Raw genomic sequence first — 112,837 nt, forward strand, 5'->3', positions numbered from 1 at the left:
GTGCGTGCGCGAGGCGTCGCTTGGCCCATGCTTCGGCGTGAAGGGCGGAGCGGCCGGCGGCGGTTACGCGCAGGTCATCCCGATGGAAGATATCAACCTTCACTTCACCGGCGATTTTCATGCGATCACGTCGGCCCATAATCTGCTCGCCGCGCTGATCGACAATCACATCTACTGGGGGAACGAGCAGAATATCGATATCAGGCGCATCACCTGGCGCCGCGCAATGGACATGAACGACCGTGCGCTGCGCGATATCGTATCGTCGCTCGGCGGCGTCGCGAACGGTTTTCCGCGTGAGGGCGGCTTCGATATCACCGTCGCCTCCGAGGTGATGGCAATCCTCTGTCTGGCATCCGATCTCAAGGATCTGGAAAAGCGGCTCGGCAACATCATCATCGGCTATCGCCGCGACCGTACGCCCGTTTATGCCCGTGATCTGAAGGCTGACGGCGCCATGGCCGTGCTCCTGAAGGACGCCATGCAGCCGAACCTCGTGCAGACGCTGGAGAACAATCCGGCGCTGGTGCATGGCGGCCCCTTCGCCAATATCGCCCATGGCTGCAATTCGGTGATCGCGACGGGCACGGCGTTGAAGCTTGCCGATTACGTGGTGACGGAAGCCGGCTTCGGCGCCGATCTCGGTGCAGAGAAATTCTTCGACATCAAATGCCGAAAGTCCGGGCTGTCGCCGGATGCGGCCGTCATCGTTGCGACGGTGCGGGCCTTGAAGATGAACGGCGGCGTCAAGAAGGACGATCTCGGCAAGGAGAATGTGGAAGCTCTGGTAAAGGGCTGTGCCAATCTCGGCCGGCATGTCGCCAATGTCCGCAAATTCGGCGTGCCCGTCGTCGTCGCCATCAATCATTTCGTCTCCGATACCGATGCCGAAATCGAGGCACTGAAGAATTATGTCGCGCGGCTCGGTGCCGAGGCGATCCTTTGCCGCCACTGGGCTGAAGGTTCAGCCGGCATAACCGAGCTCGCGCACAAGGTGGTCGAGCTTGCCGAATCTGGGCAGGCGAAATTTCAGCCGCTTTATCCGGATAATCTGCCGCTCCTGGAGAAGATCGAGATCGTCGCCTCGAAGATCTACCATGCCGGCGAGGTGACCGCCGACAAGGCCGTGCGCGATCAGCTCAGGTCCTGGGAAGACCAGGGTTATGGGCATCTGCCGGTCTGCATGGCGAAGACGCAATATTCCTTCTCGACCGATCCGAATGTCCGGGGAGCACCTGAAGGCCATATCGTACCCGTTCGCGAGGTACGGCTTTCCGCCGGGGCCGGCTTTGTCGTCGTCATCACCGGCGAGATCATGACCATGCCCGGCCTGCCGAAATCGCCGGCGGCCGAGAGGATTTTCCTCAATGATCAGGGCTACATCGAAGGACTGTTTTAAGTTCAGAATCCGATTCAACTTATCGGTCTGGAAGTGCCGGCTTGGCAGCTTCGCCCGCACCTATTGCCATCCAATTTTGGTAGGATATCTAACGTATTGACCTTGGCGAAATCCGAAACAAATCGGCACGCTCTAAGCATCGTTAAGACGGAGACAGATCGTGACTGCTGACGGCCGCGCAAGTTTGGATGAGATACGGGATTTCCATGCAAAGATGATGGCAGCTGCCAGCAATTCTTCCGATGAAAGGCTGGAGCGGGCCTTCCGCCTCGTCAGGCGTGAGGCATTCATGGGGCCGGGGCCTTGGCAGATCAGGGCCGGTCGCCACTACCTGGAAACCCCAAACGCCGATCCCACGTTCCTCTACCAGAATGTTCTGGTCGCCTTGGACAAGTCTAAGGGCATCAACAATGGCGAGCCGTTTCTCCACGCTGCTTTCCTGGGTGCAGTCGCCCCGAAGCCCGGCGAAACCGTCGTTCAGATCGGCACGGGGACGGGATACTACACCGCCATTCTCTCAACGCTGGTGACACCGGGCGGACATGTCCATGCCATCGAGATCGATGAGGCACTGGCCGGCCGCACGCGAGACAATCTCACCTCCTATAAAGACGTTTCCGTCGTCTGTACCGATGCGACTTCGTTAAAGCTTCCGGATACCGATCTGATCTATGTGAGTGCCGGCGTGGTGGCGCCGCCGAAGTCATGGCTGCAGGCGTTGCGACCCGGAGGCCGGCTCATCGTGCCCTGGCAGGCCAACGAGAAGGTCGGGCTTGCCGTCATAATTACCCGCGAGGATACCGGGTTCAGCGCTCGTGCCTTGATGCCCGCCTATTTCATCCCCTGCATCGGGGCATCCGATCCCATGCAATCCGCGAAAATTCCGAATGGCGGCGAGGCTCGCTCCATTCAGTCGGTTTGGCTCACTCAAGAGCGAGCGCCGGATGAAACGGCGGTGGCGATCTATAGAGACCTATGGTTCTCGAATGCAGGCCTCGGGGTATGACGAGGTTCAAAGGTCACCGCGGGACCAGGCCTACGATGCGTTTCTAGTGGCAGTATCGAAAGCCGCCGTTCCTTTCGATGACGTCGAGATGAAAGTGGGTCTCGTGGGCAGCGTCGCTTTCCGGGTCCAATACGGTCGTGAAATAGAGGCAGGCAGACGCACTGGCTGCACGCTGGAATGCGCCTGTCAGCGTCGGATCTTCGCGGCGCGGTTCGATTGCGACGGTCTTGCCGTTTTCGAAGGTAAAACTCGCGACATCTATGGCGTTGCCGCGGGCATGCTCGGAAATCTTGCCGGTGGAAGCATTGTTGCGCAGCCGGCAGACATAGGTCGACGCCTGATTGATCGTGATGATCTTGCCATTGTCCAATGCCGCGGCTGAGGGGATGACACTTTCCCTCATCCATTGAGCCAAAGCGAGGGCGGCTTCGCAGCGCATTTTCCCTTCGGGCTTGAATTCTATGCCCGGCAGCGGAGAGCTAAGCGCGATTGGCTTGTCGATGCCGCAGCCATTGCCATCGTCGATGCGGGCGATCTCCTTGAAGGTTGCTCCGATGGCGGTCAGCGCCTTCAAGCAGGCCTGCTGCTCATCGTCCGGTTCGGAAGCGATGGTCAGAGGCGGGCGGGGAGGACCCTGCATCTGTTCGCCACCTGTCTGCTCCTCCGGCTGTGACGCCGGCTTTTCTTCCGGTTGAGCCGTCGGCTTTTCCGCCGGAATGACGGGGCTGTCCGGTGATGCCGTGGGTTTTTCTGCCGGGATCGGCGCTTTGCCATCCGGCTGAACGTGCTCCTGATCCGGTTTTTGCTCGAGTGTCGGGCCGGTCTGAGGGAGAGACGTCGCCATAAGAAGAACGGCGGCGGAGACCAATGAAACAATTTTAAACAGCATCAAGTAATTCAGCCAATTCTAATGATGATGCCGATAGAACGCGCGAGGCTGTGATTTCGTTGCAATTCAGCAACGATCGCTTCTTGTCTTAAAAGATGACAATTTTATTCATGATTGTGGATGAGGGATATATTGACAATAATACTCATGTTTTTTATGCGGCAGAAAGAAGGCGAAATATTTCCGCCCTTTAACAAGATAACCTAGCCAGCCCCTTGCCTGCATTCGATGCAGCAACCAGCCAGCCCGGTGAAGCAATTCGAAAGGAATGGTTATGGTTGTCCGGCGATCCCGCTTGGTCCTCTTGGCATGCACCGCGTTTCTGGCCTTTGGGCTGGCGACGACATCTTTTGCGCAGACAGCAGCCCAGAATGAAGAGGCGGCGGGCGAAGCCGCCAAGGGTGATCGCGTCACCAATCTTAAACCGATCGTGGTGACTGGGAAGGGCAAGGCAAACAAGGATGTGCTTGCCGACTCTCCGACCACAAGCGAGACGACGGCCAAGGATATCGACGACAAGCAAATCACGCGCATCGAGGATCTCGGCCGCAGCACCGAGGTTGGCGTCGGCTTCAACCGCGCTACCGGCGGCGTCAATATCCGCGGCCTTGGCGACGACCGCGTGTTGACGACGGTCGACGGCATCCAAATTCCGTTTCTTCTTGATGCTTCGCGCGGCAACGCTAGTGGCGCCAATAATGGTGGCAATGGCGGCGTCAACAGCTTTGATTTCAACGCGCTTTCCAGCGTCGATATCGTGCGCGGCGCCGACTCCAGTCGCGCCGGTTCAGGCGCACTTGGTGGTGCCTTCGTGCTGCGTACGCTGGAGCCGGAAGATCTGATTGCGCCCGGCTCCACCTGGGGCGGTGTTTTCAAGTTCGGCTATAATGGCGACGACCGCAGCATTGGCGGTTCGGCCGCTGTTGCCAAGCGCATCGACAATACCGCCGTTCTCTTCCAGGGCGGCTACACGCATGGTCATGAGCTTGAGAACAACGGCGATATCGGCGGCTATTCGACCAAGCGTACCGAAGCTAACCCGGCTGACTACAACCAGAGAAGCGGCCTGTTCAAGATCCGTCAATATACCGACGTCGGCACCTTCGGCATCACGGCCGAGCACTACAACAAAGATAAAACCACCGATCTGATGACCCTGCAGAGCCCGATCGGAAACTTCCGGCCCGGCAATTACAACGGGACAGACAATGTCGAGCGCAATCGCGTTTCCCTCGATTACAAATACGAAGCCGAGAGCGCCGATTCGCTGCTTGATACCGCCAATGCCGTTTTCTACTGGCAGAATCTTCTGCGTGAAGGTGGCGTGGAAGGTTATCGCTACACATCCGTCATTGGCGACTATTGGCGCCGTAATGAAATGGAAGACCGCAGCATCGGCTTCGCCGGCAACGCATCGAAGTCTTTCGACACCGGCAGCCTGCATCACCAAGTCACTTTTGGACTCGATGTCGCCTTCGACAAGGTTCACCAGTATTCTGCCGGCAAGGATAGCTGCGCACTTCCTCGCTGGCGTGCTTCCTGCGCCTTCCTGCACACCAACCAGTCCGATATGCCTGATGTCGACGGCAAGCGCGTCGGTGTCTTCATCGACGACAAGATCGAATTGGGCTCCAGCAATTTCTATCTGACGCCGGGGCTGCGCTTCGACTGGTATGATTACTCGCCGAAGAACACGGCTGCCTATCGCGACAGCGCCAACTATAATGGCCTGCCCTCCGGACAATCCGACAGCCGCTTGTCGCCGAAGCTGCGCGCCTCCTATCAGCCGCAGGACAATGTCGAACTTTATGCGCAGTGGGCGATGGCCTTCCGTGCGCCCAGTGTCAGCGAACTCTACGTTAACTACGGCGTGCCCGGCGGTTATGTCACCTACGGCAATCCCGACCTGAAGCCCGAGACCAGCAATGGCATCGAAATCGGGACGAATCTCGGCGATGACGATTTCGGTGGCCATATCGGCGCCTTCTATAACAAGTACAAGAACTTCATCGACACGCTGAATTATCGTGATCCCACAGGCACATATCCGCTCGGGATTACCGAATACTTCAATCGCGCCAACGTCCGCATGTTCGGTGTCGAGGTCAATGCGCACAAGACGTTCGACAACGGCATCCATATCAAGGGCGCGCTTGCCTATGTGAACGGCAAGGATTCCGACACCGGAGAATGGATCAATTCCGTCGCTCCGGCCAAGGCAGCCTTTACCGTTGGCTATGCGGCTGACATCTGGGGAACGGACCTGACCTTCATCACCGCGGCTCGCGAGGCGAAGAAGACGGGCGACACCCTGCAGACCCCTGCCTACGGCATCTTCGACCTCACGGCATGGTGGGAACCGGAGCAGGTGAAGGGTCTCAGCATTCGCGGCGGCGTCTACAACATCTTCAACAAGACCTATTACGACGCGCTCAACGCGCCGTCCTACAGCGGCACGCTAACCCAGCCAGCATCCTACTATTCCGAGCCTGGCCGGACCTTCAAGCTCACGCTGACGCAACGGTTCTAAGCCGTTACATCGATGCAGCAAACTTGGGCGATGCTTCGGCATCGCCTCTTTTTTGCTCTCTCGCGTGGCATCGGGCGATCTGCGCAATTGTAAATGGCAGCGTTCGATGCTATTCGAACAATGCAGTCTTTAACCGTCGAGAAAAGAGAGGAGGACCGTATGACCAAGATAGTCTGGCATATTCGCCAGTTCGGTCCGACTCGTGCCCTGCAGATGCGTTTGCAGGGCTGATCAGAGGCTGTTTCTCACTCAATCCTTCTGGTCTGCCCTTTGGGCGACGCGAGTTCACGCATCCGCGCGGCCGCGTCATAACATGTTTTCGAGCATTGGCCTGCTTGGGCCATCGGCATCGGCGTAGCGCGGCAAAAGGAGCCGCCGGTGATGTCTTGAGATGCTCGATCGAGACCGGAAAAGACCATGACTCTGATCAATCTCCGCAATCTGGGCGTCACTATGAGTGCGCCGCTGTTTTCCAATCTCAATTTCACTGTGGATGCCGGCGATCGCGTTGGTATCGTTGCCGCGAATGGGCGTGGCAAGACCACGTTGCTCAACTGCATCGCGGGCAGGCTGGAGCCGACGACGGGCGAGATCACCCACGCCCGGGGCCTGCGCGTCGGCTATGTCGAGCAGAATGTGCCGGCGAACCTGCTGGATGTCTCCTTTTATGAGGCAGTCTTGCGCGCTTTGCCCAAAGAGCAGGTCGCGAGCGAGAGCTGGCGTGTCGATGTCACCCTCGATTCGCTCGACGTGCCTGATACGATGCGGGAGAGGACGTTGGCGCAGCTCAGCGGCGGCTGGCAGCGGCTTGCCATGCTTGCCCGCGTATGGGTGACGGAGCCTGACGTGCTGTTTCTGGACGAGCCGACCAACCATCTCGATCTCGCCAAGATCGCGCTGCTGGAGGATTGGCTGAATGCCTTGCCGCGCGACGTGCCCGTCATCATCGCCAGCCACGACCGCGCCTTCCTTGATGCCGTCTGCAATCGAACCCTGTTCCTGCGCCAGGACCAGTCGCAGGCCTATGCGCTGCCGTATAGCAGGGCGCGTGCCGCGCTGGACGAGGTCGATGCCTCGGATGAGCGCCGTTACCAGAAGGAGATGAAGACGGCGCAGCAGCTGCGCAAGCAGGCGGCCAAGCTCTATAATCTCGGCGTCAACTCCGGCAGCGATCTTTTGACCGTGAAGACGAAGCAATTGAAGGCGCGGGCCGAGAAGCTGGAAGACAGCGCGAGGCCAGGCTACCGCGAGCGTTCTTCCGGCTCGATCAAGCTCGCCAATCGCGGTATCCACGCCAAGGTGCTGTTGACGCTGGAGGATGCTGCGGTGACGACGCCTGACGGCACGCTGCTGTTCAAGACCGGCCAGCAGTGGATTTGCCAGGGCGACCGCATCGTGCTGCTCGGGCAGAACGGCGCCGGCAAGACGCGGCTGGTGGAGATGATCCGCAGGGCCATGGCGGATCAGGCCGTCGGCGGTGCGATCAAGCCGACGCCATCCATCGTGCTCGGCTACAGCGATCAGGCGCTCTCCAATCTCGGCCAAAAGGACACGCCGCTTGGCATGATCACGCGCCTGTTCGAACTCGGGGAGCAGCGTGCGCGCACGCTGCTGGTCGGTGTCGGGATCAACATCGATATGCAGGGCAAAGAGATCGGCCGTCTGTCCGGTGGGCAGAAGGCGCGGCTTGCCATACTGGCGCTGCGGCTGACAAATCCGAACTTCTATCTCCTGGACGAGCCGACCAACCATCTGGATATCGACGGCCAGGAGGCGTTGGAGGGCGAGCTGACGGCAAATGAGGCAAGCTGCCTCCTCGTCTCGCACGACCGCAGCTTCGTGCGATCCATCGGCAATCGCTTCTGGCTGATCGACCGGAGGCGGCTGGTCGAGGTGGAGGGGCCGGAAGAGTTCTTCGAGGCGGCGAGAGTGCAGGAATGAGAGAAGGATGGGCGGAGACGAAAAATCGTTTCTGCCTATTCCCCAAGATTGCGGCTTGCGCATCGCGGCATCTCACGCTAACAATTCCCGCCATGAACATGTCCTTGAACAACATTGCAGTTTGGTGGTGGGCACGCTGAGGCGGCCTCGACCAATCGTGTTCAAAGACGACGAGTGAGCCGCCCGAGATTTCGAGGCGGCTTTTTTGTTATATTGGCCGCCTGTCATCCGGGCCCGACAACGGAGTGAGGAACAATGGTAACGATCCTTCGGGATGATGGTGCGGAAATCTACGAGACGAAGGGCGGCATCACCGTCACCCGGCAGCGCCGGCCGACGCCCTATGCGGACGCCGTATCGTCCTATATCGACAAGCTCGACGAGCGCCGCGGCGCGGTCTTCTCCTCCAATTACGAATATCCCGGCCGCTATACGCGTTGGGATACCGCCATCGTCGACCCGCCGCTTGGTCTTTCCTGCAACGGGCGCGATGTCTGGATCGAAGCCTATAACGAGCGCGGCGAAGTCATTCTCGGTTTTATCGCGGAGAAGCTGAAGACGGTTTCGGAGGTCGTGCTTGGCGCTTCAACGCCGCGCCGGCTCGATCTGACGGTCAAGACGCCCGACCGGGTCTTCACCGAGGAAGAGCGCTCGAAGATGCCGACGGTCTTCACCGTGCTGCGCGCCGTCACCGATCTTTTCTACTCGCAAGCCGATGCCAGCATCGGCTTTTACGGCGCCTTCGGCTACGATCTGGCGTTCCAGTTCGACGCGATCGATCTGAAGCTCAAGCGTCCGGATGACCAGCGCGACATGGTGCTTTACCTGCCAGACGAAATTCTGGTGGTGGATAACTATTCCGCCAAGGCCTGGATCGATCGCTACGATTTCGCCAAGGGCGGCGTATCGACGGAAGGCAAGTCCGGCGAGATCGCGCCCGAGCCGTTCCGCCACACCGATGCCATTCCGCCGAAGAGCGATCATCGCCCCGGCGAATATGCCGAACTGGTGATCAAGGCGAAGGAGAGCTTCCGCAAGGGCGATCTCTTCGAAGTGGTACCCGGTCAGAAATTCATGGAGCGCTGCGAGAGCAAGCCATCGGATATTTCCAAGCGCCTGAAGGCGATCAATCCGTCGCCCTATTCGTTCTTCATCAATCTCGGCAATCAGGAATATCTTGTCGGTGCTTCGCCTGAAATGTTCGTGCGCGTGTCCGGCCGCCGCATCGAGACCTGCCCGATTTCCGGCACGATCAAGCGCGGCGACGATCCGATCGCCGACAGCGAGCAGATCCTGAAGCTCCTGAACTCCAAGAAGGACGAGTCGGAACTCACCATGTGCTCTGACGTCGACCGCAACGACAAGAGCCGCGTCTGTGAGCCGGGTTCGGTCAAGGTCATCGGCCGCCGGCAGATCGAGATGTATTCGCGCCTGATCCACACGGTCGACCATATCGAGGGTCGTCTGCGCGACGATATGGATGCCTTCGACGGTTTCCTGAGCCACGCCTGGGCCGTCACCGTCACCGGCGCGCCGAAGCTTTGGGCCATGCGCTTCATCGAGAACCACGAGAAGAGCCCGCGTGCATGGTATGGCGGTGCGATCGGCATGGTCGGCTTCAACGGCGATATGAACACCGGCCTGACGCTGCGCACCGTCCGCATCAAGGACGGCATTGCCGAGGTACGCGCCGGCGCGACGCTGCTCAACGACTCGATCCCCGAGGAAGAAGAAGCCGAAACCGAACTGAAGGCCTCCGCCATGCTTTCCGCCATCCGTGACGCCAAAACCGGCAATTCCGGCAAACAGCAACGTGACGTTGCTTCCGTCGGCAAGGGCGTGAAGATCCTGCTCGTCGACCACGAGGACAGCTTCGTCCATACGCTTGCCAACTACTTCCGCCAGACGGGGGCGACGGTGTCTACCGTTCGTACGCCGGTGCCGGAAGAGGTCTTCGACCGGCTCGATCCGGATCTCGTCGTGCTGTCGCCCGGTCCCGGCAATCCGAAGGATTTCGACTGCAAGGCGACCATCAAGAAGGCGAGGGCACGCAATCTGCCGATCTTCGGCGTCTGCCTGGGCCTGCAAGCGCTGGCCGAAGCCTATGGCGGCGAGCTGCGGCATCTGGCGATCCCGATGCACGGCAAGCCCTCGCGCATCCGCGTGCTCGAACCCGGCCTGGTCTTCTCCGGTCTCGGCCGCGAAGTGACGGTTGGCCGCTATCACTCGATATTTGCCGATCCGTCGAGCCTGCCGCGCGACTTCATGATTACGGCCGAGAGCGAAGACGGCACGATCATGGGCATCGAGCATGTGAAGGAGCCGATTGCGGCCGTCCAGTTCCATCCGGAATCGATCATGACGCTCGGCGGCGATGCCGGCATGCGGATGATCGAGAATGTGGTGGCGCATCTGGCGCGCCGGGCAAAGACGAAGGCCGCCTGAGACGAGCGTTTAGAGCTCGGATGTTTCTAGCCCCATGCACTCGGAAAAGGTGCATGGGGCTATTTTTATGCCTTGAAAGAGCCAACAAACCGCTGAAGAGACTGATTGTTGGCGGGCGGGAGCTTTCAGTCGGTGATTCCAAGGATATTCAAGGGCGTTCTCTATGTCGTTCTTGCCGTCGCGCTCTTCGTCGGTCTCGGCATCATCGTGCCACGGCCGCTCTGGCATGACGGGCCGGCTGCGCGCAGCGAGCCCTCGCGGCAAATCCTCATGCTCAGCAACCCGATCCATACGGATATTGCGATTCCCGTCGATGGCGATCTCCTCACCCGTTTCGCCTTCCTGCGGCCGGCCGGGCTCGATCTCGACAATCCCAACCTGCGCTATCTCATTTTCGGCTGGGGCGGACGGAGCTTCTATACTGAGACGCGGACCTGGGCAGATTTGAAGGCGGGTCCCGTGTTGAAGAGCTTTGCGCTCGACCGTTCCGTCATTCATGCGGAGCTCGCAGGCGATATCCCGCTGGACGCGCCTGCCGTGACGGTCATCGACATTGATGCCGAAGGTCTTGAGCGGCTCAAGCAATTCGTTCTCGCCAGCTTCGAACAGACGAACGACCAACCGAGCCCGTTGATCGGCAGCAATTACGGGCCGAACGATGCGTTCTTCGAGGCACGGGAACATTTCAATGCGCTAATGGGATGCAATACCTGGACTGCTGCAGGGCTGAGGCAGGCGGGATTGACCTCCGGCCTTTGGACGTCGCTGCCGTGGATGCTGCGAATGTCCTTGCGGCTGCATAATGACGATGAACGCTTCGCGGCAAGCCATAGCCGCCTTGACGCGGTTTGACTTGCCGCAGGTTGTATCCTAACCTTTGCCTCGTTCCTGTGGGGCACATCGGCATCGGGCCGAAAGGGCTAGGCCTGCCCGCTGATATCACTCAGCAGGAGTCTGCCCATGCCAACCCTCGATACTTACCGCAAACAAGCCAAGCTGTTGATGCGCTGGCACAAAGAGCGTGACTATTCCATTGGCGGAAGAGTGCGAATGCTCGATCGTTTCAAGACGCTGACGGATCGCGAGATCCTGGCTATGAAGTTTCCCCTAACGCTGGCGCAGGAGATCGTTGCGGTGGAAGCCGGCCACAGGAGCTGGGCGGAATTGAAGTCCGTCGCAGCGGACGCGCCGAAGATGCCGGCCGTTACAGCGGAGCCGCCGGTTTTCAAGAGCATCGTTCCCATCCTTTTCGTGCGGGATGTGGCTGCGAGTGCGGCCTTCTTCAGGGAGAAGCTCGGTTTCTCCGAGGATTTCCTGCATGGATCGCCGCCGTTCTATGGCGCGGTGTCGCGCGACGGCATCTGGATTCACCTACGGCTCGTCTGTGAGCCTTACTTTGCCGCGGCGGCTGCAAAGGAGAAGTCCTTGATCCTCGCTTCGATCGAGGTCTCGAATGTCCAGGGACTGTTTGAGGAATTCAAGGCGAGGGACGTGGAGTTTGCACAGCCGCTCACCAAGCAGGCCTGGGGCGGCACAGATTTTCACGTGCGCGATCCGGATGGCAACGTGATCTCGTTTGTGATGTTCAGGTCGTAACAGTTTGATCCATGGAAGGTTGCCGCAGAGCGGCCATCCTCACATATCCTCGCAATCCTGCCAGCCTTCCTCGAAGACAAGCTTGTCGAGCGGCAGGCGATCACGCCATCCCTTCACGGCGAGCTCTGGCATGTCGTAGAGCTCGTCGACATAGCCGACGCAGAGCCATGCGACGATCTTCACATGCTCGGGTATGCCGAGGATCGCCTTGATGGCATCTTCATGGAAGATGCTGACCCAGCCGACACCGACGCCCTCGGCTCGTGCGGCAAGCCAGAGATTCTGTACGGCGCAGACGGTCGAGTAGACATCGGTATCCGGATTGTGCGTCCGGCCGAGCACGACGGGACCGCCGCGCTTGGTGTCGCAGGTGATGCAGATGCTGAGCGGCGCCTTGCGAATGCCTTCCAGTTTCAACCGCTGATACTGCGCGCGACGATCACCTTCGAACATCGCGGAGGCTTCCTCATTGGCCTGATGGAAGGCCTGCCATACGCGTTCACGCGTTTCTGGCTGACGGATCAGGATGAAATTCCATGGCTGCATGAATCCGACCGACGGTGCCGAATGGGCAGCCTCGAGCAAGCGCCGGACGACATCGTCAGGAAGGGGATGGGGCCGGAATTGGTCGCGCACGTCGCGCCGGGTCTCGATGGCGCGATAGACGGCGCTGCGTTCCACCTCCGAAAATGCTCCGGCTGCGACCAGATGATCCGATACACCAGCGGGAGCGTCGGCGATGGACGGTGTAGCATCGGCAGTCTTTTCAGGAGCGGGCATGTTCAACCGTGATTTTCATTAGGAGGCGGCGGCGTATCGGCCGGTGTCGCCGACCCTTGCACATCAGGCTGAAGCACAGCTTAGCGCTGGATGGCAAGTCAAACTACCAGCGCGATTTTCCACAGGCGAGCGACAATCGCGCCACCGGATGGCGAATACATGGCGATAATTTGGTGCTAAGAGCGATGATTGACTTATAAACAGTCGACATGCCCAACTGCAGTGTAAGCGGCAAGATTGCATGTCACCAGTCCAAGCGTCAAAATCACCCCATGACACGCTGCCCAAAAGAGCGAATGAGCGCGCATGGTCGGCTGCGAAGCCGCTGCTGCCAGGACGGCAATGCTTGAGATGAAGATTGCGAAAAGCAAGATGCTTAGCGGCGGAAAGTAAAGCGGAATGATCTGCCAGCAACTTGCAAAACGGTAGGTGCCAGCCGTGTTGTATGCCAGCGCGGCAAGCGCTACCCAAACGAGAGCATGAAATAATATCTTGCGGGTTTCCACGCTCATTCTCAGTTGATCCGTCTATATTCTTTTATTACGAACTTACTGCATTAGATGGATATCAACTTCAAGTTTTAAAAAATGGTGTTTCTATCATGGTGTGCTTCAGTGGCCGGACGACGCTGACCGAAACTGAGTGGGCGATCCAGTCACGTTTTGCTTGTTCTGTTCAGCAACGGCCATTTTTGATGTGAGAGCGAAACTCGCCTTTGACAAACTTGGCATCGTGATCCATATGAGCCGTTAATGAACCGCCTGCGCGAAAATTCGCGCGGGCGGTTTTGCATTTCAACGGCGCCTTTTTTGCAATTCATTCGCATAAGCAGGCGTGAAGACATTTGGAGACGGGCATGAACAGTCAAGGAAACGATACGATCAGGCGGCTCGCCCTTTGGGGCATTCCGCTGTCGCTCGGCGTCATGGGGCTGAAGATGCTGGCCTGGTGGCTGACGGGTTCCGTGGCGCTTCTGTCCGATGGACTTGAATCGCTCGTCAATGTCGTTGCTGCCTTCATCGCCTTCTTCGTCATCCGTTACGCGCAGAAGCCGGCCGATCACGATCATCCCTTCGGTCATCACAAGGCGGAATATCTTTCCGCCGTCACCGAAGGCGTGATGATCGTCGTTGCAGCGCTGATGATCGTGCAGGAGGCGGTCGGCCATCTCGCAAATCCGCAGCCGATGCAGGCGCCGGTGCTCGGTCTCGCGATCAACTTTGTCGCCGGCGTCATCAACGGTATCTGGGCTCTGACGCTGATCCGGGCCGGCCGGACATATCGCTCGCCGGCATTGACGGCGGATGGCCAGCACATCATGTCGGATGTCTATACTTCGATCGGCGTGCTCATCGGCCTGTTGCTGGCGCTCGGCACCGGCCACCCGATCTTCGACCCCGTGCTTGCCATTCTCGTTGCCATCAACATTCTCTACCAGGGCTGGAAGGTCATCTCCGCTTCGATCGACGGGCTTATGGATAAGGCCGTTCTGCCGGAAGAGGAGAATGTCATCAAGGATGCGATTGCCAGAAACGCCGAGGGTTCGCTCGGCGTTCATGATCTGAAGACACGCAGGGCAGGGGCCGTGACCTTCGTCGATTTCCATATGGTCGTACCCGCCGCCATGCCGGTGCGAGAGGCACATCGAATCTGCGACCGCCTTGAAGATGCCATACGGGCGATCCATGCGGGCGCCGAAATAACCATTCATGTGGAGCCGGAGGGCGAAAAAGCCCATGGTATCCGCGTCAAAGTGATCAAGGAGACCTGAGATGCCTAAGACCGATGTGTCCGGCCTGTCGATGCTCGGCAACCAGACTGAGACCGCCAGCAATCCGGAAGAAGCCGTTCTGGAGAAGGTGCCATCCGGCCACGCCGGCACTGATTATGTCGTGCGCTTCACCGCGCCCGAATTCACCTCGCTTTGCCCGATGACGGGACAGCCGGATTTCGCCCATATCGTCATCGACTACATTCCCAATGAATGGCTGGTGGAATCGAAGTCGCTGAAGCTCTTCCTGCATTCCTTCCGCAATCATGGCGCATTCCACGAGGATTGCTCGATCTATATCGCCAAGCGCCTGGTGGATCTGCTGCAGCCGAAGTGGCTGCGCATCGGCGCTTATTGGTATCCGCGCGGCGGCATTCCGATCGACGTCTTCTGGCAGACCGGCAAGCCGCCGGAGGGTGTATGGCTGCCGGACCAGGGCGTGCAGCCCTATCGCGGCCGAGGCTGAATGAAAAAAGCCGCCATCCGGGGATGGCGGCTTTTCTGATGGATTCGATGAGATTGCGGCTCAGGCAAACGAGTTGTCGTCGCCATCGTCATAGGACGAGTCGTCATAATCATCGTCCTGAGCGTCTTGGGCAGCGTCCTGGGCATAATCGGCCGCCCTCTGATCATTCTGATCACTATTGTCGTCATTGCCGAAATAGTTGTTGTTGATGATCGTTTCCTGAACCGGCTGTTCGGCTGCGTTGGCCGCAGTACCCCCGAAGAGGCCACTGCCGGCATTTCCACCGAAGAGCCCGCCGCCAGTGCCGCCCAGATGCGGGCTGAAGAGGCTGGAGAGTGATTCCGCCAGCATCACGCCGCCGGCAACCCCGGCCGCCGTGCCAAGCGCACCGCGCAGGAAGCTGCCGCCGGCCGAAGGCGCTGCCGCCTGCTGGCTCCATGGGCCGGATGGCTGTGGCTGGCCAGCCCAGGGGCCGGACTGAGGCGCATTGCGGGCATAGTCGTCATAGAGACGACCCTGCTGCTGCGGGCTGGTCTCCTGCGGCGCTGGCACACGCTGCTGCTGGCCGCCGCCAAAGAGCGAGCCGATCCCGCCCAGGAAACCGCCGCTCTGGCCTTGCTGGTGATTATCGGCGCCCTGCTGCTCGAGCTCGTGTACACGGGCTTCGAGCTGCTGGATGCGGTCAGCTGCAGCCTTCATGCCCTGTTCCTGCATGATGACGGCCTGCGCCAAGTAATAGGGCGCATAGGGCTGGTCGCGGACCGATTGGTTGATGAAGGTCTCCGCATCGGGGTCGCGCTGCGTGCTGGCGGCACCGCGCACGCGATCGAAGAGAGAGGCGAGCAATTGACGTTCTTCTGGCGACATGATGGCCTCCTTGGCTATCTGTGCTGCAAATTCGGGGCGCGATTTCTACCCGCGCTGACCTGACGTAGGATCAAATCTCGGCTTTTCAAAGCCATTCAAGTTACATTTCGGTAATCCGCAACCATAACACCATGTTGTCAGTCGCTATTCCCGCCTTGTCTTTTTCCGGCATTGTTTTACGCATTGAGTCGCACTATGTGCGGTGAACGACGCATCATGCTGGAGAGTTGAATGAACGACGAAGACGAACAGGAAGACAAGAAGACCGAGCAGCCCTTGGGCAAGGACGCGGAGGCGAATCTTTTCAAGTCGCGTTCGATCTTCATCTATGGCGGCATCACGCAGGAATTGGCGCAGAAGGTCTGCTCGCAGCTCGTGGCGCTTTCCGCCGCCAGCGACGACGATATCCGCATTTATGTGAATTCGCCCGGCGGTCACGTCGAATCAGGCGATTCCATCCACGACATGATCAAGTTCATCAAGCCGAAAGTCTGGATGATCGGCACGGGCTGGGTCGCTTCCGCCGGCGCGCTGATCTACGTTTCCGCTCCCAAGGAGCGCCGTATTTGCCTGCCGAACACGCGCTTCCTGTTGCACCAACCGTCTGGCGGCACGCGCGGCATGGCCTCCGATATCGAGATTCAAGCACGCGAAATCATCAAGATGAACGAGCGCCTGAACAAGATCTTCTCGGAAGCCACCGGCCAGCCGGTCGAGCGCATCGCCAAGGACACCGACCGCGACTATTGGCTCTCCGCCGAGGAAGCCAAGGCTTACGGCCTGGTCTCGCGCATCGTGACCTCGCAGGCGGAAATCTGATCTAGCGGGTTTTCCCAATTGAATTGAGCGCCCTCGCTTGCCGGAAAGCAGGTGGGGGCGTTTTTTGCGCCGGATCGCTTTGATCGAAGGCTAAAAGCTGGCGGCAGAAATCTCCACCGCCAGCCTTCGCCACTCGGGAGGTTGCAACGTTTCCGGGAGCGGCGAACTCGAAGGTGCAAGTTACCGGCCGAGCTCGCCCCTATATGGTAATCTCCACCGGCGTTCCGTCAGGCATGGTGATGACAGCCTCATAGAAGCCGTCGCCGGTGGTGCGTGGTGCGGATTTCAGGCAATCATCCGCCTTGCATCGTTCAGCCAGCGCATCGACGGCAGCTTTGCTACCGAGCGATATGGCAATATGGTCCCAGCCGATGCGTTCACCGTGCAGGTCGGGAAAAAGCCAGTCGCCGGTCATCAGTTCGATCTGGTCGTCACTTTCCGGCAAGGAAATGAAGCGGGAGACGAAGCCAGGCCGGCGCCGGCTTTGATAGGGTTCGCCGACGGTCGCGCCGAAATAGGTCTTCCAGAAATCGACGGCGGCATCGAGATCACGCGTCCATAGAGCGGTATGAGCGATCCGCATTGGTCTTTTCCTGTTCCTGTTCGTGATTGCGGGTAACGATGCCGGCGCAGAGAGGTGCGACGCAGAGCAATAGAGCGAGCATCCAGAAGGCGCCGGGCAGGCCTACATGATCGGCGACGAAGCCGACGCCTGCGGGGCCGACAAGCACGCCTGCATACCCTGTCATGGTGATGGCTGCGACGGCCAAGCCGGCCGGCATGACCTTCTGCGAACCGCCTTTACGGAAGAGCACCGGGACGATGTTGGAGGCGCCAAGACCGATCAGCAGGAAACCGCTCATGGCGAGGATCGCGATCGGGCTGAGGAGGAGGATGACAAAGCCCACTACCGCGACGATGCCGCCCCATAGCATGATTGCCCTGTCTCCGACCCGTGCGGTAATGGCGTCGCCGCTCAGGCGGCCCGCCGTCATCGCTATGGCAAACAGCATGTAGCCAAGGCCGCCATGGCTTGCATCGACGCGGCCTTGCGTTGTCAGTAGCAGAGCGCTCCAGTCGAGGATCGCGCCTTCGACGAGAAAGGTGATTGCTGCAAGAGCTGCCAGCAGCAGCACGAAACCGCGTGGCATGACGAAAAGCGGCGCGTCCTCCGCTGGGAGGGTCTGCAGCAGTCGGGGCCATGCGACGATCATGGCGATCACCATGACTGCCGAGCTGAGAAGCGTGGCGACAAGAGGACCGGCCTTGGCGGAGAGGAGCAGAGTGACGAGCAGGGAGCCGATGAAACCACCTATGCTGAACAGGGCATGGAAGCCGGACATCAAGGGCCGATCCGCGCTTTTCTCTACTTCGACGGCGTGGATGTTCATGGCGACATCGAGCGAGCCGAGACAGGCGCCGAAGGCTGCCAGCGCAATGCCAAGGGTGAATGGCGTGCTCGCCACCGCCAGCGTCGGCAAAATGATCGCAAGGCCGAGACCGCCCGCGATAATGATTGGCTTGCTGCCATATCGCGCGCTCAACATGCCGGTCGCAAGCATCGCCGCTACCGAGCCAAGGCCAAGGCAAAGCAGCAGCATGCCGAGAACGCCGTCATCGACTCCGAGGCGAGCTTTGGCGAAGGGGACGAGGGGAGCCCAGCAGGCGAGGGCGAAGCCTCCAACTAGAAAGGCAAGTCGTGTCGCCAGCCGGGTTTCCGGCCGATCCGTGGATTGCATGGTCATTTCTTGTCTTTCGAGATCAGGAGGATGACGTGACGTCGCTTGCTTTTACGAGCGAGAAGCCGGCGTCGGAGGCCGCCTTTTCGTCAGCGGCAGGCAAGTCGTCCTCGACAACAAGCCAATCGATATCGTCGGCGCCGCCGATGCGGTGCGGCGCGCGTTCGTGAAATTTTTCCGAGGTGATCAAAGCGACTCTTGCTGCACTTCTCTTCAGTAGCGTCCGTTTGAAGATCGCGTCCGCATGTTCGTACACGCTGATGCCGTTTCTCGCCGAAACGGCGCAGACGCCCAGGAAGCAGCGATCGATGTTCATGGCTTCGATGGCCGCAACGGCCGACGCATCGACGCTGCCGCCGACGACGGGATCGACCGCGCCACCAATCAGGACAAGGGGGATATCGCCGCGCTTCATGACGGCGCTGGCGATATCGATGGAGTTCGTCGCGATCGTCATGTCCAGGTTCTTCGGCAGAAGATCGACCATTGCGAGATTGGTGCTGCCGCTGTCGAAAAACAGGAATTCGCCCGGCTCGATCATCGCGACGGCCGCTTTGGCCAGGCCTCTCTTGCGGCCGGATTCCTGTCCGACGCGTGCGGCCATCGGCTGCGACGGCGTCAGGAGAGGGAGCGCGCCGCCATAGACGCGGCGGCACTTGCCCTCTGCTGCAAGTGCCCGCAGATCGCGGCGCACGGCATCTTCAGACACGTTGAATTCGGCGGCCAGAGATGCGGCAACGATTTGCCCGCCCTCTGCAAGCCGCGCTTCGATGACGTCCCGGCGGGACAATGGAAGTGAATTGCTCATGAATTTGCATTAACGTGCATAAATAAGAGAGTCAATATGCACGTTTATACACGATATGACTCGACGACGATATATTCCGCGAGCGATTTTGCTTAGCGACACTGTCATTTCGCGCGAAAACAGCACTTGCACGCTCGATGCTTGTAATGCTCCATGCGCGTTCCATCGATCCTCATCCGCTCTTCGAGTCTCCATCGCCATGCTCAAAGATTTCTCCGTTCAAAGCCTGTTCATGGGTTGCCTCACGGCCTTCGTCGGCTTTGCCAGTTCCTTCGCCGTCGTCTTTCATGGCCTGCAGGTGGTCGGCGCCTCGGATGCGCAGGCGGCGTCCGGTCTGACGGCGCTTTCGGTTGCGATGGGCGTTTGCGCAATCGTGCTTAGCATGGCGACGAGGCTGCCGATCAGCATTGCCTGGTCCACACCGGGAGCCGCATTGCTCGCAAGTGCGGGGGCGATCGAGGGCGGCTTCCCGGCGGCCGTCGGTGCGTTTTTTATTTGCGGCATATTGATCGTCGCTGCCGGGCTGTTCCGGCCTTTCGGCCGTGCCGTTGCCTCCATCCCGGCGCCGCTCGCCAATGCCATGCTGGCTGGCGTTCTGCTCGGCCTCTGCTTTGCGCCGGTGAAGGCGATCGCCTTCAATCCTGCCTTCGGCCTGCCGATCATCCTTGCCTGGATCGTCGTCGGGTCGTTCAAGCGGCTATGGGCAGTGCCGGCAGCCCTCGCTGCCTTTGCCCTGGTGCTGGCCTTCGGCGTGAAGATACCGGATGGTGCCTTCGCCTCGCTCGAGCATTCGATGTTGCCGACCGTCGAATTCGTGAAGCCGGTCTTTACGCTTGCCGGTATCGTGTCCATCGCGCTGCCGCTGTTCATCGTGACCATGGCGTCACAGAACATTCCCGGTATCGCAGTGCTGAAGGTGCATGATTACGAGCCGAAACCCAGCCCGCTGTTTGCCATGACCGGCGTGTTCTCGCTACTAGCCGTTCCCTTCGGCGGCCATGCCGTCAATCTGGCGGCCATTACCGCTGCCATGTGCGCCGGACAGGATGCGCATGCCGATCCCGGGCGGCGTTATTGGGCGGCGATCGTCGCCGGTATCGGCTATGTGATCCTCGGATTGCTGGCAAGTGCGGTGACGACTTTCGTGGCGTTGGCGCCGCCGATTCTGATCGAGGCGGTGGCCGGCCTGGCGCTGGTCGGCGCGCTCTCCAATTCCGCCTTGAACGCCTTCCAGCAGCCGGAATCGCGCGAGGCGGCTGCCATCACCTTCCTGGTGACGGCATCGGGCGTTTCCTTCGGCGGTATTTCTGGTGCCTTCTGGGGGCTGATCGCCGGCGGATTGATGCTGGCCTTGTCGCGCGGCGTGCAGATGCTGAAGAAGTAGGCGAGGGGTTGCTTCTTTTTGATCCGGCGGCTATAAGCGCGCCATGAAGTTGACTGGCGCAAAGATTTCCGAACAGATTGCACGTGGGCGCGTTGCCCTGCGTGACAATACGCGCGCCCTTACCTCGCTTCTCCTCCTCGGCCTTACGCGCGGTTGCCGGGTCCTTTGAGGAGCGCCCGGCGGCCGAAAAGCCCGCTGGCCATCGCTCCTCGCGACTTACCCTAAAATCGACAGCTTACCCGCAAAGGGTCCGCATTTGTCATCGCCAAGCCGCATTCGATCGGCTAAGACGCGGGATAAAATGACGGGAAAGGAAGAGACGAGACCATGGACGCGAACAGCCATTCCCCCAAAGGCATGCCCGAAGCAGCGGTGAAATACCGCGCCTATCCCCAGATTAACATTCCCGACCGGACCTGGCCGTCCAAGACCATCACCAAGGCGCCGATCTGGTGCTCGGTCGACCTGCGCGATGGCAATCAGGCGCTCGTCGATCCGATGGGTCACGACCGCAAGGCGCGCATGTTCCAGCTGTTGCTGGATATGGGTTTCAAGGAAATCGAGATCGGCTTCCCGTCGGCCTCGCAGACCGACTTCGACTTCGCGCGCTGGTGCATAGAGCAGGGCAATGTGCCTGCCGACGTATCGCTGCAGGTTCTCGTCCAGTGCCGCCCGGAACTGATCAGCCGCACCTTCGAAGCGCTGGAAGGTGCCAACAAACCCATCGTGCATTTCTACAATTCCACCAGCGAATTGCAGCGTCGCGTGGTGTTTGCCAAGGACGTCCAGGGCATCAAGCAGATCGCCGTCGATGCGGCCAAGATGATCAGCGACATGGCGGCAAAGGCTGGCGGCGGTTACCGCTTCGAATATTCGCCGGAGAGCTTCACCGGCACCGAGCTCGATGTGGCGCTGGAAATCTGCAACGCCGTCATCGACGTCATGAAGCCGACGCCTGACAACAAGCTGATCATCAACCTGCCGTCGACAGTCGAGATGGCGACGCCGAACATCTATGCCGACCAGATCGAATGGATGTGCCGCAATCTCGACAACCGCGAAAACCTGATCATCTCGCTGCATCCGCACAATGACCGCGGTACCGGCATCGCCGCCGCCGAGCTGGCCCTGATGGCCGGCGCCGACCGCGTCGAGGGCACCTTGTTCGGCAATGGCGAGCGCACCGGCAATGTCGACGTTGTCACCATGGCATTGAACATGTTCACGCAGGGCGTCGATCCGGAGCTGGATTGCTCGAATATCGAGCGCATGAAAGAAGTCTTCGAATATTCCAACCAGATGGCAATCGGCGAGCGTCACCCTTACGTCGGCGAACTAGTCTATACGGCCTTCTCCGGTTCGCATCAGGATGCGATCAACAAGGGGATGAAGGCTGCCAAGGTCGCCAACGATCCGGTCTGGGAAGTGCCGTATTTGCCGATCGACCCGCAGGATGTCGGCCGTACCTATGAAGCGATCATCCGCATCAACTCGCAGTCCGGCAAGGGCGGCATCGCTTATATCATGCAGCAGGACTACGGCTTGAACCTGCCGCGCAATCTCCAGGTGGAATATCGCGAGGAGATCCAGCGGATCACCGACGAGGAAGGCAAGGAATTGCCGTCCAAGCGCATCTACGAGCATTTCATCGAGCGCTATGTGACGCAGCCGGACGCGCGGATCCGCTTCGTCGATCACCACACCTTCGCCGATCGCGAGCATAAGGGACAGCGCATCGTCGCGGCCGAGATCACCGACAATGGCGAGGTAAAGCGCATCGAGGGCAGGGGTAACGGCCCGATCGACGGCTTCATCAATGCGCTCTCGATCTATCTCGGCATCCCGATGTCGGTCGAGGATTATTCCGAGCATTCGCTCCAGCACGGCTCCAACGCCGCGGCGATCTCCTACGTCGAGGTTTCCTATCCGGGCGGCAAGCTTTTCGGCGCCGGCATCAACACCAATATCGTTGCCGCATCCCTCGAGGCGATCGTATCGGCGGCAAACCGCGTGCTGGCGATCAAGGCGGCATAAGGCTTAGGTTTTTTGCTACCGTTCTGATTTGAAAGGTCCCTTCGTGTTCGAGGGGACCTTTTTATTGCACATCAGTCGGTTGCTGGCTCGTCCTCTTCGATGAAGCCGCCGGATTGGTGTGCCCACAGCGTCGCGTAGATACCGTTTTGGGCAATCAGCTCCGCATGCGTGCCGTCCTCGACGATCCGGCCGTGGTCGAGCACGACGATGCGGTCCATGCGCGCGATGGTCGACAGGCGATGGGCGATGGCGATCACGGTCTTGTCTTCCATGATGCCGTAGAGTGTTTCCTGAATTTCGGCTTCGACTTCCGAATCGAGGGCGGAGGTTGCTTCATCGAGCACCATGATCGGCGTGTCCTTCAGGATGGCGCGTGCAATCGCGACGCGCTGCCTCTGACCGCCGGAAAGCTGGACGCCACGTTCACCTGCATGCGCGTCGAAGCCGGTTCTTCCTTCCTGATCCCGCAGGCCCGCGATGAAATCGCTGGCGGCAGCCTTTTCTGCGGCGGCGCGAACCGCATTCTCCGAAAAGCGGGGATTGCCGTGGGCGATGTTGTCGCGGATGGAGCGGTGAAGGAGCGATGCCTCCTGGCCGACTACGGCAATCTGCCGGCGCAGGCTATCCTGCGTTACCTGCCGAATATCCTGTCCATCGATTTCGATGATGCCACCCTCCGGATCAAAGAAACGAAGTAGCAGATTGACCAGGGTTGATTTGCCGGTGCCGGAGCGACCGACAAGGCCGACCTTCTGGCCCGCCGCAATTCGAAGCGAAACGCCGTCCAGCCCGCCATCTCCCTTGCCGTAGTGATGCGTGATTTTCCGGAAGACGATCTCGCCCTTGGTGACGGCAAGCGGCTCGGCGTCCGGCGCATCGGTAATGGCAAGTGGCTGCGAGACGGTCAACAGTGATTGCCGCATCGCGCCGAGATGGGCAAAGAGCGAGGAAACGGCATCCAGCATCCATTCGGCCATGCCGGTTATGCGGAAGCTCAAGGCGAGTGATGCCGCGATCAGCCCTAGCGGTGCGCCACCGGATTGCCAGAGGACGACCGCATAGCCGACAAGCGCGACGATGAGGAAACTGCCGAGGAAGAGCATGCTCGAATTGACAAGCACCTCAAGCTTCTGCACCCGAACGAATGTCTCGCGGGTTTGAGCGAAACGACGACGGGCTTCCTTGTCCTCCGCCCTGGCATCGGCAAAAAGCTTGATGAGGTCGATATTGGCATAGCTGTCCACGAGCCCGCCCGTCAGTTCGGCATAGGCTCCCTGATATTGCGCAGAGGCTTTCTGCAGGCGAGGGATGACATAGGCCATCAGGCCAAGATAACAGAGAAGCCAGACCACAAGGGGCCAGATGAGGCGCGAGTCGATCGAGGCCATCAGCCAGAGCGAGCCGGCGACATAGATCGTGACAAAGGAAAGCGTGTGCAGGACCTGATAGGCCGCGCCCGTTGCTGCCGTGCCTATGTCGCGCACCTGGCTGGCGATACGCCCGGAAAAATCCTGACGAAACCAGCCGACCGATTGCCGAAGGATATGGCGATGAGCCCGCCAGCGGAACAGTGTCTCAGCATTTGGCCGGAACGCGATGTCATCCAGGCTTTCGCGGAGATAACCGGCAAGCGGCCTTCCGATCAGGACGAGGGCGGCGGCGGCCAGCAGTCCGGCTCCTTCGGATATCCAGAAATCATCCCGTCGGGCAGCGGCGAGATTGTCCACCAGCCGGCTGGAATAGCCGATGAGCCAGATCTCGATGACGGCGCCGATGACAGTCAGGCTGAGGCTCATCGCCATGACTGTGCGAAACGGGCGAAGGTTGGTTAGGAGATAGCGCCAGGCCTTGGGTGATGGTTGTGGCTCATCATGATCCTGAAATGGATCGACAAGCTCTTCGAAGCGACGAAACATGAGTGCCCTCCACGGGCGAAAGATAGCAATCTGATGGTCAGGCCGATAAAGCAGCCCGTCACGGCACTGCTTTTCAGCGGTGGTTTCCTGTGCCGTGATTTTTCATCAGAGTGCTCTCCTCATTGGTCGCTGCAACCCATATAGCGTGTATCGGTGCCGATGTCAGCAGAAATTGTATCGTAGTCCTTCGACATAGAGGGGCGAGTGCCGTCCCTTATACGGCTCGCGTCGAGGTCGTCCGAGGATATGTGCTTCAATGGTGAATTTTGCTCAGGCTTTGCCCTTGGCAAACTCATCGCGCTGCTTCGTCAGACGCTCAAGCTCTTCTTCCTGCTCGGCTATCCGCTCAGACGTCCGTTCTTCGTCGGCGGCGCCGGAAAAGGCTGCTGCCTGCTCGATCAGTTCGCGAAGGTTTTCCCTTATCGCCGCGATACGTCTGTCGATTTCAGGAATGGTCAGCAGAACATCGGACATGTCGAAACTCCAGCAAGACTATCGAGCTCATGCGGTTATCGCTGCCCATTATCCACCGACCGGCTGGCAGCCGCAAGCCGCAAAACGGATGGGATATCAGTCAGATTTCCGAGGATACCCGATTGGCGATCTGATCGAGCATTGCATCCGAGGAAGGGCCGACGATCGCATAGGTGGTGCCGTTGCGGTGCCAGGATACGATGCTGATATCGTCCTTGATGGTTTCGCTGAAATCGTCGTCGCCAACGCCGTCCGTCTTGGTAAAGCAGATGGCGACGACATCACCGTCGAGGTTCTTGTAGATCAGCTGGCCGACTGGCTTGCCGGCTGCGATGGACATGCGCGCGCCTTGGAAGACGAGACCATCGGCAGCAAGGTCCGGAAAATTGAATTTGACGCCGACCGTGCTCACCAGCCACTTGGCGATTTCGTCCAGCTGGCTTGCCTGCAGCTCGACCATACGCTGCGGCTGGCGCGAATAGATGCGGTGATAGGCGGCGATATCATCCAGCCAGTTGCGTGTCATAGCCTGTGTCGGGGTCGGCGGAGAGTTTGCTGGGACGTCAGCGGGCTGCACGCCGAAAAGATAACCGATGCCGCCGCCGACGGCGAACAGGATGAGAGCCGCGGCCAGCGATTGCTTGCCCGTGGGCGCCAGCTTCAACGATTGCCGGGTGAGGCGGGGAGAGGGATCTCGGTTCTTCGGAGGCTGAGTGCTCTTGATGGAGCGAACGAGCGCGAGCGGCACCGGCTCCTTCAAAACCTCGTCAAAAGCCTTGCGACCGACATCGGAGCCATGCTTCAGCTCATCGAAAATACGTCGCGCGTTCGGATCCGAGGCGATAAGCTTTTCCAGCTCTTCTTTTTCTTCGCGGCTCGTCTCGCCATCCATGAAGGCGGACAAGCGGACTTCGAGCGGCGTTTTCTTCATGTCCTGCAATGCTTAAAACCTTCGAGGCGAGCGACTATGACCCTGGGAGGCAAGGTAAAGGCGTGCGCTGGAGAGCCTTGACATCACTGCCGACAAAGGGATGCCGAGGACGTCGGCGGCCTGCTTGTAGCTGTGCCCTTCGACGTCGACCAGCAGGAAGACACTGGCAAGACCTTCTGGCAAAGATGTGACGAGACGATGCGCTTCGCCGGCTTCTACAAGATTTAAATGGGTGCCGGATATCGGCTCGCCCTGTTCCAGTGCACTGCCCTTTGCGGCGGGGCGCAATTTGTGGCGTCGCGCCTCATCGACCCAATGATGCCGGGCCATCGTATAGAGCCAGCTTTCCAGCTTGCCGCCGCTGTTCCAAAGATGGAACTTGGCTATGCCGCGTTGACAGACGTTTTGAACAAGCTCGTCCGCCTCGGCGAGATCGCCGGTCAGCGTCACCGCAAAACGGCGAAGCTTCGGAAGAAGGCCGACCAGATCGCGTCTGATATCAATGGCTGCTACCGGCGTTGGCATGATCGTTCCAGGAAGGCGTTGGAGGTTGTTACATCGACAATCTGCTTCCGCGATGGACAGCCTTCCCCGTAAGAAAGGTGATGCGAGCGGAATAATTGTCCTGTACTGGTATGAACCATTTCCGTGCCGTTTCGCAAGTCTTCAAAAGCACCCGCGCGCTTGACTGTCATTCTCACTGCAGTAATCCCACAATGTGTCAGCCGGTACTGTCCCGGCGCTGGCCCGAGCCTTCCAAGAAGCAGCAACCCTGCCGGATACGAGCTCCGAAAGCCGGCATTGCGGTGCTCCTTGTCACGACCTCAAAATCCGTCCCGCATTTCGAGATTCCAATGCTTCGATTGTAGCTCCGTATCTTAGAAAACGCTACCGAAACGATGCGCACAACGACGCTAAAAGGCTCACCATGTCGCCAGAATATCGAGGCCTTCGGGGTCGACGCCGCTGCCATTGTCATTGAGGCTGTAACGTTCCGCCTTCAGTTCCCAGGCGCCCGGCCGGCCGGCGATGGTGAAGAGATTATAGGCCGCGCGCGGCTTCAATCCGCCCACCCCTTGCGATGCTGAGGCGATCCCAACGACCGGAACCGGACCCATGTGCCCGCGCAGCCAGTGCAAGGTGTTGAGATGTGTGTGGCCATGCAGGACAAGTTCAGCGCCCCCGGTCGAGATGACGGCGGCAAAACGGCGAATGCCGATCATCCGCTTGTAGAAGCTGGTCGCGCCGCGAATGGGCGGGTGATGGATCATGACGACGCGAAAGAGCCCGGCATCTCCGGCTGCACGCAGGATATTCACCGTCTCGCGCGCTTGGCGTGAGGAGTAGAAGCCGCTTGCGGCAAAGGGTGGGGTGGCGACGGCTGTGGAGCAGCCCACAAGCGCGACCTGACCGCGGATACGCAGATAGGGGAAAATGCGCTGGTCTTCCTGCCATTCGGCAGGAGCATCGTCGCCACGGACATAGGGATACCAGGAGCGCATGGCCTTTTCGTAGGCGCCAGGCACATAGGCATCGTGATTGCCGGGAACGACTGACGTGTGGAGAGGATCGCCGACCGTTTTCAGCCATGTGGCCGCCGTCTGGATCTCCATGCCGCTCGCAAGGTTGACGAGATCGCCGGTTACGGCCAGATGATCGGCCTGCCTCGCCTTGATGTCGTCAAGAAGGAGATCGAGCGTGTCGCCAAAAAGATGCTTGCGCCGGTTCCGGTGCCAGTTCACAAATCCGGTAATGCGTTTGGAGGCGAGTTCTCTGATCGAAAGACGTGGCAGTGGACCAAGGTGAACATCGGAAATATGCGCGAGTTTGAACATGGGATGAGACATAGCCCACTCTATTGTCAAAACAAATACATCCCCGGTCCGATTGCAGATCACGATGCCGGGGTTCAGGCATGAGTGAAGACAATCGACGCGATGAAAGACAGAGTTTGGCTGTGCGTCTGTTCGGCCGCGCGCTGCATGTCTATTTCGTGCTGACCCGCAGCATGACAATCGGCGTGCGCGCCGCCTGCTTCGATCGGCAAGGGCGGATTTTCCTGGTTCGGCATTCCTATATCGCCGGGTGGCACATGCCCGGCGGCGGCGTCGAACGCCATGAGACTGTGGAGCAGGCGCTCGAAAAGGAGCTGCGTGAGGAAGGCAATCTGGCGATCTCAGGCAAGCCGCAGCTCTTCCACGTCTATTTCAACAATCACACCAGCAAACGCGACCACGTCGTCTTCTATCGCGTCGAGGTCACCCAGACCTCGCCGCGCAAGCCGGATCGCGAAATCGTCGAAAGCGGCTTCTTTCCGGTCGATGCGCTGCCGCCAGGCACGACGAAGGCAACCTATCGCCGGTTGAAGGAATTGGAAGGAGCGGAGGCTCCCTCCAGCTATTGGTAGCCTCCGACGCCTTGGGTCAGGCGGCTTTTGCCAGCTGCTCGCGCCCATGCGGGCGATCGAAATCGAGTTCCGGTCCGATCGGCACGATGCCTGTCGGGTTGATGGTCTTGTGGCTGCGATAATAGTGGTTCTTGATGTGCCCGATGTTCACCGTCTCGGCAACGCCGCCGATCTGATAGAGATCCCGGAGATAGGCCGCGAGGTTGGCATAATCGGCAATGCGCCGGATATTGCATTTGAAATGTCCGACATAGACGGCATCGAAACGAACCAGTGTCGTGAACAGCCGCCAGTCGGCCTCCGTCAAGCGATCGCCGAATAGATAGCGCTGCCTCGCCAGTCGCTCATCGAGCATATCGAGGGTTTCGAAGAGGCGGAGTGCGTTTTCCTGATAGGCCTCCTGCGTCGTCGCAAAGCCGGCCTTGTAGACGCCGTTGTTGACGGTATGGTAGACGCGCTCGTTCAATGCATCGATATCGGCCTGTAGATCGGTGGGATAGAAATCGGTCTTGGAGCCGGTCAAGCCATCGAAGGCCGTATTGAACATCCGGATGATTTCGGCCGACTCGTTGTTGACGATCGTGCCGGTCTGCTTGTCCCAGAGAACGGGAACAGTCACGCGGCCAGAATAATGCGGATCGGCCTTCACATAGACTTCCCAGAGCTTCGTCGCGCCGAAGAGATGGTCGACGGTGCCGCCATCCTGTCCTTTGAATTCCCAGCCGTTTTCAACCATCAGCGGATCGACGATCGAGACGGAGATCAGCTCCTCAAGCTTCTTCAGCTTGCGGAAGATCAGAGTTCGATGCGCCCAGGGGCAGGCGAGTGACACGTAGAGATGATAGCGTCCGGCCTCTGCCTTGAAGCCGCCGGTGCCTGTCGGGCCGGCGCTGCCATCCGCGGTCACCCAGTTTCGAAACTGCGATGCAGCGCGCTTAAAATGACCCTTCGTCTCTTTGGTATCATACCAGACGTCATGCCAGACGCCGTTAACCAACATACCCATTGCTTCATCCTTCCGGAAAACTACCGAAACTATATCTCTAGAGATACGGTATGCGCTCCGGATTTCGAGACGGCAAATGATGAACACTGCGTCATAGGTGCCCCTCGCGGGCTTATGGGGTGGTGTCGAGATCGAGATCTTGCATGAATGAACGGCAGGATGCATTTTGCATTGGACGCGCCGGATATTTCCTGCTATCCGGCTTCTCACACTTTAAGGACCCCTTGTCATGAAAGTAACCAGAAGCCTGCGACGACGCCGATGATCTTGAACGCTCGATGAGCGCTTTCGGGAACAATATCGTCCGTCTATCTGGTTTTCTGGGCTAATGTACAAGCACGATCTGGTCTACCTCACTGAGGATGCGTCGCACGACGCTGCTATCGAACTCATCAACGAAGAAGCTTTCGGTCCGGGGCGGTTTACCCGCGCTGCTGCGCGCATTCGCGAGCAGGGGCCGCATGACCGGTTGCTGTCTTTTATCTGCGCCGATGATGGCGAGACGATCGCCTCCGTGCGGATGACGCCGGTGCTGGCCGGATCGGTCAAGGGACATCTGCTCGGCCCGCTTGCCGTGCGTCCGTCGCACAAGAACAAGGGAATCGGCCGCGAGCTCGTGCGGATCGCGGTGGCCGCTGCTCAGCGCAAGGGATCGGAAGCCGTCATCCTGATCGGCGATCCGCCCTATTATTGCCCGCTCGGTTTCCAGAAGGTCGCCTACAACGCGCTGACCTTCCCGGGGCCTGTCGATCCCAACCGGGTGCTCGTCGTGCCGATCGCTGCAGACACGCATGCGCGGCTGCACGGCGCGATTGCCTGGCGCGATGATTCCGTTCCGGCTACCGAAGCCGAAGCCGAAGACGACAACGATCTGGATGATGTCGTACAGTTCACGGCGATCGCTGTCTAAGGCGCTATCAATAGAAAATCGCCCTGCTTGATGTCAGCGGGGCGACAACGTCTTCTTCAGAAAGAATCGGCTGCGACCAGCCGGGAAATCCGGCAGTTCGCCGAAGATGGCATAGCCCTGCCGTTGATAGGCTTTCAGCGCCTGTGGATTGAAGGTATCGATCCATGCGCCGAAACAGCCCCGCGTGCTCGCCTCCGCTTCCGCCGCGTCCAGCAACTTTCCGGCCATGCCCTGGCCGCGCAGGCTTTCCGGCACGAAGAGCCATTGGGTGAACAGCCATCCCCAGGCGGTGTAACCGGATATGCCGCCGATGGTCTTACCGGCATCATCGTGGATCAGAACGGCCAGGGATTGCCGGCCGGACGGGCCGACGTCGATGGTGTTGAAAGCCGTCAATCCCTCGCTGATGGCCGCAAGCTCGCTTTCCGATGGCGTATCGGTCACTTCGATCTTCATCACATTCATCGTCCTTCGCGCCACCATGTGGCGGAAAAAGCAAAGAGAAGGGCTGCAAGGCCGGCAAAGCCCGCAAAGAGCGGCAGGGTATTGATCCCCTTCAGCACGGTTTCGTCGGTCATGCGGATGGTCAGACGCTGACCGTCGGCGACGCGAACGGCGCCGCGCACCGGCAAAACCTGCGGCACCGTCACGCCACCATTTGCGCCGGCAACGCGGGTGACGAGACCCTTCGTTTTCTGTGCTAGGGGCTTCAGCGTCTCGGTGGTCGAGATCATCGCCTTGAATTCCGGAGCATCGATTGCGCCGATATGAACGAGTGTCGACAAATTGCCGTTGGCGATCTGGTAGAGCCCGATTTCGTTCATATGCTTCTCGGCCTGATAGAGACCCGGTTGGGTCTGCCTCAGCGGCAAGGTTTCCGTCTGGCCGGAAGGCAACTTGATCGTGGCCGGGCCGGGATCGTTGCCGATCGTCTGGCGCGTTACCTGCAGCGTGCGCCCGGCGGCATTGGCCGTCAGTGCCTCCTCTTCCAGTGCCGGCTCCTTGAGCAGCCAATGGGCAATGCGTCGGTAGAGCGACACGTGCGGGCCGCCGCCTTCGAAACCGCGCGCCCACAGCCAGCCCTCGTCGGAGAGCAGCATGGCGACGCGACCCTGGCCGACGCGGTTCAGCACCAGCAAGGGACTGTTGTCAGCGCCGACCATTACGGTCTGGCCTTGCGGCCTCTCCACATCGACGCTGCGGAACCAGCGGCCCCAATGCGGGGGCTCGGTTTCGGAGCCGTCCAGCCCGCGCGTGACGGGGTGCTTCTTGCCCTGGTCCGAAAGGCGCGGATAGAAGGCTTTCTCGATCATCTGGCCCGTCGGCTCGGCCGGCAGCACCGAGGCAAGCGGCGTCAGCGCAATCGAACTGCCGCCGGCATGTTCGGGGCCGGCCGCGACCAGCAAGGCGCCGCCGTTTTCGACATATTGCGCCATGTAATCATAATAGATTGTCGGCAGGACGTTTTGACGGTCTTGATAGCGATCGAAAATGATCAGGTCGAAAGAGCTGATCTTGTCGACGAAAAGCTCGCGGGTCGGGAAGGCGATCAGCGACAACTCGTTGATCGGCGTGCCGTCCTGCTTGTCCGGCGGACGCAGGATGGTGAAGTGCACGAGATCGACCGAGGCGTCCGATTTCAACAGGTTGCGCCAGGCGCGCTCGCCGGCATGCGGTTCACCCGAAACAAGGAGAACGCGCATGTTCTGGCGGATGCCTTCGATCAGCTGGACCGTCTGATTGTTGATGCCGGTGACTTCGCCAGGCACTTCGGCGACTGCGAATTCGAGGACATTGTTGCCCGCGCGCGGCACCTTGAAGCTGAAGGGCGTGTCCTGGCCGGGTGTGGCCTGCAGCGTGGCGATCTCGTCGCCATTCATCTTGACCGTGACTGCCGCGGTGCCGCCGGGGCTCTTGCCATCGTCGACGACCCGGAAGACGAGCTGCTGCTCTTCGTTGACAAGACCGAAGCGAGGGGCGCGCACGATCTCGATGCGGCGATCGAATTCGTCCGGTTTGCCCGTGATTAGCCCGTGGACGGGCGCGTCAAAGCCGAGCTGCTGATTGGCGCCGGGGATATCGTGAATCTGGCCGTCTGTCAGGAAGATGGCACCGCCAATGCGGGCCGGGGGCACGTCGGCGATTGCCGAGGAAAGGGCAGAGAAAAGCCGTGTTGAAGGCGATTCCGATTCCGCCGGATCGCGGAATTCCACGATGCGAGGCTCAATGCGGGGGAACTGCGCCAGTCGATCCTTGAGCATCGCCAAAGCTTCATCCGTCATTTTCGTACGTTCCGGCGTCTGCTGGCTGAGGCTGCGATCAACCACGACGGGAACGATCGTCGTCAGCTGATCGCGATCCTCCTGCATCAGCACCGGGTTGGCGAGTGCCGCCAGCAGGGCGATGCCCGCCAGGGCGCGGATCCAACCGCCGCGCAGGCGCCTGTAGATGGCAAGTGCTGCGATGGCCAGCGTCAGCACCGCCAAAGCGGCAAGCACAGGCCAGGGGAGGAAGGGGGCAAAACCGATATTCATACTATTGCCCCAAGCGCTGCAGGATATCGGGAACGTGGACCTGATCGGACTTATAATTTCCGGTCAGCATGTACATCATGATGTTGACGCCCGTGCGATAGGCATATTCTCGCTGGGTCTCGTCTGGAGGCACGGTGGGCAATAGCGGCGAGCCGTTGTCGCCGATGGCCCAGGCGCCGGCAAAATCATTGCCCGTGATCATGATTGGCGTCACCCCGTCGGAGGTCGCGACCGCGTTTGCATCGCGACGCGCATCCTGACGCGCTTCCACCCAGAGCGGACTGTCGGCATAGCGCCCGGGGAAGCTCGATAGCAGGTAGAAGGACTTGGTCAGCACATGGCCGGCAGGCACGGGCTCCAGGGGAGGGATATCGAGATTGGCGAGGATCTGCTGCAGTCGCTGCCCGTTCGGGCTCGGCGACGAAGTGTCGCCCATCGTGTCGATCGCGTCACGTGTGTCGAAGAGCACGGTTCCGCCGTTGCGCATATAGGCGTCGATGCGGTTGATGGCGTCATTGGACGGCATCGGCGCGGTTGCTGAAATCGGCCAGTAGATCAGCGGGTAAAAGGCGAGTTCATCTTTGGCAGGATCCACCCCTACCGGTGGGCCGGGTTCGAGCGTCGTGCGATAGGTGAGATAGTCGGAGAGGCCGGCAAGCCCACGCTCCGAAATGTGATCGATGTCCGTTTCGCCTGTCACGACATAGGCGAGATGCGTCTTATCCAGCCGCGAGAAGATGGCGTCGTCGCCCGGTTTCGAATCGTCGGCGAGCGCACCTGTCGGATGCAGGAACATGGCGAGCGAGACGGCCAGCAGCAGCATCGCCGCACCGCCCGCAATCGTCTTGGCCGATCTGCCCAGGCGTGGGAAGGCGCCATTCATGAACAGGACGATGATGCTGTCGGCCAGCAGCAGGAGGAAGGCGAGGGTGAAGAGGATCGGCTTGGCCGACCAGGCTTCGCCCCCAATCAGGCCTTCATGTGCCGCTACGCCAGCTGCCGAGGTATCCAGCGGCTTGAGCGCTGCGCCGCTTGGCAGGGTATTGAGCGCGCTGAAGCCCTCTTCGGAACCATAGAGGCCAGGCGGGTTGTCGAAACTTGCGACTGCGGTTGCCTTGTTGCTTGGTTCCAGCGGGCGGGCGCTGCCGATCTCACTGGTCAAGACGCCCTTGGCGGTCAGGAGCCGGTAGGGTGGCATTGCTTCACTTGTCTTGGAAGCAGTCGCTTGCCCCGAGGCGACGCCGCCGGCGCGCGACAGCTGGACGATACGGCGCAGCATCTCGACGAAATTGCCAGATATCGGCAGATCGGACCATTGCGGCTCGGCGCTGACATGGAAGAGGACGATGCGGCCGGCCTGCATCTGCTTTTCCGTCACCAGCGGCGTGCCGTCGGCGAGGCTTGCCCAGGTGCGCTCGGCGAGATCCGGTGTCGGCTCGGCCAGAACCTGCCGCTTGATCAGGACATCATCCGGCTTCGGCATGCCGGCGAAGGGGCCGAAAGAAGGGAAATCGGCAAGCGGCTGCGGCTCGGCCCAGGAAAGAGCGCCGCCGAATGTACGTTCGCCCTGCCGCAATGTAACCGGGACCAACGGATCGTCGGCGGGAGCTGCGGCGAGGCGCGGTCCGGCGAAGCGGACGAGCGTGCCGCCACTCTCGATCCACTTCTGCAGCGGCGCATAGGTTTCCTGTGGCAGGCGGCCGACATCGGCCATGATGATGACGGAGGGATTGCCCGCGAGCAATTGGGGGATCGACTTTGCGAGATCGGCGCTGTTGGGCTGCATCAGATCGGCGTAGGGCTGAAGAGCGCGCTGGATATAGTAGAGTGGCGACAGGATCGGCTGGACCTCGTCGGCGGCCTGTCCGGAGAGGAGCGCCACCCGGCGGCGCCGAAACCCGTCGTCCAGCAAATAGACGCTGCCGGCGCTTGCCTGGCGGTCGATGCTGATGCGGGCGAAATCATTGCGCATTTCGAAGGGCGCGGCAATGGAGCCGGTCGCAACCGTTTGCCCGCCCGTGAAATCGAGCGAACCGGCGGCGATCGGCCGTCCCTGATTGTCCTGCGCCGTCAGTCCGAGGCGCATCGGGCCGCTGCCGTTCAGTCGTGTTGCCGTAACGGTCATGTTGCTGGCGGTATTGGCTGCGCCCGTGAGCGCGACGACATCGCGGCCATCGCCCTCGATGAGCCTTAGCTCACTCGGCTGCAGGGCGGCGAGGCGGCTGACGATATCGTCCTTGTCCTTGCTCTCTATACCGTCGGAGAGGAAGGCGACAGTGCCGGGCTTGCTGCCGTTGAGCGCCGCTTTCACTGCTTCGGCGGCGCGTTGCCGATCCGGCACCAGTGGTCGGGGGTTTATTGCATGCAGCTTGTCGCGGGCCGATGTCGCGGCACCCGGCGTCGCGTCATTGCCCTGTTCGGCGGTGAAGGCGATTGAGACCGGAATGCTCTTGGCGTCGGCATCGTCGATCAGCGCGTCCGCCGTGCGCACACGGCGTTCCCAATCCGAAATGCTCGCCCAGCTATTGTCGATCATCAGCACCAGGGGGCCGCTGCTAGAGAGCGTGTTGGTGCGCGGATTGAACATCGGATTGGCGATGGCGAGGATGACGAGGGCGGCCAGCAGCATGCGCAGCAGCGTCAGCCACCACGGGCTGCGGGCCGGGGTTTCCTCGCGCTTGAGGATGCTCGCCAGAATGCGGAGCGGCGGGAACACTTCGGTTCGCGGCTGCGGCGGGGTCAGGCGCAGCAGCCACCAGATCGCAGGAAGCAGAATGAGCGCAGCCAGGATGGCCGGTGATGCGAATGCAAAGGAGAGACCGCTCATGGCTGGCCTCCAGACGCGACCCTTGCGGGCATGCCTGAGAGATACATATGCACGGCGACCAAGGCTTCGGAAGCCAGCCGGTCGGTGCGGTGGCTGACGAAGGTCCAGCCGAGATGGCGCAGCGACTGGCCGAGATTTTCGCGTCGCGCCAGATAGGCGCGCTGATAGTCTTCACGCAAGTTTTCCGCGCGGCCGGCGATCAGCTTCGAGCCCGTTTCGGGATCGCTGAATTCGGTGCGCCCGCTATAGGGAAATAGTTCTTCGGCGGGGTCGGCAATCTCGATCACGTGACCGCGCAAGCCGCGGCGGGCCAAGGGTCCGATCCTGCCCATGACGCTATCTGCATCGTCGAGAAAATCGCCGATCAGCACGATATCGCTCCAGCCGCGAATCATCGCCGTCTGCGGCAAGCCGCCTTCGAGCGGGGTATGCATCAGGGCTGCAGCCAGACGCTCGGCGGCGTTGCGGGTCGAAACCGGCTCCATGATGCCCGGGCAGCCGATGCGCTCGCCGGAGCGGGACAGGATTTCCGCCAGCGCCAGCATGATGACAAGTGCACGGCCTTCCTTGGACACATGGCCATAGGTCGACTTATACATCATCGATGGCGACAGATCGGCCCAGAGCCAGATCGTATGCGCGGCTTCCCATTCATGATCTCGGATATAGGTATGATCGTCGCGCGCCGAGCGCCGCCAGTCGATGCGCGAAAGGCTTTCGCCTTCGGTATAGGGGCGGAACTGCCAGAAATTCTCGCCGATGCCGCGCTTGCGCCGGCCGTGCCATCCGGCGATGACCGTGTTGGCAATGCGCTTGGCTTCGACAAGGCAATCCGGCACGAGGGCGGCACGGCTGCGGGCTCGGGAGAGGGCATCGTTGCCTGAGGTCGGTCTGACGGTCTGTCCGATGGATGCCACGCGCTATACTCTCCTCGACATCCGGGTCACGACTTCGACTGCTTGACCAGCCCTGAAATAACATCACGTACGGACATGCCTTCGGCGCGGGCTGCAAAAGTCAGCGCCATGCGGTGTTCCAATACTGGCTCGGCGAGTGCATGAATGTCGTCGATCGACGGTGCAAGCCGGCCTTCGTAAAGGGCGCGGGCGCGGGCGCAGAGCATCATCGCCTGGCCGGCACGAGGACCGGGGCCCCAGGCGACATGCTTGTCGGTAGAGGCATTGCCCTGGCCCGGGCGGGCCGAACGCACCAGCGACAGGATTGCATCGACGACGCCGTCGCTGACGGGCATCTGGCGGATGAGCTGCTGGATTTCCAGCAAGCGTTCGGCGTCGATGACCGCCTGCGGCGTTGCCTCGCTCAAGCCCGTGGTTTCGAGCAGGATGCGGCGCTCGTCGGCAAGCTCGGGATAATCGACGTCGACCTGCAGCAGGAAGCGGTCGAGCTGGGCTTCCGGCAGCGGGTAGGTGCCTTCCTGCTCCAGCGGGTTCTGCGTTGCGAGAACGTGGAACGGAGCGGGCAGATCGTATCGCTGGCCGGCGATGGTGACGTGATATTCCTGCATGGACTGCAGCAGGGCGGACTGCGTGCGCGGCGAGGCGCGGTTGATTTCGTCGGCCATCAGCAATTGCGCGAAGACCGGACCCTTGACGAAACGGAAGGAACGGCGGCCGGTTTCGTCCTGGTCCATGACTTCGGAACCGAGAATATCCGACGGCATGAGGTCCGGCGTGAACTGTACGCGGTTGGAGGCGAGGCCGAGGACGGCGCCGAGCGTCGTCACGAGCTTCGTCTTGGCGAGACCCGGTACGCCGACCAGCAGGGCATGACCGCCGGCGAGCACGGCGAGCAGCGTGTTTTCCACGACGCTTTCCTGGCCGAAAATGACCTTCGACACCTCTTGGCGAATGGTGGCGATATCGCCCAGTGCCTTTTCGGCCGAGGCGATGATGGCCTGCTCGTCAAGGCTCGTTTCGGTCGATTTGATCATGCCCATTTGCGTCTCCAATGGCAGAAAAACGGTGCGCGCGATTCGCAGACGTTACACATTTGCCTCATATTCAATACAACTTATCGCCAGCAAGATAGCTGACAAGCACGTTTCAAATGACTATCTCGTGAGAACTGTCATATTCCTGACTAACGACCAACCGGGACAGAAGAATGGCAACCGAGGAAATCAGGACAACGGGCGATGCCGCAAGCCTCGCGGCGCTGATTTCGCGCGCGGCCGGCGATAGTGGCGGCTCCAAGAAGGGTTTGCCGCCCGTGGATCGCTGGAATCCGCCGTTCTGCGGCGATATCGACATGGAGATCCGCGCCGACGGCACCTGGTTCTATCTCGGCACGCCGATCGGCCGGGCGCCGCTGGTGCGGCTGTTTTCCACAGTTCTGCGCAAGGACGAGGATGGGAAGACCTATCTGGTCACGCCTGTGGAAAAGGTCGGTATCCGCGTCGTCGACGCGCCGTTCGTGGCTGTCGAGATGAGCGTGACGGAGCGTGAGGGCAGACGGGTGCTGACCTTCCGCACCAATGTCGGCGATGTCGTCGAGGCGGGCAGGGATCATCCAATCCGTTTCGTCATTGGTGGCAAAAATGACGAGCTGAAGCCTTATCTGCATGTCCGCGGGCGGCTCGAGGCTCTGGTGACGCGTGCGGTCATGTACGATCTCATCGAGCTTGGTGAACCCGTCGTGATTGCCGGGCGAGAGATCTTTTGCGTGCGTTCCGGCAGCTCCATATTTCCCGTCATGCCGGTTGCCGAACTGGATGCACTCACTCGATGAACGAATTTCCCCTTTATTCTGCGGATGAATTCCGCCGTCGCGCCCTCCATCAGAGCGGTGGGCCGGTGGAGCTTGCCTGGCGCGATCACGGCGATCATCTCCTCAATCCCGAGACCATATCGCAGGTGGCCGGCCTAAAGCTCAAGGATGCCGCCGTGCTCGTGCCCGTCGTCGACAGCGGCGACGACGCCAAGGTCATCTTCACGCTCAGGACATCGACGCTGCGCAAGCATTCCGGCCAGATTGCCTTTCCAGGCGGGGCCATCGATCCGGAGGACGCCTCGCCGGAAATGGCGGCGGTGCGCGAAGCGGGCGAGGAAATCGGGCTGGCCGACATCTTCATCGAGCCGGTGGCGCGGCTGCCGCATTATCTGGCGGCGACCGGCTTTCGCATCACGCCCATTCTCGCAGTGGTGAAGCCGGGCTTTCATCTGGCTCTCAATCCGACGGAAGTGGAGGATGCCTTCGAGGTTCCGCTCTCCTTCCTGATGGACCCCGGCCACCACGTGACCGACACGATGCTCTGGCAAGGGACCGAGCGTCATTTCTACCGCATGCCCTATGGGCAGCGCATGATCTGGGGCATTACCGCGGGCATCGTCCGCACGCTTTATGAAAGGCTTTATACATGACGTCCGTTGCCGATGAGGCCTGGTTTCGCGATGAGGCATTGCAGCGGGTGCTGGCGCTGCTCGATGCCGATGGCGGCGAGGGACGCGTGGTGGGCGGTGCCGTCCGCAACAGCCTGATGGGGCTGCCCGTCGCCGATATTGATATAGCCACGACTCTTGTGCCGGAGGCCGTCGTCCAAAGAGCCGAGACGGCAGGGATCAAGGCGGTGCCGACCGGCATTGCGCATGGCACGGTTACCTTAGTCATCAATGGAAAACCGTTCGAAATCACCACCTTGCGACGCGATGTGGAGACGGATGGGCGGCGCGCCGTAGTGGCCTTCAGCCGGGATTGGCAGGCCGATGCCGAGCGGCGGGACCTGACGATCAATGCGCTCTATGCATCCGCCGATGGCGAGGTCGTGGATCTCGTCGGCGGGCTTGCCGATCTGGAGCGCCGTAACATTCGCTTCATCGGCGATGCTGCGACGCGGATTGCCGAGGATCACTTGCGCATCCTGCGTTTCTTCCGCTTCTTTGCCTATTACGGCAGCGGCCGTCCCGATGCCGATGGCTTGCGCGCCTGTGCCGCCGCAAAGTCGAAGATATCAACGCTCTCGGCCGAGCGTGTCTGGTCCGAGATGAAGAAGCTGCTGGCGGCACCGGACCCAGGCAGGGCGCTGCTCTGGATGCGCCAGATCGGCATTTTGACGGAAGTGCTGCCGGAAACCGAAAAATGGGGCATCGACGCCATTCCGGGACTGATCGCCGCCGAGAAGGCTCTCGGTTGGCCGCCGGAGGCTCTGCTTCGTCTGGCGGCCATCGTGCCGCCCGATGCGGCAAGGCTCGCCAAACTTGCCGAGCGGCTGCGCCTCTCGAAAGCGGAAGGCGCCTATCTGCAGGCCTGGGCGAATGCGCCAATCGTCAAGGACGATATTTCGGACGCGGCCTTCGACCGCCTGCTTTATCGCCATGATCTGACCGGTGTTATGGTTCGCCTGAAGCTGGCGCAGTCTGTTGCCCGGAGCAAGGCGGAGGGCGATTTCGAGGAGATGGCGCGCGTCGCGCGGCTCGGGAAATTGCTGAAACGGGCGGCAAACTGGAAGAAGCCGACTTTTCCGCTCAACGGTGCAGATGCGCTTGCTGCGGGCGTCGATGCGGGACCGCGCGTGGGCGAGCTTCTTGGTAAGCTTGAGCAGGAATGGCTCGACGGGAATTTTACGATGAACCGGGCGAGCCTACTCGCCCGACTCAAGGATTTGGCCAATGCCTGATAATGAGGCCTGATTGGCGGGACTGACTGGGCGGCCCGCCAATCAGGCCGCGTTGGCCTCGTCGCGAATCCGGGCCTTGATATTGTCGACCATGTTTTCGCGGATGATGGTTTCGCCATGCGCTTCGCGCATGTGCTCGACGGCGCGACGGACCACCTCGGCGTCATCCTTGGCGCGGGTGTGCCAGGCGCAACCGGGCACGAGCGTACCACATTCAAACAGTCGCATATCTTCCTCCTCATTTCTCAATAATTTCCCGTCCCTTCATGCAAAGGGCATGAAGGCCTAAACGCCACGAACGAGAAAAGGTTTCTGCCGTCCGGCAAGTCTCCCGCTTGCCGGCGGCTCTCTTCCGGACATCAATCCGGCATTGCCCAGGATTTGAAGCAATCCGACGATTGATATCGGGTGATTGGCGGCTGCCTGGCCGAACGATCGGCCGCGAAGCGGGCGATATCGCTCGGTGATTTGCCTGCCAATTGCATTCTCACCTGCTCCACAAAGCAGGAAAGCGGCAGATCGGACCCGCTGCGGGTCCGCATATCCTCGGCCAGTCGGATGATGAACTCCGGACTATCGACTGTGCGCGAAAGTTTCTGTTCTTTCGAAGCTTCCGTGACTTGTTTCTCTGCTGCCATTACAACCTCCTCCGATTGAAACGAGCATTAGATCACTTAGGCACTCCTCCCGCCGATTTCAGGACACCGTCCGATCATTTAATGTTGAACGTTTCAAGCGCATCGCAATCTTTCGGATTCGTTCGCTGCGCTTGAAGTTCGGGGCTTTCCCTGCGTCGTTATCGCAAATCGCCGCCTGCTTTTGCGCGACGTGTCTTAGGGCCAGCGCACCACCGGCGGCAGAGACGATAGGATCGACTCCACGTTGCCGCCTGTCTTCAGTCCGAATATTGTACCCCTATCGTACAGCAAATTGAACTCCACATAACGTCCGCGGCGAATTAATTGCTCGTCACGATCCTCTTCCGTCCATGTTTCGTTGAAATTGGAGCGGACGATGCGTGGATAGACCATCGCGAAGGCGCGGCCGACGTCGCGCGTGAAGGCGAAATCGGCATTCCAGCCGCCGGATTCTTCCGGCGAATGCAGCCAATCGAAGAAGATGCCGCCGATGCCACGCGGCTCATTTCGGTGCTTCAGGAAGAAATACTCGTCGCACCAGCTCTTGTAGCGCTGGTAGTCGGCGACTGCGTGACGGTCGCAGACGATCTGCATGGCGCGGTGGAAGAGGGCGCTGTCGGGATCTTCCTGGGTGCGACGGCGATCGAGCACCGGCGTCAGGTCTGCGCCGCCGCCGAACCACTGGCTTGTCGTCACCACCATGCGCGTGTTCATATGCACGGTCGGCACGTTCGGATTGACGGGATGGGCAATCAGCGACAGTCCCGAAGCCCAGAAGCGCGGATCTTCCTCGGCGCCCGGAATCTGGCTGCGGAAATCGGGAGAGAATTCGCCATAGACGGTCGATGTGTGGACGCCGACCTTCTCGAAGACGCGTCCCTCCATCATCGACATGCGGCCTCCGCCGCCCTGACCCTTGTCTCTCTGCCAGTCCTTGGCGACGAAGCGGCCCGGTTCCTGGTCGGAAAGCGGGCCGGTCAGCTCGCTTTCCAGCTGCTCGAATTCCGCGCAGATCGTATCGCGCAGGCCTTCGAACCAGTGTCGTGCTGCCTCTTTCTTTTCTTCAATATCCTCGGGTAATCCCTTGGGAAGATTGGGTCGTTCCATTCATGCTCTCCGACGGTGCGAGCAGCCGGCGGCCCGCGATTCGCACCGTATGTATCGTCAGTTGGAATATCAGCAAGATTGCGGCGCAGCCAGTGCAGCAACGTCGCAGGAGAATCGACTCGCAAATTTCACAATGCGGTATTATGTTCCCTCTCTCAAAGGCGAGGTTTTATCATGAGGATACCTGGACCGCCGCCCCTTGATGGGTTGAGACGCAGAATATTCCGTTACCGGCAGGACCATCCCGCCGGTGGAAAGAGTGAATTCGTTCGCGAGACCTTTTGTCTCAGTCGCCCGGAAGCGCGCGAAAAGGCGCGTGAATGGTTCATCGAATTCCCCAAGGCTGCCTACTGGACCGAAGTCGAAAGCTGGCGTCAGGTCGACGGCGATCGCATCGAGTTCACCATGCGGCGCTTGCCATCGGCGGACTGAAACCGAACGACATGGCGCCCGCATGGACGGGTGATGACCCTCGAAGTGTGTTCCCGTTTCTCCGAGGCGGGCTGACGATGCGTCGCGAGCTCAATGCGGCATGGTCGGTGGCGGATCATCCGACGGGCCGAACGCGGGCGGCTGAGTGCTTGGCATCGGCATCGCGGAGAAAGCTTTCTTGACCTTCTCGATCGCAGTCGTATTGCCGCCGCCCGGAGCAGGGGCTGAGGGAGACTTTGTCTCTGGTATTGCCGCCGGTTCGGCCGCGGCACCGAGCTTTGCAGCCTGGTGTTCTCCAGCTTTCTGATCTTCGGCGATGGGCGATGCCGCGAGAATCTCCATCAGCGTGATAGTCACCGGCAGGTGGCCGGCCAAATCGGTGTTCGTGTGATGCCATGCATGCGCGACGCGCTGATCGGCGTGGATGAACCGTCGGGAATTGATCTCGCCGAACCAGTCCCACCCGCCCATGACATCGATGACACCGGTGAATACCGGAGGCATTGCGATGCGCGCGCCGATCGTCACGATCTTCGTATGCCGCGCCAGCTCAGCAACTCGTCCTTCATCCTGTTTCGAAAGGTTATGCAGGGCAGCGGAAAGGACCAGATTGCCTTTGGAGTGGCCCGCCAGCAAAGGGAAGGAGAGTCGGGGATCGGCAAGAAGCGCCTGCACCGTTCTGGTATCCAGGCTGGTGCGGGCAGCAGTTCCATCGCGCTGCGCTCCAACCTTCGGCCGGCCGGCAAGATCATCCAGGCTTTCAAGCAGCGGCCGGAGCCCCTTCAAATGACCCAAGAAAAACGATCCGCCGAAGACTTCGGTAATGGCGTCGGCGATACCGTAGCCTGAGATGACGACCGCGACCGGCGCGTCGATCGCATCGGCCACGTTGCGGGCAAAGGCGGCGGCACCGAGCGCGGAGCCGCCAATGCCGGCGACTGCGAGCGCCCGGGCATTACCGCCGCCGCGCAAGACGAATTCATCGATGGTTTCGCAAAGGGTGAGCGCCCCAAGGCCGCTCGGCGGCACGATCAGGATCGCACCCTCGGCGGCGAGCGAGTCACTGATGTAGAAGGCTTCCTCGGGTGTGATGACCTTGACGTCATAGAACAGCGCATCGAGAGCGAGGTTCCGCTGGCGAAGGCCCTCAAGCGCAAGGTTGCGCAAGGGGGAGTGCTGGAGCCGTTCGGGGAGGCTCAATGTACGTGCGAACTGCGTAAGGGAAAGCGTGAATGCCGTCTGGAACATGGGTCACCTCGCCAAGGCTGCCTGAGTTAGAGCATTCCAGAGCGAAGCTTCTCACACTTTATCCGGCGTGCCAACGCCTATTCGGGTGCGACATTCAGGCTCGGGGCGGCCCCGGGGCGGTAAGCGGCGGCCATTGCGTTTGCCGCAAGGCTTCCCCCGATATCATGGCGGCCGACATCGCAACATTGATGGAGCGTTGGCCCTCGACCATGGGGATCAGCACGCGACAGTCGGCCCTTTCATGCACATGCTCCGGCACGCCGGCGCTTTCGCGGCCGAACAGGAGAATATCGTCGTCGCGGTAAGCAAAATCCGTGTAGCGCTGGGCCGCCTTTGTTGAGGCCAGTACCAGCCGCCGCCCGCTTTCCTGCCTCCATGCCTCGAAGCGCTCCCAATTGACGTGTCTGGTCAGGGTAACAGCGGCAAGATAATCCATGCCGGCGCGCTTCAGATTGCGGTCCGATATGTCGAAGCCGGCCGGCTCGATAACGTCGACGCCGAGGCCGAGGCAGGCGGCGAGCCGCAGGATCGTGCCGGTGTTGCCGGGAATGTCGGGTTGGTAAAGGGCGATGCGCAGTTTTGTCATATGCTGCAACTAGCGAAATCGCCTGGATTTGTCTCAGATTTTTCGCGCGCCCTTCATTTCTGTGATGTCTCCCATAAAGAGAATTGAAGGATTCAGCCCATTTTTCAGGCATATTTCGCTTTTCAAACAGGAAAAGTCGCGCTAAAAGACGGGCGCTCTACAACTTGCGAAAGAAGGAGGCACAGATGGATATCTTGTTTGTGATAATGCGCCTCCAGGCCGTGAACCCACGGATTTGACGAGCGCTACAAGGCGCGTATTCGCAAGTACCCCCCTTCTTTAAGTCATTGCGCGGCCGGCATGGCCTCGTTGTTTTATCACCCGGCCACCATATGAGTCTGCGATCTTTCAGCGCAGTGGGTGGTCGAAGGGTCGAGTCTTTGGAGCATTTCAATGTTTAGCTGGTTCGAACGCCGACTAAATCCATTTCCTAGCGAGGTGCCGGACACTCCGCCGCGCGGCCTTTTCGCCTTCTGCTGGCATTATTCCAAGCCGGCTCTGCCATGGCTGATCGCCATGAGCATCCTTACCATGTCGATCGCGATCGGTGAGGTGGCGCTATTCCAGTTCCTCGGCGATATCGTCGACTGGCTGACACATGCGGATAAGGCGACCTTCCTGCAGACGGAATGGCACAAGCTGTTCTGGATGGGCGCGATGGTGCTGATCGGCTTGCCGGCTGCGGCAATCCTTGACAGCTTCATCATGCACCAGGTGCTGCTCGGCAATTATCCGATGATCGCGCGCTGGCAGATGCACCGCTTCCTGCTGCGCCACAGCATGACCTTTTTCGCCAATGAGTTCGCCGGTCGCGTCGCCACCAAGGTGATGCAGACCTCGCTTGCCGTGCGCGAAACGGTCATGAAGATCCTCGACGTCTTCGTCTACGTGTTCACGTACTTCCTGTCTATGATCCTCGTCATCGCGGCAGCCGACTGGCGGCTGATGATCCCGATCCTGCTCTGGCTCGGCGTCTATGTCGCCATCGTCGCTTACTTTGTGCCGGTGCTGCGCAAGATCGCAGCGCAACAGGCCGATGCGCGATCGATGATGACGGGCCGCGTGGTCGACAGTTACACCAACATCGCCACGGTGAAGCTATTCTCCCATGCGGGCCGCGAGGAGACCTATGCCAGGGCCGGCATGGAGGAATTCCTCGATACCGTGCACAAGCAGATGCGCAAGGTGACGCTGTTCCACGCCTCGGTCTATTTCAACAACTGCGCGGCGCTGTTCATAGTCTCGGCATTGTCGATCTGGTTTTGGCTCAGCGGCTCGATCTCGGTCGGCTCGATTGCCATCGCCATCGGGCTTGCGATGCGCGTCAACGGCATGTCGCAGTGGGTGATGTGGGAGGTCTCTGCGCTTTTCGAAAACATCGGCACCGTCTACGACGGCATGGAGATGATGACGAAGCCACACGATATCGTCGACAAGCCGGCAGCATCGCCGATCGTGGCCAAGCAGGGCGCGATCCGCTTCGACCACATTCGCTTCCATTACGGCAAGGCGAAGGGTGTTATGGAGGATCTGACCCTCGATATCCGCGCGGGCGAAAAGGTCGGCCTTGTCGGCCGTTCGGGCGCCGGCAAGACGACGCTGATGAACCTGCTGCTACGCTTTTACGATCTGGAGAGCGGCCGCATCACCATCGACGGCCACGATATCGCAGGCGTCACGCAGGACAGCCTTCGCTCGATGATCGGTGTGGTGACGCAGGATACGTCGCTGCTGCACCGCTCTATCCGCGACAACATCGCCTACGGCCGTCCGGAGGCGACCGACGAGGAAATCATCCAGGCGGCCAAGCGCGCCAATGCCTGGGACTTCATCGAAGGTCTGGTGGATATGCATGGCCGCACCGGGCTCGACGCGCAGGTTGGCGAGCGGGGCGTTAAGCTTTCCGGCGGCCAACGTCAGCGTATCGCGATCGCCCGCGTCTTCCTGAAGGATGCGCCGATCCTGGTGCTCGACGAGGCAACCTCGGCGCTCGATTCCGAAGTGGAAGCAGCGATCCAGGAAAACCTCTTCGCGCTGATGCACGGCAAGACGGTGATCGCCATTGCTCACCGCCTGTCGACGCTGACCGAGATGGACCGCCTCGTCGTTCTCGACAAGGGTCGGATCATCGAGATGGGCACGCATCAGGAACTGGTCCAGGAGGGCGGCATCTACGCCGAACTCTGGAGTCGGCAGTCCGGCGGCTTCCTCGCCGACCACGAAGAGGTCGAGGCGGCAGCGCAGTAATGAACCGGAGAACTGGGGCGCTACGGCGCCCCAGTTGCTATTTTCCTGAGCGACTATTTTCCAGAAATCCAAATCCTAACAAAGAAGTCCCGAGGACGACGCTGCGAGCTAACGGCTCGCAAGAGCAAGCTGCGCTGCGAGCACTCCGAATGCGGTCGCGAAGCTTCGGCGCATCCACGACTGAACAGTCGGACTTGAGACGATATGGCGGCTCAGATAGGCCGCGAACACACCATACGCTGCAAAGATGATGAAGGTGAGCGCCATGAAGACCAGACTGAGCTTCAGCATCAGCGTGATTGGACTTGTCTGATCCGGGGTCACGAATTGAGGCAGGAAGGCGAAGAAGAAGATCGACAATTTCGGATTGAGCAGGTTGATCAGGATTGCCGAGCCAATCACCTGTCGCGCGCTCCTGTCGGTTAGCGCGCCGTCGATACGCAAGTCACCTCGTTCTCGAAACATCGACCAAGCCATGTAAAGCAGATAGGCGACCCCGAGCCATTTGAGGGCTTGAAATGCCGTCGCGCTGGCGTGCAGAAGTGCGGCAAGGCCGCTTATCGCGGCGAGCAAATGCGGGATGATGCCAAGTGTGCAGCCGAACGCGGCGACCACACTCGCCCTCATGCCACCCGACAATCCAGCCGCAAGCGTATAGATTGCGCCGGTGCCGGGAGACGCCACGATGATGAGGGTCGTTAACAGAAATTCCATGCTCATATGATTGTCCTCACGACGGAGTGATATTTTTGTGCGGGGGAATGCCCGATCCGCCCGTTCGTTGTGAGGCAGCTACGGGCGAATGACGGAGGCTGTCGATGCGTCGCGCCGATGTGCGTGGGGAAATGGCAAGCATGGATTCCTCTCGATAATGGCCTGAGGCAATATCGAGGTGTCGTGTTCTCCGGTCTTGAATGAAATTGCGGGTCGTCCGTTATCCCAACTGATCGTCCCATCAAAGGCATGGGGTCTCCAGCCTAACGAAAATGTAACCTTTGTCGCAGCCTCCCTTTACTTTCCCGGCGCACCGAAACTCCCTATATCGCTGGCATGTTCATCCGCTCCGTGTTCCGTCTGTTCGAGACCTGGATTGATCCCTACTATCGCAGCGGTGATCTTAGACCGCCGCGGTCGCTCGGTGCCTTCATCTGGTACTATGTCGGCCAGGCCAAGGGACCTTTCCTGGCGATGGCGGCACTCGGCGGTGCCGTCGCGATGCTTGAGGCGGCGCTGTTCTGGTTCGTCGGGCATCTCGTCGACATCCTTGACAAGGTGAAACCGGGTGAGGGGTGGCCAGGGCTACTTGCCGGCCATGGCGCGGCGCTGCTCGGCATGGTTTTCGTTGTACTCGTGGTGCGCTTCGTGGTCGTCAGCCTCGGCGCATTGGTCGAGGAACAGGTGGTCGTGCCGGGCTTCCTCAATCTTGTGCGCTGGCAGGCTTATCGCCATGTGGCGAGGCAATCCGTCGAATTCTTCCAGAACGATTTCTCCGGCCGTGTCGTCACCAAGGTCTGGTCGGCGGGGCAGGCAACCGGCGATCTTGTCGTCTCGCTGCTGCAGGTCGTCTGGTTCATCATCATCTATGCCGCATCGACCATCGCGCTGGTCGGCGGGCTGGACTGGCGGCTGGCGCTGGTCATCGCGGTCTGGATCAGCGTCTTCTCTCTGCTTGCGCGGTATTTCGTGCCGCGCATCCGCCGGCATGCGCGTAACGCGGCCGAAGCGTCCTCGATGCTGAACGGCCGCATGGTCGATGCCTATGCCAATATTCAGACGCTGAAGCTCTTCGGCCGCGAAGAAGAGAACGACCATTACATCCGCAATGGTTTCGACCGCTTCCAGGCGGCCGTCATGCCGTTCACACGATTGTTGACCGGCGTGCGCTCATCGCTGGCGCTGCTGTCAGGCGTCATGATCACCACGATCGGCGCGCTCGCCGTCCATCTCTGGCTGGCGGGTGAAATCTCGACTGGAGGCGTCGCCTTCACGCTCAGCATGGTGTTGCGCCTGAACATGCTCTTCGGCAGGATGATGTCGCAGTTCAATGCCATCATGCGCAATCTCGGCACTATCCAGAATTCGGCCGAAATGATCTCCGAGCCAATCGGTCTGGTCGATCGGCCTGATGCCAAGGATCTGGTCGTCACCGGGCCTGAAATTCGTTTCGACGACGTGACGTTTCACTATGGGCGCGGCGGCGGCATCATCGGCAATTTCTCTCTCAACATACGCGCGGGAGAAAAGGTCGGCATCGTCGGCCGCTCCGGAGCAGGCAAGACGACGCTCGTCAATCTGCTCTTGCGTTTCTACGATCTGGAGGGCGGGCGCATCCTGATCGACGGACAGGATATCGCCGCCGTCAGGCAGGAGTCGCTGCGCAGCGCGATCGGCATGGTGACGCAGGATACCGCTCTCCTCAATCGCTCCATCCGTGACAATATCCTCTTCGGTCGGCCCGAAGCCACCGACGAACAGATGGTGGAGGCGGCCCGGCGGGCGGAGGCGGATCGCTTCATCACCGCTCTCGAGGATCAGAAGGGGCGCACCGCTTATGCCGCCCATGTCGGCGAGCGCGGTGTCAAGCTTTCAGGCGGCCAACGCCAGCGCGTCGCGATCGCGCGCGTCATGCTGAAGGACGCGCCCATTCTCGTGCTCGACGAGGCGACGTCCGCGCTGGATTCGGAAGCCGAGGCCGTGCTGCAGTCCAATCTGGATGGTCTGATGAAGGGCAAGACCGTGCTTGCGATCGCGCATCGGCTGTCGACCATCGCCAAGCTCGACCGGCTTGTTGTCATCGACAAGGGCGAGATCATCGAGGAGGGGACGCATGACGAGCTGATCGCTCGCGGCGGCCTCTATTCCGAACTCTGGGCACGTCAGTCCGGCGGTTTCATTGCGGCGGATGCCGATTGAGCCACCCTGAAACCCGCCGGATCACTTCTGCCGAGGCACGCTGAATTCCGTCATCAGGCCGAAATGGTTCGAGCCCATGGCGTCGCGGATCTGCCTCACGGATATCAGCCGAAGCGGCGCGCGGGCGAAGACGTGATCGATGGTGATCCCATAGGCTCCAGCAGCAATCGGCCATGTGGCGGGCTCGGGGAAGGCATGGCGGAGGCCGGTTGCCGCCAGGAAGCCGCGCATATCGGGCGTGATGACCGAGGCGTTGAAATCTCCGGCGAGAATCAACGGCCCTTTCACGTCATTAAGGGCCGGAGCGAGGAGACCAAGCTCGATCTGGTGGAACGCATCGAAATAAGGCTTGCTCAGATGAACGGAGGCGAAGTTCACGGGCTGGCCGTCCATGTCGATGGCGGCGAGAATGAAGCGATTGTCCCAGAGGCTACCGAGGCTGCGCATGAGTTGGGTCTGGAACGGTCTCTTCGACAACAGCAGCGAATCGCAATCGGTGGTCATCACGCCGCACCCAATGCGGTTAGGATAGACTTTCAAAATGCGGTCCATCTCGGAAAAGATCGGTCCTGCCTCGAAGATTTCGACGACGTCGGCTTTCGAGGCGATGATAAGATCGGCGATGCTAGGGCCGTTTTCGAAATTGCTGTCCTGGATGTTGAAGGAGAGCAACCTGAAATGCTCTCCACTTGCCTCAGCCGAAGCGACGAGCGAAGACGTGCTGTATTGCTGTAGCATGAGGACGGAGTGGACCAGCAGAATGATTCCGGCGGCGGTCAGGAAGAGCGCATACCAGTGGCGCTTGAAGGCGAATGCGACCAAAGCGAGCAGGATCGCGAACAGGCTTATATGGGTTTGCAGACTTTCGAAAAAGGCCAGCAGCCAGGAATTGGCGACGTAACGTGCGGCTAGGGTGCCGACCGCCAGTGTGGCGAGAACGCATAGGACGCAATAAATCGTGTGTCTCATGAGAAGTTCTCGTGCTTCGTTTTTGCTGCTTCGTATGCGCAAGACAACGAGTGCAATCCTCCATAAATCCCGGGGAGAATCCATTTGGATTTAAGTGGTAAAGCGCAGGTCCCGCGGAGTGGCGAAAGTGGCGATACTGCGCTGCCTTCCGCAATGCAGCATTGAAATCATTGTCTATTTTGCCTTGCAATATAAGAAAATACTACAGAAATCCCCAGATTTTTCATGGGTTTAACTTTTCGCATCGGTGCTGAAAGAGTTCAAGCTCCAGCCTTGTGACGCAATAGCGCAGTTTTGCCGCGACATTGTGCCCTGACCCCTTGCCAAGACTGGACATAATTTGCGATCAAGCTTAGAACGCAGCGGGTTACGGAGGAATCTATGGCGGAATTATGGTCGCGATGATTCGCCGTTAGTGAGAGGGGTACCACGGTTTTGCCGTGGTTTGCGGGAAGAGGATGTGCAGCGTTGAGCGAGCATAGTACGACAAGTGAATCCACAGGCGAGCCTACGCGCCGCGATTTCCTTTATTTGACGACAGGCATGGCTGGCGCCGTTGGTGCGGTTTCGGTCGCATGGCCGTTTATCGACCAGATGCGCCCGGATGCATCGACGCTTGCTCTTGCTTCCATCGAGGTCGACGTGTCCAGCCTTGAGCCAGGCATGTCGTTGACGGTGAAGTGGCGTGGCAAACCCGTCTTCATCCGTAACCGCACGCAGAAAGAAATCGACGATGCCAAGGGCACACAGCTTTCGGACCTGAAGGATCCGATCGCTCGCAACGCCAATCTTCCGTCCGATGCACAGGCAACCGACGTTGCCCGTTCGGCCGGCGAAGGCAAGGAAAACTGGCTCGTCATGATCGGCGTCTGCACCCATCTGGGTTGCATTCCGCTCGGCCAGGCAGGTGAATATGGCGGGTGGTTCTGTCCCTGCCATGGTTCGGTCTACGATACCGCCGGTCGCATCCGCCATGGGCCTGCGCCGCAGAACCTCTTCATCCCGCAATATGCGTTTACGTCGGAAAAGAAGATCAAGGTCGGTTGAGGGGGAGCTGAATCATGAGTGGTCATTCGTCTTACGAGCCATCGACAGGGCTCGAAAAATGGGTAGACGCGCGGCTTCCGCTGCCGCGTATGGTCTACGACAGTTTCATCGCCTATCCGGTTCCCCGCAACCTGAACTATGCCTATACGTTCGGCGCCATGCTGGCGGTTATGCTGATCCTGCAGATCCTGACCGGCGTCGTGCTGGCGATGCATTATGCGGCCAATACTGCGATTGCGTTCAACTCGGTCGAAAAGATCGTCCGCGACGTCAATCACGGCTGGCTGCTGCGCTACATGCACGCCAACGGCGCATCCTTCTTCTTCGTGGCCGTCTATCTGCACATTGCCCGCGGCCTCTACTATGGCTCCTACAAGGCGCCGCGCGAAATCCTCTGGATTCTCGGCGTGATCATCTACCTCCTGATGATGGCGACCGCCTTCATGGGCTACGTACTGCCCTGGGGTCAGATGTCCTTCTGGGGTGCGACTGTTATCACCGGTTTCTTCTCGGCCTTCCCGTGGGTCGGCGACTGGATCCAGACCTTCCTGCTCGGCGGCTTCGCCGTCGATGATCCGACTCTCAACCGCTTCTTCTCGCTGCACTATCTGCTGCCGTTCATGATTGCAGGTGTCGTCATCCTGCATATCTGGGCGCTGCATGTGACCGGCCAGACGAACCCGACCGGCGTCGAAGTCAAGCTGAAGACCGACACTGTCGCCTTCACGCCCTATGCGACGCTGAAGGATGCGCTCGGCGTCTCCATCTTCCTGCTGGTCTTCGCCTATTTCGTCTTCTACCTGCCGAACTTCCTCGGTCATGCCGATAACTACATCCCGGCCAACCCGCTGAAGACGCCGGCTCATATCGTTCCGGAATGGTACTTCCTGCCGTTCTACGCAATGCTGCGCTCGATCACCTTCAACATCGGCCCGATTGACTCCAAGCTTGGTGGCGTTCTGACGATGTTCGGCGCGATCATCGTGCTGTTCTTCCTGCCCTGGCTCGATACGTCGAAGATCCGCTCGGCCGTCTATCGCCCCTGGTATAAGCTGTTCTTCTGGCTGTTCATCGCCGATGCCATCCTGCTCGGCTGGCTGGGCTCGCAGCCCGCGGAAGGCATCTACACCACGGCTGCGCAGTTTGCGACGCTGTTCTACTTCCTCTTCTTCCTCGTCATCATGCCGGTGCTCGGCATTGTCGAGACACCGAGGCGCATTCCAAATTCGATTACGGAAGCGGTTCTTGAGAAACAGGGCGGTAAAGTTGCCGCTTCGGTTCAAGCATAACCGGCGATAGAGGAAGAAAACGATGAAAAAACTTGTTGTCGGCCTTCTATCCCTGACGCTCATGGGCGGCTTCTCGACCGCAGCCGTGATCGCTGCGGAAACGAAGCCTGCCGCAGAAGCAGAGACGCCGCACTATCCGCTGAAGGAGCCGCGCGAGCAGCGTTGGACCTTCTCCGGCCCGTTCGGCTATTATGACAAGGCGCAGCTGCAGCGTGGCCTCAAGGTCTATACGGAAGTCTGTTCCGCCTGCCATTCGATGAAGCTGGTGGCTTACCGCACGCTGGAAGATCTCGGCTATACGGAAGCACAGGTGAAGGCCTTTGCTGCCAATTACGAAGTGCAGGATGGCCCGAACCCTCAGGGTGAAATGTTCACCCGTAAGGCGCTTCCGTCTGACCATTTCAATTCGCCGTTCCCGAATGACGAGGCTGCCGCCGCCTCCAATAACGGGGCCGTGCCGCCTGACATGTCGCTGCTTGCCAAGGCGCGCGAAATCGAGCGCGGCTTCCCGCAGTTCATCTTCGACATCTTCACGCAGTATCAGGAAGGTGGCCCGGATTACATCTACTCGCTGCTGACCGGTTATGAGGATCCGCCGGCCGGTTTCACCGTACCGCAGAATTCGCACTACAATCCGTATTTCGATGCTGCTGCGACCTTTGCAATGCCGAAGCCGCTTTCGGACGGTCAGGTGACCTACGACGACGGCGCGCCTCAGACGGTCGATCAATATGCGCGAGATGTCTCCGCATTCCTGATGTGGACCTCCGAACCGCATCTGGAAGATCGTAAGCATCTTGGCTTCATGGTCATGGTATTCCTGCTGATCTTCTCGATCTTGATCTATCTCACCAAGCGTTCCGTCTATGCCAAGGCCGGCGCTCACTGAGCATCGGGACAACGATCCAGAAAAGGCGGCCCGGCGAGGCCGCCTTTTCTGTTGGTATAGCGCCCTGGTATTGATAGGGTGCAGCCGGCCCTATCACAGCCTGAGAGACTATATTTGATGAACACTATCGCTTCGGAGCTTGCCGCCAGCATCCGCTCCATTCCGGATTACCCCAAGCCCGGCATCATCTTCCGCGACATCACGACGATGCTTGGCGACGCCAGGGCGTTCCGCCGTGCCGTCGATGCGCTGGTGCAGCCTTACGCCGGCACGAAGATCGACAAGGTTGCCGGAATGGAAGCACGCGGCTTCATTCTCGGAGGCGCGGTGGCGCATCAGCTGTCGTCCGGCTTCGTGCCGATCCGTAAGAAGGGCAAGCTGCCGCACGACATCGTCCGCATCGCCTACAGCCTGGAATATGGTGTCGATGAGATGGAGATGCACCGTGATGCGGTCAATCCGGGTGAGAGGGTCATCCTCGTCGACGACCTGATCGCGACGGGCGGAACGGCCGTCGGCGCGACGAAGCTTCTGCGCCAGATAGGCGCCGAAGTGGTTGCCGCCTGCTTCGTCATCGACCTGCCTGACCTTGGCGGTCGCAGGAAGCTCGAGGAGCTTGACGTGCCGGTTCACACACTGGTGGAATTTTCCGGTCACTGACCGCGTTCCGAAGATTGGCGGGGCCGGTTTTTAAGGCCCCCCCGCTTCCGTCACAAGCGAGTGTGTAGAGCGTCCAGCCGGGGCGCGACGCCAAAGCGCGGCTGCCAAGGATCGCAACGCCATAGCTGATGGTATCGCCGGCAAAGACTGGCCGCAGCCATTGCAGCTTCTTGAAGCCGGGCGAGGGGCCGAGAGTGGGCGGCGTCTTACCCTCGGCGATCAGCCTTGCCGTCTCGGACTTCCAGTAATCGACGAAGCTGCGCATCCACATGGAGCAGCTATGCCATCCCGAGGCACAGAGGCCGCCGAACAAGGAGTGCTTGGCCGCCTCCGCGTCCATATGGAAGATTTGCGGATCGAAGCGCGAGGCAAAATGGACGATGCCCTCAGGCGTGAAGGTATGGCTGCCGATCTCGATACGTTCTCCGACAGCATAGAGTTCGCTCATCTTCATGCCGATACCTCCGCGCCAGCGCGCATGCGGATCATCACTGCATTCTGGCCGAGGCAGACGAGATCGCCACGCTGGTTTTCGACCTCATGGCGGAACGTGACGATACCGATACCCGGACGGGAGCGCATGGGACGGCCTTCGACGACGATCGATCGGCCCGACAGGGTATCGCCAGCCAGAACCGGCTTCTTCCACTCCATGAAATCGATGCCGGGCGCGCCTTGCGCATCGGTGGCAAGGAGATAGGAGTCGCACATCATGCGCATGAACATGGACGAGGTGTGCCAGCCGGAAGCGGCGAGGCCGCCGAGAATGCTGGCACGGCCGGCTTCCTCGTCCAGATGCATTGGTTGCGGGTCGAATTCGCTAGCGAATTCGATGATCTCCGCCGCCGTTACATGTTTTGGGCCGAGCAGAAATTCTCGTCCCGGCTGGAAGTCTTCGTAGACGAATTTCGTCATATCTTCTGTCGTCCTCCACCTCTCGTTTATCGGCAATCGCATGGCCCGCGGTGCTGGCGCAAGCATTTTCACGGTCAATATAAGGAAGGGACGGCGATGACTGTCTATTGGCCGCCGACAGCCCTTGATTGTATGCCGGCGATATGTTGAGGCTTGGGTCGTAGCAAGATGGTATGAGAGCTAGAATGAGCGAACTCAAAGTCGCACTGGAAGAGGCAGCCGGCGCGGGGATCATTTCGTCCAGCCAGGCCGAGAGATTGCTGCCCTATCTGGCGGACAAGAACATCGGTGCGTTGCCGACCGGACAGGGTCTCTCGGCATCCCGTTTTCCGGATGATCCCAACCCTCTGGAGGATACGGAAGCGCCGCGCTTCGTACGAGGCTTTCACGATGTGCTCATCACCATCGGTCTCATCGTTCTGCTCATCGGGCTATGGGGGCTGGCGAACCGCTATGCGCCCTTGCTGGCAATCGTCGTCCTCGCCGAGATCCTGGTGCGCCGACAGCGGCTGGCGCTTCCGGCCGTGGTCTTGACCGTCGCGCTCGTCGTCTGGGTTTTCTACATGGTGGTGAGCTATGTGACTTCCACACCGACGCTGAGCAATAATTTTACGATCGGCGCAATCGTCCTGGTCGCGCCATTCCCGCTGTCGCTGGCATTGTTTTACTGGCGCTACCGCGTGCCGTTGTCGCTGGCCTTATTCCTGTTTTCGCTGTTCGGCTTGTTTCTCGCCGCGGTCTTTTATATCGCCGGCACGGTAACTGGCTCTTCGAATGTGCCAGCGGATTATCCCATCCAGACGATGATGATCTTGCTGGTGACCGCGCTTGGCAGCTTTGCATTGGCAATGCGCTATGATCTCAGCGATCCGCAGAGAGTTACGCGCCGGTCCGACGTGGCCTTCTGGCTGCATCTCGCAACCGCGCCGGCTCTGCTTTATTCGACGATCCTCTTGGCCTTGCGCCTCGAACTCGCCAGCAGCGGCATCGTCTTCACCAATCTCACCGATGCCCTCTTCGGGGGCTATCTGCAGGCGGTGACCGTCCTCGTGGCGGTGCTGGTGATGATGCTGATCGGGCTCGTCATCGATCGCCGCGCTTTCGTGACCGCCGGCCTCGTATCGCTCGGCCTCGCGACGGCAGCCATCCTCGGGCACAACAATGCCGGGCTCGACAAGGTCGGCTTCCTGGTGCTGATGATTGTCGGTCTGGTCGTGCTGGTCATCGGCATCGGCTGGGCCGATCTGCGGCGCATCGTCGTGCGACGCCTGCCTGCCGGTCTGCAGGCGAGATTGCCGGCGTTGAGATAGGCGCCGGCAAGATAAAAGCCATTAGGTGTTGAAGCGGAAGTGGATGACGTCGCCGTCCTGGACGACGTATTCCTTGCCTTCGTCGCGTGCCTTGCCGGCTTCCTTGGCGCCGGTTTCACCGTTGTAGGCGATGTAATCGTCATAGGCGATCGTGTTGGCGCGGATAAAGCCGCGCTCGAAATCCGAGTGAATAACGCCGGCGGCCTGCGGAGCCTTCGTGCCCTGTTCGATGGTCCAGGCACGCGTTTCCTTTGGGCCTACCGTGAAATAGGTGATGAGGTGCAGGAGCTTGTAACCTGCGCGGATCAGGCGATCGAGGCCAGCTTCGTCGAGGCCGAGCGCGGAAAGGAATTCCTTTGCCTCTTCGTCCGGCAGCTGTGCCACTTCCGCCTCGATGGCGGCGGAGATGATGACGACTTCCGAATTCTGCTCCTTGGCCATGGCGGCGACGGCTGCCGTGTGCTCGTTGCCGGTCGCGGCATCGCTTTCGGCGACGTTGCAGACATAGAGCACCGGGTGCGAGGTCAGAAGATTCAGGCTCTTGAGGATGCGGATCTCTTCGGCATCGAGCTTCGACAGCAGCGTGCGCACCGGCTTGCCATCCTGAAGCAGCTTCAGCGAGGCTTCCATGATCGGCAGCATCGCCATGGATTCCTTGTCCTTGCCGGTGGCGCGCTTGCGTGTCTGCTCGGTGCGGCGTTCGAGGCTCTCGAGATCGGCGAGCATCAGCTCGGTCTCAATCGTTTCGGCATCGGCGACGGGATTGATGCGGCCTTCGACATGGGTGATGTCGCTGTCTTCGAAGCAGCGCAGCACATGCACGATGGCATCGACTTCGCGAATGTTGGCGAGGAACTGGTTGCCGAGGCCTTCACCCTTCGATGCGCCGCGCACGAGGCCGGCAATATCGACGAAGGAGATGCGGGTCGGGATCAGTTCCTTCGACTTGGCGATGTCGGCGAGCTTGCGCATGCGCGGATCGGGAACGGCCACTTCACCCGTGTTCGGCTCGATCGTGCAGAACGGATAGTTCGCCGCCTGCGCCGCCGCCGTCTTGGTCAGCGCGTTGAACAGAGTGGACTTGCCGACATTCGGCAGCCCGACGATACCGCATTTGAAACCCATGGCACCTTGTCCATATCTTGAAAATCTTTGCTGTGCCTATGGGGGAAGGGTCGTTGCGGGTCAAGTCTTGTGCGGGCAAGGAAGCTTTTTTCTGCCGAAAGAGAGGCAGAAGTGGCGCGAATACTCCTTTGTATTACCTGAGAGGTGCTGTCGTCCTTGAACCGTGTAGTGCGCTGCACTATAATTTCGCTATTAGCCCAAAGCCTCTTTCCCCTGTCGTCAACGGTGATGCCGATGAGTGACAATGATGTTGTCCTGAAACCGAAGACTAAAACGAAGCCGAAGGTCGAACGGCCGAAGCTCTACAAGATCATTCTCGTGAACGACGATTATACGCCGCGGGAATTCGTCATCATGGTGCTGAAGGCCGTCTTCCGTATGAGCGAGGAGACCGGCTATCGCGTCATGATGACCGCGCATAAGCTCGGCACTTGCGTGGTCATGGTCTGCGCGCGCGATATTGCCGAGACGAAGGCGCAGGAGGCGGTCGATCTCGCAAAGAGCGCCGGCTTCCCGCTGATGTTCACGACCGAACCGGAAGAATAGGAACGGCCGTTTTTCACTGCGCGGGCCGGCGGATATGGAAGCCGGTCTTGTCCTGCTTGAAGCCGCAATTGGCATAGAAACGCAGTGTTGCCGGATTTTTCGACCCGGTCAGCAGCATGACCTTGTAGCAGTTCCCCTCCCAGGCACTTGCGAACGCCTTATGGATGAGCGTGCCGGCAAGACCGCGCCGGCGATAGTCGGCATGGGTCACCACGTTCTCGATCAGGGCATAGGGCGCGCCGCCCCGCGTGAGATTCGGGATGACTGTCAGCGTCACGGAGGAGACCGCCTTGTCGCCGTCAAAGGCGGTTAAGATCGTCATGCCGGGATGCGCGAGGATTTCCGCAAGGCGGCTCTCCGCCAAGCTTAGGTCCAGTATCGGATCTTCCATGTGCAGGTGCCGGTAAAGTGCAAGCAGCGTCGGCAGGTCCGCCATCGCGACCGACCGGATGACGATATCCGCCGCGCTTTCCCGCGCTATTTCCGGCATCTCAATTGTCCTTCTTGCCGAACATCCGCTTCAGCATTTCCGCCATGGGACCGGTTTCCGGAATCTTCGGCTTGATCTGATTGCGGGCTTGATGAATGTGGGACTTGGCGGGCGCCTTTTTCTCCGGCTTGGGTGCCTCGTCTTCCGCCTTGCCGCCGAGGGCAAGTGCGATCTTGTTCATCAGCTGCGAATCTTCGCCGCGCACCAGCATGTCGGCATTGTCGGCGAGCGCATCGAACAGGGGATCAAGCCAGTCCCTGTCCACTTTGGCAAAATCGCCGAGAACGTGATTGTGCACCAGCTCTTTGGCACCGGGATGACCGATGCCGAGCCGCAGGCGGCGGTATGCCTTGCCGCAATGGGCGTCGATCGATTTGATGCCGTTATGGCCGCCATGGCCGCCGCCGGTCTTCAGTCGCGCCTTGCCGGCCGGCAGATCGAGTTCGTCGTAGATGACGACGAGATCGGACGGCTGCAGCTTATAGAAGCGCATGGCTTCACCAACGGCTTCGCCGGAGAGGTTCATGAAGGTTTGCGGCTTGATGAGCAGCACCTTCTGGCCGCCGAGTTCGCCTTCGGCAATCTCCGCCTTGAATTTCTTCGACCAGGGCGAAAAGCTGTGGCGGCGGTGGATAGTATCCACGGCCATGAAGCCGATATTGTGGCGGTTGCCCTGATACTTGGCGCCCGGATTGCCGAGGCCCGCGATGAGAAGCATGCGCTTCACCCCTTCGAAAATGCCGATGTCCTTCACCACAGCGATTTGACGGCAAAGTCAAGGCGGGATGCGGTCAGTCGCCGAGGTGCAGGCCGTACTTCAGGAAAATCCGCTTTTGCGTTCCGTCGGCAATCAGCGCATTCAGAGCCACCTGCATCCTGTTCAGGAGATCACTGGGGAAATCCTTGTGGCAGGCGATCCCCATGGGCTGTTGCGAGAGAAGGGTCACCTTTTCCACGGCGTTGCCCTCTTTCTGCAACTTGTCGAAATAGAATTCCGAGATCGGCATCAGGTCGATACGGTCGCTCATCAGCTTCTTGAGCGCGGCCTTGAAGTCGCTGCCGACGTCGATGCGCGGGAAGTCGTTCCGGTGCAGGAGCGCTTCCGTATAATCTTCTCGCCAGGTGCCGACGAGATATTTCCTGGCTTCGGCGATGTTGCCGGCGGTAACACCGGAGCCGCTATGCTTGATCAAAACATTACGGTCGATCAGCACCGGCTGCACCCATTTGAAGAGCTTGTCGCGTTCTTCGTTGTGAGCTGCGACGAATACGCAGGTCATAGGTTCCATCAGCGCCTGATTGTAGGCTCGCGCCCACGGCATGATGTCGATCGTATAGTCGACGCCGACATCGGTCATCACTTTCCGCACCTGGTCGGTGGTCGCTCCGACTACGGTCTTACCCTCACGATAGTTGAAGGGCGGATATTCCTCGGTGGTGAAATGGATCGTCTCGGCGTCGACGGAGGAGAAAAGCGTGAGCGAAAACAGACTGGCAGCAATCATAAGCAGCGGTTTTCGCATGCGGTTCCTCATCGCTATGACGCTTGTGCTACGGGGGAAGGGTGATGTTGGTGCGAGCCGACCAGCGTCCTCACCAGATTGTCCGGATGCAGCGGCCGATAGAACAGATAGCCCTGGCCATAGTCGATACCCATGGCGCGCAGGGTCGCGCATTCCTCCTCGGTTTCCACGCCTTCCGCGATCACCGTGCAGTTCATTTTGTGCGACAGCGTAGTGATGCTTTCGACCAGCATGCGGCTCTTGGCGCTGACATCGGAGGCGGTATCGTTGATCGCGCGGATGAAGGACTGGTCGATCTTGATGATATCGACCGGGAAGCGGTTGATATAGCTCAGCGAGGAATAGCCCGTGCCGAAATCGTCGAGCGCGATGCGGCAGCCGTAGCGGCAGATTTCGTTGATGACCATACGCGTCTCCGGATTGTCATCCATGAGGACGGCCTCGGTGATTTCTACGACGATGCGCTGGGGGGCGATTTCGTATCGTGACAGCAAAGCCGCAATGCGCAGCGGCAATTCCTGCTCGAACTGCAGCGGCGAGAAGTTGATGGCGAGATAGGTATCCTGCATGCCCTCGATCCGAGAGAGGCGAGCAAAATCAGCGATGGCCTTCTCCATGATGCGGTTGCCGATGCGAATGATGGAACCCGTCTCCTCCGCGACCTCGATGATGCGGCCAGGGGGCAGGATGCCTTTCTGAGGGTGATGCAGACGCATCAGCGCCTCGAAACCGGCGATCGAGCGGTCGTCTATATTGACGACGGGCTGCAGATAGGCTTCGAACCAGTCTTCGCTGAGGCCGGTTTCGATATGGTTCTCCAGTTCGGCGCGGCGGCGGGAATCATCCAGCATGCCGTTATCGAAAATCTGTGCGCCGTTCTTGCCATCGCGCTTCTTGGCGTACATGGCGATATCGGATTTCAGCAGCAGTTCGGCCGCGTTGGCGGCCTGACGCGGGTAGATCGCAATGCCGATGCTGGCGCTGAGGCGGGCATCGCCGATGAAGGGTGCCTCGAAGGCCTCGGCAATAAGGGCCGCCATGTCGATCGCTCTTGCTTCCGCATTCTCGGCCAGCAGCAGCATGGCAAATTCGTCGCCGCCGAGGCGCGCGGCAATATCGCCCGGCGTCAGGCATTTCTGCAGGCGCGACACCAGTTCGCGCAGTGCCGCATCGCCGGCGGCATGGCCCATATTATCGTTGATCCACTTGAAGCGATCGAGATCGATGAAGAGGCAGGCGAGCTCACGCCTGCGCAGATCGGCTTCATTGATCTTTGCGTCCAGCGCGCTCTCGAAGCCTTGGCGGTTGAGAAGGCCGGTCAGATGGTCGGTAATCGCCTGCCGCAGATTGCGGTCTTCCGACTGCTTGAGTTCGGTAACGTCGGTCATGACGGAGAGCGACAGACCGTCCTGGATCGCAGTCGTTTCGAGGATCAGGACATCCATGATCCGTCCATCCTGGCAAAGGAATTTCACCGTCACGGCGAGGCGGGCGGCACTGTCGGGATTGCCGCGTTTGCGCTCGATATATTGCATGCGCGAATCCGGCAGGATCAAGCTTGCAAACTCGCGGCCGATCACCTCGGCGCGATCGTAGCCTGTGGCCGCGAGCCAATAGTCGCTGACGGCAGCGATGCAATCATTCTTGTCTAGCGAGAAAAGCATGGCGGGCGTCAGATTATAGGTGTCCGTCGCCCGGCGATGAGCCAGCTTCAGTTCGTTTTCCTCTCGCTGCAGCTTGCTCTGCATGTCGTTGAAACTGCTGGCAAGCCGGCCCATTTCATCATTCGACTGCCAGTCCACATGATGACGCGAACCGAGTCTTCGCGTAGCCTCGATGGCATGCGTCAACCGCATCAGTGGCTGGATGACGAAGATGCGATTGCCGATCAGTGCCGCACCGAAGACCGTCAAAACGGCGAAGATGAAGATGGATATGAAGACGATCTCTTCACTCTTCAGGCCGTCGAACAGGCCGAGCTGAGGATAATAGACCGTGATGGTGCCAAGCCGCTTCGCACCGTCGACGCCGTTGTAGATGATTGGCCGGTCAACGGACTCCAGATTGCCCTTGTAAGATTTCGGGATGGTCGATTGCGTGACGTCGAGCTGGCCGGAAAGATCGCGGACGTTGACACGGACGATCGCGCCTTCGGCAACGGTGGTCGCACTGATCTGGGTGACGCTGTCTTCGTCGAGGTCCCATAGCGGCTTTGCGAGGGCCTGGGCATTGGCGACGAGGAGAACGGTTATGTGATCCTTGATTTCCTTTTCGGCGCGTTCGGACGAGAGAAAAAGGAAAAGGATGAAGAGCGGCGCTACGAAAACCAGCAGCGCACCGCAAACGATCGCGAAAAACCTGTTTTCGACCGAATGGCTCATAGTTCCGTTAGCTCCCCGGTCATAGACCAGCGGATTTTAGGGGTGCCGCTTTCTACAACTCTTTCGCGCAGGTTTTCATGAATCCGTTAAATGTTGCTGAAACTGTGGGGTTAATAGAAATCAACGATAGTATAGACCCAAGACGTTCTTATTTTTACTTTCTCTAATATTTATTCTCGAGTATGAAAAAACCCGCCGTCCCGAGGGAGGCGGGTTTCAATGCTTCAGGTCGAAGGTGCCAATCAGGCGCTGGCTTCTTCGCCGCCTTCTGCTTCGTCTTCCGCAAGGCCGGCTGCCGGGGCAACGATCGTTGCGATCGTGAAGTCGCGGTCGGCGATGACCGGGGTCACGTTCTTCGGCAGCTTGACAGCCGAGATGTGGACGCTGTCGCCGCTCTTCAGACCGGAGAGGTCAACGGTGAAGAATTCCGGGATCGCATCGGCCGGGCAATGAACTTCGACTTCGTGGCGAACGATGTTCAGCACGCCGCCAGCCTTGAGGCCCGGGGACTTCTCATGGTTTTCGAAGTGCACCGGAATTTCGACGGTGACCGCCGTGTTGCCGGAAACGCGCAGGAAGTCGACGTGAACCGTGAAGTCACGGACCGGATCGAGCTGGTAGTCCTTCGGCAGAACCTTGATCTTCTTGCCGCCGACGTCGATCGTTGCGATCGTCGTGAGGAAGCCGCCGGCGTGGATGCGCTTCGTCACCTCATTGGTGTTGAGAGCGATAGAAATGGGGGCCTGCTTGTCACCATAGATGACAGCGGGAATGAGACCATTGCGGCGAAGTTCACGGGCGGACCCCTTACCAACCCGTTCGCGCGCCTCGGCCTTGAGCTCGTAGCTTTCGTGGCTCATAGCTATTCCTTTCGAGGTTATTTGGAGAGTTCATTCGCTCGGTCATACGCCGTATCGATTGAACTGGAGGAGGGCGAGCCCTGCCTCATCCGCGTTGCCTCCAAGGGTGTCTACGCGGACGCGTGGCGTATAATACAAAGCGGCCAAAGGTGCAAGCACCCCCGAATGCGAAGCCTTGTGGTGACATTGCAACTGCCGCGAACAAGCCTGAGGTGCCATGTCTATCAACGCCTTGACATATACCCTCGGCCCCATCAACAGTCGAATCCAATCGATTGGCGTCAGAAGGAGAGGTCGGGCATGCGTTCCGGAGCAATCGCCGCCGCGGTTTTTTCCATGGGTCTTGCTGGCGCATCACAGGCTGCCGACGTCAATGAGCAAGGAGCCAAGGAACTCCGCAGCATCCTGACCCATTCGCTTTCGCAGGACCTTGCCCGCAGCGATTTCGTGACGGTCAAGCCGGCCGGTGACCAATATGAGATTACCTACGATCTCGCGAAATTCTTCGACAAGATCAATTCGAATGCGTTTTCGGTCACGGGTTTCAAGCCGCTGTCGCTATTTGCGCAGCCGGTCGAACAGGGACGGTGGCATCTGACGGGCGACAACAGCCTCGACGTCGCCCTGCATTCGCCAACCTCGGATATTGCCTATTCGATCGCCTCCAGTTCTTTCGACGGCATTTTCGATCCTGGCATTGAAATGATGCGGTCGATAGGCATCAAGAGCAGTGGCATGAAATTTTCGAGTGCCGGCAGCGGCCCGAAAAGCGGGCGCAAGATCGATGCGACAATCGACAGCGCCTCCTTTGCTCATACGGTTACCGACAGCAGCGAAGCTGGCAAGGTCGACCTGCAATTGCAAGGAACGCTGCAGCGCTTGCGTGAGCAGTTCACTGGGCGTTCGGACGCTTCGCCCATCATTTTTAGCGCCGATAGCGTCGATACCAATGTCACAGCGACAAGCCTGCCGGTGAAGGATCTGCGCGCGCTCATCCGTTTCTTCGTTCAACACGTAAAGGCTAAGCAGCTGTCGCAAAGCGGCAGCGAGAAGTTCGAGCAGCTGGTCCATCAGGCCCTGCCGGTTTTCGGTTCGCTCGGCAAGACCGTGACGGTGAACAATGCGCTGGTAGCGACGGAGAGGGGTAAGGTCGGCGTCAAGCGCATTGATTACAGTTTCAAGATGGACGGTTTGACCAAGGTTTCGAACGTCAATCTGGAGCTTAGGGCCGAACAGTTCACCCCCGATGCCGATCTCGTGCCGGCTGCCTTTACGCCCTTCCTGCCCGCGGCGCTGGACGTTCGGCTCGGCGTGCCCAATATCAACTTTGCCGGTCTCATCGATGCCGGGCTCGATTCGATTGCAACACGGGCGACGCCGGTTTCCAGCGAGGCCCTGAAACGCACGATGTTCCCGAGCGGCTACGGAACGCTGGAGTTCCCGAAGATCAGCGCAAAGTCTGACGTGTATGACGTCGAGGTTTCCGGCGCGCTGAAGGGCTCGACCAAGCCGCATTCCGGCATTTCGCTACAGGCGACGATCCTGGCGCGGGACTTCGACAAAACGGTTGCAGCACTTCAGGAGGCCGCCAAGGCTCAGCCTCGTTTGAACAGTGTTTCCTTCAGCCTGCTGGCCGCCAAGGGTTTTGCCAAGACCGACCCGGACGGCCGTCTCCGCTGGGACATCACTATGGACGAAGACCGGACGGTGACAGTCAACGGACAGGTGATGAAGAAGCCTTGAGGTTTGAGGGCAAGCCCATGTATCAGGGCGATGATAAAGTTACATGCGAAAGGCCGCCCGGCTCTTTCCAGATTTCCACGTTTCTTTTCCATCATATTTGGGGGTGAATTATGCGTTTCAAAGCGGTTGCCACGGCGGCTGTTCTCGCTGCCGGCGTGGCCGGCCTTGTGCAGGCGGCTGACGTCAGCGAGCAAGGTGCCAAGGATCTCTACGGCAATCTGACCTATTTCCTGCCTGATGATATCGCCAAGAGCGGTGCGATTTCGATCAAGCCGGTCAGCACGCACTATGAAGTCACCTATGATGTGCAGAAGCTGCTCGACAAGTTGAACGTGAGCGATTTCGCCATCAGCGGCCTCAAGCCATTGATGATGCTGGCGACGCCTCTCGATAGCGGCCTCTGGAACATCGAAGGCAACAATGCCTTCGATATCACGGCGAAGTCCAAGCCTGGCAGCAGCCCCGAGAGCGAATTTCGCTATGCCTTGGCGTCATCGACGTTCCAGGGTGTTTTCGATCCGGCCCTTCATTATCTGCGTTCGATGGATATGAAGGGTACCGGCATCACCTTTACGACGAAGACCACCGACGAAGATAAAAGCGTCCAGAAGAATGACGTCACGGCCGACAGCATCGTCTATACGCTATCATCGGCTGACAGCGGTGAGCCGGGCAGGCTCGATCTCAAGATGAACGGCAGCCTGCAATCGCTCTACGACAAGATCTCGGCCGACGATGCGACGCTCGGGGAAATCAAGATCGCGGCGATCGACTTCAACGCTGGCGCGACCAGACTACCGTTGAAGGCGGTGAATGCCCTGTTGCAGTTCGTCTCCGAACACAAGGATGAGAAGACGCTTTCCGATGCCGACAGCAAGGCGGTCAAGTCCTTGCTGATGGATGCTATGCCGATTGTCGGCTCCTTCGAGGAGTCCGTCGCGATCAAGGACATTGCGGTCACGACGCCATTCGGCAATGGCGGCCTGCAGAAGATGGGCTATTTCTTCAAGGTAGCCGGGCCAGCCAATGCCATGAACGCCGATTTCGGCCTGAATGCCGAGAAGCTTGCCCTGGAAACGGGCCTGATCCCTGAAGACTATGTCGCCTTCATTCCCGATACGGCCGATATACAGGTACAGGTGCCGAACCTGAATTTCTCCGCTCTGGCGGATGTGTTCCAGCAAGCCGATTTGAAGAACCCGGAGAGCGATAAAGCCCTAGACGAGAAGCTGCAGAAGGCCATGTTCCCCGACGGGACGATGACCATCAACTTCCCGAAGATCAGCGCCGTTTCGAGTCTTTATGATGTCGAGGCGTCGGGCAGTATGCGCGGCTGGCTGACCGAAAAGGACCGCGTCGCTATGAAGATGACGGTTCTTGCCCGAGATCTCGACAAGACGATTGCCGCCATCCAGGAGGCCGCAAAGACCAAGGAGGATCTGTCTCAGCTCTCCTTTGGCCTGATGATGGCCAAGGGCTTTGCCAAGACGGATGCCGATGGACGCTCGCGCTGGGATATCGACCTTTCCGACGACGGTCACGTGACGGTCAACGGGCAGGTCATGAAATAAGCCACTCCGAAATCAGAATGCGATCATGTTTGTCCTGAAGCCGCTGAGCCAGCGCTCGATCTCTCTCTTATGGGCCGGCCAGGTGCTGGCGGCTACAGGCTCCGAGTTCTATATGGTCGCAGTCGTCTGGATTGCAGCCGACTTCATCGGCAGCGATGCGGGATATGTCTCCGCATTGCAGTCCGGGGCGCTGCTGTTCGGCAGCTTGTTCGGCGGCATCGTCACGGATCGCTGGCGGCACAGCACGACGATGATCACGGCCGATCTGCTGCGCGCCGCTCTATTGCTGATGCTGTCCCTGGCAGGCCTTCTGCATCTGATGAGCCTGCCGCTGTTGATCGTGCTTGCCGGAAGCATCGCGTTGTTGACATCGACATTCGATCCGTCGCTACAGGCGACTCTGCCGGTGATTGCCGTCGATGCCGAAGTCCGGCATGCGACCAACGGCTTGTTCGATGCCACCCGCCGCATGGCGCGTATTCTCGGTCCGAGCCTGATCGCGCTCGTGAACGGGCTCCTGCCGAAATCTCAGTTTTTCACGGTCACGGCTGCTACCTTCATATTGTCGGCGCTTGCCGTGTGGCTGGCGGTAGCGAGACTTCCGACGCCGCCGCGGCGTCGGGATTTCTCCGGAATGGCGGCTGTGGTGGACGGCGTTCTTGGCGGGTGGCGCGCAGCGCGGGGCCATGCGGCAATCCTCTATGGCCTCTTCACCAACCTGATGGGAAACGTTGCCTGGGCGATGGGCATCCTGCTCGGCATGATCCTGCACTTGCGCGAAACCAGCGCCAACCCGTTGACCGACTACAGCCTGATGATGACGGCATACGGCGTCGGCAATCTGACCACCAACCTGATCCTCGGCAGCGTCAAGCCGCGCCGGCCGGTGGTCTGGATCATCGTGGCGAAGCTCATTTTCGGATCCGGCGTTTTCCTGCTGCCGCTGATGCATAATCGGATCGGGCTGATGATCGTTGCCTGCTTTGCGGCGATCAACGGTCCCTTCGAGAACCTTGCCACGCTGCATCTGATGCAGACGCGCAGCGAGCCGCATCGTCTGGCGCAGGTCTATCGTCTATTGATGTGCGCGATCTTCACCGGACTGCTTTTGGCTTACCTGATGTCGCCGACCCTGTTCGCAGCGTTTGGCATCGGGCCCTCGATCATGGGATCAGGCGCGGCCGTCTTCATCTCGGGGCTGTTGGGCATTGGCCTGCTCGCATGGAAACAGGCGCATCCTGCGGGAGCAAAGGCCACTTGAGGCGGCCCCAAGGCTCAGTCAAACAGGCTTGAAACCGATTCTTCCTGGCTGGTGCGGTTGATGGCTTCGCCGATGAGGGTCGCCGTCGTGATAACGCGGATATTCGGCGCCGAAAGCACGGCGGTCGTCGGCTGGATGGAATCGGTAATTACCAGTTCCTTCAGTTTCGAATTTGCCACGCGGGTCACCGCGCCGCCGGAGAGAACGCCATGAGTGATATAGGCGGTAACGCTTGCCGCACCTTGTGCGAGCAGTGCTTCTGCAGCATTGCAAAGCGTGCCGCCGGAATCGACGATATCGTCGATCAGGATGCAATCCTTCCCGGCCACTTCGCCGATGATGTTCATCACTTCGGACTCACCCGGGCGGTCTCGGCGTTTGTCCACGATGGCCAGCAGACAGTCGAGACGTTTTGCCAAGGCGCGGGCGCGCACGACACCGCCGACATCGGGCGAGACCACCATCACGTTACCGATATCGTAATTCGCCTTGATATCGCGCGTCAGGATCGGAACCGCATAGAGATTGTCCGTGGGGATATCAAAGAAACCCTGGATCTGGCCGGCGTGCAGGTCGAGGGTCAGCACGCGGTCGGCGCCGGCCTCGGTGATCAGATTGGCCACCAGCTTGGCCGAGATCGGCGTGCGCCCCGAGGCGCGACGATCCTGGCGGGCATAGCCGAAATAGGGGATGACCGCGGTTATGCGCCGTGCCGACGAGCGGCGCATCGCATCGATCATGATCAGCAGTTCCATAAGATGATCGTTGGTCGGAAACGACGTCGGCTGCACGAGGAACACATCCTCGCCGCGTACGTTTTCCTGGATCTCTACGAAAATCTCTTGGTCGGCGAACCGACGGACGCTAGCTCTTCCCAAGGGAACGTTGAGATAATTGCAGATCGCTTCGGCAAGATGCCGGTTCGAATTGCCTGCGAAAACCTTCATTGTGGCCCGCCTATTACCAACCTGATAGCCGCGCTTTTAACCGCCTTGCTCTCGAATGCAAGAGGGAGAGACACGTTAGCTTCATATTTCTGAAAAGCTTTTAGCTATCCACCGTTGGATTCGCGCCAGGAATTGAATTCCGACATGGTTTTGGTGGCAATTTTCTGCATGACCGTTGGAGGAACGGCCGACCAGGGGTCGCCACGCTTCAGAGGCGCGCTTTCTGAACCCTGGATGCGGTGGACGCGGTTGCCATTACTATCAAGCACATCCCAAACGTAGGTCACGGAAATCTGCGGGCCGTCTTCAAAGGCGGAAAGATAGCCTTTGAGAATATAGGCGGCACTGGCATCGCTTGAGCTCTTGATCGTCAAGCCAAGCGAACGGGCGTCGGCACCAAGTTGGCGCGACAGCGGAGTGACGGCTTCCACGGGAGCGCCGATGATCGGAAGGAAGCGGACGCTGTTGCCGCCCGCCGCGACCGTGGGCGGTAGCGACGCCTGTTGATCCGGCTGCTGCTGTTCCGGTTGAGGACCGCCTGCACTCTGCTGCTGCTGTTGTGGCGGTGGGTCGTCCGACAGGCGTCGGTCGGCCTCGCGCTGTTCGTCGGCCTCCGAAAACTGATTGTTAGACGGAGCGATGGAGGCGGTCCGGGAGCCGTCGAGCGGGCGCGACGCATAGGGATTGGTGCCGTTCGATCTCAACGCCGAAGCCTGGTCGTCGAGCGTGCCGCTGCCGCCGTAGTTTTGCGGCTGATAGGCCTGCTGCGAGGTCTGCTGCTGATAGCCGTAGCTCTCCTGCGCGCTTTGATAGGTTTGGCGGCGCTGGGGTGTCGAAGCCATGCGCTCAACATCGCGCTGGGTGACGGGGCTGGAGCCGGCATCACCGATGGCTTCGGGCGGCGTCAGGGCGTCCGTGGTATTGCAGGCGGAGAGCGCGAGGCAAAAGCCGGCGACAGTCAACGTTATCCTGACCACTCCCATCGACGCGATCCTTTCTCCCGACGGTCTCACCGTCCAGGATCGCTATCTTACGCCCCTAACGGTTAAGAAATTCGAGAGGGTGGCGGGAAAGGGCTTTTGGCGCCTGTGAGGTCGTTAAATAGGTTTGTCCGAGAGTCATGGCAGTGCCGCTGTCGGAATCCATGATGATCATATGCACGAAGAGCGACATGTTCTCCTGGATCTCCAGCGGATTGCCCATATGGAACATTTCGTGCTCCATCCATGACGGCGAGAAGCGGGCGCCGAGAGAGTAGCCGCAGGCGTTCAGCCGGTGGCGGGCAAGGCCACGCTCGTCCATGATCTTCGCATGCATGTCGAAGACGTCACCGAAGGTGTGTCCCGGCACCAGGATCGTTTCGATCGCCTGCAGGGTTTCCAGGCAGGCGCTGTAAAGCTCACGATGGCGATGGCTGGGAGTGCCGATGACGACCGTGCGCATCATGGCGGCGTGATAATGCGCATCCACACCGGCCCATTCGAGCGTCAGCTGGTCATTGGCGTCGAGCTTGCGGCGACCGGACTTGTAGCGGCAGAGCAGGGCTTCCGCACCCGAGCCGATGATGAATGCATTGGCGGGATAATCGCCTCCACCCGAAAAGACGGCGCCCTGCATGGCCGCGAGAATATCCGATTCGTCCGCGCCGGCCTTGACCACGGACAGGGCTGCGTCGAGGGCATCGTCGGCCAGCGCGGCGGCACGTTCGACATGGGCGATTTCCGCCGGGCTCTTCGTCAGACGCAGACGACTTACAAGATAAGAGGCGTCGATGATCTGTCCGAAGCTTGCAAGCTGATGATCGAGCAGGCGAGCGATGCGGCCCGTCATGCCGTGAGTGTCATACTCGACACCGATACGGGCACCGAGCAGATCGAGATCGGACAACAGCTCCTTGAGATCGAGCGTGGGATCGGCGTTGACGCGATCGACCCATATGCGAATGTCGCTGATGACAGAAGTCAGCTGCGCTTGGCGCAGATCGGCCGAGCGCGTCATCAGCGTCAGAGATCCATCCGCCTTGACGACCAGCGTCTGGAAAAAGCAAAAGCCGAACGTATCGTAGCCCGTCAGCCAATACATGCTCTCTTGTGCGAAAAGCAGCATGGCATCGAGCTTTTCTTCCTGCATTCTCGCCAGCAGCCGTGCCAGACGAGCGTCGAATTCGCTGCGTTCGAAATGCAAGGCCATATCAAGCTGCCTTTCCGATAGCGATGGCGGAAATCTGCCGTCCGTAATCCGGCTCCTTCGCATGCGTCGTGCGCCGATAGGAGAAGAAGCGCTCAGGATCCGGATAGGTGCACAGGTTCAGGCTTTCGGCGGTGACGCCCGCCTTGTGCAGGCGATCGACCGTGAGGGACGGCAGATCGAACATGGCATGGCCGTCGCGCTCCGAAGGGGTGAAATATCTAGCATAATCGGGATCATGGGCGAGGAAGCGCTCGACGAATTCGGGGCCGACCTCATAGCTCGCCCGGCTGATGGACGGGCCGAGGCAGGCAATGATCGTTTCACGTCTAGCGCCAAGCGCCACCATCGCATCGATGGTATTTTCCAGCACACCGGTCAGCGCGCCCTTCCATCCGGCATGAGCGGCGCCAATGACCCGATTTTCCGGATCGGCAAAAAGGATGGGGCCGCAATCGGCGGCGAGCACGCCGATTGCGATGCCGGGTGTCGCCGTGACCATCGCATCGGCCTGCGGCCGGCTTCCATCATAATAGGCGCCGATTGTCACGACATCGGGCGAATGGATCTGATGCACGGTAGCAAGCCGTTCGACGGGCAGACCGAACCAGCCGGCCACGCGGCGGCGGTTTTCCTGCACGTGCTCGTGATCGTCATGCGAACCCAAGCCTACATTCAGCCCGCGATAAAGGCCTTCGGAAACGCCGCCGGCGCGGGTGAAATAACCATGGCGAATGCCGGCAGCCTCGGCGGCGCTCAGCAGCGTGCTTGCAAGTGGTGTCGGCAACTGCAGTGTCCCTTGGTGTCTTGGTTCAGCCTGTCGTGCGATGAATAACGCAGCCGCGGCGAAGCAGTTCGATTTGACTGGGATGTTGGCCCAGTCCGGCGCGCACTGTCAATGCGTAGGGATCGATGCTCACGTTTCAGCCGACGGGACGAAAGGGCAGGAGATCGATCGCCGGGCTGGAGACCGCCAGTACCTTGAAGAGCTCCCCCATCTTGCCTTCGCCGGCGCCGGCCAGCCTTTCCACGGCGACACGGATGTTCTCCTGGGTTGCCGCATCCTGGTCTCTGCCAAGGGCTGCCGCCCGCTCCAGCAGGCCGAGACCGACGAGGAAATCGCCCTGATGACAGCAGCCGTTGATGTGCATGCCGGAGGCGAGGGCGGTTTGCGCCAGATGCTGGAAATCGACATGGCTGGTGAGATCCGCTTCGCCCGGATGTTCCAGCGGCGGATCGTATTCATGCATGCGCACGGCCTGCAGCGTATCGCCGAAGCCTGTCGCCATGTGGCCGTAGTCGATGGCAAGCGCCGTGCCACCATGAGTGGCAAGCCTGTCGCATATCGTCGTCATAACGGCCTGGCGGGCGGGTGCGATTTCGAAAATCGTACCGATCGGCGGCAGTCCGCCTTCTGGAAGAAGTGCAGGATCGAGCGTGGCGACGCCTGCCGTGAAGCTCAGCTCGTCGTTGGCGTCGAGGCCGACCGTGCGCTCTCGGAAGCCGTTGGCGGTGCGAACAAACTGGCGGATGGGGATGGCGTCGAAGAGTTCGTTGGCGGCGAGTAGGGTGAAACCTTCAGGCACCTCGCCGAAATCCGTATGCCAGGAGATTTTTGCGCCGTAGGCATCGAGGGTCTGGCGCTGGAAACCCTGTAGCCGCTCGCTGGTTTCGACGAGATGGACCGTCATGGCATCATAGAGCGGCGGGGCCAGCTTGCCGATGACGCGCAGCATGTCGGACATCATCGTACCACGGCCCGGACCGATTTCGACAAGACGCACTTCGGCAGGGGTTCCATGCCGCTGCCAGGCATGCACCATGAAGACGCCGATCATCTCACCGAATAGCTGACTGACTTCGGGCGCGGTGACAAAGTCGCCGGATTGGCCGAAAGGCTCGCGCGTCTTGTAGTAACCATGCACCGGATCAGCGAGACACAGCGAAAAATAATCGGTGATGCTCAATGGCCCGTTGGTGCGTATAATGGCTTTGATTTTTTCCCCGAGCGCCGTCGTCATTCTATGCTTTCGCTAATGCGTGGCCCAGACAGACTAGGAGCGTCTTTCGAGAAGACCACGCGATATTGAACTCCACCTCAAGCCATCTGCCTTGCCGCTGCCTGACGGGCGCGGATAACGGCCCAAAGGCCGATCGCCACCATCGGAAGCGAGAGCACCATCCCCATCGTCAGCCAGTTCGTGCCGAGCAGATAACCGAGCTGCTCGTCAGGCTGACGGAAGAATTCGACAAAAATACGCGAGAAAGCGTAGCCGATGACAAAAATGCCGCTGACCGTGCCCGGTTTCTTCAGCGCCAGCGCCCAGCGCGTAAGCACAAAGAGAATAAGGAAGAGGATGATGCCTTCGATGCCGGCTTCATAAAGCTGACTCGGGTGCCGCGGGTCCGGGCCTGCAGGGCATACGCCGTTATGGGCGGCGATCACATGTGGGCTGCAGAAGACCATCGCCCAGGGAACATCCGTGACGCGACCCCAGAGCTCGCCGTTGATGAAGTTGGCGATGCGGCCGAAGAAAAGCCCGATCGGGGCGACGGCGGCGACGATATCGAACAGGCTCCAGACGGGAATCTTGTTTCGCCTTGCGAACAAAATCATGGCGATGGTGGTGCCTATTAATCCACCGTGGAAAGACATGCCGCCGTTCCAGACTTCGATGGCACGGATCGGATTGGCCAGTACCGGATCGAGATCGTAGAAAAGGATATAGCCGATACGGCCGCCGAGAACGATGCCGAAGGCGACCCAGAGAATGAAGTCATCCAGATGCTGGCGCGTCATCGGTGCTGTATCGTTCAGCCAGAGCCTGCCGTTATCGACCAGCCGCCTGGCATAGAACCAGCCGAGCAGAATGCCAGCGACATAGGCAAGCCCGTACCAATGGACTGAAACCGGGCCGAGAGAAACGGCGACCGGATCGATATCCGGAAAAGGCAGGATGGCGGCGAGATTGGCGGATGTCAGCAAGATCGTCAGGCCCGTTGCAGCATGTTCCCGAAAGCACCGTGCCATTTCGGGGCAGGATCATGCTAAATATCCAAATGTGCGCGGAACATGGCGTTCGCTGTCGAAACGGTCAAGTCGATTGTTGATCTCGCCGAGATGGCAAGTCCGGTTGTCCAGTCCTATCTCAATTTGCTTGCATCGGCCCCTTGGAAATCCTACCTCAGCACTATCTGGCCCATATCGATGCCTGACCGTTGAGGGCCGACGGCCGCAAGGAGACTGCCATGAGCACTGGACCGAACCGAATCTTGGATGAATTCGCCAAGCTGATGACCGATGCCGCCGGTGCTGCCCAGGGCGTGCGCCGCGAAATCGAGACCGCCTTCAATGCCCATGCCGAGCGCTGGCTGAACAGCATGGATATCGTCAAGCGCGAGGAATTCGAGGCCGTTCGCGAAATGGCGATCAAAGCGCGCGACGAGAACGAGGCACTGCTGGCGAGAATCGAAGCGCTCGAAGCCAAGCTCGCTTCCAAGGGCAAATAAGCCCGGACTTCTATTTGCTGATCGGCGCGGCACCCGTTTGTCGTGCCTTTTTCCTCTGAAAATTTCCGTCCGTTTTTCCACCTGTGGACATAGGCAAAAAAGCCAATCGCCAGAGTCGGTTATGACTCCCTTCTGAATAGGCGTCCGAAGAGCTTTCCACAGTGCCGTTTCCAAAATCACCGTTCAGGGGCTGGCATGCCGGGCATGCCGCTATACACTGATTTTAAATGATGATTCGAAACGGACTTGGTAAGCCCCGGGCATGGTGGAAGCGTTAGTCTGGCAGCCGTTCAACATCATCCCGAGGATGTTTCCGGAGTAAAATTGTTTGCGTTCTTTCAGTGTCGAGCCACGGGAAAACTGCAACCGATCCGGTCAAGAAGGTGCTGCATGAGCCTTATGGAAATGGAAGCCGAACGACAATCGAATCCGGTCGACATGATCGAATTCGTCGCCGCCAACAACGACTGGTCTTTCGAACGGTCCGGCGAAGACGAAATCGCCATGACCGTCGAAGGGCGATGGACCGACTATCACGTCTCGTTCTCCTGGATGGAGGAATTCGAGGCGCTGCACATAGCCTGCGCGTTCGATGTCAAGGTTCCGGACCCGCGCGTCAACGAGGTGATCAAGCTCTTGTCCTGCATCAACGGGCAGGTGCTGATGGGCCACTTCGATCTGTGGCGTCAGGAAGACATCGTCATCTTCCGTCAATCGCTGCTCTTGTCCGGTGGGGCGGAACCCACGAACAGGCAGGTGGAAGTGCTGCTTTCCAACGCGCTTGACACATGCGAGGCTTACTATCAGGCTTTCCAATTCGTCGTATGGTCCGGGCTCGATGCAAATCGCGCTATGGAAGCCGTACTTTTCGAAACGGTAGGCGAAGCGTGACATGACAGGCGAACAATCCGCCAATGCATTTGCATCCTCCGGACCGATCGTTCTGATCGGCGCGGGCAATATGGGTGGCGCATTGCTGACGGGGTGGCTGAAAAACGGCGTGCCGGGCTCTTCGGTCATCGTCGTCGATCCCAATCCGGCCGAAGCGATGCGGAAAATGATTGCGGATGCGGGCGCAAGCCATGTCACCGAAGTTCCGAAAGGCTTGACGGCGGGCGTTCTCTTCATCGCCGTCAAGCCGCAACTCATGGACGCGGTTCTGCCGCCATTCAAACCGCTCGTCGGAGAGACGACCGTCGTCGTCTCCATCGCGGCCGGCAAGACGCTCTCTGCGCTTGAGACGCATCTGGGAGACGCGGCCATGGTGCGCGCCATGCCGAATACGCCCGCCATGGTCGGGCGCGGCGTGACGGGCGCTTTTGCCAATGCGCGCGTAAGCGATCGCCAGCGGCAGCTGGTCCAGAACCTGTTGAAGGTATCCGGTCCGGTCGAATGGGTGCCCGGCGAAGCCGATATCGATTCGGTGACTGCCGTTTCCGGCAGCGGCCCGGCTTATGTTTTCTATCTCGTGGAATGCATGGCGGAGGCGGGCCGGAAACTCGGCCTGCAGGCGGACCTCGCCATGCGACTTGCACGGGAAACCGTCGCGGGGGCTGGTGAATTGTTGCACCAGTCTCCCGACGACGCTTCGCGGCTGCGCCAGAACGTGACCTCTCCCGGCGGAACGACTGCAGCGGCGCTCGGTGTGCTAATGGCGGAAGACGGCATGCAGCCATTGTTCGATGCGGCTCTGGAAGCAGCGCGCAAGCGGGCGCAGGAACTGGCAGGCTAGCAATTTCAGGAAAAGTGCATAGCGGTTTTCCGTCTGGAATTGCGTAAAAGCAAGAGCTGGAACGGTTGAGCAGTTCTGCGAAACGCTGAAGCGTTCCAGGTTTTCGATAGGGGACAGGGCATGACGGAAGAGATCACCTATGGCGATTTCGAGCGGGTGGATATCCGCGTCGGAACGATCATCGAAGCGGAGACTTTTCCGGAAGCGCGCAAGCCAGCTTACAAGCTCAGGATCGATTTCGGGCCGGAGATCGGCATCAAGCGTTCCTCCGCACAGATCACCGTACACTATACGCCGGAAACGCTTATTGGCCGGCAGGTGCTGGCCGTGGTCAATTTCCCGCCACGCCAGATCGGACCGGTGCGTTCCGAAGTGCTGACGCTCGGTTTCGAGGATGAGTCCGGCGCAATCGTTCTCGCTGCAGTGACCCAGCCGGTGCCGAACGGCAAGAAGATGATGTGAGCGGTACCCCTTTCGCAATTGAAGGGAAGTGCCCTCAGTGGATGTCCCTCGATAGCGGGTCGCTCAGGCTGAAATCGAGAAATTCTGCTTCGAAGCCTTCGCGTTGCGGCGAGCAGAATGCGGGACCGACCGACACTTCCTCGAGCGCCGGATCGAACCAGGCGAGTCTTGCCATATGCCACTCGCTCATCCGGTCGGTGCGATACTGGATGAAGAGGGCATCGCCGTTGCGCGTGACCCGCGCCGACATGGCATCGAATTCATGATCAAGCCGGAAGGCCGACCAATCGGAATTGCCATTAGTGACGACGACGCTGAAGTGCCTGCTGCCGTCTGTGTATTCGATCCCGCATTTCATCCAGTGCCTGGCATCGTGGCGGACCATCAGGCCGGCCTGGTCATAAAGTTCGCGATAGTGGCCGACAAAGGTGACTGCTGTGGTGAAATCGCCACGACGCGGCGTGCCGAGAAAATGACCGTTATCGCGACGGAAGCCGTAATAGGTCTCCTGCCAGAAATCGGTCTTGTCGCCGGAACGGACAAACAATCGTCCCTGGTTCACCTCCCACATCGGCGGCGCATTCAGCCAGTGCATGCCATCGATATCGATCGCCATGTGGCGCCTCCTCAGGCAGGAATGCGGATAGTGGCGCGCAGTCCGCCCAGCGGGCTGTCGCCAAGGGTGACGTTGCCGCCATGGCTGCGGGCGATGTCACGCGCGATGGCAAGGCCGAGGCCTGTGCCCGACTTGTCGAGATTGCGGGCCGAATCCAGCCGGAAGAACGGTTTGAAGACGTCATCACGCGCCGCGGCCGGAATGCCGGGGCCATCATCATCGAAAATGATCGTCAGCCATTTGGCGCTGTGTCTGGCTTCGATGCGAAGGCTGTTGGCGTAGCGCCGGGCATTGGTGGCGAGATTCGTCACCAGGCGGGTAAATGCATTTGGCCGGACGGAGATTTGATCGTCACCGTCGATGGAGAAGCTCATGGATTTACCGTGCAGTGTGAAGTCCTGCTGGATCTTCTCGAAGATATCGCTGAGCTTGAACTGACCGACATCTTCTTCGGCCTCGCCGCGTGCGAAGGCCATATAGCCCTCGAGCATGCTTTGCATGTCCTCCACATCTTCACTGAGGCCGGCAAGATCCGGATTGTCGCCGACAAGGGCGAGCTGCAGCTTGAAGCGGGTGAGAACAGTGCGCAGATCGTGGCTGACGCCGGAAAGCATTGCAGTGCGCTGCTCGATTTGCCGCTCGATACGCTCGCGCATCAGGATGAAGGCAAGGCCTGCCCGGCGTATCTCGTCGGCACCCCGAGGGGAATAGTTTTCCAGTCGCTGTCCTTTGCCGAAGCTTTCCGCCGCCTGGGCGAGAGCAAGGATCGGACGGATCTGGCCGCGCAGGAACAGGACGGCGATACCGATCAGGACCAGAGAAGTGCCGACCATCCACAGAATGAAGATATGGGTATTGGACGCATAAGTCTGGCTGCGCTTGGCGAAGACGCGCAGCACCTTGTCGGGCAGTTTGATGCGGATTTCGACCAGGCTGGAATTGCCGACCGTATCGATCCAGAAGGGCAGGTTGATCTGATCGCGGATCTCGTCGCTCAGGATGCCGTCGAGGATCGAAAAGAACGGCTTTTCAGTGGGCGGCGGCAGTTCGCCACCCGGTTCGATCGAAATGGCAAGGTCGAGCTTCTGGCGTGCCATTTGGGTGATGGCGGAATAGTCGGCATCCTGCGGATAGGTCTGGATGATTGTGATGATGGCGGCGATGTCGCGCGTTGTCGCCATCGACAGGCGCTGAGTCACCATCTGCCAGTGGCGCTCCATGAAGACGACGGTGACGACCGCCTGCAGGATGATCATCGGCAGGATGAAGATCAGCAATGAGCGGGCATAGAGGCCGGTCGGCAGGATATAGCGACGCATCCAGCGCGAAAGCCACCGCAATCCGCTGGACGGCGTGTGATCCTGGTCGCGTCTGATCGAATCGAATGTCACCATAATCTGGTCCCGGGCGTCGATCTCAGTCTATGCTCAGGCGATAGCCGATGCCACGCACCGTCTGCAGCCAGATAGGGTTGGCAGGGTCATCTTCAATCTTGCGGCGCAGCCGGTTGATCTGCACATCGATCGTTCGCTCGCCCACTTCGGCATCGCTGCCGATGAGTTCATGGCGCGGGATCGTTTCGCCGGCGCGCTTGGCAAATAACAGCATGATTTCCTGCTCGCGGTCGGTAAGCCGGATGAGTTCCGCCGCCTTCTTCAGTTCCTTGCGGGTGAGCGAAAACGTGTAAGGACCGAACATCACGAGCTCGATCTTCGGGGAATCGGCGGGCGCGTTGCGACGAAGGATATTGTTGACGCGCAGCACCAGCTCGCGCGGGTCGAAGGGCTTGGGCAGATAGTCGTCCGCGCCGGCCTCAAGGCCCGCTATACGGGAATCGGCTTCAGCCAGTGCCGTCAACATGATGATCGGAATGTTCTTGATCGCCCGCAGGCTCGACGTCAGCGCGATGCCGGATTCGCCGGGCATCATCACATCCATGATGATGAGGTCGAAGTCGAGCCCTTCCAGCTTGCGGCGGGCTTCGGCGCCATCGGCGGCAGACGTGACGCGAAAACCTTTCTCCATGAGATAACGGTTGAGGAGAGCACGGATACGTGTGTCGTCGTCCACCACCAGAAGATGTGCTGCGTCATCCGAAATTGCTGCTTTTGTCGTCATTCGGTCCGTCTCGATCCTGTCCTACCCATCGATTTCATTGAGGCACTCCGCACCGGCGCCGCGGGCTGAATCGCCGTCATTTCCCCGTCTGCATTCCCCTCAGGAAACGCTTCACGCTTTCGCGCGTCGCTTCCGACGCGCCTTCGAATGCCCTTTCAATGCGGCGCGATTGCGGCTCGGCCAGCGCCAGCGCCAGATCCCGGCCGGCTTGCGTCGGATACAGCTTACGTTGCCGCCGGTCCTCCGGACCTGCGACCTGGCGAATATAACCCGAATCGATCAATTGTTTGAGAACCCGCGCCAAACTCTGTTTGGTGATCTGCAATGTTTCCAGAAGGTCCGCAACCGTCATGCCGGGTTCGCGGTTAACGAAATGGACGACACGATGATGGGCTCGGCCGAAACCGCTCTTGACGAGGATCTGGTCCGGATCGGAGACAAAATCACGGTAGGCGAAGAAAAGCAGCTCGATAATCTCGAAATCGATGCTTCCGGCGTTCTGCATCGGTGTGCCCAGCAGCTCCGTTTTTGCCGCATTCTGGCTCATCTGTCGTGGCACCGTGACATTTCCTTTCCTATTATGGAGCATTCGGGAAACTTCCGCAAAAATATGTCAGTTCTATTGACGCATTTTTACGTCGTTGCCCGCTTTCGCACAATGCCGTGCGGCCCGAACGGGCTGCCCTATCGGGAAATTAAGCGCGGTCCCGCAAAAACTCCAACATATCCTGTATATTAATCCGTTGCCACTCGCGCATAGGGGTAAAATATGGCCGATAGCAATCGCGCATTGAGGTGGCGAGATTGTCCGAGGACAATGGGGCGAGACAGGCGCCCTTGCTGAAGGTTGCGCATATCCGAGCGTCGAGCGGCAACCATCGTGAAAGCGGTATCTTTTCCGCGCCATCCGCTTCAAGATAGGGGCAAGATGCGCCTGTTGCCAAACGCAAACGATGTTGATCCGCACAAGCCGGGTGTTTGTAGGCCCGGCTTGTGCGATCCGATCTAGTTACGACTTGCGGCCGAGAACGGCACCGACGATCGCGGAGAGCACGCCGCCAGCGACCAACGAGGATATGCCTTGCGCGATGAGGCCGGTGAGAGCTTCGCTGCCGATCAGGTTCAGGATCAGGCCGCCACCAAGGCCACCCACGGCTCCGGCGATCGTTCTTGCAATGAGATTGATCCCGTCCTGCTTCAAAACGGCGCTCGCGGCGTTGCCACCGATCGCACCGGCAATCAATTGCGTAATGATAGGCCCTAGACTTTCCATGACTGCCCTTCTCCCATAGTTCCGGAGACGCTTCCGGATGCCCTCTCGCGGCGTCCCGGATCGATGCCAGGGAGCGGCGATAATCCTTCATCGATATTAGGATTACATCATGCACGGATCGCTGGAAATAGAAGGGCAACTCAAACGGGAGAATTCCCTAATAATTTCAGGGGAAATCCTCGGTTTGGACATGCGGCCGACCCGCCGCATGTCAATTTCGCCATCTTATGCGATCCTGCGGGGCGAATCAGCGGTAGACGTAGACGATGCGGCGTGTACCCGGATCAACCAATACGGGTTGGTGGTTTACCTCGACGTAGCTGTATTGGTAGTTTGGAATACGGTGTACTTCGACGCTTTGCGGAACGGTGGCGCCAACCGCCAAATCTCCACGCAACTGCACCGTATCCACCGGATTGTCATCGATATACGTCCGTACTTCCTCTGGCGGGGTGATTGCGACTACATCGCCACCGCTCTGATCGACGGGACCCAACAATTCGTCGCTCGGATCGGGCTGAACGCGCTGGACGCTGCCGGTCTGGATCGGATCGGTTTGTTCATAGGTGATGGTGGGGATGCCTAGATCATCCCGGTGGTCCTGAACGACGACCGAGGTGCCATTCTGTTCGACGCTCAGATATTGTGCATAGACCCAGCCGCGCATGCCGTTGACGTCGACCCGGCACCAGCGGCTACCTTCGACGCAGCCGTCGAGTGTTGCTTCGGACCCGCGAGTGGCGACACCAACGGTCGGGAATTCCGCACCCGGCCCGGAACGAACCTCTATATCCGTGGCGGTGGTTGCGGCCATCTCGGCCTGGGCGAGACCCGCACTGCCGAGAAGGACAAAGCCCGTCAGCAACAGATTTCTCTTCAAGGACATTGGTTTTCTCCTTCTGTCTTGAAAGACCTATCTTCAACGTTTCGAGTGCCTGAGTGTTCCGGTTTGCCGGACGTCAATAGGTTATCGTTCGACGGGATATCGAATAACCTTTTGAAATAGATGGATATTATCGAATTTTGAGGTGCGGTTGCCGCGTTCGCACCACTTTGAAGCTTCGGGGGCTGCTTTGTCTGATGTTTGCCGTTATACCGGCAGTACGACGATCAAACAGACGAGGCGCTCCATGGGCATGCTCCAGGCCGGCATCATTCCGGTGACCCCTTTCGAACAGAACTGCACCATCCTGTTCGATCCGGAGACCAAGGAAGGCGTGGTGGTCGACCCGGGCGGCGATGTCGATATCATCCTGCAGACGGTGCGCGAGAACGGCATTACCCTCAAGGCCATCTGGCTGACACACGGCCATATCGATCATGCCGGCGGTGCCGACGAGGTGCGTGAGGCATTGGGCATCGAGGTGATCGGCCCGCATGAGGACGATCGCTTCCTGCTGGAGGATATCGAAGCCAAGGGCAAGATGTTCAACATTAGCGGCGTGCGCAACGTTACGCCGGACCGCTTCCTGAAGGAGGGCGACAAGGTTTCCTTCGGCGAGCATGAATTCGAGGTTTTCCATTGCCCCGGCCATGCGCCCGGCCATGTCATCTATGTCAATCGGAAGCAGGGCTTTGCCCATCTCGGCGATGTGTTGTTCAACGGCTCGATCGGCAGAACCGATCTGCCCGGCGGCAATCACCAGCAGCTTTTGGAATCGATCCGCGACAAGGTTTTCCCGCTTGGCGATGAAGTCGGCTTCATCTGCGGCCATGGGCCAGGCAGCCGGATCGGCGACGAGCGTCGCACCAATCCCTTCCTGCGTGGGCTGTAGGCAAAGCGTTACCAGCGGGCCTTTTGCCCCGCATTCTCGTGGCATCTGGAAAGAATATCGTCGACAACGCTGGCAAGCGGCGCTGTTGCGTCGATGCCTACCGCATTCTTCGGAATGTCCTCCTGCGTTGCGTGCAATCGCATGATGATGTCTCGCTCGGCGGGCTTGCCGCCAAACTCATCTTCCGGTCTGGCGGCAAGCCGGCGGTTTAGCGTGTCCAGATCGACGTTGAGCACGAAGACCTCATCGAACAGATCGATAAAGCGATGAAAATTCCTGGAGCCGCCGCAGAAGAAGGTGGTCGGATGGCTTCGATCGGCGACGAGGGATTTGACCTTGCCGACATCCCAAAGGTGATGTCTGTGCCTGAAGCCCACATCCGGAATGTGCTGGTGAAGGGCAGAGGCATCCAGCGGCTCACCCGTTTCCGGATCGCCCTTATAGGCCAACTCACGATCGCCATGGATGACATGATAACCGCGTCGCTGTAGCTCTATGGCCACTGCGGTCTTGCCGGCCCCAGAAACGCCGTCGATCAAATAGTTCCTGATGCCCATTCTCCAACCTCTGAAAAGCTTCCTCGCGCGGCCAGAAATGATGGCAACACGCGTAAAACGCCAGTGTGACCATGGCGGGGCATTATCACAGAGTGTCTGGATGAGAGTTTTGGGTGCAATGAGGCCGGCGTTCTTATCAGAGACGCTGTTTCAGAGGAGGGGTGGAGCGTTCAGTGTGTGCGAGAGACGGCAATGTGGGGACGCTGCTGCAAATCCAGGCCGAAAGACGAACGCTTGCCGATAGGACCTATTCCGCATCAATCAGGCGCCGCTCGAAAGCGGCGCCTTGGTTCCTCGCATTATCGTTCGGGGCACGTCTGAAATCAGTCGGCCGCGCAGAAATGGCGCATGCCGTCAAAGCCGACATAGGTGCCGGTGCGGCCATCGAAGCTTCTGTAGCGGTCGTAGCAATAACGCATCCATGCGGACGACCAGGGACGCAAGCCGTATGCCGGCGCTGGCGCATAATAGCTGACGTCGCGCTCGACATAGACGCGGCGCGGTGCTGGGCGATAGTAGTAGCCCGGGGGAGGCGCGTCGTAGCCTGGGTCGACATAGGCAGGGGCCGGTTCGACGTAGCGCGGTTGGCTGGCAATGGCGGAGCCGACGATCAGGCCGGTTGCGAGCCCGGCGGCCCCGAATGCCCAGCCATCTCGGTTACGATGGCGCCAGTATTCGTCGGCGGAAGCGGCACTCATGGAAGTGATCGTCAATGCCGCCGCGACGGCGGACATAACAAGCGTTTTGCCGAGTATGGTCATTGGCCTTTCCTCTAACGGAAGCGGGACAAAAGTATTCCCGCCCTTTCATGGGAGGCAAATTATACGTGGCAAACTGAATGCAGACTGAATGACAAAACCCGGCATTGCTGCCGGGCCTCAACTCGAATTTGAAAGCCGTAAGGTGTCTTAGCCAGCAATCTGCAGATTGACGGCCTTCGGCCCCTTGCCGCGGCGATCCGGTTCCGTGTCGAAGCTTACCTTCTGGTTTTCCGACAATCCTGCCAGACCAGAAGCCTGAACTGCAGAAATGTGTACAAAGATGTCCGCGCCACCTTTGTCCGGTTTGATGAAACCGAAGCCCTTATCGGTATTGAAAAACTTTACAGTGCCAGTCTCGGCCATGCCTCAGGTCCTTTTCTCTCTGCCCACCATCCACACGGGCAGCATTACTTGTGTTGCCCTTACGGGCGCTTGCAGGCAGTTCTCGAAATTTGAAGGAAAAGGTCCCCGTAACTCGGCATGATCTCGATGCGATGTTTGCCACCCGCTTCTCGACCAAGCTGACCGGAATATTAGCGTTTCCGGCTCGCAATTCTATTAGGACTTCCCATGCTCTAAAAATGCCCGAACACTGTTGAGAGTGCTGTGTTTATGGGAAATTGGCAAGCAAAAGTTTTTTAACGTGGCACAACCGGCACAATACCGTAACGCGAATATGTTAGGGCGATTCGCAAATTTTCCCACTTCGAAACAAGTTTCTAAGGGTTTTGCATCGCTCGCGATATAGTTTTGGCGAAATTTCCCCAAATCCGCTGGTGTGAGCAGCCGTTTTCGATTGTTCGAAAAATTTTGGCGCGCCATGCCGTCAAGCGCCTAAAACTGCGCATTTCCGGCGTTTTTTATGCTGTGGCGTCGCGTCGCCGAGTCAATTCCGGCACCAATTCCACGGCCAGCATCGCCGTAAACATCAGGGCGCAGCCGGCATAGCCGAGCGGGCCGATAGTCTCGCCGAGCAGCAAGGCGCCGAGCGAAGCCCCGAACAAGGCTTCCGAAGACAGGAAGATCGCGGCTTGGGGAGCGGTCGTATAACGCTGGCCGATGATCTGCAGCGCGAAAGCCAGGCCGGAGGAAAAGATGCCGACATAGAGGATCTCGCCGAGTGCGGCGCTTATATCGGCGATGCTGATCGGTTCGATGGCGGCGGCAACCGCGAGAGCGAGAACGGCGGTGACGGCAAACTGGGTGGCGGAAATGCCGAGCGGCCGGCCAGTCTCGTTGACGGCAGAGCCGGCAAGCGTGATTTGCGCGGCCCAGAAGAGCGCGCAGATCACGGTCAGGAAATCGCCGATGGTGAGGCGCGAGAAGGAGCCACCCGAGAGCAGGTAGATGCCGCAAAGCGCCATCAATGCCGCTGGCCAGATGACCCAATGCGGCGGGCGACGCAGGAAGATAACGGCGATCAGCGGCACGAAGACCACGTAGAGACCGGTGATGAAGCTGGAATTCGTGACCGTCGTCGTCAGAAGGCCGAGCTGCTGCGTTGCCGCTCCGCCGAAGAGAGCGAGGCCGATCAGCAGAAAGGAGAGCCAGTTGCGAGGCGTGAGCGGCTTCGCGGCCTTCCTGTTTTCCATCCACACGAAAGGCAGGACGACCATGGTGGCCACGGCGAATCTGAGGCCGATGAACCAGAAGGGTCCGATCGCCTTCATCGCTGTCGATTGCGCAACGAAACCGCCGCCCCAGATCGCGGCGGCAAGCAACAACAACAAATTCGCCTGTATGCGAGACATCTGCATCCTGCGGGAAGGGGAGGAAAGAATGAGGCCGACCGTTAGCAGTTGCTTTCGCTTGCGGCAAGGCCGAAAGCTGCCCGAGGCGGAGCGCCGAGCCTAGCTCGCGGCTCTCGAAATCCTCAGAAGCGCGCCGTTGTCTTCATCGGTCGTGATCAGCAGCGCGCCATCTGGCGCGACCGTAATATCGCGCAAGCGCCCGAATTCGCCGTCAAACATGCGCTCCCGCTCCGTGATCTTGCCTTTGCCGTCCTGGCTCAGCCGTGAAAGCAGCTCGAACTTCAGCGCCGTGACGAGAAAATCGCCATTCCATTCGGGAAACATCTTGCCGCGATAGACGGCGATGGCGCCGGGCGCGATCGACGGGTCCCAATAGAAGCGGGGTTGCTCCATACCCGCTTTGGCGGTTCCTATGCCGATTTTCGTGCCGTTATAATTGACGCCATAGGAGATGACCGGCCAGCCGTAGTTCTTGCCGGCTTCGGGCGTGTTGATCTCATCGCCGCCCCGGGCGCCGTGCTCTGCAGTGTAGAGCCTGTTCGTCTCGCTATCGAAGGTGATGCCTTGCGGGTTGCGGTGACCCTTCGACCAGATTTCGGGCAAAGCGTGCTTGCCATTCTTGAACGGATTGTCGGCAGGGATGCTGCCATCGGCCTCGATATGGATGATGGAGCCGGCGTCGTCATGAAAATCCTGGGCGCGGTCCTGTTGGCCACGGTCGCCGAGGCTGACGAAGAGGCTGCCGTCGCGGGCAATCGCGATGCGTGAACCGTACTGGATATTGCCGCGCGAGAGCTTGTTCATCAGGAAGATGCGCTTCACATCGGTCAGCCGAGTTTCGTCCGGCGATAGTCTGGCACGAAAGACAGCCGTGCCGCTTCCGCCATCGCCTGCCACCGAGGCCGTGAAATAGAGGGTGCGGTTGCTTGTGAATTTCGGATCAAGGGCGACATCGAGCAGGCCACCCTGGCCGCGTGCATAGACCTCTGGCACGCCTGATATCGGGGCCAAGGCCTTCCCATCGCGGACAAGACGCATGCGGCCGGGCCGCTCGGTCACGAGATAAGCGCCATCCGGCAACACTTCCACCGCCCAAGGGTGCTCAAGCCCTATCGCGACCGTCTCGACTTTGACATCAACCTTTTGCGTCCTGATGGTCTGTGCTGGCGCAGCGAGCACCGGTGTTCCCGCGAGCAGGGCACAGACCATCACGGCGATCGTAAATCCGCTTCTGCCTGATCCTGTTTTGGCCCTACGCATCCGTTCGACCTCCCCAATAGTCTTGTTTTCGCAAGGTGGGACCGTTCAGTTGCCATTCAAGGTTGGTTGTGGAGCCGATAACGTCTTTGTGTTCTCGCTTCCGGCTGAAGGAGGCTTTTCGAGTCTTTCGAACTCGCGTGTCGGCGGATTCGTTTTCCGAGTAAGGAGGTGTTTGGCTTGCTTCCTTAGAATCGGATGTTCGTGAAGTAGCTGATTTATATCGGAAATTTCCGCCGTCTTCAGAATCTGATTCAGGGGCTTCGCGTGATGATTCAAGTTGAGAGGAGCTAGGGGGGGCCGATTGCGGCCGGTTCAACCTTGGCGAAGGCGGCGCGCGGTCTTTTGGGCAGGCCTCTAGCCGGAAAAGAAAAGCCAACGCGAACGGCCCGGAAAGCCATGAAATAAAGCCACTGTGACGCCTTTGTGCTTGAAACGTCGGCCCATATTCGACATAGAGCTTAGCGCAGAAATCTGGTCCACAGGCTTTCTGCCATTTTCAACCGAATAGGACCGATCACCATGGCCTTTCTTGCCGACGCTCTTTCCCGTGTAAAGCCTTCTGCCACCATCGCCGTTTCCCAGAAAGCGCGCGAGCTGAAAGCAAAAGGACGCGACGTGATCGGCCTCGGCGCCGGTGAGCCGGATTTCGATACGCCCGATAATATCAAGACGGCGGCCATTGACGCGATCAATCGTGGCGAGACGAAGTACACGCCGGTCGCCGGCATTCCAGAACTGCGCAAGGCGATCGCCGCCAAGTTCAAGCGCGAGAACAATCTGGAATACGCTCCCGAGCAGACCATCGTCGGCACAGGCGGCAAGCAGATCCTGTTCAACGCCTTCATGGCGACGCTGAATCCCGGCGATGAAGTCATCATCCCGACGCCTTACTGGGTTTCCTACCCGGAAATGGTCTCGCTATGCGGCGGTACACCGGTTTTCGTCGCGACGACGCAGGCCAACAGCTTCAAGCTTCAGCCTGCTGACCTCGAAAAGGCGATCACGCCGAAGACCAAGTGGTTCATGTTCAACTCGCCGTCCAACCCGTCGGGCGCTGCCTATTCGCATGCGGAACTGAAGGCGCTGACGGACGTGCTGGTCAAGCATCCGCATGTCTGGATCCTGACCGACGACATGTATGAGCACCTGACCTATGGCGAGTTCAAATTCGCCACACCGGTCGAAGTCGAGCCGAGCCTCTATGACCGCACGCTGACGATGAACGGCGTGTCGAAGGCTTACGCGATGACCGGTTGGCGTATCGGCTATGCCGCCGGCCCGCTGCAGCTCATCAAGGCGATGGATATGATCCAGGGTCAGCAGACTTCTGGCGCGACGTCGATTGCGCAGTGGGCTGCCGTCGAGGCGCTGAACGGTCCGCAGGACTTCATTCCGCGCAACAAGAAGATCTTCGAAGGTCGTCGCGATCTCGTCGTATCGATGCTGAACCAGGCGAAGGGGATTTCCTGCCCGGTTCCGGAAGGTGCCTTCTATGTCTATCCGTCCTGCGCCGGCCTGATCGGCAAGACGGCTCCGACCGGCAAGGTCATCGAGACGGATGAGGATTTCGTCTCCGAGCTGCTGGAATCGGAAGGCGTTGCCGTCGTCCACGGTTCGGCTTTCGGCCTCGGCCCGAACTTCCGCATCTCCTATGCGACTTCGGAAGAGTTGCTCGAGGAAGCCTGCCGCCGCATTCAGCGCTTCTGCGGCGCCTGCAAGTAAGCGGCCAGCGATAGCTTACATGGAAAGCCCGCCAGAGATGGTGGGCTTTTTCGTTTTCAGGTAGGCGGTTTCGGCTTCATCAAGTGATTCAAGCGCTTCGCAATTTGAATCCGCCTGACGGCGCAAGTCATTGAAATCGGAATCAAAGACCGAGCGCTGTCAGCATGATGAAAGTGGCGAAGAGAATGAAATGGGTCATGCCCTCAATGGCGTTGGTTTCGCCATCGTTGAGGTTGATGGCGGCGGCGATCAGCGTGATCATCACCATGACGGTCTGCACCGGCGACATGGCCATGATGAAGGGCTGGCCGGTATAGAGCGCAATCGCCTCCATGACGGGCACCGTCAGAATGACCGTCGATAGCGAGGCGCCCATCGCGATATTGACCGTCGCCTGCATGCGGTTGCGCAGGGCTGCCCGCAATGCGGTCAGGATTTCCGGAGCCGCCGAAATTGCCGCGACGACGATGGCGGCAATGGCGGGCGGCGCTCCCGTGCCCTTGAGGCCGGTATCCATGAAAGCCGACATGAATTCCGCCAGCACACCGATCAGCACGACGCCGATCAGGATGGTGACGATCGAGGTGGTGGTGGATTCCTCATCGTGATCTTCTTCCGCCGCCGCATGTTTCTTCTCGGTGCGTGGATAGCTGTAGCTGAAGAAATAGCTGTGCTTGCCCACCTGCATGCGCAGGAACAGCGCATAGAGGGCGATCATCGCTACGATGGTGAAGGCAGAATAATAGTGCCATTTCGCATCTGGAATGAATTCCGGCACGATCATCGAAATTCCCATGGCCGTCAGGATCATCACGCCATAGGTCTTGCTGGAATCGTCATTGTAGGGCTGCTCGCCATGTTTCAGTCCGCCGAGAAGAGCGGCAAGACCGAGGATGCCGTTAATATCGAGCATGACGGCGGCATAGATCGTGTCGCGCACCAGCGTCGGCGAACTCTCGCCGCTCATCATGATGGCGAGGATGATGACTTCGACTGCAACGGCCGAAAGAGTCAGGATCATCGTGCCGTAGGGATCGCCGACTTTGACGGCAAGTGTCTCTGCGTGGTGGGCGACGCGCATGGATGCCAGGACAATCGTCGCGATCAATGCCACGGCGGCGACCATTGCAGCGCCTTGGCCCATTTCCAATATGGAATGCTCGCCGACATAGGCGACAACAGCAACCGCCAATGCCACCAGCAGGTTTTTTTCCTGCTTAAACCATTTCGCTATGATCACTTTCCCCACCTTTGCGCCGATTCACGGTCGCACTCTAAAGCAAGGATTTCGCACATCAAGCTTGCGGGGAGGAGGGCGAAATTTGCAGTTAACGCAGTTTAATGGAATACTGCGCGGATAGGTCTGCCCAACCACAATGCCGCGGCATCCTCGAATCCGTCTCAGATGCACGCGATCCCGCCGGCAACGTCCGGTTCCAAGGTCTTGGCAGATGAGAAGGAGGATCTGAATGGTCAAGGTCGTTTATGAAATCGTGCCGCATGACGGTGGGTGGGCTTATCGCTTCCGCGACGTTTATTCGGAAGCGTTTCCAACGCACTCCGAGGCGGTGGAGGCCGCCAGGATCGTAGCGGCGGAACAGCAAATCGGGGGAGATTCAGCTGAAATCAGCTGGCAGGACGAGAGCGGCAAATGGCATGAAGAATATGCCGACGGCGGTGACCGCCCGGAAACGGAAGTCATCGACGGTCAGATGCATTTTCCGCCGGTCGATACCGCTCCAGGCGCCTAGATCTGCCGCTGGCCGGCTGCCTTTTCGATAATCGCGTCGACGAAATGACGTTTCTCGGCAGTGTAGCGATCGCCATCATGTCGATGCGTTCCGGCGAGCTCTAATTTCAGCGCGGCGTAAGCTGCCGCTTCTGCAGGATGCGCTCGAAGATAATCGCGAAAGATCACCCGGCGCTCGTGGGTCCGATTGTTCGGCGGGCAGAGATAAATTCGTTCCGGCGGTCTGCCGTTGCGTCGCATGAAGGCCCAAACATCATCGTCATAGCGATTGCCGCGCGGTTCGTAATTCTGCTCCAGAAGAATCCGGGTCGCCGCAGGCACATCGGCTGAGCCGCGCAGGATGATGTCGATATCGATGAGCGGTTTTGCGGCAATCCCGGGAATGGATGTGCTGCCGATATGTTCGATCGTCACGGCATAGGGCGCCAGCAATCGTTCGAGCTTTTCGCGGATGCGTTCGAAATCCCCTGGCCAGCATGGGTCGTATGGCACCAGTTCCACCGCTGTTCCCATGGTCAAAATCCATTCTCCAGGTTGTTTTCCTTGATGTAATCAAGCAAACCCGTCACCAGGGCATCGAATGTCACGCGGCAGCGTGGCGATGTCTTCAGATTTTCATGCATGACGATCCAGGTGTCGATCTCCACCTCGATCTCGGGCAATATCTGCATGAGGTTGGGATCGCGGCTTGCAAAGGGGATCTGATAGAAACCGATGCCGATGCCGGCGCGCAGCGCATTGTGGAGCGCGATGCTGTGATCGGAACGAAAGCTGAAAGAAACGCCTTCAAGCATCGGATAACGCTTCAGCATCATGCGTATATAAGCAGTCTGGCGATCGAAGCCGATGAGCTTGTGCCGACGCAGCTCCTCTAAGGTTTCTGGCTTGCCGTACCGCTCGATATAGCTGCGATGGGCGAAGAGGCCGAGAGAGATGATGCCGATATGCCGGGCAAGCAGTGCTTCTTGCGCCGGCGCGACCATGCGCACGGCGATATCGGCCTCGCGTTGCAGCAGATCTTCCACCGTATCGGAGGCTGAAAGCTCCACGATCAGATCGGGATAGCTTGCCTGTAACTTGGCAAGGATCGGCGGCAGCACTTCCGCGCCGATGACCTCGCTCGCACTGATGCGCACTGTGCCGCTGACCTTATCCTTTGAGCCGGAGGCTGCGCGCAACAGTGCGGCGGTCGTGCTCGCCAAAGTCTCGGCATAGGGTTTCAGAACGAGGGCGGTGTCGGTCGGCAATAGCCCCTGTTGCGAACGCGTGAACAGCTCCGCACCGACCGATTGTTCCAAGGCGTCGATATGACGGCCAACCGTCGGCTGTGTCAGGCCGAGTTCGCGCGCTGCAGCCGACAGGGAACCGTGCTCCAGCACGGCGAGAAAAGTGCGATAGAAATCCCAACTTGGTTCAGATAGTGATGTCATACATTTATGTATATCATCTACAGATTTTTCAGCAATTTCGTTTATCGTCAATACCTAGCATAGTCAGTCCATCGAAACCGATGGAGATGACGATGAGCAATAATAAAGAAAGCACGAAGACGGCCCTGATACTTGGCGCGACCGGCGGCATTGGCGGTGCTGTCGCGGAAGGACTTGCCCTTCGCGGCTGGTGCATCCGGGCTCTGAACCGCAATGCGGCCGAGGCGGCCCGCCGCCAGCCGGAGTTCGACTGGTTCCAGGGCGATGCCATGCAGGCGGATGATGTTCTGAAGGCGGCGCAGGGCGCTGATGTCATCGTGCACGCGGTCAACCCGCCCGGCTATCGCAATTGGGGTAGGGTCGTCCTGCCAATGCTCGACAACACCATTGCCGCCGCCAAGGCGGTCGGTGCGCGGATCGTGCTGCCCGGTACGGTTTATAATTTTGGTCCTGATGTTTTCCCGAATGTCACGGAAGACAGCGCCCAACGGCCGAAGACCCGCAAGGGGGCCATCCGCGTGCAGATGGAGCGGCGTCTGAAGGCTGCGGCGGAGCAGGGCAATACGCCCGTTATCATCGTTCGCGCCGGTGATTTCTTCGGCGGCTCCCGCGCCAACAGCTGGTTTTCGCAGGCGATGGTGACGCCGGGCAAGCCGGTCAGTTCGATGACCTATCCGGGCAAGCGCGGCGTCGGCCACCAATGGGCCTATCTGCCCGATGCCGCCGAGATCATGATTCGGCTGATCGAGAAGGGGGACCAGCTGCCGTCCTTTGCCGTCTATCATATGCGCGGTCATTGGGATGGAGACGGCAGGCAGATGATCGAAGCCGTCCAGCGCGTCCTTGGGTACAAGGTAAAGGTGAAGTCGTTTCCCTGGTGGATGGTGCCGCTCGCCGCGCCCTTCGTGACATTGATGCGGGAGCTGCGCGAAATGAGCTATCTCTGGGACGTGCCGTTGCAGATGCGGAACGATAGGCTGGTGGCTGTTCTTGGCGAGGAACCGCATACGCCGATCGATGAAGCGGTGAGGGCAAGCCTTGTATCGATCGGTTGCCTGCAAACTGCGTGAATGGCTCATTTCACCCGCTTCAGAAGCCGATATGGAGAGCCCCGCAACATAGGTTGCGAGGCTCTTTGTCGAAAGCCCAATCTGGCTGGGAAGCCCTGATCAGGCCACTTCGTCCAGGGTCGGATAGTCGTCGTAGCCCTTGGCGCCGCCGCCGTAGAGCGTTGCCTGGTCCCATTGGGCGAGCGGTGCGTTTTCCTTCAGACGGCGGACAAGATCCGGATTCGAAATGAACGGCTTGCCGAAGGCAACGACATCGGCCTTGCCGCTGTCGACGGCTTCGATCGCCATCTCGCGGGTATAAGCATTGTTGACCATCCAGCCGGCCTTGCCGCCTGCGGCCTTGTAGGCTGCATGCAGAGCATCATAATCGAAGGGCAGGGAGTCGCGCTTGCCGCCGGTCTGGCCCTCGATGACGTGGATATAGGCGAGGCCGTACCTTGCCAGTCCTTCGACAACGTAGGTGAAGAGCTGCTGCGGGGCCGGATCGCTGGCATCGCCGGAAGACGTGACAGGTGAGATGCGAATCGCGGTGCGGCCTGCGCCGACTTCCTTGGTGACGGCATCGACCACTTCGAACAGGAAGCGGGCACGATTCTCGATTGCGCCGCCATACTGGTCGGTGCGGTCGTTGACATTGCCGCGCAGGAACTGGTCGATCAGGTAGCCGTTGGCGCCATGGATCTCGACACCGTCAAAGCCGGCATCGATCGCGGCGCGGGCCGCCTTGCGGTAATCTTCGATGATGCCCGGGATTTCTGAGGTTTCGAGCGCACGCGGTTCGGAAACATCGGCAAAGCCGCCGGTGCCGTCGCTGTTGACCAGATAAGTCTTCGAATTCTCAGCGCGCTTGGAGGTCGACGAAACCGGCTTGCCACCATTCGGCTGCAGGGTCGTATGGGAGATGCGGCCGACATGCCACATCTGCACGACGATCTTGCCGCCATTGGCGTGCACGGCATCCGTCACCTTCTTCCAGCCATCGAGCGCTTCCTTGCTGTAGAGGCCGGGAACGTTGGCGTAGCCCTGACCCTGATGGGTAATCGCCGTTGCTTCGGTGATGATCAGGCCAGCAGTGGCGCGCTGGGCGTAGTATTTGACGTTCAGTTCATTCGGCACTGCATTCGGCGAGCGATTGCGCGTCAGCGGTGCCATGATGATGCGGTTGGCGATGGAAATATCACCCAGCTTCGTCGGTTCGAATAATTTGGTCATGGATCGTCCTTTCTATTGGGGGCGGGAAATCAGGACGAGGCGATCGCCAGGTCCGAAGAACTATGGTGGTTAAGGCAGCAGCTTCTTGGGGAAGATTGCGCCGGTGACCGGGGACATGGGCGCAAATACAGGGAGCGCAGCAGACATTTTCAGAGTTCCTTCTGCATGGCCGCTAGGAATTCGGCGATCGTTTCCTCGTTCCGCTTGTAGAAAATCCACTGGCCAAGGCGTCGCGTCGTCACCAAGCCGGCGCGATGCAGCGTGCCGAGATGTGCCGAGACGGTCGATTGCGACAGGCCGCAGCGCTCGAACTGGCTAGCGCAGACGCCAAGCTCCAATGGGTGTTCCTGGGTCGGGAAATGGGTGTGCGGATCTTTGAGGTGATTGAGGATTTCGAGCCGGGCCGGATGGGCCAGAGCCTTCAATATCTCGTTCTTGTCCATGGCGTTCACCATATGAATATCGAATAATTGCGATTTATGTATCGACGATTTTCGATATATCAAGAGCGACGCTGAATATTATTTTCGGCAAGGCTGTCGACGTGCGTGCTTAGAAATTAGGCAAAAAAAGAGGGCCACCGGAATGAACCAGGGCCCTTATAGGTGTGAAGGTCAAAACCTCCAGAGGGGAACAGCCAATGCGGTGGAACTGGGAGGAAAAGCCACCGTGTGCATCAGCTGAGTGCGTTATGATGCTAATTTGTGCAGTGCGCAATGCTTTTTTGTGCATGGCAGTTATGCGTTTGCTACGTCGGCGGCAAAAGGGCAAAAAAAAGGGCCTCCGGAGTGAACCAGGGCCCTATAGGTATGAAGGTCAAAAACCTCCAGAGGGGAACAGCCAATGCGGTGGAACTGGGAGGAAAAGCCACCGTGTGCATCAGCTATGTGCGATATGGTAGTTAAATGGGCAGGCTTCAACTCTCATTTGTGCATATCAGCTATGCATCATATGCGTGGCTGATATACTAGCGGTAAAAAGAGTTCGTTATCAGTGACTTACCTTCGTCAGAAATTCCAATTACGAGCCTTCGCTACAATAAAATCACGAAAAACCTTAAGCTTGGCCGCGTTCTTCATCTCATCGGGATAGCAGAAATAGGTGTCGAAGGACGGCACGTCGGCATTGATGGCAAGCTGAATGAGGCCAGGATCGCGGCCAACGATATAGTCAGGCAATACCGCGATGCCAATACCAAGCAGGCAGGCGCGCTTGATCGACGTCTGGCTGTTGATCTGCAGGTGCGGCACGCGCTTGTTATCCGAAGACCGGCCGGCGATCTCCAGCCAGTTGACGTCGAGCAGATAGTTCGGCGCAGGTTCGCCGAAGCTGATGATGCGATGTTCGTCCAGATCCTCCACCGACTGCGGCTCGCCGTAGCGGTTGATGTAGGAGGGGGCGGCATAGACGTGCATGTGCACGGTGAACAGCTTGCGCTGGATCAGATCCGATTGCTGCGGCTGGCGCAGACGAATGGCGCAGTCCGCATGGCGCATGTTCACGTCCAGTTCCTCATTGTCGAGGATCAACTGGATCTGCATGTCCGGATAGAGCTGCAGGAACTCCTGGATCTTGTCGGTGAGCCAGCCCTGGCCGAGACCGACTGTGGTCGTCACGCGCAGCTTGCCGCTCGGCTTGTCGGTCGTCTCGGTCAATTGCATCTTGACCGTTTCGAGCTTCAGCAGAACGTCATGGGCCGTGCGATAGAGCAGCTCGCCCTGTTCGGTCAGGATGAGGCCGCGCGCGTGGCGGTGGAAAAGCTTGATGCCAACGTCCTGCTCGAGAGCACTGACCTGTCGGCTAATGGCGGATTGAGACAAGTGCAACTTGTCGGCCGCATGCGTGAACGAGCCCGCTTCGGCAGCCGCGTGAAAGATACGCAGCTTATCCCAATCCAATGGCATGCCGTTTCCCCTCATCGGCTGCATCACTCCGCAGCCACGGCGACGGGCATGTGCCCGGTCAAATAGCGTTCCGCCTCAAGCGCGGCCATGCAGCCCATTCCTGCTGCCGTGATTGCCTGGCGGAACGTATCGTCGGTCACGTCACCCGCGGCATAGATGCCTTCGACGCTGGTCGCGGTCGAATCGGGGGCGGTCCAGAGATAGCCATTGTCCTTGAGTTTCAATTTGCCCTTGAAGAGCTCGGTCGCCGGCGCATGGCCGATGGCAACGAAGACACCGTCGATCGGCATTTCAGTGATGGCGCCGGTACGCGCATCGCGCAGGCGTGCGCCCGTGACCGATGGCGGCATCGGCGGCTTGGCAGGCGTGCCGGTGATTTCGGCAACCTCAGTATTCCAAAGGATCTTGACGTTTGCCTTGGCGAACAGGCGCTCCTGCAGGATCTTTTCCGAGCGGAAAGTATCGCGGCGATGCACCACGGTTACCGATTTGGCGATATTGGAGAGATAGAGCGCCTCCTCGACGGCGCTGTTGCCGCCGCCGACCACGATTACGTCCTTGTTGCGATAGAAGAAGCCGTCACAGGTGGCGCAGGCCGAAACGCCGAAGCCCTGAAAATGCTGTTCGCTCTCGATGCCAAGCCATTTCGCCTTGGCGCCGGTGGCAATGATGAGCGTGTCGGCGGTCCAGACCTGGCCGCTATCGGTATGGGCAACGAAAGGACGCTTGCTGGTATCGACTTCGGTCACGAGGTCGTTGACGATCTCGGCACCGACATGCTGGGCCTGCTGCAGCATCTGCTCCATCAGCCATGGTCCCTGGATCGGGTCGGCAAAGCCCGGATAATTCTCGACATCAGTCGTAATCATCAGCTGGCCGCCCTGTTCGAGACCGGCGATCAGAACGGGCTGCAGCATCGCGCGCGCGGCATAAACCGCGGCGGTGTAACCGGCGGGGCCGGAACCGATGATGAGCACCTTCGTGTGGCGGGCAGGCATAGTCAGTCCTTTCAATTCGGCGATTGCGAAACCGCGGCTTCAAGCGCGCAAAACAGGCGATTTCGCGATCCGCGCTTCATTTATGATTGCCTTATGCATTTATTCAAGGGCAGCCTTGCATTACACACAGAGCAAATCTGCTTTGTGTAAGAATCAACTACGCGAGAGAAACTTTCTTGCGTATTTTCCTGCCTTATATAGAAGCTGGCGAGGGAGAATTAAAGAAAGGCAAGAAAGTGCTTCGCGCTGAGCTCGATGCCATCGATATCAAGATTCTGCGGGAACTCCAGCGAGATGGACGCATGACCAACGTCGAGCTCGCAGACAGGGTCGGCATTTCGGCACCGCCATGCTTGCGCCGCGTGCGCAAGCTGGAAGAGGCCGGGGTTATCGAAGGCTATCACGCCATGTTGAACAGCCCAAAACTGGGCTTTGATCTTGTGGCATTCTGTATGGTTGGCCTTAAGCATCAGTCGGAAGCGAACCTCAAGGCTTTTGCCAGCGCAACTTCGGCATGGCCGCTCGTTCGGCAGGCATGGATGGTGTCCGGCGACAGCGATTTTCTGCTGCACTGCGTTGCGGAAAACCTTACCCGTTTCCAGGACTTCGTCATCGAGGTTCTGACGGCGAATGAGCATGTCGACACCGTGCGCACCATGCTGACCATCCGGCAAGTCAAGAAGCTCGGCCTAGTGGAGCTCTAGGCGAATGGCGGATCGCCCCTGGCATCGGTCGCTGATCAAGTCTGGCGTGCGCCTTTTCCTGGGCGGCTCGCGGGCTCATGTGCAGGACTGGTTTCCGGGGCTCAGCATCGTCCGCAGCCAGAATGTCAGCGAGGTACTTTACCGCGGCGTCAAGGTCGCGAGCCTTGCCGGTATGGACCGTCTGCGCGAACGCTGCGGCGAAGCGGTCTACATCGTCGGCTCGGGTCCATCGATTCGCGATTGCGATCTGAGCGGCCTCGAATTCCGCAGTGCCATTCTTCTTAACGGTGCCATCGGCCTGTCAGGCGACAGGATCGCCGAGCCATTGGCAATTGCTGTCGAAGATGAGCGTTTCGTCTGGCGGCATCTCAACATGCTGCGCGAGAAAGTGGCTCCCGGCTCGCTTTGTCTGTTTTCCGTGGCGGTGCTGCGTGCGCTGTGCGAGATCGACAAAAGCTGGCTGGCGGACAAGACCATCATCCTGATCGACGATATCCGCAAGCCCTATGGTGCGCGCCGCCGCTCGGTCGACGACCTCAGGAAACTGCAATATGTGCGATTGAATACCGAGGGGTCGGCAGGTTTTTCGCTTTCGCCGGACCGCGGGGTGTTTCTGGGCGGATCCGTTGCGGTATCGGCCCTGCAATTTGCCCTTTACTGCGCACAGCAGCAGGTCGGCTTCCTGGGGATCGATATATCCAATGCTGGCGAGCCGCGCTTTTATGAGACTCCCGGCGACATGGCGTTCTCCGGCATTGCGCGGGCAGAGAGTCGTATCATCGAGCATCTGGTGCTTGCGCGGCAGATCGCAGCCGAGCGCGGCGTCTCTTTCGTCAACTATTCCCGCATTTCGGCGTTGCTCAAATATGATTTTGGTTACGACGACAGGTTTGCATTGAAGCCGCGGGCGTGATCTTCGCCGGAGCCGGCGAGGCTGCTGTGTAATTAGGGTCGATGGAATGAAGCTTATGCGCTGGTTGAAACCCAAGGCGTCCGACGCCAAGAAGCTGTCCATCGATCCGCCTGAGCCTAGGGCAGGGCGCCAGGGCATCGCCATTGCCGCCTGCGTGAAGAATGAAGCCCGTTACATCGAGGAATGGGTGCGTTTCCACCAGGCGGTCGGCATTCGCCACTTCTATATTTATGACAATGGTTCGACGGACGAGACCTGCTCGTTTCTTCGAAGCCTGCTCTCCGAAGACGCGCTGACGATTATTCCCTGGGCTGGGCGCATGCGCGATGCGGCCACATCGGCGGTACTGAACGGCCAGGTCATCACCTTCGCGCATGCCATCCTGAATTTCGGTGGCGATTACCGTTGGATGGCGTTTATCGATGTCGACGAATTCCTCCTGCCGAAGGAGGCCGCGACGGTTGAGCAGGCGCTGGAGGCCGTCGGCGATTTTCCGAATGTGTCGCTGCCCTGGCATATGTTTGCGACCAGCGGCCATGAGACGCCGCCCGATGGGCCGTTGACGCTGAACTATACGATGCGTGGCGCCGATCCGATGACATCGAAGGAAAACGTCAGTAACTTCAAATGCATCGTTGATCCCTGTGAAGTAACCGAAGTCAGTGTGCACCAGTTCCAGACGCGGGCTTATGGCGATCTGACGGCCAATGACGCCGGCAAGCGGTTTACCCGGCGTGCGCGGAAGTCCCCGGAATTCTATTCGAACCGTTTTCTGCAGCTGAACCACTATTATACGAAATCCCAGCAAGAGCTGATGGAGAAGCTGGCGCGGGGATGGACTTATGACAGCAGTGCGACGAAATATCGGGACAAGGTACTGTCCATCGTCAAAAGCATCGAGGAAGACATGGTGGAGGATCGCTCGATGATCGATTTCATCGAGCGCAACCGTATCGATCTTGGTCGCTGATCGATCCGCCTAGCTATTGGCGCCGAGCAGCCGCTTGTAGACCTCGCCGATGGCGGTTGCTTCCTTTTCCAAAGCGAATTCGCTGCGCACATGGCGCACGGCATTCTCGCCCTGGCGAAGTGTTTCCTCTGGATTGGCAAGATAGAATGCGATCGCTCTGGTGAGAGCCTCGCCGTCGCCTGCCGGCACTACGGCGCCGGTTTCGCCTGGCACGATCATTTCGGCATAGGCGCCGGCATCCGAAGCGACGACCGCGGTGCGGGAGGCCATGGCTTCCAGTGGCGTCAGGCCGAAACCCTCGTTGCGGGAAGGGGCGACATAGAGGGTGGTGCGGCGATACCAGGGCTTGATATCGTCGACTTCGCCCATGAAGCGGATGCGATCGGTGAGACCTGCGTCGGCCACCATCTTTTGCAACTGCTCGCCAAAACCGCGATGTTCAGCTGTCACACGGCCGCAGACGACGGCGGTCCAGTCCGGATAGCGCGGCAACAGTTCGATCATCGCCTTGACGAAGAGATCCGTGCCCTTCTGATGGCGGACGCGGCCGAAGCAGCCGATCAGATAGGTGCCGGGCAGGCCGGTTGCGGCCATGCGGTCGTCAGGCTTTTCCGGTGGATGGAAGCTGTTGAGGTCGACGCCGTGCTGGATGACGGTGTGCGACACTTCGAGAAAGCTGCCCGAGCGGGTGTTGGTGGCGATCACGGCATCCATGCGGCGGATCAGCCAGCGCGTGTAGCCAGTGTGGCGGCGCTGGGCTGCGGAGGTGAAGACAAGCTTCAGGCGCATGCGCAGAACGGAGCGCAGGAGCAAACCCACAAGCATTTCGTTGTTACGGCGGGCATGCCAGATGCGCACACGATAGCGGCGCGGCTTCACCCAGAGGCCGGGGAGCCGCAGCCAACCGAGTTTCGGCAGATATTCCGGCAGGCCAGGTCCGAGTGTGGCGATGTGATAGCCGAGCTCGACCTGCTTGGGGATGAGCTGCACGATCGTAGACGTAACGCCGGAAAGCCGGCGTTTGAAATTCGTTGCTATGATTTCGATCTCACGGAGATCGCTCGCATGCGCTGTCTCGCGATCGCGCACGGGCGATCAGCCCCAGGAGACGGAGAGGATTTCGTAAGCCTTGGCGCCGCCGGGTGCATTGACCTCGATGGAATCGCCGACTTCCTTGCCGATCAGGGCACGGGCGATCGGGGAAGAGATGGAGATGCGGCCTGCCTTCACATCGGCCTCCTGGTCGCCGACGATCTGGTAGATCTTCTCTTCCTCGGTATCTTCGTCGACGAGCTTGACCTTGGCGCCGAACTTGATCTTCGAGCCGGACATCTTCGTGAGATCGATGACCTCGGCGCGTGCCGTCAGGTCTTCAAGCTCGGTGATGCGGCCTTCGTTGTGGCTTTGGGCTTCCTTGGCTGCATGGTACTCGGCATTTTCGGAGAGGTCGCCGTGGGCGCGCGCTTCTGCAATTGCCTCGATGATTCGCGGGCGCTCTTCCTGCTGACGCCAGCGCAGTTCTTCCTGCAGCTTGACGAACCCGTTCTGCGTCATCGGTACCTTTTCAACCATTTTTCTTGTCCTTCACTCCCTGTGTTGCTCTGCTGCAGACACAAAAGAAAACAGGTCCCGAAGGGGTACTTCGGAACCATCCAGAGCCGTTATTCTGTCACCTATAGCAGATTGCGACAGACGAATGCCAGAAAATTCGAAGGTTTAAGGAAAAGCTCCTGTTGCAGCTCCCTGATCATTCGATCGGCTGGCGGGGCCGCAGCGAACGTAAGCCGGCTATCCTGCTCACGCTCCCCCACGGTCGAATTGGCTGCTTCAGAAATAGCTCTGCAGCGGCTGAACTTCGAGGTTTCCGGCTTTCAGCGCCTTGATCGCCATGGCGGCTGCTTCGGCGCCGGCCATGGTGGTGTAGTAGGGCACCTTCTGCATCAGCGTCGCGCGGCGAAGCGACTTCGAGTCCGAGATCGCCTTGTTGCTGTCGGTCGTATTGATGACGAGCTGGACCTGGCGGTTGCGGATTGCGTCCTCGATATGTGGACGTCCCTCAAGGACCTTGTTGATCTTGGTCGCCTCAATGCCATTCTCCGCGAGGAAGCGCTGGGTTCCGCCGGTTGCAAGCACCTTGAACCCCTGTTCGGCCAGCATGCGGATGGCCGGCAGCACGCGGGGCTTGTCGTCGTCACGAACCGAGACGAACACCGTTCCGTCGCGCGGCAATTCCACGCCGGCGCCGAGCTGCGACTTGGCAAAGGCGAGCGCGAAATCCGTATCGAGGCCGATGACTTCGCCGGTCGAGCGCATTTCCGGCCCGAGCAGGGTGTCGACACCCGGGAAGCGGGCGAAGGGGAAGACGGCTTCCTTGACGGCGATATGCTTCAGCTTGCGCGGATCGGGCTTTTCGCCATAGGCGGCAAAGGTCGCATCCAGCTTCTCGCCGGCCATGACGCGCGCGGCGATCTTGGCGATCGGCGCACCGATAGTCTTGGCGACGAAGGGCACCGTACGCGAGGCGCGGGGGTTGACTTCGAGCACGTAGACCGTGTCGTCCTTGATGGCGAACTGCACGTTCATCAGGCCGCCGACATTCAGAGCCTTGGCCATGGCTTTCGCCTGGCGCTCGAGTTCATCGATCATGGCGGCGGAGAGGGTGCGCGGGGGCAGAGAGCAGGCGGAGTCGCCGGAATGGATGCCGGCCTCTTCGATGTGTTCCATGATGCCGGCAACATAGACGTCGGTGCCGTCGGACAGGCAATCGACGTCGACTTCGATGGCGTTGGTCAGATAGCTGTCGAAGAGCAGCGGGTTCTTGCCGAGCAGCGTGTTGATCTGGCCGGTCTTATCATTGGGGTAGCGCTGCTTGATATCTTCCGGCACCAGTTCCGGAACGGTATCGAGCAGGTAACCCTGCAGCTGGCCTTCCGAATGGATGATCTGCATGGCGCGGCCGCCGAGAACGTAGGACGGGCGCACGACGAGCGGGAAGCCGATTTCGGAGGCAACGAGGCGCGCCTGCTCGACGGAGTAGGCAATGCCATTGTTCGGCTGATTGAGATCGAGCTTCATCAGGAGCTTCTGGAAGCGGTCGCGATCTTCTGCAAGGTCAATCGCATCAGGAGCGGTGCCGAGGATCGGGATGCCGTTCTTTTCCAGCGCTTCGGCGAGCTTGAGCGGGGTCTGGCCGCCGAACTGGACGATGACGCCGACGACTTCGCCTTTTTCCTGTTCCGCACGCAGGATTTCGATGACATCTTCGGCCGTCAGCGGCTCGAAATAGAGACGATCCGAGGTGTCGTAGTCGGTCGAAACCGTCTCCGGGTTACAGTTGATCATGATGGCTTCATAACCGGCATCCTTCAGCGCGAAGGCGGCATGGCAGCAGCAATAGTCGAACTCGATACCCTGACCGATACGGTTCGGGCCGCCACCGAGGATGACGACCTTCTTGCGGTCGGAAACCTGGGCTTCGGAACGAGCCGCGCCGACGAAGGGCGTCTCATAGGTCGAGTACATATAGGCCGTCGGCGAGGCGAATTCGGCGGCGCAGGTGTCGATGCGCTTGAAGACCGGGCGAACGTTCAGCGAGTTGCGCAGCTCCGCCACTTCCTTCGGGCGCTTGCCGGTCAGCGTTGCGAGACGCGCGTCGGAGAAGCCCATGGCCTTCAGCATACGCAGATTGGCGGCATCCTGCGGCAGGCCGTGCTCACGGATGCGCTCTTCCATATCGACGATGTTCTTCAGCTGCTCGAGGAACCAGGGGTCGATCTTGCAGCCTTCATGCACTTCTTCAATGCTCATGCCCTGGCGCAGCGCCTGGGCGACCATGCGCAGGCGGTCGGGCGTCGGCGTACCGATGGCGGCGCGAATGGCGTTCTGGCTGCCTTCGCCTTCCTCGATGCCGGGAATTTCGATCTCGTCCAGGCCTGTCAGGCCGGTTTCGAGGCCGCGTAGCGCCTTCTGCAGCGATTCCGCGAAGGTACGGCCGATTGCCATGACTTCGCCGACCGACTTCATGGCCGTGGTCAGAACCGGGGAGGCGCCGGGGAATTTTTCAAAGGCGAAGCGCGGGATTTTGGTGACGACGTAGTCGATCGACGGCTCGAAGGATGCAGGGGTTGCACCGCCGGTAATATCGTTTTCGAGTTCGTCCAAGGTGTAGCCGACGGCGAGCTTGGCGGCGACCTTGGCGATCGGGAAGCCGGTTGCCTTCGAGGCAAGCGCAGAGGAGCGCGACACGCGCGGATTCATTTCGATGACGACGAGGCGCCCATCCTTCGGATTGACCGCGAACTGTACGTTCGAGCCGCCGGTTTCGACGCCGATCTCGCGCAGAACCGCGATCGAGGCGTTACGCATGATCTGGTATTCTTTGTCCGTCAGCGTCAGTGCCGGCGCAACGGTGATCGAGTCGCCGGTGTGAACGCCCATCGGGTCGATGTTTTCGATCGAGCAGATGATGATGCAGTTGTCCGCTTTGTCGCGGACGACTTCCATCTCATACTCCTTCCAGCCGAGAACCGATTCTTCGATCAGGACTTCCGTGGTCGGGGAGGCGTCGAGACCGCCGCCGACGATCTCGAAGAATTCCGAGCGGTTATAGGCGATGCCGCCGCCGGTGCCGCCCAGCGTGAAGGACGGACGAATGATGGCGGGAAGGCCGACATGATCGAGCGCCTGCGCGGCAATTGCCATTGCGTGACTCATATAGCGCTGCTTGCGGTCGCTTTCGCCGAGGTTCCACTGGTTTTCCAGTTCGTCGAGCGCCTTGTCGAGCGCGGGGCCAGAAAGCGATGCCTTCAGCTTGCTCCGCTCGGCCTCATGCGTCTTGCGGTCGGCATCCTTGATGTCGGTGGCGTTCGCGAGCATGGAGCGCGGCGTTTCGAGGCCGATGCGGGCCATGGCTTCGCGGAAGAGGGCGCGGTCTTCGGCCATGTCGATCGCGGCGGGCTTCGCGCCGATCATCTCGACATTGTAGCGGTCGAGCACGCCCATGCGCTTCAGCGACAGCGCGGTGTTGAGCGCAGTCTGGCCGCCCATGGTCGGCAGAAGCGCGTCCGGGCGCTCCTTGGCGATGATCTTGGCGACGACCTCGGGCGTGATGGGTTCGACATAGGTCGCATCCGCCAGACCCGGATCCGTCATGATCGTTGCCGGGTTGGAGTTGACGAGGATGACGCGGTAGCCTTCCTCTCGCAGCGCCTTGCAGGCCTGCGTGCCCGAATAGTCGAATTCGCAAGCCTGTCCGATAACAATCGGTCCTGCACCGATAATGAGGATCGATTTGATATCTTGGCGCTTCGGCATGGGCTCACATCCGTTTTTTCGTTGCGCCAAAAACCGGCCAGGGTGGGAGGTCACCGGCCGGGGGCGCTATGGGCAATATTTTCAGGCTAGAAGCGGCTTATAGGCAAATGTATTTGTAAACGGAACCCCATAAATGGCGGAATCGACACGAATTCTGTCGGCTTCGTCGTCATCAGCCGAAACGCCGCCGAACGGCTTCGGCATAGGAGCGGCTGACGGGCATCTCTATTCCATCGCGCGCGACGACGAAAAGCTTGCCGTTGTCGCGTTTCAGGCCGCTAACATGGTCCGCCGCGACCCAGTGCGATCGGTGCAGGCGGATACCTTCTATATTGCCGGTTTCTGCAAGAGCATCGCCGAAGCGCAGCAGGATGAGTTCGCGCCCGCGACTTGTGACGACCTCGGTGTAATGATCGCGAACGGTAAGCCTTATCAGGGCTCCCCGATTTTCCGGTTTCAGGCGTGAGAGAATCGGCGGCTGCGATGCCGGCGGTTGATGCTCAGTCGCGACGGATCCTGTTTTCCTCTCCTCGAACTCTGTTCCTCCGGCTGCGATCGCTATCTGCCGATGCATGGTCATATAGGCAAGAATGCAGAAGAGGGCGCAGAGGGGGATGGAGCCGAGGGACTGGCGCAGGCTGCCGGCTACCGTGGGCATTGTGCCGAAGAATGCGAAGTCGATGAGCGCGATGCCGAAGCCGATCGGCAATGCGGCGGCGACGGAACCGATCATCATCTTGGCGAACATGCTTACTATTTGCCCACGCAGCAGGATTTCGGCGATGATGGCGAAGATGATCGCGATCGACCACGCCATGGCGTGTAGAACAAGCCAATAGCCTAGGCGAGCTCCCGGCATCAACCGATCAAGGGTGCCATAGGGGCCAGTCAGGGCAAAGATCAGGACGATCGTGACGAAAGTCGCCCAGAAGCGCGGTGAACGCTGGATGACCTGTAATTCACGAAGCGTGGATTGCAGAAGGGTGTGATCCACGAAGATGTCTCGCTCTTTTGCGCAATTTCGGTTGAGAAAACAGCACTATCGCGGAAAGGCTCGACAAACTCAACCGGATAGAAATCATGACGTTCGAGCCGCTTCTTGATGCCCCAGTTGCGATCCAGATCCATGTCGCGGCGGTCGTTCCGGCTGCCTTGCTCGGAGCGCATCTTCTTGTCAGGCCCAAGGGGACTCCGAGACATCGCCTGCTGGGAAAGATTTGGCTGGTTCTGATGGTCGTGACAGCGCTATCGAGCTTTTTCATCCATCAGATCAACATGTTCTACGGCTTCAGCCCGATCCACCTGCTTTCTCTATTCGTTCTCTTCGGTTGCTGGGGAGCGATCGCCAATGCGCGCAAGCACAATATTGACGCGCATAAGCGTATCGTCAGAAGCCTTTACTTCGGCGGCATCGTGGGTGCCGGGGCTTTTACCTTTCTTCCGGGGCGGATCATGAACAAGGTGGCCTTCGATGGCGATGAAATGGCGCCGTTTCTGGTGGCGGCAGGTATAGTCGTCGCGCTTTTATGGCTGATGTCTAAAGAAATATGGCAGCGCCGCCGTTTAAGCTAATGTTCTGTCGATAGCCAACTGGCTTTGTTACACTTCCTGGATATATAAATGCCTCAAGGGACTTTGATTTTAGGCATCGCCAGGAGGTGCACTATGGATTGGAAAGGGCGTCGGCAATCCGACAATATCGAGGACGAACGTGGCTCATCACCCATGAGCGGCGGCGGTGGCGGCGGCTTTCGTTTCCCGGGCGGAGGGATTGGTGGCGGCGGTTTGAGCTTCCGCACCATTATCGTGCTTATCGTGATCTTCCTGATCCTGAGGGCCATGGGCGTCGATGTCATCGGTCTGCTGCAACAAAGCGGCATGCTCGAGGGCGGCGGTTCCGGATATCAGCAGAGCACCTCAAACAGCGGTGGCAGCGGGCAGCCGGCCAATGACGAGATGAAGCAGTTCGTTGCGACCGTTCTTGCCGATACGGAGGACACCTGGACCGGCATCTTCAAATCGATGGGCCAGACCTACACGGATCCGAAGCTTGTGCTGTTTTCCGGCAGCTTCCCTTCGGCCTGCGGCCAAGCTTCGGCGGCTACCGGCCCCTTCTATTGCCCAAGCGATCAGAAGGTCTATCTCGACATGGCCTTCTTTCAGCAGATGAAGGATCAGTTCGGCGCGTCCGGCGATTTCGCGCAAGCCTATGTGATCGCGCATGAGGTCGGCCATCATGTGCAGGACCTGCTCGGAATCCTGCCAAAATTCAATCAGGCCCGCCGTAACATGAGCGAAGTGGATGCCAATAAGATGTCGGTGCGCATCGAACTGCAGGCGGATTGCTTTGCCGGCATCTGGGGCAAGTTCACCCAGCAGAAGGGCATTCTGCAGGCCGGCGACCTCGAAGAGGCGCTGAACGCGGCGCAGCAGATTGGCGACGATACGCTGCAGAAGCGCACGCAGGGCTATGTCGTTCCCGACAGCTTCAATCATGGCACGTCGGCGCAACGCGTGAAGTGGTTCAAGCAGGGCTTCGATTCCGGCAAGCTCTCGGATTGCGATACGCTGAACAATCCGGTCTGATCTTGCTTGCCCGCTCCCGTGATACCGGCGAGCGGGCGAGCCTTTCGAGTTATTTCTCGCTGTCGAGATGCGTCAGCTGCGCTTCCGGATAACGGCCACCGGCTGCGGCGTCTTTTGGGATCGCGCGTTCGATCGCGGCCATATCGGCTTGTGACAATTCAACCGAGAGCGCTCCCAAGGCTTCCGTCAGGCGGTCGCGACGGCGGGCGCCGATGACCGGGACGATGTCCTTGCCCTTGGCTGCGACCCAGGCGATTGCGATCTGCGCAACGCTGGCGCCCTTCGCCTCGGCGATCCCGCGCAAAGCTTCCACCAGTTCCAGGTTCTTTTCGACGTTTCCGGCCTGAAAGCGCGGGCTTATCGTGCGGAAATCGCCCTTTTGGACGTTATCCTTCTGCCAGTGGCCGCTGATGAGGCCGCGCGAAAGAACGCCGTAGGCAGTGATGCCGATGCCGAGCTCGCGGCAGGTCGGCAGGATCTTGTCTTCGATGCCGCGCGATATCAGCGAATATTCGATCTGCAGGTCAACGATCGGATGGATGGCAGCGGCGCGGCGGATGGTGTCGGCGCCGACTTCCGACAGGCCGATATGCCTGACGTAGCCTGCCTTGATGAGATCCAATATCGCGCCGATCTGATCTTCGATCGGCACGTTCGGGTCGAGGCGGGCAGGGCGATAGATATCGATGTGATCGACGCCGAGGCGCTGCAGCGAATAGGCGACGAAATTCCGGATCGCCGCCGGCCGGGCATCGTAGCCGAGCCATGCGCCGGAAGGGTCACGGAGCGCGCCGAACTTGACGCTGAGCAGGAAATCGTCCCGCTTCAGCCCCTTGATGGCTTCGCCGATCAGCATCTCGTTGTGGCCCATGCCGTAGAAATCACCGGTATCGAGGAGGTTTATCCCGGCATCGAGCGCGGCATGGACGGTGGCGATGCTCTCAGTGCGATCGGACGGGCCATACATGCCGGACATGCCCATGCAGCCGAGGCCCAGAGCCGATACTTGCGGGCCGGTCCTACCCAGTTGATTCTTTTCCATCCTGCTTCTCCGTGGCTAAGGCGTGCCATCTCACGACGGCTTCCACCGTCATATTTACTCCATCGATCTCTGTGCGATAATCCAGGTAAATCGAAACGGGTTGTTTGGAATTTCGCACAATGGATGATTTGCCGCTGGCCGATCTGGTTGCCTTTACCGCCGTCGCCCGCGAGCGCAGTTTTCGTGAGGCAGCGCGCAGGCGCGGCGTTTCCGCCTCCTCGTTGAGTGAAGCGGTTCGCCGGCTGGAAGAGCGGCTGACGGTCCGCCTGCTCAATCGCACGACGAGAAGCGTCACGCCGACTGAGGCGGGAGAGCGGCTGATGGAGCGCCTGACGCCGGCCATGAGCGAGATCGCCGTCGCGCTCGATGACATCAACAGCTTTCGCGATAGCGTCGGCGGAACGTTGCGGCTGAATGTGCCGACGGTTGCCGCCATGGTCGTCATGCCCGACATCATCAGCCGTTTTCTGAAGGAATATCCGGCGATCTCGGTCGAAATCGTCGCCGAGGACAGTTTCATCGATGTCGTGGCGGCGGGCTATGATGCCGGTATTCGCTACGATGAGAGGCTGGAAAAGGACATGATCGCCGTACCGATCGGGCCGCGGCAACAGCATTATGTTACGGCCGCGGCACCGGCCTATCTGGCTGCAAACGGCACGCCGAGGCATCCGCGCGATATACTGGAGCATCGCTGTATCCGTCATCGCTTTCTGAGCGGATCCGTCGTTCCCTGGGAGTTCGAAAGAAACGGCGAGACGATCTTCATTACGCCACCGATGGTCGTCGCGACGAATTCGATCGATATCGAACGCAGCGCGGCCGCGGCCGGCTTGGGCATCATCCGAACATTCAAGGAATTCCTTGCGCCGCAGATTGCCCGCGGAGAGCTGGTGCCGATCCTCGAAGAATGGGACACGGTCTTTTCCGGGCCGTTTCTCTATTATGCCAGCAGGCGGCACATGCCGGCGCCACTGAGAGCCTTCGTCGACTTTCTCAATCGAGACCAGCGGCGCGGTCGCGACAGATAGTCGCTTTTGTGCCAAGGATCAAAAAAAGCGTTCGATAAATCAATAGGATTGAAGCGTTCACGTATTGTTTCCGCCAAAATCTTTAGGTATGGGGAACGCTCCGGTTTTTCGTTCACGTTCTGTCTCTTTCGTCGAGGCGGAGCCGCCAGAAGGCATCTCCATGATCGATCAGAAATTCGCCCGTCGAGGCCTGTTCCTCGTCTTCCTTATCCTCTTCCTCGACGTCATCGGCATCGCGATCATCATGCCGGTGATGCCGAAATATCTGGAGGAGTTGACGGGTGCCTCGGTCAGCACGGCGGCGACCGAGGGCGGCTGGTTGCTGCTGGCCTATGCCGCTATGCAGTTCCTATTTTCGCCGTTGATCGGCAATCTGAGCGATCGCTTCGGCCGCCGCCCGCTTCTGCTTGCTTCGGTACTGACATTCGCGATCGACAATTTCATCTGCGCGATTGCCGGCTCCTACTGGATGCTGTTCGTTGGCCGCATTCTTGCCGGCATCAGCGGCGCAAGCTTCTCGACCTGCTCGGCCTATATCGCCGATATCAGCAATGACGAAAACCGCGCGAAGAATTTCGGCCTGATCGGCATGGCTTTCGGCGTTGGTTTTGTGCTTGGTCCCGTCATCGGCGGCTTCCTCGGCGAGTTCGGGCCGCGCGTGCCTTTCTACGGCGCGGCGGCTCTGGCCTTCCTGAATTTCGTCGGCGCCTATTTCCTCTTGCCGGAAACGCTGGATGCCAAGCATCGCCGGCCCTTCGAGATCACACGCGCCAATCCGTTTGGCGCGCTCAGACAAATGCGCCGGTATCAGGGCATCGGCTGGGTTTGCGTCGTGATGTTCCTGAACTGGCTGGCGCACGGCGTCTATCCCGCCGTATGGGCTTTCGTCACCTCTTATCGCTATGACTGGAGCGAAGGGCAGATCGGCTTCTCGCTGGCTGTCTATGGGATCGGCGCCGCCATTGCTATGGGTCTGGTGTTGCCACGGCTGGTGCCTGTTCTCGGCGAGTGGAAGACCGCAGTGCTCGGGATGGTGTTTTCCTGTCTCGGCCTGATCGGCTACGCTTTTTCATGGCAAGGCTGGATGGTTTACGCAGTTATCGTCCTGACGGTCATCGAAAATGTCGCGGATGCGCCGTTGCGATCGATTGCAGCCAGCAAGGTTCCGCCATCCGCGCAGGGCGAATTGCAGGGCGCGCTCGGTAGCCTGACGAGTATTACCGCCATCATCGGGCCGGTGCTGTTTCCATATCTGTTCCAGTATTATACCGCGCCAACCGCACCCGTCGTTTTTGCCGGTGCGCCCTTCATCATGAGCGCAATTCTGGTGGTCGGCGGGCTTGTCGTGCTTGTGATGAAGGTTCGCAAGACGGAACCGAAAGCGGTCGCGCAATCGCAAGCGGGCGAGGCGGCCTAAAATATCATCAGATATTTTGATGTTCTGATGAATTCTTTAGCATCATGGGCTTGTTTGCTGGCTTTTTAACCTAGGTTGCGTTAATGCGACGGGCTCGCGCACCCTTGGGTAGGGCGGTTCGCGCGATTCAAAAGATCGAGTCTTTGCTATGGATATGCCGGCACCTGCGCGCGCTTACACGCATGAGAATGATAATTCGTGGTCTGCACATGTTCGCGCAACGCTTGCGCTGGGCATTCCGCTGATCGGTGCGCAATTGGCGCAGCTCGGCATCAACACCACGGACGTTATGATCGTCGGCCGGCTCGGCGCCGAGCAGCTGGCGGCGATGGTGCTTTCCGCGCAGTTCCTGTTCACAATCCTGGTTTTCGGTTCAGGCTTTTCCATCGCGGTCATGCCGCTGGTGGCGCAAGCCTATGGCAGAGGCGACGTTACCTCGGTGCGCCGTGCGCTGCGCATGGGTCTGTGGGTCGTAACGGCTTATTGGCTGTTGGCGCAGCCGGCTTTCTTCTATTCCGAAGAGATTTTGCTGGCGGCCGGACAAAAGCCTGACGTCGCGAAATTGGCGAGCGGCTATATTGACATCGGCCACTTCGCCGTATTGCCGGGCCTGCTCTACAATGTCATCCGGGCGCTGGTGAGCGCTATCGGTCGTGCCGGCATCATCCTCAAAGTCACCATCGCCATGTTGGTGATGAATGCCGTGTTGGCCTATATCCTGGTGCTTGGCCATTTCGGCCTGCCGGCCATGGGCCTGCATGGTGCGGCTATTGTCTCGGTCGCCGTGCAGACGGCCGGTTTGCTCTTCATCGTTGGTTATGTGCAGGCCCACCAGGAAACGCGGCGCTACGAGATATTTGCGCGATTCTGGCGGCCCGACTGGCATGCTTTGTGGGATGTCATCCGGCTCGGCTTTCCCATCGGTGTGACGGTTCTGGCGGAGGTCAGCCTGTTCACGGCGGCATCGCTGCTGATGGGCCAGATCGGCACGATCGAGCTTGCCGCCCACGGTATCGCGCTGCAGTGGGCTTCGATCGCCTTCATGATCCCACTCGGTCTCAGCCAGGCGGCGACCGTGCGCGTCGGCGTCGCGCACGGGCAGGGCGATCATTTCGGCCTGAAGCGTGCGGCCATCGTGGTGCTTATCGTTTCGAGCTGCATTGCGGTTTGCGGCAGCATCCTGTTTGCAACCGTGCCATCCTGGCTGGCAAGCTGGTTCCTTGACGTCCATTCGGCCGAGGCGCCGCAGGTGCTTGCCTTTGCCGCACCGCTGATTGTCGTCGCCGGCTTCTTCCAGCTCGTCGATGGGCTGCAGGCGATTGCGAGCGGTCTGCTGCGCGGACTGAAGGATGCGCGCGTACCAATGATCCTGGCGCTGATCGCCTATTGGCCGATCGGCTTCTTCCTCGCCTGGCTGCTGGCGTTTCCGCTAGGCTTTGGGGGGATCGGCATCTGGTTCGGCTTCCTGCTCGGCCTTGCTTCTGCGGCGGCGATGCTTTGTGCCCGGTTCTACATTCTCGTGCGGGCGGAGAAGGCTGCCGCCTGATAGCGGCAGCCTTCGTTGCGTTGCGAGACTACTGACAAAACTTGACAGCATGGTCGTCTATATTGGTGACATACCAAAGACGGGAGATGACCATGTTAATCAAGGCAAGCAATCGTAACGATGCCGCGCTTTTCCCGCGGGACGATCAAATCAATCGGGGGGCCGCCGTACGCCTCCTGCCACACGCCAACACCTCAGCCCGGCGACCGGAGCCGGAGCAGAAGTCATACTGGCTTGCGGTGGCCAGTGCCGAGCATGTGCGCATCGGGCGCAAGCAAGGCTTCATGCAAGTAAATCATGGCAAGCGAGCGCCCTTGATGCGGATCAAGCCGGGCGACGGTATCGTCTACTACTCCCCATCCGTCAAAATGGGCGAGAGGGACGGCTTTCAGAGCTTCACCGCCATCGGCTTTGTCCG

General features: G+C 59.5%; 107 protein-coding genes and 1 pseudogene (2 of these 108 cut by a window edge). 46 read left to right on the forward strand and 62 right to left on the reverse strand.

The annotated features are described in order from the left end of the window. Together PH558_RS03240 and PH558_RS03245 are read left to right on the forward strand one after the other, a co-directional pair. On the forward strand, nt 1–1,399 hold the 3' portion of the coding sequence (locus PH558_RS03240; RefSeq protein WP_285202157.1) for a formate--tetrahydrofolate ligase. It extends 284 nt beyond the left edge of the window; 1,399 of the gene's 1,683 nt are visible here — the last part of the coding sequence; its start codon lies beyond the left edge, outside the window; it ends in the stop codon at nt 1,397–1,399. Nucleotides 1,400–1,559: 160 nt separating this feature from the next. Then, the gene (locus tag PH558_RS03245; protein WP_285202158.1) at nt 1,560–2,405 is read left to right on the forward strand and encodes a protein-L-isoaspartate O-methyltransferase family protein; all 846 of its coding nucleotides are present in this window, start codon (nt 1,560–1,562) and stop codon (nt 2,403–2,405) included. 43 nt (nt 2,406–2,448) lie between these two features. On the opposite strand, the gene PH558_RS03250 is transcribed toward PH558_RS03245, so the two are convergent. After that, nucleotides 2,449–3,294 (reverse strand): extensin family protein, encoded by an 846-nt coding sequence (locus PH558_RS03250; RefSeq protein WP_285202160.1) that lies wholly within the window; start codon nt 3,292–3,294, stop codon nt 2,449–2,451. A gap of 274 nt (nt 3,295–3,568) precedes the next feature. Between PH558_RS03250 and PH558_RS03255 the strand changes: the two genes are divergently transcribed. The 5 genes from PH558_RS03255 (at nt 3,569) to PH558_RS03275 (ending at nt 11,806) form a co-directional block, all read left to right on the forward strand. After that, a complete protein-coding gene (locus tag PH558_RS03255) occupies nt 3,569–5,824 on the forward strand; it encodes a TonB-dependent hemoglobin/transferrin/lactoferrin family receptor (protein WP_285202161.1) in 2,256 nt (751 codons plus the stop codon). A 417-nt stretch (nt 5,825–6,241) separates the two neighbouring features. Continuing rightward, complete coding sequence (locus PH558_RS03260) at nt 6,242–7,765, forward strand: ABC-F family ATP-binding cassette domain-containing protein (protein ID WP_285202162.1); 1,524 nt, start codon at nt 6,242–6,244, stop codon at nt 7,763–7,765. 255 nt (nt 7,766–8,020) lie between these two features. Further along, complete coding sequence (locus tag PH558_RS03265) at nt 8,021–10,210, forward strand: anthranilate synthase (protein WP_285202164.1); 2,190 nt, start codon at nt 8,021–8,023, stop codon at nt 10,208–10,210. Nucleotides 10,211–10,342: 132 nt separating this feature from the next. Further along, nucleotides 10,343–11,062: a TIGR02117 family protein gene (locus tag PH558_RS03270; RefSeq protein WP_285202166.1), complete on the forward strand. Its 720-nt coding sequence runs from the start codon at nt 10,343–10,345 to the stop codon at nt 11,060–11,062. 108 nt (nt 11,063–11,170) lie between these two features. Then, nucleotides 11,171–11,806 carry a glyoxalase superfamily protein gene (locus PH558_RS03275; RefSeq protein ID WP_285202167.1) on the forward strand — a complete coding sequence of 212 codons (636 nt, stop codon included), beginning with the start codon at nt 11,171–11,173 and terminating at the stop codon, nt 11,804–11,806. 39 nt (nt 11,807–11,845) lie between these two features. On the opposite strand, the gene bluB is transcribed toward PH558_RS03275, so the two are convergent. Then, complete coding sequence (gene bluB / locus PH558_RS03280; protein WP_285202169.1) at nt 11,846–12,586, reverse strand: 5,6-dimethylbenzimidazole synthase; 741 nt, start codon at nt 12,584–12,586, stop codon at nt 11,846–11,848. Nucleotides 12,587–12,780: 194 nt separating this feature from the next. Continuing rightward, a complete protein-coding gene (locus tag PH558_RS03285; protein WP_095435442.1) occupies nt 12,781–13,098 on the reverse strand; it encodes a hypothetical protein in 318 nt (105 codons plus the stop codon). Between the two features lie 344 nt (nt 13,099–13,442). On the opposite strand from PH558_RS03285, the gene PH558_RS03290 reads away from it, so the two are divergent. Both PH558_RS03290 and queF read left to right on the forward strand, forming a co-directional pair. Continuing rightward, nucleotides 13,443–14,357 (forward strand): cation diffusion facilitator family transporter, encoded by a 915-nt coding sequence (locus tag PH558_RS03290; protein WP_095435441.1) that lies wholly within the window; start codon nt 13,443–13,445, stop codon nt 14,355–14,357. Between the two features lies 1 nt (nt 14,358). Beyond that, complete coding sequence (gene queF, locus PH558_RS03295; RefSeq protein ID WP_015340658.1) at nt 14,359–14,823, forward strand: preQ(1) synthase; 465 nt, start codon at nt 14,359–14,361, stop codon at nt 14,821–14,823. Between the two features lie 60 nt (nt 14,824–14,883). On the opposite strand, the gene PH558_RS03300 is transcribed toward queF, so the two are convergent. Further along, the gene (locus PH558_RS03300) at nt 14,884–15,690 is read right to left on the reverse strand and encodes a DUF2076 domain-containing protein (protein ID WP_285202171.1); all 807 of its coding nucleotides are present in this window, start codon (nt 15,688–15,690) and stop codon (nt 14,884–14,886) included. Between the two features lie 231 nt (nt 15,691–15,921). Here PH558_RS03300 and PH558_RS03305 point away from each other — a divergent pair, with 231 nt between their 5' ends. Next, nucleotides 15,922–16,509 carry an ATP-dependent Clp protease proteolytic subunit gene (locus PH558_RS03305; RefSeq protein WP_047632158.1) on the forward strand — a complete coding sequence of 196 codons (588 nt, stop codon included), beginning with the start codon at nt 15,922–15,924 and terminating at the stop codon, nt 16,507–16,509. 199 nt (nt 16,510–16,708) lie between these two features. On the opposite strand, the gene PH558_RS03310 is transcribed toward PH558_RS03305, so the two are convergent. From PH558_RS03310 to PH558_RS03320, 3 genes are read right to left on the reverse strand one after another with little or no spacing between them, the layout of a single operon-like run. After that, complete coding sequence (locus tag PH558_RS03310; RefSeq protein ID WP_285202172.1) at nt 16,709–17,092, reverse strand: VOC family protein; 384 nt, start codon at nt 17,090–17,092, stop codon at nt 16,709–16,711. Further along, nucleotides 17,058–18,248 (reverse strand): MFS transporter, encoded by a 1,191-nt coding sequence (locus PH558_RS03315; protein ID WP_285202173.1) that lies wholly within the window; start codon nt 18,246–18,248, stop codon nt 17,058–17,060. Before PH558_RS03315 ends, PH558_RS03310 begins: the two co-directional genes overlap by 35 nt. A gap of 22 nt (nt 18,249–18,270) precedes the next feature. Next, nucleotides 18,271–19,056, reverse strand: coding sequence for a DeoR/GlpR family DNA-binding transcription regulator (locus PH558_RS03320; RefSeq protein WP_285202174.1), 786 nt, complete (start codon nt 19,054–19,056; stop codon nt 18,271–18,273). A gap of 199 nt (nt 19,057–19,255) precedes the next feature. Between PH558_RS03320 and PH558_RS03325 the strand changes: the two genes are divergently transcribed. After that, nucleotides 19,256–20,440, forward strand: coding sequence for a benzoate/H(+) symporter BenE family transporter (locus PH558_RS03325; protein WP_285202176.1), 1,185 nt, complete (start codon nt 19,256–19,258; stop codon nt 20,438–20,440). A 327-nt stretch (nt 20,441–20,767) separates the two neighbouring features. Then, nucleotides 20,768–22,474: a 2-isopropylmalate synthase gene (leuA, locus tag PH558_RS03330; protein ID WP_285202177.1), complete on the forward strand. Its 1,707-nt coding sequence runs from the start codon at nt 20,768–20,770 to the stop codon at nt 22,472–22,474. A gap of 71 nt (nt 22,475–22,545) precedes the next feature. On the opposite strand, the gene PH558_RS03335 is transcribed toward leuA, so the two are convergent. From PH558_RS03335 to PH558_RS03355, 5 genes are all read right to left on the reverse strand, one after another. After that, nucleotides 22,546–24,390: an ABC transporter ATP-binding protein gene (locus tag PH558_RS03335; RefSeq protein WP_285202178.1), complete on the reverse strand. Its 1,845-nt coding sequence runs from the start codon at nt 24,388–24,390 to the stop codon at nt 22,546–22,548. A gap of 270 nt (nt 24,391–24,660) precedes the next feature. Next, the gene (locus PH558_RS03340; RefSeq protein WP_285202180.1) at nt 24,661–24,864 is read right to left on the reverse strand and encodes a hypothetical protein; all 204 of its coding nucleotides are present in this window, start codon (nt 24,862–24,864) and stop codon (nt 24,661–24,663) included. 100 nt (nt 24,865–24,964) lie between these two features. Then, complete coding sequence (locus tag PH558_RS03345) at nt 24,965–25,804, reverse strand: anti-sigma factor (protein WP_285202182.1); 840 nt, start codon at nt 25,802–25,804, stop codon at nt 24,965–24,967. 3 nt (nt 25,805–25,807) lie between these two features. Then, nucleotides 25,808–26,320, reverse strand: a complete 513-nt coding sequence (locus tag PH558_RS03350; RefSeq protein WP_285202185.1) for an RNA polymerase sigma factor — start codon at nt 26,318–26,320, stop codon at nt 25,808–25,810. Nucleotides 26,321–26,718: 398 nt separating this feature from the next. After that, entirely contained in the window at nt 26,719–27,660 is a 942-nt protein-coding gene (locus PH558_RS03355) for a metallophosphoesterase family protein (RefSeq protein ID WP_285202187.1), read from the reverse strand. Between the two features lie 50 nt (nt 27,661–27,710). Between PH558_RS03355 and PH558_RS03360 the strand changes: the two genes are divergently transcribed. Beyond that, a complete protein-coding gene (locus PH558_RS03360) occupies nt 27,711–28,202 on the forward strand; it encodes an NUDIX domain-containing protein (RefSeq protein ID WP_285202189.1) in 492 nt (163 codons plus the stop codon). A 16-nt stretch (nt 28,203–28,218) separates the two neighbouring features. Here the strand turns inward: PH558_RS03360 and PH558_RS03365 are convergent, their stop codons facing one another. Continuing rightward, nucleotides 28,219–29,208, reverse strand: coding sequence for a glutathione S-transferase family protein (locus PH558_RS03365; RefSeq protein ID WP_285202191.1), 990 nt, complete (start codon nt 29,206–29,208; stop codon nt 28,219–28,221). A gap of 328 nt (nt 29,209–29,536) precedes the next feature. On the opposite strand from PH558_RS03365, the gene PH558_RS03370 reads away from it, so the two are divergent. Next, entirely contained in the window at nt 29,537–30,118 is a 582-nt protein-coding gene (locus PH558_RS03370; RefSeq protein WP_095435429.1) for a GNAT family N-acetyltransferase, read from the forward strand. Between the two features lie 33 nt (nt 30,119–30,151). On the opposite strand, the gene PH558_RS03375 is transcribed toward PH558_RS03370, so the two are convergent. The 5 genes from PH558_RS03375 to PH558_RS03395 are packed head-to-tail and all read right to left on the reverse strand — an operon-like array spanning nt 30,152 to nt 37,436. After that, nucleotides 30,152–30,574: a GNAT family N-acetyltransferase gene (locus PH558_RS03375; RefSeq protein ID WP_446740088.1), complete on the reverse strand. Its 423-nt coding sequence runs from the start codon at nt 30,572–30,574 to the stop codon at nt 30,152–30,154. Between the two features lie 5 nt (nt 30,575–30,579). Further along, entirely contained in the window at nt 30,580–32,652 is a 2,073-nt protein-coding gene (locus PH558_RS03380) for a hypothetical protein (RefSeq protein ID WP_285202194.1), read from the reverse strand. Nucleotide 32,653: 1 nt separating this feature from the next. Continuing rightward, nucleotides 32,654–35,479, reverse strand: a complete 2,826-nt coding sequence (locus PH558_RS03385; protein WP_285202195.1) for a DUF4159 domain-containing protein — start codon at nt 35,477–35,479, stop codon at nt 32,654–32,656. Further along, nucleotides 35,476–36,396 carry a DUF58 domain-containing protein gene (locus PH558_RS03390; protein ID WP_095435426.1) on the reverse strand — a complete coding sequence of 307 codons (921 nt, stop codon included), beginning with the start codon at nt 36,394–36,396 and terminating at the stop codon, nt 35,476–35,478. The genes PH558_RS03385 and PH558_RS03390 overlap by 4 nt, the downstream gene beginning before the upstream one ends. Nucleotides 36,397–36,422: 26 nt before the next feature. After that, the gene (locus tag PH558_RS03395) at nt 36,423–37,436 is read right to left on the reverse strand and encodes an AAA family ATPase (protein ID WP_095435425.1); all 1,014 of its coding nucleotides are present in this window, start codon (nt 37,434–37,436) and stop codon (nt 36,423–36,425) included. Between the two features lie 167 nt (nt 37,437–37,603). Between PH558_RS03395 and PH558_RS03400 the strand changes: the two genes are divergently transcribed. The 3 genes from PH558_RS03400 to PH558_RS03410 are packed head-to-tail and all read left to right on the forward strand — an operon-like array spanning nt 37,604 to nt 40,112. Continuing rightward, nucleotides 37,604–38,227 carry a DUF1285 domain-containing protein gene (locus PH558_RS03400; RefSeq protein ID WP_095435424.1) on the forward strand — a complete coding sequence of 208 codons (624 nt, stop codon included), beginning with the start codon at nt 37,604–37,606 and terminating at the stop codon, nt 38,225–38,227. Next, a complete protein-coding gene (locus PH558_RS03405; RefSeq protein WP_095435423.1) occupies nt 38,224–38,859 on the forward strand; it encodes an NUDIX hydrolase in 636 nt (211 codons plus the stop codon). The genes PH558_RS03400 and PH558_RS03405 overlap by 4 nt, the downstream gene beginning before the upstream one ends. After that, nucleotides 38,856–40,112, forward strand: coding sequence for a CCA tRNA nucleotidyltransferase (locus PH558_RS03410; protein WP_095435422.1), 1,257 nt, complete (start codon nt 38,856–38,858; stop codon nt 40,110–40,112). Before PH558_RS03405 ends, PH558_RS03410 begins: the two co-directional genes overlap by 4 nt. Before the next feature lie 42 nt (nt 40,113–40,154). Here PH558_RS03410 and PH558_RS03415 read toward each other — a convergent pair whose 3' ends face one another. From PH558_RS03415 to hemF, 3 genes are all read right to left on the reverse strand, one after another. Then, nucleotides 40,155–40,340, reverse strand: coding sequence for a DUF1059 domain-containing protein (locus PH558_RS03415; RefSeq protein ID WP_075851104.1), 186 nt, complete (start codon nt 40,338–40,340; stop codon nt 40,155–40,157). Between the two features lie 131 nt (nt 40,341–40,471). Beyond that, nucleotides 40,472–40,750, reverse strand: coding sequence for a hypothetical protein (locus PH558_RS03420; RefSeq protein ID WP_095435421.1), 279 nt, complete (start codon nt 40,748–40,750; stop codon nt 40,472–40,474). Between the two features lie 195 nt (nt 40,751–40,945). Next, on the reverse strand, nt 40,946–41,857 hold the full coding sequence (gene hemF, locus PH558_RS03425; protein ID WP_095435420.1) for an oxygen-dependent coproporphyrinogen oxidase: 912 nt from the start codon (nt 41,855–41,857) through the stop codon (nt 40,946–40,948). A 174-nt stretch (nt 41,858–42,031) separates the two neighbouring features. On the opposite strand from hemF, the gene PH558_RS03430 reads away from it, so the two are divergent. Beyond that, the gene (locus PH558_RS03430) at nt 42,032–42,289 is read left to right on the forward strand and encodes a hypothetical protein (RefSeq protein WP_483314114.1); all 258 of its coding nucleotides are present in this window, start codon (nt 42,032–42,034) and stop codon (nt 42,287–42,289) included. Between the two features lie 90 nt (nt 42,290–42,379). Here PH558_RS03430 and PH558_RS03435 read toward each other — a convergent pair whose 3' ends face one another. Next, nucleotides 42,380–43,537: a hypothetical protein gene (locus tag PH558_RS03435; RefSeq protein WP_285202198.1), complete on the reverse strand. Its 1,158-nt coding sequence runs from the start codon at nt 43,535–43,537 to the stop codon at nt 42,380–42,382. A 94-nt stretch (nt 43,538–43,631) separates the two neighbouring features. Continuing rightward, nucleotides 43,632–44,123, reverse strand: a complete 492-nt coding sequence (locus PH558_RS03440; RefSeq protein ID WP_285202199.1) for a tRNA (cytidine(34)-2'-O)-methyltransferase — start codon at nt 44,121–44,123, stop codon at nt 43,632–43,634. A gap of 393 nt (nt 44,124–44,516) precedes the next feature. On the opposite strand from PH558_RS03440, the gene PH558_RS03445 reads away from it, so the two are divergent. Further along, nucleotides 44,517–46,370 (forward strand): ABC transporter ATP-binding protein, encoded by a 1,854-nt coding sequence (locus PH558_RS03445; protein ID WP_285202200.1) that lies wholly within the window; start codon nt 44,517–44,519, stop codon nt 46,368–46,370. Nucleotides 46,371–46,478: 108 nt separating this feature from the next. On the opposite strand, the gene PH558_RS03450 is transcribed toward PH558_RS03445, so the two are convergent. Further along, the gene (locus PH558_RS03450) at nt 46,479–47,090 is read right to left on the reverse strand and encodes a LysE family translocator (protein ID WP_095435415.1); all 612 of its coding nucleotides are present in this window, start codon (nt 47,088–47,090) and stop codon (nt 46,479–46,481) included. Between the two features lie 330 nt (nt 47,091–47,420). Between PH558_RS03450 and PH558_RS03455 the strand changes: the two genes are divergently transcribed. Continuing rightward, a complete protein-coding gene (locus PH558_RS03455; protein ID WP_285202202.1) occupies nt 47,421–49,283 on the forward strand; it encodes an ABC transporter ATP-binding protein in 1,863 nt (620 codons plus the stop codon). A 21-nt stretch (nt 49,284–49,304) separates the two neighbouring features. Here PH558_RS03455 and PH558_RS03460 read toward each other — a convergent pair whose 3' ends face one another. Further along, the gene (locus PH558_RS03460; RefSeq protein WP_285202204.1) at nt 49,305–50,252 is read right to left on the reverse strand and encodes an endonuclease/exonuclease/phosphatase family protein; all 948 of its coding nucleotides are present in this window, start codon (nt 50,250–50,252) and stop codon (nt 49,305–49,307) included. A gap of 468 nt (nt 50,253–50,720) precedes the next feature. On the opposite strand from PH558_RS03460, the gene petA reads away from it, so the two are divergent. The 4 genes from petA (at nt 50,721) to PH558_RS03480 (ending at nt 54,137) form a co-directional block, all read left to right on the forward strand. Next, a complete protein-coding gene (gene petA, locus PH558_RS03465; protein ID WP_095435412.1) occupies nt 50,721–51,299 on the forward strand; it encodes a ubiquinol-cytochrome c reductase iron-sulfur subunit in 579 nt (192 codons plus the stop codon). 14 nt (nt 51,300–51,313) lie between these two features. After that, on the forward strand, nt 51,314–52,588 hold the full coding sequence (locus PH558_RS03470) for a cytochrome b (protein ID WP_095435411.1): 1,275 nt from the start codon (nt 51,314–51,316) through the stop codon (nt 52,586–52,588). 61 nt (nt 52,589–52,649) lie between these two features. Continuing rightward, on the forward strand, nt 52,650–53,477 hold the full coding sequence (locus tag PH558_RS03475) for a cytochrome c1 (RefSeq protein ID WP_483314128.1): 828 nt from the start codon (nt 52,650–52,652) through the stop codon (nt 53,475–53,477). 117 nt (nt 53,478–53,594) lie between these two features. Next, nucleotides 53,595–54,137, forward strand: a complete 543-nt coding sequence (locus tag PH558_RS03480; protein WP_095435409.1) for an adenine phosphoribosyltransferase — start codon at nt 53,595–53,597, stop codon at nt 54,135–54,137. 46 nt (nt 54,138–54,183) lie between these two features. On the opposite strand, the pseudogene PH558_RS03485 reads toward PH558_RS03480, so the two are convergent. Beyond that, a pseudogene (locus tag PH558_RS03485) lies at nt 54,184–54,591 on the reverse strand (MaoC/PaaZ C-terminal domain-containing protein); the annotation flags it as partial. Next, nucleotides 54,588–55,052, reverse strand: a complete 465-nt coding sequence (locus PH558_RS03490) for a MaoC family dehydratase (RefSeq protein WP_095435407.1) — start codon at nt 55,050–55,052, stop codon at nt 54,588–54,590. The gene PH558_RS03490 and the pseudogene PH558_RS03485, both read right to left, overlap by 4 nt. Before the next feature lie 185 nt (nt 55,053–55,237). On the opposite strand from PH558_RS03490, the gene PH558_RS03495 reads away from it, so the two are divergent. After that, nucleotides 55,238–56,362 carry a hypothetical protein gene (locus PH558_RS03495; RefSeq protein ID WP_285202212.1) on the forward strand — a complete coding sequence of 375 codons (1,125 nt, stop codon included), beginning with the start codon at nt 55,238–55,240 and terminating at the stop codon, nt 56,360–56,362. 21 nt (nt 56,363–56,383) lie between these two features. Here the strand turns inward: PH558_RS03495 and ychF are convergent, their stop codons facing one another. Next, the gene (ychF, locus tag PH558_RS03500) at nt 56,384–57,487 is read right to left on the reverse strand and encodes a redox-regulated ATPase YchF (RefSeq protein ID WP_285202214.1); all 1,104 of its coding nucleotides are present in this window, start codon (nt 57,485–57,487) and stop codon (nt 56,384–56,386) included. Nucleotides 57,488–57,721: 234 nt separating this feature from the next. Between ychF and clpS the strand changes: the two genes are divergently transcribed. After that, on the forward strand, nt 57,722–58,033 hold the full coding sequence (clpS, locus tag PH558_RS03505) for an ATP-dependent Clp protease adapter ClpS (protein WP_069612856.1): 312 nt from the start codon (nt 57,722–57,724) through the stop codon (nt 58,031–58,033). Between the two features lie 13 nt (nt 58,034–58,046). On the opposite strand, the gene PH558_RS03510 is transcribed toward clpS, so the two are convergent. The 5 genes from PH558_RS03510 to PH558_RS03530 form a co-directional block, all read right to left on the reverse strand. After that, complete coding sequence (locus PH558_RS03510) at nt 58,047–58,523, reverse strand: GNAT family N-acetyltransferase (RefSeq protein ID WP_095435404.1); 477 nt, start codon at nt 58,521–58,523, stop codon at nt 58,047–58,049. Nucleotide 58,524: 1 nt separating this feature from the next. Next, the gene (gene pth / locus PH558_RS03515) at nt 58,525–59,241 is read right to left on the reverse strand and encodes an aminoacyl-tRNA hydrolase (RefSeq protein ID WP_095436316.1); all 717 of its coding nucleotides are present in this window, start codon (nt 59,239–59,241) and stop codon (nt 58,525–58,527) included. 73 nt (nt 59,242–59,314) lie between these two features. Continuing rightward, entirely contained in the window at nt 59,315–60,046 is a 732-nt protein-coding gene (locus tag PH558_RS03520; protein WP_483314115.1) for a substrate-binding periplasmic protein, read from the reverse strand. Between the two features lie 14 nt (nt 60,047–60,060). Beyond that, entirely contained in the window at nt 60,061–62,427 is a 2,367-nt protein-coding gene (locus PH558_RS03525) for an EAL domain-containing protein (protein ID WP_285202215.1), read from the reverse strand. Between the two features lie 242 nt (nt 62,428–62,669). Continuing rightward, nucleotides 62,670–63,287, reverse strand: a complete 618-nt coding sequence (locus tag PH558_RS03530) for a 50S ribosomal protein L25/general stress protein Ctc (RefSeq protein ID WP_095435401.1) — start codon at nt 63,285–63,287, stop codon at nt 62,670–62,672. Between the two features lie 300 nt (nt 63,288–63,587). Between PH558_RS03530 and PH558_RS03535 the strand changes: the two genes are divergently transcribed. The 3 genes from PH558_RS03535 (at nt 63,588) to PH558_RS03545 (ending at nt 67,862) form a co-directional block, all read left to right on the forward strand. Next, nucleotides 63,588–65,030 carry a hypothetical protein gene (locus tag PH558_RS03535; protein ID WP_285202217.1) on the forward strand — a complete coding sequence of 481 codons (1,443 nt, stop codon included), beginning with the start codon at nt 63,588–63,590 and terminating at the stop codon, nt 65,028–65,030. A 110-nt stretch (nt 65,031–65,140) separates the two neighbouring features. Continuing rightward, entirely contained in the window at nt 65,141–66,601 is a 1,461-nt protein-coding gene (locus tag PH558_RS03540; RefSeq protein ID WP_285202218.1) for a hypothetical protein, read from the forward strand. A 25-nt stretch (nt 66,602–66,626) separates the two neighbouring features. Continuing rightward, on the forward strand, nt 66,627–67,862 hold the full coding sequence (locus tag PH558_RS03545) for an MFS transporter (protein WP_095435398.1): 1,236 nt from the start codon (nt 66,627–66,629) through the stop codon (nt 67,860–67,862). A gap of 14 nt (nt 67,863–67,876) precedes the next feature. On the opposite strand, the gene PH558_RS03550 is transcribed toward PH558_RS03545, so the two are convergent. From PH558_RS03550 to lgt, 6 genes are all read right to left on the reverse strand, one after another. Continuing rightward, a complete protein-coding gene (locus PH558_RS03550; protein ID WP_069612657.1) occupies nt 67,877–68,809 on the reverse strand; it encodes a ribose-phosphate pyrophosphokinase in 933 nt (310 codons plus the stop codon). Nucleotides 68,810–68,913: 104 nt separating this feature from the next. Beyond that, nucleotides 68,914–69,792 carry a hypothetical protein gene (locus PH558_RS03555; RefSeq protein ID WP_285202219.1) on the reverse strand — a complete coding sequence of 293 codons (879 nt, stop codon included), beginning with the start codon at nt 69,790–69,792 and terminating at the stop codon, nt 68,914–68,916. A 55-nt stretch (nt 69,793–69,847) separates the two neighbouring features. Next, a complete protein-coding gene (locus PH558_RS03560; RefSeq protein ID WP_285202220.1) occupies nt 69,848–70,999 on the reverse strand; it encodes a M24 family metallopeptidase in 1,152 nt (383 codons plus the stop codon). 1 nt (nt 71,000) lies between these two features. Continuing rightward, nucleotides 71,001–71,783 carry a peptidoglycan editing factor PgeF gene (pgeF, locus tag PH558_RS03565; protein WP_113230295.1) on the reverse strand — a complete coding sequence of 261 codons (783 nt, stop codon included), beginning with the start codon at nt 71,781–71,783 and terminating at the stop codon, nt 71,001–71,003. 136 nt (nt 71,784–71,919) lie between these two features. Next, nucleotides 71,920–73,017 (reverse strand): class I SAM-dependent methyltransferase, encoded by a 1,098-nt coding sequence (locus tag PH558_RS03570; RefSeq protein ID WP_285202221.1) that lies wholly within the window; start codon nt 73,015–73,017, stop codon nt 71,920–71,922. 77 nt (nt 73,018–73,094) lie between these two features. Continuing rightward, complete coding sequence (gene lgt / locus PH558_RS03575) at nt 73,095–73,982, reverse strand: prolipoprotein diacylglyceryl transferase (RefSeq protein ID WP_095436315.1); 888 nt, start codon at nt 73,980–73,982, stop codon at nt 73,095–73,097. 263 nt (nt 73,983–74,245) lie between these two features. Here lgt and PH558_RS03580 point away from each other — a divergent pair, with 263 nt between their 5' ends. The 4 genes from PH558_RS03580 to PH558_RS03595 all read left to right on the forward strand — a co-directional run bounded on the left by PH558_RS03580 (nt 74,246) and on the right by PH558_RS03595 (nt 76,700). After that, the gene (locus tag PH558_RS03580; protein ID WP_069612652.1) at nt 74,246–74,506 is read left to right on the forward strand and encodes an accessory factor UbiK family protein; all 261 of its coding nucleotides are present in this window, start codon (nt 74,246–74,248) and stop codon (nt 74,504–74,506) included. Between the two features lie 390 nt (nt 74,507–74,896). Then, a complete protein-coding gene (locus tag PH558_RS03585) occupies nt 74,897–75,397 on the forward strand; it encodes a type III secretion system chaperone family protein (RefSeq protein WP_069612651.1) in 501 nt (166 codons plus the stop codon). Between the two features lies 1 nt (nt 75,398). After that, nucleotides 75,399–76,238, forward strand: coding sequence for a pyrroline-5-carboxylate reductase (gene proC, locus PH558_RS03590; RefSeq protein ID WP_285202222.1), 840 nt, complete (start codon nt 75,399–75,401; stop codon nt 76,236–76,238). A gap of 120 nt (nt 76,239–76,358) precedes the next feature. Then, nucleotides 76,359–76,700 (forward strand): tRNA-binding protein, encoded by a 342-nt coding sequence (locus PH558_RS03595; RefSeq protein WP_069612649.1) that lies wholly within the window; start codon nt 76,359–76,361, stop codon nt 76,698–76,700. A 34-nt stretch (nt 76,701–76,734) separates the two neighbouring features. Here the strand turns inward: PH558_RS03595 and PH558_RS03600 are convergent, their stop codons facing one another. The 6 genes from PH558_RS03600 to PH558_RS03625 all read right to left on the reverse strand — a co-directional run bounded on the left by PH558_RS03600 (nt 76,735) and on the right by PH558_RS03625 (nt 81,593). Then, the gene (locus PH558_RS03600) at nt 76,735–77,316 is read right to left on the reverse strand and encodes a DUF1349 domain-containing protein (RefSeq protein ID WP_285202223.1); all 582 of its coding nucleotides are present in this window, start codon (nt 77,314–77,316) and stop codon (nt 76,735–76,737) included. Nucleotides 77,317–77,327: 11 nt separating this feature from the next. Further along, entirely contained in the window at nt 77,328–78,710 is a 1,383-nt protein-coding gene (locus tag PH558_RS03605) for an ATP-binding protein (protein WP_285202224.1), read from the reverse strand. 22 nt (nt 78,711–78,732) lie between these two features. Next, nucleotides 78,733–79,434 (reverse strand): response regulator, encoded by a 702-nt coding sequence (locus PH558_RS03610; RefSeq protein WP_095435389.1) that lies wholly within the window; start codon nt 79,432–79,434, stop codon nt 78,733–78,735. A 76-nt stretch (nt 79,435–79,510) separates the two neighbouring features. Further along, on the reverse strand, nt 79,511–79,981 hold the full coding sequence (locus PH558_RS03615) for a MarR family winged helix-turn-helix transcriptional regulator (protein WP_173004631.1): 471 nt from the start codon (nt 79,979–79,981) through the stop codon (nt 79,511–79,513). Nucleotides 79,982–80,443: 462 nt separating this feature from the next. Then, complete coding sequence (locus PH558_RS03620) at nt 80,444–80,707, reverse strand: hypothetical protein (protein WP_092711633.1); 264 nt, start codon at nt 80,705–80,707, stop codon at nt 80,444–80,446. A gap of 247 nt (nt 80,708–80,954) precedes the next feature. Further along, nucleotides 80,955–81,593, reverse strand: coding sequence for a DUF1236 domain-containing protein (locus tag PH558_RS03625; RefSeq protein ID WP_095435388.1), 639 nt, complete (start codon nt 81,591–81,593; stop codon nt 80,955–80,957). 244 nt (nt 81,594–81,837) lie between these two features. On the opposite strand from PH558_RS03625, the gene PH558_RS03630 reads away from it, so the two are divergent. After that, on the forward strand, nt 81,838–82,482 hold the full coding sequence (locus PH558_RS03630; protein ID WP_015340593.1) for an MBL fold metallo-hydrolase: 645 nt from the start codon (nt 81,838–81,840) through the stop codon (nt 82,480–82,482). An 8-nt stretch (nt 82,483–82,490) separates the two neighbouring features. Here the strand turns inward: PH558_RS03630 and PH558_RS03635 are convergent, their stop codons facing one another. The 5 genes from PH558_RS03635 to PH558_RS03655 all read right to left on the reverse strand — a co-directional run bounded on the left by PH558_RS03635 (nt 82,491) and on the right by PH558_RS03655 (nt 86,811). Continuing rightward, complete coding sequence (locus PH558_RS03635) at nt 82,491–83,039, reverse strand: DEAD/DEAH box helicase family protein (protein WP_285202226.1); 549 nt, start codon at nt 83,037–83,039, stop codon at nt 82,491–82,493. Between the two features lie 323 nt (nt 83,040–83,362). Continuing rightward, the gene (locus tag PH558_RS03640) at nt 83,363–83,800 is read right to left on the reverse strand and encodes a BA14K family protein (RefSeq protein ID WP_285202227.1); all 438 of its coding nucleotides are present in this window, start codon (nt 83,798–83,800) and stop codon (nt 83,363–83,365) included. Between the two features lie 147 nt (nt 83,801–83,947). Beyond that, complete coding sequence (locus tag PH558_RS03645; protein ID WP_004116423.1) at nt 83,948–84,163, reverse strand: cold-shock protein; 216 nt, start codon at nt 84,161–84,163, stop codon at nt 83,948–83,950. 497 nt (nt 84,164–84,660) lie between these two features. Next, entirely contained in the window at nt 84,661–85,551 is an 891-nt protein-coding gene (locus PH558_RS03650; RefSeq protein WP_285202229.1) for a DMT family transporter, read from the reverse strand. 99 nt (nt 85,552–85,650) lie between these two features. Further along, a complete protein-coding gene (locus PH558_RS03655) occupies nt 85,651–86,811 on the reverse strand; it encodes a PQQ-dependent sugar dehydrogenase (RefSeq protein WP_483314116.1) in 1,161 nt (386 codons plus the stop codon). Between the two features lie 519 nt (nt 86,812–87,330). On the opposite strand from PH558_RS03655, the gene PH558_RS03660 reads away from it, so the two are divergent. Then, nucleotides 87,331–88,533, forward strand: coding sequence for a pyridoxal phosphate-dependent aminotransferase (locus PH558_RS03660; protein WP_285202230.1), 1,203 nt, complete (start codon nt 87,331–87,333; stop codon nt 88,531–88,533). Nucleotides 88,534–88,675: 142 nt separating this feature from the next. Here the strand turns inward: PH558_RS03660 and PH558_RS03665 are convergent, their stop codons facing one another. Next, on the reverse strand, nt 88,676–89,773 hold the full coding sequence (locus PH558_RS03665; protein WP_285202232.1) for a calcium:cation antiporter: 1,098 nt from the start codon (nt 89,771–89,773) through the stop codon (nt 88,676–88,678). 229 nt (nt 89,774–90,002) lie between these two features. Between PH558_RS03665 and PH558_RS03670 the strand changes: the two genes are divergently transcribed. After that, nucleotides 90,003–90,284: a DUF2188 domain-containing protein gene (locus PH558_RS03670; protein ID WP_092711617.1), complete on the forward strand. Its 282-nt coding sequence runs from the start codon at nt 90,003–90,005 to the stop codon at nt 90,282–90,284. Here PH558_RS03670 and PH558_RS03675 read toward each other — a convergent pair. Next, nucleotides 90,281–90,796: a GrpB family protein gene (locus tag PH558_RS03675; protein WP_095435383.1), complete on the reverse strand. Its 516-nt coding sequence runs from the start codon at nt 90,794–90,796 to the stop codon at nt 90,281–90,283. The two genes, PH558_RS03670 and PH558_RS03675, sit on opposite strands and share 4 nt — an antisense overlap. 2 nt (nt 90,797–90,798) lie before the next feature. Next, complete coding sequence (locus tag PH558_RS03680; protein WP_285202233.1) at nt 90,799–91,713, reverse strand: LysR family transcriptional regulator; 915 nt, start codon at nt 91,711–91,713, stop codon at nt 90,799–90,801. Nucleotides 91,714–91,805: 92 nt separating this feature from the next. On the opposite strand from PH558_RS03680, the gene PH558_RS03685 reads away from it, so the two are divergent. Next, nucleotides 91,806–92,783 carry an SDR family oxidoreductase gene (locus PH558_RS03685; protein ID WP_285202234.1) on the forward strand — a complete coding sequence of 326 codons (978 nt, stop codon included), beginning with the start codon at nt 91,806–91,808 and terminating at the stop codon, nt 92,781–92,783. A 99-nt stretch (nt 92,784–92,882) separates the two neighbouring features. Here the strand turns inward: PH558_RS03685 and PH558_RS03690 are convergent, their stop codons facing one another. The 4 genes from PH558_RS03690 to trxB form a co-directional block, all read right to left on the reverse strand. Next, on the reverse strand, nt 92,883–93,995 hold the full coding sequence (locus PH558_RS03690; RefSeq protein ID WP_285202235.1) for an alkene reductase: 1,113 nt from the start codon (nt 93,993–93,995) through the stop codon (nt 92,883–92,885). A gap of 149 nt (nt 93,996–94,144) precedes the next feature. Next, nucleotides 94,145–94,438, reverse strand: coding sequence for an ArsR/SmtB family transcription factor (locus tag PH558_RS03695; RefSeq protein WP_069612851.1), 294 nt, complete (start codon nt 94,436–94,438; stop codon nt 94,145–94,147). A gap of 564 nt (nt 94,439–95,002) precedes the next feature. Continuing rightward, entirely contained in the window at nt 95,003–95,899 is an 897-nt protein-coding gene (locus PH558_RS03700) for a LysR family transcriptional regulator VtlR (RefSeq protein WP_092711607.1), read from the reverse strand. A 23-nt stretch (nt 95,900–95,922) separates the two neighbouring features. Then, nucleotides 95,923–96,897 (reverse strand): thioredoxin-disulfide reductase, encoded by a 975-nt coding sequence (gene trxB / locus PH558_RS03705; protein WP_095435379.1) that lies wholly within the window; start codon nt 96,895–96,897, stop codon nt 95,923–95,925. A 236-nt stretch (nt 96,898–97,133) separates the two neighbouring features. On the opposite strand from trxB, the gene PH558_RS03710 reads away from it, so the two are divergent. The 3 genes from PH558_RS03710 to PH558_RS03720 are packed head-to-tail and all read left to right on the forward strand — an operon-like array spanning nt 97,134 to nt 99,484. Continuing rightward, nucleotides 97,134–97,601, forward strand: coding sequence for an Lrp/AsnC family transcriptional regulator (locus tag PH558_RS03710; protein ID WP_015340578.1), 468 nt, complete (start codon nt 97,134–97,136; stop codon nt 97,599–97,601). Nucleotides 97,602–97,605: 4 nt separating this feature from the next. Next, nucleotides 97,606–98,514 (forward strand): glycosyl transferase, encoded by a 909-nt coding sequence (locus PH558_RS03715; protein WP_285202242.1) that lies wholly within the window; start codon nt 97,606–97,608, stop codon nt 98,512–98,514. Nucleotides 98,515–98,569: 55 nt separating this feature from the next. Continuing rightward, nucleotides 98,570–99,484, forward strand: a complete 915-nt coding sequence (locus PH558_RS03720; protein WP_285202243.1) for a glycosyltransferase family 92 protein — start codon at nt 98,570–98,572, stop codon at nt 99,482–99,484. A 9-nt stretch (nt 99,485–99,493) separates the two neighbouring features. Here the strand turns inward: PH558_RS03720 and PH558_RS03725 are convergent, their stop codons facing one another. From PH558_RS03725 to PH558_RS03740, 4 genes are all read right to left on the reverse strand, one after another. Continuing rightward, nucleotides 99,494–100,573, reverse strand: coding sequence for a glycosyltransferase family 4 protein (locus tag PH558_RS03725; RefSeq protein ID WP_285202245.1), 1,080 nt, complete (start codon nt 100,571–100,573; stop codon nt 99,494–99,496). 6 nt (nt 100,574–100,579) lie between these two features. Continuing rightward, complete coding sequence (gene greA / locus PH558_RS03730; RefSeq protein WP_069612629.1) at nt 100,580–101,056, reverse strand: transcription elongation factor GreA; 477 nt, start codon at nt 101,054–101,056, stop codon at nt 100,580–100,582. A 255-nt stretch (nt 101,057–101,311) separates the two neighbouring features. After that, entirely contained in the window at nt 101,312–104,797 is a 3,486-nt protein-coding gene (carB, locus tag PH558_RS03735; protein ID WP_095435376.1) for a carbamoyl-phosphate synthase large subunit, read from the reverse strand. A 172-nt stretch (nt 104,798–104,969) separates the two neighbouring features. Next, nucleotides 104,970–105,791 carry a LytTR family DNA-binding domain-containing protein gene (locus tag PH558_RS03740; RefSeq protein WP_285202247.1) on the reverse strand — a complete coding sequence of 274 codons (822 nt, stop codon included), beginning with the start codon at nt 105,789–105,791 and terminating at the stop codon, nt 104,970–104,972. A gap of 86 nt (nt 105,792–105,877) precedes the next feature. On the opposite strand from PH558_RS03740, the gene PH558_RS03745 reads away from it, so the two are divergent. Then, nucleotides 105,878–106,369 (forward strand): DUF2306 domain-containing protein, encoded by a 492-nt coding sequence (locus PH558_RS03745; RefSeq protein ID WP_285202249.1) that lies wholly within the window; start codon nt 105,878–105,880, stop codon nt 106,367–106,369. A 93-nt stretch (nt 106,370–106,462) separates the two neighbouring features. Further along, nucleotides 106,463–107,383: a KPN_02809 family neutral zinc metallopeptidase gene (gene ypfJ / locus PH558_RS03750; protein ID WP_285202250.1), complete on the forward strand. Its 921-nt coding sequence runs from the start codon at nt 106,463–106,465 to the stop codon at nt 107,381–107,383. 49 nt (nt 107,384–107,432) lie between these two features. Here ypfJ and PH558_RS03755 read toward each other — a convergent pair whose 3' ends face one another. Beyond that, on the reverse strand, nt 107,433–108,425 hold the full coding sequence (locus tag PH558_RS03755) for an aldo/keto reductase (protein ID WP_285202252.1): 993 nt from the start codon (nt 108,423–108,425) through the stop codon (nt 107,433–107,435). A 119-nt stretch (nt 108,426–108,544) separates the two neighbouring features. Between PH558_RS03755 and PH558_RS03760 the strand changes: the two genes are divergently transcribed. From PH558_RS03760 to PH558_RS03775, 4 genes are all read left to right on the forward strand, one after another. Continuing rightward, complete coding sequence (locus PH558_RS03760; protein ID WP_285202253.1) at nt 108,545–109,456, forward strand: LysR family transcriptional regulator; 912 nt, start codon at nt 108,545–108,547, stop codon at nt 109,454–109,456. Nucleotides 109,457–109,616: 160 nt separating this feature from the next. After that, on the forward strand, nt 109,617–110,873 hold the full coding sequence (locus PH558_RS03765; protein WP_113332327.1) for a TCR/Tet family MFS transporter: 1,257 nt from the start codon (nt 109,617–109,619) through the stop codon (nt 110,871–110,873). Nucleotides 110,874–111,021: 148 nt separating this feature from the next. Continuing rightward, on the forward strand, nt 111,022–112,419 hold the full coding sequence (locus PH558_RS03770; RefSeq protein WP_285202254.1) for an MATE family efflux transporter: 1,398 nt from the start codon (nt 111,022–111,024) through the stop codon (nt 112,417–112,419). Nucleotides 112,420–112,511: 92 nt separating this feature from the next. After that, nucleotides 112,512–112,837, forward strand: the 5' portion of a protein-coding gene (locus PH558_RS03775; protein WP_285202255.1) for an EVE domain-containing protein. The gene runs 247 nt beyond the window's last position; 326 of the gene's 573 nt are visible here — the first part of the coding sequence; it begins with the start codon at nt 112,512–112,514; its stop codon lies off the right edge, out of view.

Origin of the sequence: Rhizobium pantanalense (assembly GCF_030182525.1) — a bacterium.
GTDB lineage: Bacteria > Pseudomonadota > Alphaproteobacteria > Rhizobiales > Rhizobiaceae > Rhizobium.

Excerpts from the sequence above, each read along its gene's own strand:
- PH558_RS03370 (WP_095435429.1), top strand. The coding sequence starts at position 29,537 with ATGTACAAGCACGATCTGGTCTACCTCACTGAGGATGCGTCGCACGAC.
- ypfJ (WP_285202250.1), top strand. The coding sequence starts at position 106,463 with ATGGATTGGAAAGGGCGTCGGCAATCCGACAATATCGAGGACGAACGT.
- leuA (WP_285202177.1), top strand. The coding sequence starts at position 20,768 with ATGGACGCGAACAGCCATTCCCCCAAAGGCATGCCCGAAGCAGCGGTG.
- PH558_RS03610 (WP_095435389.1), bottom strand. The coding sequence starts at position 79,434 with ATGACGACAAAAGCAGCAATTTCGGATGACGCAGCACATCTTCTGGTG.
- PH558_RS03615 (WP_173004631.1), bottom strand. The coding sequence starts at position 79,981 with ATGAGCCAGAATGCGGCAAAAACGGAGCTGCTGGGCACACCGATGCAG.
- PH558_RS03475 (WP_483314128.1), top strand. The coding sequence starts at position 52,650 with ATGGGCGGCTTCTCGACCGCAGCCGTGATCGCTGCGGAAACGAAGCCT.
- PH558_RS03650 (WP_285202229.1), bottom strand. The coding sequence starts at position 85,551 with ATGTCTCGCATACAGGCGAATTTGTTGTTGTTGCTTGCCGCCGCGATC.
- PH558_RS03315 (WP_285202173.1), bottom strand. The coding sequence starts at position 18,248 with ATGCAATCCACGGATCGGCCGGAAACCCGGCTGGCGACACGACTTGCC.
- PH558_RS03520 (WP_483314115.1), bottom strand. The coding sequence starts at position 60,046 with ATGCGAAAACCGCTGCTTATGATTGCTGCCAGTCTGTTTTCGCTCACG.
- PH558_RS03275 (WP_285202167.1), top strand. The coding sequence starts at position 11,171 with ATGCCAACCCTCGATACTTACCGCAAACAAGCCAAGCTGTTGATGCGC.
- PH558_RS03535 (WP_285202217.1), top strand. The coding sequence starts at position 63,588 with ATGCGTTCCGGAGCAATCGCCGCCGCGGTTTTTTCCATGGGTCTTGCT.
- PH558_RS03365 (WP_285202191.1), bottom strand. The coding sequence starts at position 29,208 with ATGGGTATGTTGGTTAACGGCGTCTGGCATGACGTCTGGTATGATACC.
- PH558_RS03625 (WP_095435388.1), bottom strand. The coding sequence starts at position 81,593 with ATGTCCTTGAAGAGAAATCTGTTGCTGACGGGCTTTGTCCTTCTCGGC.
- PH558_RS03760 (WP_285202253.1), top strand. The coding sequence starts at position 108,545 with ATGGATGATTTGCCGCTGGCCGATCTGGTTGCCTTTACCGCCGTCGCC.
- PH558_RS03770 (WP_285202254.1), top strand. The coding sequence starts at position 111,022 with ATGGATATGCCGGCACCTGCGCGCGCTTACACGCATGAGAATGATAAT.
- PH558_RS03715 (WP_285202242.1), top strand. The coding sequence starts at position 97,606 with ATGGCGGATCGCCCCTGGCATCGGTCGCTGATCAAGTCTGGCGTGCGC.
- queF (WP_015340658.1), top strand. The coding sequence starts at position 14,359 with ATGCCTAAGACCGATGTGTCCGGCCTGTCGATGCTCGGCAACCAGACT.
- trxB (WP_095435379.1), bottom strand. The coding sequence starts at position 96,897 with ATGCCTGCCCGCCACACGAAGGTGCTCATCATCGGTTCCGGCCCCGCC.
- PH558_RS03460 (WP_285202204.1), bottom strand. The coding sequence starts at position 50,252 with ATGAGACACACGATTTATTGCGTCCTATGCGTTCTCGCCACACTGGCG.
- PH558_RS03655 (WP_483314116.1), bottom strand. The coding sequence starts at position 86,811 with ATGCGTAGGGCCAAAACAGGATCAGGCAGAAGCGGATTTACGATCGCC.
- PH558_RS03405 (WP_095435423.1), top strand. The coding sequence starts at position 38,224 with ATGAACGAATTTCCCCTTTATTCTGCGGATGAATTCCGCCGTCGCGCC.
- PH558_RS03670 (WP_092711617.1), top strand. The coding sequence starts at position 90,003 with ATGGTCAAGGTCGTTTATGAAATCGTGCCGCATGACGGTGGGTGGGCT.
- PH558_RS03540 (WP_285202218.1), top strand. The coding sequence starts at position 65,141 with ATGCGTTTCAAAGCGGTTGCCACGGCGGCTGTTCTCGCTGCCGGCGTG.
- clpS (WP_069612856.1), top strand. The coding sequence starts at position 57,722 with ATGAGTGACAATGATGTTGTCCTGAAACCGAAGACTAAAACGAAGCCG.
- PH558_RS03545 (WP_095435398.1), top strand. The coding sequence starts at position 66,627 with ATGTTTGTCCTGAAGCCGCTGAGCCAGCGCTCGATCTCTCTCTTATGG.
- PH558_RS03320 (WP_285202174.1), bottom strand. The coding sequence starts at position 19,056 with ATGAGCAATTCACTTCCATTGTCCCGCCGGGACGTCATCGAAGCGCGG.
- carB (WP_095435376.1), bottom strand. The coding sequence starts at position 104,797 with ATGCCGAAGCGCCAAGATATCAAATCGATCCTCATTATCGGTGCAGGA.
- bluB (WP_285202169.1), bottom strand. The coding sequence starts at position 12,586 with ATGCCCGCTCCTGAAAAGACTGCCGATGCTACACCGTCCATCGCCGAC.
- PH558_RS03630 (WP_015340593.1), top strand. The coding sequence starts at position 81,838 with ATGGGCATGCTCCAGGCCGGCATCATTCCGGTGACCCCTTTCGAACAG.
- PH558_RS03600 (WP_285202223.1), bottom strand. The coding sequence starts at position 77,316 with ATGGCGATCGATATCGATGGCATGCACTGGCTGAATGCGCCGCCGATG.
- PH558_RS03525 (WP_285202215.1), bottom strand. The coding sequence starts at position 62,427 with ATGAGCCATTCGGTCGAAAACAGGTTTTTCGCGATCGTTTGCGGTGCG.
- PH558_RS03645 (WP_004116423.1), bottom strand. The coding sequence starts at position 84,163 with ATGGCCGAGACTGGCACTGTAAAGTTTTTCAATACCGATAAGGGCTTC.
- proC (WP_285202222.1), top strand. The coding sequence starts at position 75,399 with ATGACAGGCGAACAATCCGCCAATGCATTTGCATCCTCCGGACCGATC.
- PH558_RS03300 (WP_285202171.1), bottom strand. The coding sequence starts at position 15,690 with ATGTCGCCAGAAGAACGTCAATTGCTCGCCTCTCTCTTCGATCGCGTG.
- PH558_RS03310 (WP_285202172.1), bottom strand. The coding sequence starts at position 17,092 with ATGCGGATCGCTCATACCGCTCTATGGACGCGTGATCTCGATGCCGCC.
- PH558_RS03695 (WP_069612851.1), bottom strand. The coding sequence starts at position 94,438 with ATGGACAAGAACGAGATATTGAAGGCTCTGGCCCATCCGGCCCGGCTC.
- PH558_RS03490 (WP_095435407.1), bottom strand. The coding sequence starts at position 55,052 with ATGACGAAATTCGTCTACGAAGACTTCCAGCCGGGACGAGAATTTCTG.
- PH558_RS03555 (WP_285202219.1), bottom strand. The coding sequence starts at position 69,792 with ATGGGAGTGGTCAGGATAACGTTGACTGTCGCCGGCTTTTGCCTCGCG.
- PH558_RS03290 (WP_095435441.1), top strand. The coding sequence starts at position 13,443 with ATGAACAGTCAAGGAAACGATACGATCAGGCGGCTCGCCCTTTGGGGC.
- PH558_RS03755 (WP_285202252.1), bottom strand. The coding sequence starts at position 108,425 with ATGGAAAAGAATCAACTGGGTAGGACCGGCCCGCAAGTATCGGCTCTG.
- ychF (WP_285202214.1), bottom strand. The coding sequence starts at position 57,487 with ATGGGTTTCAAATGCGGTATCGTCGGGCTGCCGAATGTCGGCAAGTCC.
- PH558_RS03255 (WP_285202161.1), top strand. The coding sequence starts at position 3,569 with ATGGTTGTCCGGCGATCCCGCTTGGTCCTCTTGGCATGCACCGCGTTT.
- PH558_RS03560 (WP_285202220.1), bottom strand. The coding sequence starts at position 70,999 with ATGGCCTTGCATTTCGAACGCAGCGAATTCGACGCTCGTCTGGCACGG.
- PH558_RS03595 (WP_069612649.1), top strand. The coding sequence starts at position 76,359 with ATGACGGAAGAGATCACCTATGGCGATTTCGAGCGGGTGGATATCCGC.
- PH558_RS03765 (WP_113332327.1), top strand. The coding sequence starts at position 109,617 with ATGATCGATCAGAAATTCGCCCGTCGAGGCCTGTTCCTCGTCTTCCTT.
- PH558_RS03250 (WP_285202160.1), bottom strand. The coding sequence starts at position 3,294 with ATGCTGTTTAAAATTGTTTCATTGGTCTCCGCCGCCGTTCTTCTTATG.
- PH558_RS03530 (WP_095435401.1), bottom strand. The coding sequence starts at position 63,287 with ATGAGCCACGAAAGCTACGAGCTCAAGGCCGAGGCGCGCGAACGGGTT.
- PH558_RS03430 (WP_483314114.1), top strand. The coding sequence starts at position 42,032 with ATGAGGATACCTGGACCGCCGCCCCTTGATGGGTTGAGACGCAGAATA.
- PH558_RS03440 (WP_285202199.1), bottom strand. The coding sequence starts at position 44,123 with ATGACAAAACTGCGCATCGCCCTTTACCAACCCGACATTCCCGGCAAC.
- PH558_RS03375 (WP_446740088.1), bottom strand. The coding sequence starts at position 30,574 with ATGAAGATCGAAGTGACCGATACGCCATCGGAAAGCGAGCTTGCGGCC.
- PH558_RS03720 (WP_285202243.1), top strand. The coding sequence starts at position 98,570 with ATGCGCTGGTTGAAACCCAAGGCGTCCGACGCCAAGAAGCTGTCCATC.
- PH558_RS03325 (WP_285202176.1), top strand. The coding sequence starts at position 19,256 with ATGCTCAAAGATTTCTCCGTTCAAAGCCTGTTCATGGGTTGCCTCACG.
- PH558_RS03450 (WP_095435415.1), bottom strand. The coding sequence starts at position 47,090 with ATGAGCATGGAATTTCTGTTAACGACCCTCATCATCGTGGCGTCTCCC.
- PH558_RS03480 (WP_095435409.1), top strand. The coding sequence starts at position 53,595 with ATGAACACTATCGCTTCGGAGCTTGCCGCCAGCATCCGCTCCATTCCG.
- PH558_RS03550 (WP_069612657.1), bottom strand. The coding sequence starts at position 68,809 with ATGAAGGTTTTCGCAGGCAATTCGAACCGGCATCTTGCCGAAGCGATC.
- PH558_RS03570 (WP_285202221.1), bottom strand. The coding sequence starts at position 73,017 with ATGACGACGGCGCTCGGGGAAAAAATCAAAGCCATTATACGCACCAAC.
- PH558_RS03350 (WP_285202185.1), bottom strand. The coding sequence starts at position 26,320 with ATGCCAACGCCGGTAGCAGCCATTGATATCAGACGCGATCTGGTCGGC.
- PH558_RS03680 (WP_285202233.1), bottom strand. The coding sequence starts at position 91,713 with ATGACATCACTATCTGAACCAAGTTGGGATTTCTATCGCACTTTTCTC.
- PH558_RS03470 (WP_095435411.1), top strand. The coding sequence starts at position 51,314 with ATGAGTGGTCATTCGTCTTACGAGCCATCGACAGGGCTCGAAAAATGG.
- PH558_RS03495 (WP_285202212.1), top strand. The coding sequence starts at position 55,238 with ATGAGCGAACTCAAAGTCGCACTGGAAGAGGCAGCCGGCGCGGGGATC.
- PH558_RS03360 (WP_285202189.1), top strand. The coding sequence starts at position 27,711 with ATGAGTGAAGACAATCGACGCGATGAAAGACAGAGTTTGGCTGTGCGT.
- PH558_RS03305 (WP_047632158.1), top strand. The coding sequence starts at position 15,922 with ATGAACGACGAAGACGAACAGGAAGACAAGAAGACCGAGCAGCCCTTG.
- PH558_RS03395 (WP_095435425.1), bottom strand. The coding sequence starts at position 37,436 with ATGGGCATGATCAAATCGACCGAAACGAGCCTTGACGAGCAGGCCATC.
- PH558_RS03585 (WP_069612651.1), top strand. The coding sequence starts at position 74,897 with ATGAGCCTTATGGAAATGGAAGCCGAACGACAATCGAATCCGGTCGAC.
- PH558_RS03340 (WP_285202180.1), bottom strand. The coding sequence starts at position 24,864 with ATGTCCGATGTTCTGCTGACCATTCCTGAAATCGACAGACGTATCGCG.
- PH558_RS03420 (WP_095435421.1), bottom strand. The coding sequence starts at position 40,750 with ATGGCAGCAGAGAAACAAGTCACGGAAGCTTCGAAAGAACAGAAACTT.
- PH558_RS03685 (WP_285202234.1), top strand. The coding sequence starts at position 91,806 with ATGAGCAATAATAAAGAAAGCACGAAGACGGCCCTGATACTTGGCGCG.
- PH558_RS03605 (WP_285202224.1), bottom strand. The coding sequence starts at position 78,710 with ATGGTGACATTCGATTCGATCAGACGCGACCAGGATCACACGCCGTCC.
- PH558_RS03635 (WP_285202226.1), bottom strand. The coding sequence starts at position 83,039 with ATGGGCATCAGGAACTATTTGATCGACGGCGTTTCTGGGGCCGGCAAG.
- PH558_RS03620 (WP_092711633.1), bottom strand. The coding sequence starts at position 80,707 with ATGGAAAGTCTAGGGCCTATCATTACGCAATTGATTGCCGGTGCGATC.
- PH558_RS03445 (WP_285202200.1), top strand. The coding sequence starts at position 44,517 with ATGTTTAGCTGGTTCGAACGCCGACTAAATCCATTTCCTAGCGAGGTG.
- PH558_RS03400 (WP_095435424.1), top strand. The coding sequence starts at position 37,604 with ATGGCAACCGAGGAAATCAGGACAACGGGCGATGCCGCAAGCCTCGCG.
- PH558_RS03415 (WP_075851104.1), bottom strand. The coding sequence starts at position 40,340 with ATGCGACTGTTTGAATGTGGTACGCTCGTGCCCGGTTGCGCCTGGCAC.
- PH558_RS03580 (WP_069612652.1), top strand. The coding sequence starts at position 74,246 with ATGAGCACTGGACCGAACCGAATCTTGGATGAATTCGCCAAGCTGATG.
- PH558_RS03510 (WP_095435404.1), bottom strand. The coding sequence starts at position 58,523 with ATGCCGGAAATAGCGCGGGAAAGCGCGGCGGATATCGTCATCCGGTCG.
- PH558_RS03260 (WP_285202162.1), top strand. The coding sequence starts at position 6,242 with ATGACTCTGATCAATCTCCGCAATCTGGGCGTCACTATGAGTGCGCCG.
- greA (WP_069612629.1), bottom strand. The coding sequence starts at position 101,056 with ATGGTTGAAAAGGTACCGATGACGCAGAACGGGTTCGTCAAGCTGCAG.
- PH558_RS03265 (WP_285202164.1), top strand. The coding sequence starts at position 8,021 with ATGGTAACGATCCTTCGGGATGATGGTGCGGAAATCTACGAGACGAAG.
- PH558_RS03455 (WP_285202202.1), top strand. The coding sequence starts at position 47,421 with ATGTTCATCCGCTCCGTGTTCCGTCTGTTCGAGACCTGGATTGATCCC.
- pth (WP_095436316.1), bottom strand. The coding sequence starts at position 59,241 with ATGCTTCTCATCGCGGGCCTCGGCAATCCGGGCGCCAAGTATCAGGGC.
- PH558_RS03410 (WP_095435422.1), top strand. The coding sequence starts at position 38,856 with ATGACGTCCGTTGCCGATGAGGCCTGGTTTCGCGATGAGGCATTGCAG.
- PH558_RS03640 (WP_285202227.1), bottom strand. The coding sequence starts at position 83,800 with ATGACCATACTCGGCAAAACGCTTGTTATGTCCGCCGTCGCGGCGGCA.
- hemF (WP_095435420.1), bottom strand. The coding sequence starts at position 41,857 with ATGGAACGACCCAATCTTCCCAAGGGATTACCCGAGGATATTGAAGAA.
- PH558_RS03675 (WP_095435383.1), bottom strand. The coding sequence starts at position 90,796 with ATGGGAACAGCGGTGGAACTGGTGCCATACGACCCATGCTGGCCAGGG.
- PH558_RS03745 (WP_285202249.1), top strand. The coding sequence starts at position 105,878 with ATGACGTTCGAGCCGCTTCTTGATGCCCCAGTTGCGATCCAGATCCAT.
- PH558_RS03660 (WP_285202230.1), top strand. The coding sequence starts at position 87,331 with ATGGCCTTTCTTGCCGACGCTCTTTCCCGTGTAAAGCCTTCTGCCACC.
- PH558_RS03285 (WP_095435442.1), bottom strand. The coding sequence starts at position 13,098 with ATGAGCGTGGAAACCCGCAAGATATTATTTCATGCTCTCGTTTGGGTA.
- PH558_RS03335 (WP_285202178.1), bottom strand. The coding sequence starts at position 24,390 with ATGTTTCGTCGCTTCGAAGAGCTTGTCGATCCATTTCAGGATCATGAT.
- PH558_RS03385 (WP_285202195.1), bottom strand. The coding sequence starts at position 35,479 with ATGAGCGGTCTCTCCTTTGCATTCGCATCACCGGCCATCCTGGCTGCG.
- PH558_RS03435 (WP_285202198.1), bottom strand. The coding sequence starts at position 43,537 with ATGTTCCAGACGGCATTCACGCTTTCCCTTACGCAGTTCGCACGTACA.
- PH558_RS03380 (WP_285202194.1), bottom strand. The coding sequence starts at position 32,652 with ATGAATATCGGTTTTGCCCCCTTCCTCCCCTGGCCTGTGCTTGCCGCT.
- PH558_RS03690 (WP_285202235.1), bottom strand. The coding sequence starts at position 93,995 with ATGACCAAATTATTCGAACCGACGAAGCTGGGTGATATTTCCATCGCC.
- PH558_RS03700 (WP_092711607.1), bottom strand. The coding sequence starts at position 95,899 with ATGCCATTGGATTGGGATAAGCTGCGTATCTTTCACGCGGCTGCCGAA.